The 113,150-nt window shown below is 64.6% G+C and carries 106 protein-coding genes (1 of these 106 only partly in view); 81 read left to right on the top strand and 25 right to left on the bottom strand.

Going from position 1 to position 113,150, the window contains the following annotated elements:
- Positions 1 to 395, top strand: the 3' portion of a protein-coding gene (locus tag STHERM_RS09390) for an ABC transporter permease (RefSeq protein ID WP_013314655.1). Its footprint begins 391 nt before the window's first position; 395 of the gene's 786 nt are visible here — the last part of the coding sequence; its start codon lies off the left edge, out of view; its stop codon occupies positions 393 to 395.
- A gap of 40 nt (positions 396 to 435) precedes the next feature.
- Here STHERM_RS09390 and STHERM_RS09385 read toward each other — a convergent pair whose 3' ends face one another.
- A complete protein-coding gene (locus tag STHERM_RS09385; protein ID WP_013314654.1) occupies positions 436 to 666 on the bottom strand; it encodes a CDGSH iron-sulfur domain-containing protein in 231 nt (76 codons plus the stop codon).
- Positions 667 to 836: 170 nt separating this feature from the next.
- Here STHERM_RS09385 and STHERM_RS09380 point away from each other — a divergent pair, with 170 nt between their 5' ends.
- The 4 genes from STHERM_RS09380 to STHERM_RS09365 all read left to right on the top strand — a co-directional run bounded on the left by STHERM_RS09380 (position 837) and on the right by STHERM_RS09365 (position 4,174).
- Positions 837 to 1,532 (top strand): rhomboid family intramembrane serine protease, encoded by a 696-nt coding sequence (locus STHERM_RS09380; protein ID WP_013314653.1) that lies wholly within the window; start codon positions 837 to 839, stop codon positions 1,530 to 1,532.
- Between the two features lie 46 nt (positions 1,533 to 1,578).
- Positions 1,579 to 2,433 (top strand): SDH family Clp fold serine proteinase, encoded by an 855-nt coding sequence (locus tag STHERM_RS09375; protein ID WP_013314652.1) that lies wholly within the window; start codon positions 1,579 to 1,581, stop codon positions 2,431 to 2,433.
- 99 nt (positions 2,434 to 2,532) lie between these two features.
- Entirely contained in the window at positions 2,533 to 2,847 is a 315-nt protein-coding gene (locus tag STHERM_RS09370; RefSeq protein WP_013314651.1) for a Trp family transcriptional regulator, read from the top strand.
- A complete protein-coding gene (locus STHERM_RS09365; RefSeq protein ID WP_013314650.1) occupies positions 2,822 to 4,174 on the top strand; it encodes a TrpB-like pyridoxal phosphate-dependent enzyme in 1,353 nt (450 codons plus the stop codon). Before STHERM_RS09370 ends, STHERM_RS09365 begins: the two co-directional genes overlap by 26 nt.
- Positions 4,175 to 4,236: 62 nt before the next feature.
- Here STHERM_RS09365 and STHERM_RS09360 read toward each other — a convergent pair whose 3' ends face one another.
- The gene (locus tag STHERM_RS09360) at positions 4,237 to 6,309 is read right to left on the bottom strand and encodes a 7TM diverse intracellular signaling domain-containing protein (RefSeq protein WP_041623549.1); all 2,073 of its coding nucleotides are present in this window, start codon (positions 6,307 to 6,309) and stop codon (positions 4,237 to 4,239) included.
- A gap of 57 nt (positions 6,310 to 6,366) precedes the next feature.
- On the opposite strand from STHERM_RS09360, the gene larC reads away from it, so the two are divergent.
- The 10 genes from larC (at position 6,367) to rlmB (ending at position 20,370) form a co-directional block, all read left to right on the top strand.
- A complete protein-coding gene (gene larC / locus STHERM_RS09355; RefSeq protein WP_041623546.1) occupies positions 6,367 to 7,728 on the top strand; it encodes a nickel pincer cofactor biosynthesis protein LarC in 1,362 nt (453 codons plus the stop codon).
- A gap of 37 nt (positions 7,729 to 7,765) precedes the next feature.
- The gene (gene larE, locus STHERM_RS09350) at positions 7,766 to 8,593 is read left to right on the top strand and encodes an ATP-dependent sacrificial sulfur transferase LarE (protein ID WP_237223265.1); all 828 of its coding nucleotides are present in this window, start codon (positions 7,766 to 7,768) and stop codon (positions 8,591 to 8,593) included.
- Positions 8,580 to 9,329: a nickel pincer cofactor biosynthesis protein LarB gene (larB, locus tag STHERM_RS09345; RefSeq protein WP_041623543.1), complete on the top strand. Its 750-nt coding sequence runs from the start codon at positions 8,580 to 8,582 to the stop codon at positions 9,327 to 9,329. Before larE ends, larB begins: the two co-directional genes overlap by 14 nt.
- A gap of 115 nt (positions 9,330 to 9,444) precedes the next feature.
- Positions 9,445 to 10,107 carry an HAD family hydrolase gene (locus STHERM_RS09340; RefSeq protein ID WP_013314646.1) on the top strand — a complete coding sequence of 221 codons (663 nt, stop codon included), beginning with the start codon at positions 9,445 to 9,447 and terminating at the stop codon, positions 10,105 to 10,107.
- A gap of 19 nt (positions 10,108 to 10,126) precedes the next feature.
- Positions 10,127 to 15,196, top strand: coding sequence for a SpiroCoCo family coiled-coil protein (locus tag STHERM_RS09335; RefSeq protein WP_013314645.1), 5,070 nt, complete (start codon positions 10,127 to 10,129; stop codon positions 15,194 to 15,196).
- A gap of 92 nt (positions 15,197 to 15,288) precedes the next feature.
- Positions 15,289 to 16,026 (top strand): nucleotide exchange factor GrpE, encoded by a 738-nt coding sequence (gene grpE / locus STHERM_RS09330; RefSeq protein WP_013314644.1) that lies wholly within the window; start codon positions 15,289 to 15,291, stop codon positions 16,024 to 16,026.
- Between the two features lies 1 nt (position 16,027).
- Complete coding sequence (gene dnaK, locus STHERM_RS09325; protein ID WP_013314643.1) at positions 16,028 to 17,935, top strand: molecular chaperone DnaK; 1,908 nt, start codon at positions 16,028 to 16,030, stop codon at positions 17,933 to 17,935.
- Positions 17,936 to 17,956: 21 nt separating this feature from the next.
- Positions 17,957 to 19,111: a molecular chaperone DnaJ gene (gene dnaJ / locus STHERM_RS09320; RefSeq protein ID WP_013314642.1), complete on the top strand. Its 1,155-nt coding sequence runs from the start codon at positions 17,957 to 17,959 to the stop codon at positions 19,109 to 19,111.
- A gap of 86 nt (positions 19,112 to 19,197) precedes the next feature.
- The gene (locus tag STHERM_RS09315) at positions 19,198 to 19,641 is read left to right on the top strand and encodes a hypothetical protein (RefSeq protein WP_013314641.1); all 444 of its coding nucleotides are present in this window, start codon (positions 19,198 to 19,200) and stop codon (positions 19,639 to 19,641) included.
- 3 nt (positions 19,642 to 19,644) lie between these two features.
- Positions 19,645 to 20,370: a 23S rRNA (guanosine(2251)-2'-O)-methyltransferase RlmB gene (gene rlmB / locus STHERM_RS09310; RefSeq protein WP_013314640.1), complete on the top strand. Its 726-nt coding sequence runs from the start codon at positions 19,645 to 19,647 to the stop codon at positions 20,368 to 20,370.
- On the opposite strand, the gene dusB is transcribed toward rlmB, so the two are convergent.
- Both dusB and STHERM_RS09300 read right to left on the bottom strand, forming a co-directional pair.
- On the bottom strand, positions 20,367 to 21,368 hold the full coding sequence (dusB, locus tag STHERM_RS09305; protein ID WP_013314639.1) for a tRNA dihydrouridine synthase DusB: 1,002 nt from the start codon (positions 21,366 to 21,368) through the stop codon (positions 20,367 to 20,369). The two genes, rlmB and dusB, sit on opposite strands and share 4 nt — an antisense overlap.
- A 7-nt stretch (positions 21,369 to 21,375) precedes the next feature.
- Positions 21,376 to 22,149, bottom strand: coding sequence for a TatD family hydrolase (locus STHERM_RS09300; protein ID WP_013314638.1), 774 nt, complete (start codon positions 22,147 to 22,149; stop codon positions 21,376 to 21,378).
- 146 nt (positions 22,150 to 22,295) lie between these two features.
- Between STHERM_RS09300 and STHERM_RS09295 the strand changes: the two genes are divergently transcribed.
- From STHERM_RS09295 to lnt, 8 genes are all read left to right on the top strand, one after another.
- Complete coding sequence (locus STHERM_RS09295) at positions 22,296 to 23,330, top strand: M23 family metallopeptidase (protein WP_013314637.1); 1,035 nt, start codon at positions 22,296 to 22,298, stop codon at positions 23,328 to 23,330.
- On the top strand, positions 23,330 to 23,710 hold the full coding sequence (locus tag STHERM_RS09290) for a bactofilin family protein (RefSeq protein WP_013314636.1): 381 nt from the start codon (positions 23,330 to 23,332) through the stop codon (positions 23,708 to 23,710). The genes STHERM_RS09295 and STHERM_RS09290 overlap by 1 nt, the downstream gene beginning before the upstream one ends.
- A complete protein-coding gene (locus STHERM_RS09285) occupies positions 23,710 to 24,210 on the top strand; it encodes a YaaR family protein (protein WP_013314635.1) in 501 nt (166 codons plus the stop codon). The genes STHERM_RS09290 and STHERM_RS09285 overlap by 1 nt, the downstream gene beginning before the upstream one ends.
- Positions 24,211 to 24,230: 20 nt before the next feature.
- Entirely contained in the window at positions 24,231 to 25,154 is a 924-nt protein-coding gene (locus STHERM_RS09280; RefSeq protein WP_013314634.1) for a PSP1 domain-containing protein, read from the top strand.
- 59 nt (positions 25,155 to 25,213) lie between these two features.
- The gene (locus tag STHERM_RS12005) at positions 25,214 to 25,384 is read left to right on the top strand and encodes a hypothetical protein (protein WP_013314633.1); all 171 of its coding nucleotides are present in this window, start codon (positions 25,214 to 25,216) and stop codon (positions 25,382 to 25,384) included.
- 70 nt (positions 25,385 to 25,454) lie between these two features.
- Complete coding sequence (rpsT, locus tag STHERM_RS09275) at positions 25,455 to 25,721, top strand: 30S ribosomal protein S20 (protein WP_013314632.1); 267 nt, start codon at positions 25,455 to 25,457, stop codon at positions 25,719 to 25,721.
- Between the two features lie 39 nt (positions 25,722 to 25,760).
- Positions 25,761 to 26,069 carry an HU family DNA-binding protein gene (locus STHERM_RS09270; protein ID WP_013314631.1) on the top strand — a complete coding sequence of 103 codons (309 nt, stop codon included), beginning with the start codon at positions 25,761 to 25,763 and terminating at the stop codon, positions 26,067 to 26,069.
- A gap of 38 nt (positions 26,070 to 26,107) precedes the next feature.
- Entirely contained in the window at positions 26,108 to 27,706 is a 1,599-nt protein-coding gene (gene lnt, locus STHERM_RS09265; RefSeq protein ID WP_013314630.1) for an apolipoprotein N-acyltransferase, read from the top strand.
- Positions 27,707 to 27,710: 4 nt separating this feature from the next.
- Here the strand turns inward: lnt and pepF are convergent, their stop codons facing one another.
- The 3 genes from pepF to STHERM_RS09250 are packed head-to-tail and all read right to left on the bottom strand — an operon-like array spanning position 27,711 to position 30,585.
- A complete protein-coding gene (pepF, locus tag STHERM_RS09260; RefSeq protein WP_013314629.1) occupies positions 27,711 to 29,513 on the bottom strand; it encodes an oligoendopeptidase F in 1,803 nt (600 codons plus the stop codon).
- Complete coding sequence (gene rdgB / locus STHERM_RS09255) at positions 29,510 to 30,094, bottom strand: RdgB/HAM1 family non-canonical purine NTP pyrophosphatase (protein ID WP_041623537.1); 585 nt, start codon at positions 30,092 to 30,094, stop codon at positions 29,510 to 29,512. Before rdgB ends, pepF begins: the two co-directional genes overlap by 4 nt.
- Positions 30,091 to 30,585: a methylglyoxal synthase gene (locus STHERM_RS09250; protein ID WP_041623535.1), complete on the bottom strand. Its 495-nt coding sequence runs from the start codon at positions 30,583 to 30,585 to the stop codon at positions 30,091 to 30,093. The genes rdgB and STHERM_RS09250 overlap by 4 nt, the downstream gene beginning before the upstream one ends.
- Before the next feature lie 182 nt (positions 30,586 to 30,767).
- Here STHERM_RS09250 and STHERM_RS09245 point away from each other — a divergent pair, with 182 nt between their 5' ends.
- The 7 genes from STHERM_RS09245 to STHERM_RS09215 all read left to right on the top strand — a co-directional run bounded on the left by STHERM_RS09245 (position 30,768) and on the right by STHERM_RS09215 (position 38,594).
- Positions 30,768 to 32,030 (top strand): ABC transporter substrate-binding protein, encoded by a 1,263-nt coding sequence (locus STHERM_RS09245; protein ID WP_013314627.1) that lies wholly within the window; start codon positions 30,768 to 30,770, stop codon positions 32,028 to 32,030.
- Positions 32,031 to 32,093: 63 nt separating this feature from the next.
- A complete protein-coding gene (locus STHERM_RS09240) occupies positions 32,094 to 32,987 on the top strand; it encodes a carbohydrate ABC transporter permease (protein ID WP_041623533.1) in 894 nt (297 codons plus the stop codon).
- Positions 32,984 to 33,847 (top strand): carbohydrate ABC transporter permease, encoded by an 864-nt coding sequence (locus STHERM_RS09235; RefSeq protein ID WP_013314625.1) that lies wholly within the window; start codon positions 32,984 to 32,986, stop codon positions 33,845 to 33,847. The genes STHERM_RS09240 and STHERM_RS09235 overlap by 4 nt, the downstream gene beginning before the upstream one ends.
- Before the next feature lie 2 nt (positions 33,848 to 33,849).
- Entirely contained in the window at positions 33,850 to 35,496 is a 1,647-nt protein-coding gene (locus tag STHERM_RS09230) for a glycoside hydrolase family 43 protein (RefSeq protein WP_013314624.1), read from the top strand.
- Positions 35,497 to 35,552: 56 nt separating this feature from the next.
- Complete coding sequence (locus STHERM_RS09225; RefSeq protein ID WP_013314623.1) at positions 35,553 to 36,668, top strand: GntR family transcriptional regulator; 1,116 nt, start codon at positions 35,553 to 35,555, stop codon at positions 36,666 to 36,668.
- Between the two features lie 38 nt (positions 36,669 to 36,706).
- Positions 36,707 to 37,324, top strand: coding sequence for an IMPACT family protein (locus STHERM_RS09220; protein WP_013314622.1), 618 nt, complete (start codon positions 36,707 to 36,709; stop codon positions 37,322 to 37,324).
- A 1-nt stretch (position 37,325) separates the two neighbouring features.
- Entirely contained in the window at positions 37,326 to 38,594 is a 1,269-nt protein-coding gene (locus tag STHERM_RS09215) for a M20 family metallo-hydrolase (RefSeq protein ID WP_013314621.1), read from the top strand.
- On the opposite strand, the gene STHERM_RS09210 is transcribed toward STHERM_RS09215, so the two are convergent.
- The 3 genes from STHERM_RS09210 to STHERM_RS11770 all read right to left on the bottom strand — a co-directional run bounded on the left by STHERM_RS09210 (position 38,560) and on the right by STHERM_RS11770 (position 41,717).
- Positions 38,560 to 39,414, bottom strand: coding sequence for a hypothetical protein (locus STHERM_RS09210; RefSeq protein ID WP_013314620.1), 855 nt, complete (start codon positions 39,412 to 39,414; stop codon positions 38,560 to 38,562). The genes STHERM_RS09215 and STHERM_RS09210 overlap by 35 nt on opposite strands.
- 3 nt (positions 39,415 to 39,417) lie before the next feature.
- Positions 39,418 to 40,533 (bottom strand): LysM peptidoglycan-binding domain-containing protein, encoded by a 1,116-nt coding sequence (locus tag STHERM_RS09205; RefSeq protein WP_237223260.1) that lies wholly within the window; start codon positions 40,531 to 40,533, stop codon positions 39,418 to 39,420.
- A gap of 125 nt (positions 40,534 to 40,658) precedes the next feature.
- A complete protein-coding gene (locus tag STHERM_RS11770) occupies positions 40,659 to 41,717 on the bottom strand; it encodes a tetratricopeptide repeat protein (RefSeq protein ID WP_013314618.1) in 1,059 nt (352 codons plus the stop codon).
- Positions 41,718 to 41,817: 100 nt separating this feature from the next.
- On the opposite strand from STHERM_RS11770, the gene icd reads away from it, so the two are divergent.
- The 14 genes from icd (at position 41,818) to STHERM_RS09130 (ending at position 55,924) form a co-directional block, all read left to right on the top strand.
- Positions 41,818 to 43,026 carry an NADP-dependent isocitrate dehydrogenase gene (icd, locus tag STHERM_RS09195; RefSeq protein WP_013314617.1) on the top strand — a complete coding sequence of 403 codons (1,209 nt, stop codon included), beginning with the start codon at positions 41,818 to 41,820 and terminating at the stop codon, positions 43,024 to 43,026.
- A 60-nt stretch (positions 43,027 to 43,086) separates the two neighbouring features.
- Positions 43,087 to 43,872, top strand: coding sequence for a DUF432 domain-containing protein (locus STHERM_RS09190; protein WP_013314616.1), 786 nt, complete (start codon positions 43,087 to 43,089; stop codon positions 43,870 to 43,872).
- A 2-nt stretch (positions 43,873 to 43,874) separates the two neighbouring features.
- Positions 43,875 to 44,777, top strand: a complete 903-nt coding sequence (locus STHERM_RS09185) for a mechanosensitive ion channel family protein (RefSeq protein WP_013314615.1) — start codon at positions 43,875 to 43,877, stop codon at positions 44,775 to 44,777.
- A gap of 57 nt (positions 44,778 to 44,834) precedes the next feature.
- A complete protein-coding gene (locus tag STHERM_RS09180) occupies positions 44,835 to 45,845 on the top strand; it encodes a P-loop NTPase (protein WP_013314614.1) in 1,011 nt (336 codons plus the stop codon).
- A 192-nt stretch (positions 45,846 to 46,037) separates the two neighbouring features.
- Positions 46,038 to 47,933, top strand: coding sequence for a 1-deoxy-D-xylulose-5-phosphate synthase (gene dxs, locus STHERM_RS09175; protein WP_013314613.1), 1,896 nt, complete (start codon positions 46,038 to 46,040; stop codon positions 47,931 to 47,933).
- A 48-nt stretch (positions 47,934 to 47,981) separates the two neighbouring features.
- Complete coding sequence (gene folP / locus STHERM_RS09170; protein ID WP_041623529.1) at positions 47,982 to 48,848, top strand: dihydropteroate synthase; 867 nt, start codon at positions 47,982 to 47,984, stop codon at positions 48,846 to 48,848.
- A complete protein-coding gene (gene cdaA, locus STHERM_RS09165; RefSeq protein WP_013314611.1) occupies positions 48,845 to 49,642 on the top strand; it encodes a diadenylate cyclase CdaA in 798 nt (265 codons plus the stop codon). Before folP ends, cdaA begins: the two co-directional genes overlap by 4 nt.
- Positions 49,639 to 50,607, top strand: a complete 969-nt coding sequence (locus tag STHERM_RS09160) for a YbbR-like domain-containing protein (protein ID WP_013314610.1) — start codon at positions 49,639 to 49,641, stop codon at positions 50,605 to 50,607. The genes cdaA and STHERM_RS09160 overlap by 4 nt, the downstream gene beginning before the upstream one ends.
- Complete coding sequence (locus tag STHERM_RS09155) at positions 50,604 to 50,981, top strand: holo-ACP synthase (protein WP_013314609.1); 378 nt, start codon at positions 50,604 to 50,606, stop codon at positions 50,979 to 50,981. Before STHERM_RS09160 ends, STHERM_RS09155 begins: the two co-directional genes overlap by 4 nt.
- Positions 50,978 to 51,877 carry a DUF2225 domain-containing protein gene (locus tag STHERM_RS09150; protein WP_013314608.1) on the top strand — a complete coding sequence of 300 codons (900 nt, stop codon included), beginning with the start codon at positions 50,978 to 50,980 and terminating at the stop codon, positions 51,875 to 51,877. Before STHERM_RS09155 ends, STHERM_RS09150 begins: the two co-directional genes overlap by 4 nt.
- Positions 51,864 to 52,610, top strand: a complete 747-nt coding sequence (gene truA / locus STHERM_RS09145) for a tRNA pseudouridine(38-40) synthase TruA (protein ID WP_013314607.1) — start codon at positions 51,864 to 51,866, stop codon at positions 52,608 to 52,610. Before STHERM_RS09150 ends, truA begins: the two co-directional genes overlap by 14 nt.
- Positions 52,603 to 53,364: a uracil-DNA glycosylase gene (locus STHERM_RS09140; RefSeq protein ID WP_013314606.1), complete on the top strand. Its 762-nt coding sequence runs from the start codon at positions 52,603 to 52,605 to the stop codon at positions 53,362 to 53,364. Before truA ends, STHERM_RS09140 begins: the two co-directional genes overlap by 8 nt.
- 4 nt (positions 53,365 to 53,368) lie before the next feature.
- Positions 53,369 to 55,312 (top strand): replication restart helicase PriA, encoded by a 1,944-nt coding sequence (gene priA, locus STHERM_RS09135; protein ID WP_013314605.1) that lies wholly within the window; start codon positions 53,369 to 53,371, stop codon positions 55,310 to 55,312.
- Between the two features lie 63 nt (positions 55,313 to 55,375).
- Positions 55,376 to 55,924, top strand: a complete 549-nt coding sequence (locus STHERM_RS09130) for a DJ-1 family glyoxalase III (RefSeq protein ID WP_013314604.1) — start codon at positions 55,376 to 55,378, stop codon at positions 55,922 to 55,924.
- Positions 55,925 to 55,990: 66 nt separating this feature from the next.
- On the opposite strand, the gene STHERM_RS09125 is transcribed toward STHERM_RS09130, so the two are convergent.
- Positions 55,991 to 57,325, bottom strand: a complete 1,335-nt coding sequence (locus STHERM_RS09125) for an acetate kinase (protein ID WP_013314603.1) — start codon at positions 57,323 to 57,325, stop codon at positions 55,991 to 55,993.
- A gap of 195 nt (positions 57,326 to 57,520) precedes the next feature.
- Positions 57,521 to 59,494, bottom strand: a complete 1,974-nt coding sequence (locus tag STHERM_RS09120) for a PEGA domain-containing protein (RefSeq protein ID WP_013314602.1) — start codon at positions 59,492 to 59,494, stop codon at positions 57,521 to 57,523.
- A gap of 145 nt (positions 59,495 to 59,639) precedes the next feature.
- Here STHERM_RS09120 and STHERM_RS12580 point away from each other — a divergent pair, with 145 nt between their 5' ends.
- Both STHERM_RS12580 and STHERM_RS12575 read left to right on the top strand, forming a co-directional pair.
- Positions 59,640 to 60,212 (top strand): hypothetical protein, encoded by a 573-nt coding sequence (locus tag STHERM_RS12580; RefSeq protein WP_162467032.1) that lies wholly within the window; start codon positions 59,640 to 59,642, stop codon positions 60,210 to 60,212.
- Positions 60,213 to 60,261: 49 nt separating this feature from the next.
- Positions 60,262 to 60,780, top strand: a complete 519-nt coding sequence (locus STHERM_RS12575) for a hypothetical protein (protein WP_041623525.1) — start codon at positions 60,262 to 60,264, stop codon at positions 60,778 to 60,780.
- On the opposite strand, the gene murB is transcribed toward STHERM_RS12575, so the two are convergent.
- A complete protein-coding gene (gene murB, locus STHERM_RS09105) occupies positions 60,777 to 61,724 on the bottom strand; it encodes a UDP-N-acetylmuramate dehydrogenase (RefSeq protein WP_041623523.1) in 948 nt (315 codons plus the stop codon). The genes STHERM_RS12575 and murB overlap by 4 nt on opposite strands.
- A gap of 48 nt (positions 61,725 to 61,772) precedes the next feature.
- On the opposite strand from murB, the gene cysS reads away from it, so the two are divergent.
- From cysS to STHERM_RS09070, 7 genes are all read left to right on the top strand, one after another.
- On the top strand, positions 61,773 to 63,185 hold the full coding sequence (gene cysS, locus STHERM_RS09100) for a cysteine--tRNA ligase (RefSeq protein WP_041623521.1): 1,413 nt from the start codon (positions 61,773 to 61,775) through the stop codon (positions 63,183 to 63,185).
- 36 nt (positions 63,186 to 63,221) lie between these two features.
- Complete coding sequence (locus STHERM_RS09095; RefSeq protein ID WP_013314599.1) at positions 63,222 to 63,734, top strand: RNA polymerase sigma factor; 513 nt, start codon at positions 63,222 to 63,224, stop codon at positions 63,732 to 63,734.
- Complete coding sequence (locus STHERM_RS09090; protein ID WP_013314598.1) at positions 63,731 to 64,225, top strand: hypothetical protein; 495 nt, start codon at positions 63,731 to 63,733, stop codon at positions 64,223 to 64,225. The genes STHERM_RS09095 and STHERM_RS09090 overlap by 4 nt, the downstream gene beginning before the upstream one ends.
- Before the next feature lie 2 nt (positions 64,226 to 64,227).
- Positions 64,228 to 64,773, top strand: coding sequence for a hypothetical protein (locus STHERM_RS09085; RefSeq protein ID WP_237223258.1), 546 nt, complete (start codon positions 64,228 to 64,230; stop codon positions 64,771 to 64,773).
- A complete protein-coding gene (locus STHERM_RS09080) occupies positions 64,773 to 66,344 on the top strand; it encodes a transglutaminase domain-containing protein (protein ID WP_013314596.1) in 1,572 nt (523 codons plus the stop codon). The genes STHERM_RS09085 and STHERM_RS09080 overlap by 1 nt, the downstream gene beginning before the upstream one ends.
- Before the next feature lie 272 nt (positions 66,345 to 66,616).
- Positions 66,617 to 67,855, top strand: a complete 1,239-nt coding sequence (locus STHERM_RS09075; RefSeq protein ID WP_013314595.1) for a Crp/Fnr family transcriptional regulator — start codon at positions 66,617 to 66,619, stop codon at positions 67,853 to 67,855.
- Positions 67,856 to 67,997: 142 nt separating this feature from the next.
- Positions 67,998 to 70,646, top strand: a complete 2,649-nt coding sequence (locus STHERM_RS09070; RefSeq protein WP_013314594.1) for a valine--tRNA ligase — start codon at positions 67,998 to 68,000, stop codon at positions 70,644 to 70,646.
- An 83-nt stretch (positions 70,647 to 70,729) separates the two neighbouring features.
- Here the strand turns inward: STHERM_RS09070 and STHERM_RS09065 are convergent, their stop codons facing one another.
- The gene (locus tag STHERM_RS09065) at positions 70,730 to 71,749 is read right to left on the bottom strand and encodes a Gfo/Idh/MocA family protein (RefSeq protein ID WP_013314593.1); all 1,020 of its coding nucleotides are present in this window, start codon (positions 71,747 to 71,749) and stop codon (positions 70,730 to 70,732) included.
- A 178-nt stretch (positions 71,750 to 71,927) separates the two neighbouring features.
- On the opposite strand from STHERM_RS09065, the gene STHERM_RS09060 reads away from it, so the two are divergent.
- From STHERM_RS09060 to STHERM_RS09030, 7 genes are all read left to right on the top strand, one after another.
- Positions 71,928 to 73,871, top strand: coding sequence for an FTR1 family iron permease (locus tag STHERM_RS09060; protein WP_013314592.1), 1,944 nt, complete (start codon positions 71,928 to 71,930; stop codon positions 73,869 to 73,871).
- The gene (locus STHERM_RS09055) at positions 73,872 to 74,390 is read left to right on the top strand and encodes an iron transporter (protein WP_013314591.1); all 519 of its coding nucleotides are present in this window, start codon (positions 73,872 to 73,874) and stop codon (positions 74,388 to 74,390) included. It abuts the gene before it with no gap.
- Positions 74,391 to 74,482: 92 nt separating this feature from the next.
- Positions 74,483 to 75,691 carry a Fe-S-containing protein gene (locus STHERM_RS12690; protein ID WP_013314590.1) on the top strand — a complete coding sequence of 403 codons (1,209 nt, stop codon included), beginning with the start codon at positions 74,483 to 74,485 and terminating at the stop codon, positions 75,689 to 75,691.
- Between the two features lie 32 nt (positions 75,692 to 75,723).
- Positions 75,724 to 77,001: an ABC transporter permease gene (locus STHERM_RS09045; RefSeq protein ID WP_013314589.1), complete on the top strand. Its 1,278-nt coding sequence runs from the start codon at positions 75,724 to 75,726 to the stop codon at positions 76,999 to 77,001.
- Entirely contained in the window at positions 76,988 to 78,151 is a 1,164-nt protein-coding gene (locus STHERM_RS09040) for an ABC transporter permease (RefSeq protein WP_013314588.1), read from the top strand. Before STHERM_RS09045 ends, STHERM_RS09040 begins: the two co-directional genes overlap by 14 nt.
- Positions 78,152 to 78,168: 17 nt before the next feature.
- A complete protein-coding gene (locus STHERM_RS09035) occupies positions 78,169 to 78,858 on the top strand; it encodes an ABC transporter ATP-binding protein (RefSeq protein ID WP_013314587.1) in 690 nt (229 codons plus the stop codon).
- The gene (locus tag STHERM_RS09030) at positions 78,845 to 79,282 is read left to right on the top strand and encodes an FMN-binding protein (protein WP_013314586.1); all 438 of its coding nucleotides are present in this window, start codon (positions 78,845 to 78,847) and stop codon (positions 79,280 to 79,282) included. Before STHERM_RS09035 ends, STHERM_RS09030 begins: the two co-directional genes overlap by 14 nt.
- A gap of 36 nt (positions 79,283 to 79,318) precedes the next feature.
- Here the strand turns inward: STHERM_RS09030 and STHERM_RS09025 are convergent, their stop codons facing one another.
- Positions 79,319 to 80,188: an SDR family NAD(P)-dependent oxidoreductase gene (locus STHERM_RS09025; RefSeq protein WP_013314585.1), complete on the bottom strand. Its 870-nt coding sequence runs from the start codon at positions 80,186 to 80,188 to the stop codon at positions 79,319 to 79,321.
- Positions 80,189 to 80,322: 134 nt separating this feature from the next.
- On the opposite strand from STHERM_RS09025, the gene STHERM_RS09020 reads away from it, so the two are divergent.
- Complete coding sequence (locus STHERM_RS09020) at positions 80,323 to 81,162, top strand: SDR family NAD(P)-dependent oxidoreductase (protein ID WP_013314584.1); 840 nt, start codon at positions 80,323 to 80,325, stop codon at positions 81,160 to 81,162.
- Here STHERM_RS09020 and STHERM_RS09015 read toward each other — a convergent pair.
- A complete protein-coding gene (locus tag STHERM_RS09015) occupies positions 81,144 to 81,782 on the bottom strand; it encodes a TetR/AcrR family transcriptional regulator (RefSeq protein ID WP_237223256.1) in 639 nt (212 codons plus the stop codon). The two genes, STHERM_RS09020 and STHERM_RS09015, sit on opposite strands and share 19 nt — an antisense overlap.
- Before the next feature lie 57 nt (positions 81,783 to 81,839).
- On the opposite strand from STHERM_RS09015, the gene STHERM_RS09010 reads away from it, so the two are divergent.
- Positions 81,840 to 83,123 carry a M28 family metallopeptidase gene (locus tag STHERM_RS09010; protein ID WP_013314582.1) on the top strand — a complete coding sequence of 428 codons (1,284 nt, stop codon included), beginning with the start codon at positions 81,840 to 81,842 and terminating at the stop codon, positions 83,121 to 83,123.
- Complete coding sequence (locus STHERM_RS09005) at positions 83,080 to 83,445, top strand: cyclophilin-like fold protein (RefSeq protein ID WP_013314581.1); 366 nt, start codon at positions 83,080 to 83,082, stop codon at positions 83,443 to 83,445. The genes STHERM_RS09010 and STHERM_RS09005 overlap by 44 nt, the downstream gene beginning before the upstream one ends.
- Before the next feature lie 84 nt (positions 83,446 to 83,529).
- Here STHERM_RS09005 and STHERM_RS09000 read toward each other — a convergent pair whose 3' ends face one another.
- Positions 83,530 to 85,998: a GH36-type glycosyl hydrolase domain-containing protein gene (locus STHERM_RS09000; RefSeq protein WP_013314580.1), complete on the bottom strand. Its 2,469-nt coding sequence runs from the start codon at positions 85,996 to 85,998 to the stop codon at positions 83,530 to 83,532.
- Positions 85,999 to 86,168: 170 nt separating this feature from the next.
- Here STHERM_RS09000 and STHERM_RS08995 point away from each other — a divergent pair, with 170 nt between their 5' ends.
- The 9 genes from STHERM_RS08995 to hydF all read left to right on the top strand — a co-directional run bounded on the left by STHERM_RS08995 (position 86,169) and on the right by hydF (position 95,941).
- Positions 86,169 to 87,935, top strand: coding sequence for a M24 family metallopeptidase (locus STHERM_RS08995; RefSeq protein WP_013314579.1), 1,767 nt, complete (start codon positions 86,169 to 86,171; stop codon positions 87,933 to 87,935).
- A 75-nt stretch (positions 87,936 to 88,010) separates the two neighbouring features.
- A complete protein-coding gene (locus STHERM_RS08990) occupies positions 88,011 to 88,895 on the top strand; it encodes an ROK family protein (protein WP_013314578.1) in 885 nt (294 codons plus the stop codon).
- Between the two features lie 79 nt (positions 88,896 to 88,974).
- Complete coding sequence (locus STHERM_RS08985; protein WP_013314577.1) at positions 88,975 to 89,409, top strand: secondary thiamine-phosphate synthase enzyme YjbQ; 435 nt, start codon at positions 88,975 to 88,977, stop codon at positions 89,407 to 89,409.
- Entirely contained in the window at positions 89,396 to 90,421 is a 1,026-nt protein-coding gene (locus STHERM_RS08980) for a histone deacetylase (RefSeq protein WP_013314576.1), read from the top strand. The genes STHERM_RS08985 and STHERM_RS08980 overlap by 14 nt, the downstream gene beginning before the upstream one ends.
- 132 nt (positions 90,422 to 90,553) lie before the next feature.
- Entirely contained in the window at positions 90,554 to 90,805 is a 252-nt protein-coding gene (locus STHERM_RS08975; protein ID WP_013314575.1) for a TM1266 family iron-only hydrogenase system putative regulator, read from the top strand.
- A 19-nt stretch (positions 90,806 to 90,824) separates the two neighbouring features.
- Positions 90,825 to 92,237, top strand: coding sequence for a [FeFe] hydrogenase H-cluster radical SAM maturase HydG (hydG, locus tag STHERM_RS08970; protein WP_013314574.1), 1,413 nt, complete (start codon positions 90,825 to 90,827; stop codon positions 92,235 to 92,237).
- Positions 92,238 to 92,246: 9 nt separating this feature from the next.
- Positions 92,247 to 93,338 carry a [FeFe] hydrogenase H-cluster radical SAM maturase HydE gene (hydE, locus tag STHERM_RS08965; RefSeq protein ID WP_013314573.1) on the top strand — a complete coding sequence of 364 codons (1,092 nt, stop codon included), beginning with the start codon at positions 92,247 to 92,249 and terminating at the stop codon, positions 93,336 to 93,338.
- A complete protein-coding gene (locus STHERM_RS08960; protein ID WP_041623517.1) occupies positions 93,307 to 94,659 on the top strand; it encodes a lyase family protein in 1,353 nt (450 codons plus the stop codon). The genes hydE and STHERM_RS08960 overlap by 32 nt, the downstream gene beginning before the upstream one ends.
- Positions 94,660 to 94,705: 46 nt before the next feature.
- On the top strand, positions 94,706 to 95,941 hold the full coding sequence (gene hydF, locus STHERM_RS08955; RefSeq protein ID WP_041623515.1) for a [FeFe] hydrogenase H-cluster maturation GTPase HydF: 1,236 nt from the start codon (positions 94,706 to 94,708) through the stop codon (positions 95,939 to 95,941).
- 116 nt (positions 95,942 to 96,057) lie between these two features.
- Here the strand turns inward: hydF and STHERM_RS08950 are convergent, their stop codons facing one another.
- From STHERM_RS08950 to osmF, 4 genes are read right to left on the bottom strand one after another with little or no spacing between them, the layout of a single operon-like run.
- Complete coding sequence (locus STHERM_RS08950; protein WP_013314570.1) at positions 96,058 to 96,777, bottom strand: ABC transporter permease; 720 nt, start codon at positions 96,775 to 96,777, stop codon at positions 96,058 to 96,060.
- Complete coding sequence (locus STHERM_RS08945; RefSeq protein ID WP_237223254.1) at positions 96,774 to 97,694, bottom strand: ABC transporter ATP-binding protein; 921 nt, start codon at positions 97,692 to 97,694, stop codon at positions 96,774 to 96,776. Before STHERM_RS08945 ends, STHERM_RS08950 begins: the two co-directional genes overlap by 4 nt.
- 13 nt (positions 97,695 to 97,707) lie before the next feature.
- A complete protein-coding gene (locus tag STHERM_RS08940) occupies positions 97,708 to 98,835 on the bottom strand; it encodes an ABC transporter permease (RefSeq protein WP_013314568.1) in 1,128 nt (375 codons plus the stop codon).
- A gap of 2 nt (positions 98,836 to 98,837) precedes the next feature.
- Entirely contained in the window at positions 98,838 to 99,770 is a 933-nt protein-coding gene (osmF, locus tag STHERM_RS08935) for an ABC transporter substrate-binding protein (protein WP_041623512.1), read from the bottom strand.
- A gap of 91 nt (positions 99,771 to 99,861) precedes the next feature.
- On the opposite strand from osmF, the gene STHERM_RS08930 reads away from it, so the two are divergent.
- Entirely contained in the window at positions 99,862 to 100,287 is a 426-nt protein-coding gene (locus STHERM_RS08930; RefSeq protein ID WP_013314566.1) for a hypothetical protein, read from the top strand.
- Here the strand turns inward: STHERM_RS08930 and STHERM_RS08925 are convergent.
- The 3 genes from STHERM_RS08925 to STHERM_RS12380 form a co-directional block, all read right to left on the bottom strand.
- Positions 100,266 to 101,084 carry a nitrilase-related carbon-nitrogen hydrolase gene (locus tag STHERM_RS08925; protein WP_013314565.1) on the bottom strand — a complete coding sequence of 273 codons (819 nt, stop codon included), beginning with the start codon at positions 101,082 to 101,084 and terminating at the stop codon, positions 100,266 to 100,268. The genes STHERM_RS08930 and STHERM_RS08925 overlap by 22 nt on opposite strands.
- Before the next feature lie 374 nt (positions 101,085 to 101,458).
- Complete coding sequence (locus STHERM_RS12385; RefSeq protein ID WP_013314841.1) at positions 101,459 to 102,277, bottom strand: transposase; 819 nt, start codon at positions 102,275 to 102,277, stop codon at positions 101,459 to 101,461.
- Positions 102,255 to 102,665 (bottom strand): transposase, encoded by a 411-nt coding sequence (locus tag STHERM_RS12380; protein WP_237223252.1) that lies wholly within the window; start codon positions 102,663 to 102,665, stop codon positions 102,255 to 102,257. Before STHERM_RS12380 ends, STHERM_RS12385 begins: the two co-directional genes overlap by 23 nt.
- A gap of 392 nt (positions 102,666 to 103,057) precedes the next feature.
- Between STHERM_RS12380 and STHERM_RS08915 the strand changes: the two genes are divergently transcribed.
- From STHERM_RS08915 to STHERM_RS12685, 8 genes are all read left to right on the top strand, one after another.
- On the top strand, positions 103,058 to 103,666 hold the full coding sequence (locus STHERM_RS08915; protein ID WP_013314563.1) for a hypothetical protein: 609 nt from the start codon (positions 103,058 to 103,060) through the stop codon (positions 103,664 to 103,666).
- An 11-nt stretch (positions 103,667 to 103,677) separates the two neighbouring features.
- Positions 103,678 to 105,759, top strand: coding sequence for a flagellar assembly lytic transglycosylase (locus tag STHERM_RS08910; protein WP_013314562.1), 2,082 nt, complete (start codon positions 103,678 to 103,680; stop codon positions 105,757 to 105,759).
- An 11-nt stretch (positions 105,760 to 105,770) separates the two neighbouring features.
- Positions 105,771 to 106,571, top strand: a complete 801-nt coding sequence (locus STHERM_RS08905; protein ID WP_013314561.1) for an undecaprenyl-diphosphate phosphatase — start codon at positions 105,771 to 105,773, stop codon at positions 106,569 to 106,571.
- Between the two features lie 64 nt (positions 106,572 to 106,635).
- Positions 106,636 to 109,185 carry a DNA translocase FtsK gene (locus STHERM_RS12730; protein ID WP_013314560.1) on the top strand — a complete coding sequence of 850 codons (2,550 nt, stop codon included), beginning with the start codon at positions 106,636 to 106,638 and terminating at the stop codon, positions 109,183 to 109,185.
- A 40-nt stretch (positions 109,186 to 109,225) separates the two neighbouring features.
- A complete protein-coding gene (locus STHERM_RS08895; RefSeq protein ID WP_013314559.1) occupies positions 109,226 to 109,423 on the top strand; it encodes a hypothetical protein in 198 nt (65 codons plus the stop codon).
- On the top strand, positions 109,413 to 109,781 hold the full coding sequence (locus STHERM_RS08890) for a DUF2335 domain-containing protein (protein ID WP_013314558.1): 369 nt from the start codon (positions 109,413 to 109,415) through the stop codon (positions 109,779 to 109,781). The genes STHERM_RS08895 and STHERM_RS08890 overlap by 11 nt, the downstream gene beginning before the upstream one ends.
- 41 nt (positions 109,782 to 109,822) lie before the next feature.
- On the top strand, positions 109,823 to 111,121 hold the full coding sequence (locus tag STHERM_RS08885; RefSeq protein WP_041623791.1) for an NAD(P)/FAD-dependent oxidoreductase: 1,299 nt from the start codon (positions 109,823 to 109,825) through the stop codon (positions 111,119 to 111,121).
- 10 nt (positions 111,122 to 111,131) lie between these two features.
- Positions 111,132 to 112,295 (top strand): D-alanyl-D-alanine carboxypeptidase family protein, encoded by a 1,164-nt coding sequence (locus STHERM_RS12685; protein ID WP_013314556.1) that lies wholly within the window; start codon positions 111,132 to 111,134, stop codon positions 112,293 to 112,295.
- 2 nt (positions 112,296 to 112,297) lie between these two features.
- Here STHERM_RS12685 and STHERM_RS08875 read toward each other — a convergent pair whose 3' ends face one another.
- The gene (locus tag STHERM_RS08875; protein WP_013314555.1) at positions 112,298 to 113,149 is read right to left on the bottom strand and encodes an SDR family oxidoreductase; all 852 of its coding nucleotides are present in this window, start codon (positions 113,147 to 113,149) and stop codon (positions 112,298 to 112,300) included.
- Position 113,150 lies beyond the last annotated feature (1 nt).

Here is a 113,150-nt window from a genome sequence, read left to right as displayed (position 1 = left end):
TCCTCGAGGTGATCGTACTGGGACTGCCCGCCGGGTGGGGGCTTTCCCTTCCCGGGTGGGGTCTCGATGTCCTCGAGGCCGGACTTGCGAGGCTCCTTGTCACGGGTGCGCTCGGGGTGGCCCTGGGCACGGTGATAGGGTGTGCGGCCCTCTTCTCACGCGGGGTCTTCGGCCCCCTGGGTGTACTCGTACTGTGCGTGGTGCTGGGTCAGCTCTTCCCCCTCGTGGGGGGAGGCGAGTACTTCCCCTGGTCGGTGGTGGCCATCCATTCAGGCGCCGCGGGCGAGGAGGCCCTCCGCCTCCTCTCGCCGCTGAGCTATGTGCTGGTGGTCCTCACCTCGGCCGCGGGGTACGCAGGCTCGCTCCTCCACTGGACGAGGGCCGACCACCCCTAGGGTATGGGGGGTGCAGGATCTCCTGCACCCCGGCCTCCCCTCAGGGACAGAGCATGTGGGTGCCGTCGCAGAACGGCTTGTTGCTCGACTGGCCGCACGTGCACAGCCTCACCACCTCTTCCTTTTCCACCTCGTACTCGTAGGGCGTGAAACCCGTGCCCTCGTGGCTCTTGCCGTCGCAGTAGGGAAGGGTGGTGCTCTTCCCGCACATGCAGTAGTGGACCACCCCCGGATGCTCTTTCACTTCGATAGGACCTTTCTTCTCGCTCATGGAGTTCTCCCCTTGTTACAATGAACTCAGTACAACCATGGTAATGGATTTTGGCACGATTGTAAACAAAAAAGACGATCGATTTTCTCCCGGAGAGACACCCTTGCGAGGATGACGGCCGTGTGATTCCTTAGTATTTTTTCCCACGGCGAAGAAATCGAGGAGGCCGCATGCTGCCGATCAAGGATACCGTGCGCTCGTGGTCGTTCCCCTGGGTGAACTGGGGACTCATCGTCACGAACGTCCTCGTCTTCCTCTGGATGGCGGGGCTGGGACCCGAAGCGGAGTTCGTGGTGGGGAGGTGGGGGCTCGTTCCCGCCCGGGTGGTGGGAAGCGGGCACCCGGGCGTGTTCGTGCAGTTCATCACCGCCATGTTCCTCCACGGCGGATGGGCGCACCTGTTCAGCAACATGCTCGCCCTCTACATCTTCGGCGACAACGTGGAGGACAGGCTCGGGAGCGTCCGCTACCTCGCCTTCTACCTGCTCTCCGGGATCGCGGCCTCGGTCACGCACATCGCCCTCTTCCCCGACTCACCCGTCCCCATGGTGGGGGCGAGCGGCGCCATAAGCGGGGTGCTCGCAGCCTACGTGCTCATGTTCCCCCGGGCGAGGGTGATCACCCTCATCCCGCTCTTCTTCCTCCCCATGTTCGTGGAGATCCCCGCCCTCTTCTACATAGGAGGGTGGTTCCTCTCCCAGCTCCTCAACGGGTTCGCCACCATCGTCACCGGGGTGGGGGCCTTCGGAGGCGTGGCGTGGTGGGCCCACGTGGGAGGATTCGTCGCAGGAGCGCTCATGCTCCCCGCCTTCAGGGCCCGCACCTACAGGCGCCGGGTCTTCCGCGACGAGTACTTCCCCTGGTAGGGGAGCGTAGTGCACGTCCGCACATCATGATCGCAAGGAGGCGCACATGGACTTGTGGTGGCTGTTCTGGCTGTTTCTCATCATCTCCTCCCTTCAGCCGGTCGTCAGGCAGAACATGCTGGAGACCGCCCGCCTGAGGGCCCTGAGAACCCTCGAGCGGAAGCGCAAGAGCAGGGTCATCACCCTCATCCATCGCCAGGAGACCATGGGGTTTCTCGGGTTTCCTCTCGTGAGGTACATCGACATCGACGACTCCGAGGCCGTGCTCAGGGCCATCAAGATGACCGACGACGATGTCCCGATCGACCTCATCCTCCACACCCCGGGAGGCCTCGTGGTCGCCGCCGAGCAGATCGCCTACGCCCTGAAGAAGCATCCGGCGAAGGTCACGGTCTTTGTCCCCCACTATGCGATGTCGGGCGGCACGCTCATCGCCCTGGCCGCCGACGAGGTGGTGATGGACGAGAACGCGGTGCTCGGCCCGGTGGATCCACAGATCGGCCAGCAGCCTGCGGCGAGCATCCTCAAGGTCCTCGAGCGGAAGCCCATCGCCGAGGTGGACGACGAGACCATCATCCTCGCCGACGTGGCGGAGAAGGCCATCTGCCAGGTGAAGCGGGTGGTGAAGACCCTGCTCGAAGGGCGTCTCCCCGGGGACAAGGCAGAGGAGATCGCCACCAGGCTCGCCACCGGCGAGTTCACGCACGACTATCCCATCACCGTGGACGAGGCCCGCGAGCTGGGGCTCACCGTGAGCACCGAGATGCCGGCCGAGGTGTACGAGATCATGGCCCTCTACCCCCAGACCGCACAGAGGAGGCCCTCGGTGGAGTACATCCCCTCGCCCAGGACGAAAGAGGGGGGAACTCCCCGGTTCAGGAACGGATCGTCGCGCACATGATGGTGGCCCCTACGGGGGATCCCGCTCCGGTGCCGGATCACCGGAGTTTTTTTGTAGATTTCCCTTTACAAATCTCATATATCAGGTTATCATGTTTCTATGGGAAAAAACGATGTACGCAACTACTACAACGAGCTCGTGGAGGCCATCGCCTCGGTCGATGACCCGGAGAAGCTCGCCCGTTTCTTCGATGAGCTCTTCACCCCTGCCGAACGCGCCCGCTTCGCCCTCAGGTGGGAGCTCATGGTGCTCCTCGCGCACGGGTACACCCAGCGCGAGGTGGCCGACCGTCTGGGGGTGAGCCTGTGCAAGGTGACGAGGGGAGCGAAGATCCTCAAGAATCCTTCCTCGGTCACGTGGGAACTGCTCGAACGTATGGAGGAAGCGCATGCAAAGAAAAATCCTGCTCAGTGAAAAGGATCTTCCCTCGCACTGGTACAACATCCTCGCGGATCTGCCGGGCGGGCCGCTCGACCCGCCCCTCCATCCGGTCACGAAGCAGCCGCTCGCGCCGGATGAACTCTCCGCCCTCTTCCCCCGGGCCCTCATCGAACAGGAGATGAGCGGCGAGCGGTGGATCGAAATTCCCGAGGAAGTGCGGAAGATCCTCGCCCTCTGGCGGCCCACGCCGCTCTACCGGGCCTACCAGCTGGAACAGGCCCTCGGGACCCCGGCTCGTATCTACTTCAAGTGGGAGGGTGCCTCTCCTCCGGGTTCCCACAAGTCCAATACCTCGGTGGCCCAGGCCTACTACAACAGGAAGGAAGGGATCACCAGGCTCACCACGGAGACGGGGGCGGGCCAGTGGGGGAGCAGCCTCGCCTTCGCGGGCAGGCTCTTCGGGATGGAGGTGCGGGTCTACATGGTGAAGGTGAGCTACGAGGGCAAGCCCTACAGGCGCATCATGATGGAGACGTGGGGCGCCGAGTGCATACCCAGTCCCTCACCCCGCACCAAGGTGGGCAAGGCCATCCTCGAGAAGGATCCCGACTCGCCCGGTTCCCTCGGTATCGCCATAAGCGAGGCCGTGGAGGAGGCGGTGGAACGGGAGGACACCCACTACGCCCTCGGTTCGGTCCTCAACCATGTGCTGCTCCATCAGACGGTGATCGGCCTCGAGTGCAAGAAACAGCTCGAGCTCGCGGGTGACTATCCCGATGTGGTCATAGGCTGTGTGGGTGGGGGATCGAACTTCGGGGGTATCGCCCTTCCCTTCGCCTACGACAAGATCCATGGGAAGGACGTGCGCCTCGTGGCGGTGGAGCCTTCGGCGTGTCCCACCCTCACCAAGGGCGTCTATACGTACGACTACGGCGACACGGGGAAGATGACCCCCATCGTCAGGATGCACACCCTGGGGCACGACTTCGTCCCGCCGGGCATCCATGCAGGAGGCCTGCGGTATCACGGCATGGCGCCCATCGTCTCGCGTCTGGTGAAGGAGGGGGTGGTCGAGGCCCGTGCCTACCATCAGAGGGCGGTCTTCGAGGCCGCGGTCCTCTTCGCCCGCACCGAGGGGTTCATCGTGGCGCCCGAGACGGCCCATGCGATCAAGGCCTGCGTGGACGAGGCCCTCGCGGCGAAGGAAGAAGGGAAGGAGCGGGTCATCCTGGTGAACGCATCGGGTCACGGGCACTTCGACATGGCGGCCTACCAGCAGTACTTCGAGGGCAGGCTCGAGGATTACGAGTATCCCGAGGAGAAGATCAGGGAGGCACTCTCGGCGCTCCCCCGGATCTGAATCCGTTCTCCGCACGGACGAGAGGGCGCCCAGCCGGACGCCCTCTTCATGTGTGTGGCGTCTCAGAGGATTTCGGGATGGCCGCTCTCGAGTCGCTGGGTCCCCTCCCTGGTGTGGAGCTGCACGCGTTTGAGGTAGAAGGCCGCCGCCTTGTCCTCGGGTGCGTGGGAGAGCACCTCCAGGAAGCCCTTCTCGGCCTCGTCCAGTGCTCCCAGGCAGTAGGCGTAGAGCGCTCGTTCGAACATGGACGCGGTCGATCGCTTCACCGCGTCCTCAGGGTCTATGACCTCGAAGAGGGGGATCACCCTCTGGGGGGTGCGGAGCCGGCCCAGGAACCGGTAGGAGGACTCTTCCACCCTCGCGAGGGCGGGGAAGAGCTGGTCGGTGATGAGGGCCGCGGCTCCGAACACCCTGGTGAGCCCCTCCACCTCGGCGGCCAGGGAGAAGACCTCCCCGATGCCGGTATAGGCGAGTCTCTCGCCCGCGGAGACCATGGCGAGGAGTGCCCGGCCATGGGAGGCGCCGATGGAGAGACCTGCAGGTTCGTAACCTGCGGCGGCACGGCCCGCGTTGTACTCACGCAGGAAGCGGAACAGGGCGAAGATGCTCTGCACCGCTTCCTCGGGCTCGCCGGGGAAGAGGAAGGTCATCTTCTCTCCCAGGAAGGACTCGAAGATCCCGCCGTGGTCCTTCACCACGGGGATGATCTGGCGGGCGTAGGAGGAGAGGAAGGCGCTCGTCTGGTGCGGGGCTATCTTCTCCGAGAGCGAGACGAGGGGCATGAGCGAACAGACCATCACCGAGAGCTCGCAGGTGGTGTGTTCGCCCCCTCTCAGACCTTCCATCCCCTCCTTGCCCAGGAGGCGCAGTATGGTGAACGGCACGAAACGGGAGTAGAGGGTGGCCATGGTCTCGGCCTTCCAGGAGGCCTCCCTCATGGCATTGTACACGTGAGCGTACGTGCGGGCGAGGATGAGGGCCTGGACGAGGAGGAAGACGATGAGGCCGTACTGGGAGAGGTACCCGCTCCCCCTCTGGTAGATGCTGAAGAGCACGTCGTTCATCACCGTGAAGGTGAGGACGAGCATGCCTATGGTGAAGAGGAGGGCCTGTTCCCTCCGATGGACGAGGGCCCGTACGAGCCAGGCGAGCAACACCAGACACGAGGCGACGAGGTAGTACTCGTAGTAGATGTGGAGTTCGGTGAAGAGACGGAACGGAAGGAACACCCCCATGAGGATGAAGGCGCCGGTGACGGTGTAGTGGAGGACGGAGAGGGGGCGTAGCTCCTCGTGGGGGAAAAGCCGATGGAAGTAGAGGAACAGCGACGCGGCCGCGACATAGACGGAGATGATCTCCGCCCGGATGAGGAGGGGGCAGGGGAGGAAGGAGAGGAGGTCGTGGAGGAACCGTGTCTCGGTGAGTCCGGCACGGAGGGCGAGGGAAGAGGCGAAGAGCCCGAAGAAGAGGTATTCCTTTTCCTTCGAGCGGGTGAAGAAGAGGATGAGGTGGTAGACGGCGATGATGAGGATACTCCCGAAGACGAACAGGTCGAGCATGAGTTTGCGCTCGTGGAAGGATCGTACGGCCGAGGCGTAGCCCAGGTAAGGGGGATTCTGGAGGCCTCCGAGGCGGTCCTCCACGTTCTGGACCTGGAGCCAGAGGTCGAATTCCCCCGAGGGAGGCCAGAAGGTGATCATCCGGGTGCGGATGCCCGCGACATGGCGGGCGGCATCGGGCGAGACCCGGCCTTCCTCGAGGATGGTCTTTCCCCCGAGGACGAGGCGATGGGCGCTCGTGATGTTCTGGAGCCTGATGGCGAGAGGTTCCTCCGGAGGGTGCTGAGGGAGGATGATATGGAACCGGTAGGTGGCGTACCCAGCGGCCGGGAACGGTACACCGGTTCTCGGGTTGACGGCCCGCGTCCACGGTCTGTCGACCGGGAGGAGGAGCGTGGGGCCCTCACGCGGCGGTTCCTGGATGAGCCTTTCCCAGTAGAAGGGCACGTTCCCTTCGAGGAAGGTGCCGTGCGTGAGGTCCTCTCGTTCGAGACGATAGATTCCCCCCTCACCCTCCAATGCGCCGAGCAACCCTCCCCCCAGCACCAGAAGGTACAGCAGGCGGTGAATCTTCATTATATTTCCAGTATGTGACAGAATGGGGAAATCCTCAAGTTTTTTCGGGAGGACTCGGTGAGAAAGATTCTCTACTACGATTGCAGTGTGGGTATCGCAGGGGATATGAACCTGGGGGCGCTCGTCGACCTGGGGGTTCCGGTGGAATACGTGAGGGAAGGACTCTCCCTGCTGGGACTCGGCGAGCCGCTCGAGTTCGACGTGTGGGAGGAGGAACGCGCCGGGATAAAGGGGAAACGGATCAAGGTGAGGGGCGTGGAGGAGTGGGTGGAGGAGGATGCCGAAGGGTCGCATCCTCATGAGGAGGATCATGGTCATGCGGGACATAGCCATGCCGAAGGGGCAGCCCATGGGCATGGGCACGCCCCCCATGTCCACCACGACGAAGGTCGCTCCCACCATGGGGAGGGATCTGCCCATCACCACCATCACGAGCACCGCACGTTCGGGGAGATCGCTGCGCTCATCGAACGGAGCGGCTTGTCCGAAGGGGTGAAGAGACGGTCGCTGGCCATATTCCGCACGATCGCCGAGGCCGAGGCGAAGGTCCACGGCAGCACCCCCGAGGAGGTGCACTTCCACGAGGTGGGGGCCAAGGATGCCCTGGTCGATGTGGTAGGGGCGGCCCTCGCGCTCGAGTACCTCGGTGTGGACGAGGTGTGGGCCTCGCCCGTGCAGCTCGGCGGGGGGTGGGTGAGGTGCGCCCATGGCGTCCTCCCCGTGCCCGCACCCGCCACGGCGGAGATCGTGAAGGGTATGCCGGTGCGTATGGGACTCGTGGAGAGGGAGCTCACCACCCCCACGGGGGCGGCCGTCCTGGCGGCGGTGGTGGACCGGTTCGTGGAGCGGCCCGCATTCGTGCCCCTGCGGGTGGGCTACGGGGTGGGAACCCGCAGGCTCTCCGTACCGAACGTGCTCAGGGTCTACCTGGGGGAGGCTTCCGAGGGGCTTGCCCGCACGGAGCAGGTGGTGGTCTCCTGTACGGTCGACGACATGCTCCCCGAGGATGTGAGCCGGGCGGTGGATGTCCTCCTCGAGGCCGGGGCCCGCGATGTGGTGGTGCGACCCGTGATCATGAAGCGGGGGCGTCCGGGCCATGAGGTTTCGGTCCTCGCCGATCAGGCCCTCGCCGAGAGGATGGTGCATCTCCTCCTCCGGCATACCACCACGTTCGGGTGCAGGCTCCACACCGTGGGCAAGGTGGAGCTCGAGCGTTCTTTCGAGGAGGTCCAGACCCCTTACGGCACGTTCAGATTGAAGCGGGCCTCGCTCGGGGGGGAACCTTCCTCGGTCAAGTGGGAGTACCGCGACCTGGAAGCGTCCTCCCGGCGGACCGGGATACCCATCCCCCGGCTCAGGGCCCTCCTGGGAAGGTACCTCGCAGACGCGTATGGACAGGAAGGGGATGGGCGTCTATGATTTTCGGGGTGAAATGCTCATGAATCAGGGGGCGGATATGGATCTTTCTCTTATCGAAAAAGAGGCAGATAGGCTCGTGGAGGTCCTCAAGGGATATGGCAGGATCGCGGTCGGTTTCTCTGGAGGGGTGGACAGCACCTTCCTCGCCGTGGTGGCGAGGGAGGTGCTCGGGAAAGATGCGGTGAGGGCCTATACCCTCCTTCCGCCCCATGTGGCACGCTGGGAGGCCGCGGAGGCGGCCGAGCTCGCGCAGCGGTTCGACCTGACACACCGCCTCATCGAGGTGCCGTTCGTCGAGGAGGTCCGGGAGAACCCTCCCGATCGGTGCTACCGGTGCAAGCGGATCCTTTTCGGGGCCATCAAGCGGATGGCGGAGGAGGACGGGTATCCGGTGGTGTGCGACGGCACCAATGCGAGCGACCCCGAGGAGGACAGGCCGGGGATGCGCGCCCTGAGGGAGCTGGGGGTGAGGAGCCCGCTGCGGGAGGCCGGTCTCACCAAGGAACGGATACGGGATCTCTCCCGCGCGTTCGGACTTCCCACCTGGGACAAGCCGCCGTACTCGTGCCTCATCACCCGGATTCCGCACGGTGTTCGTGTCGACGAGGCCCTCTTCAGGCGTATCGAGGAGGCCGAGCTCCTGTTCCTCAGGGCGGGTTTCCGGCAGGTGCGGGTGCGTCATCACGGGGAGCTGGCCCGGATCGAGCTCGGGGGTGACGACCTCGAGCGTTTCCTCTCCTCCGGGGACCGGGAGGGGATCGTGGCCCGGTGCAAGGAACTCGGGTACCGCTATGTGACCCTCGATCTGGAGGGCTACAGGACGGGGAGTATGTCCGTCAAGGAGGGTACCTGTGGATCGGCGTGAGCGGATGCGTCGTCTGCTGGCCGCCTACCGGGAGGGGCGGGTGCCCGAGGAGGAGGCGATCTCCCGGCTCGAGGAGCTCTCCTTCGTACGGCTCGGACACTCCACGCTCGACATGGCGAGGCCCGTGCGTACGGGTCGGGGCGAGGTCGTCTTCGCGGAGGGGAAGAAGACGGAGCACCTCCTGGAGATCGTGGAGGTCTTTCTCTCGCGGGGGGAGAACCTCCTCGTCTCGCGGGTGAGGGAGGACCAGCTGGGGCCTCTCCTCGAACGGTTCCCACGGCTCGTGTACCATGCCGAGGCGCGGTGCTGTACCCATGTGGCGAGTCCGCCTCCTTCCTGCCCCCACCGTGTGGGGGTGGTCACCGGCGGCACCTCGGATGTGCCGGTGGCCGAGGAGGCTGCGATCACCTGCGAGTTCTACGGGGTGGGGGTGGAGCGGGTCTACGATGTGGGGGTGGCGGGGATCAACCGACTCCTCGCCCGCCTCGAGGAGATGCGCTCCTTGCGTGCGCTGGTGGTGGTGGCCGGGATGGAGGGCGCCCTTCCCGGCGTGGTGGCCGGCCTCGTGGACAGGCCGGTGATCGGCGTGCCCACGAGCGTGGGCTACGGCGCCGCCCTCGAGGGGATGACGCCTCTCCTCGCCATGCTCACGAGCTGCGCCCCGGGGCTCGCGGTGGTGAACATCGACAACGGGTTCGGGGCGGGCTATCTCGCGAGCCTCATCGCGAGGCTCTGATCGTTCCGCATTCCTCCCCGAAAGTCCTATGTCTCGAAGATTCCGTCACTTGCACTATGCCTTGCATTTTCGACCGACTGCCCGTATTATACTACCAAAACCAGAGAGAGGCTGCATGGACCTTAAGGCGATCGCATTCGATCTGGACGGTACGCTCTATCCGCACTACATGATGTACCTCGCCTCCCTCGGGCTGGGGCTGAGGCATCCTCGCCTGGTGTGGCACTTCGGACGGGTACGGAGCGAGATCAGGAGGGTGCGGCCTATCGACGACTTCAGGGCCGTACAGGCGAGGATGCTCGCAGGCAGGATGGGCATCTCCGAGGAGGAGGCGCGTTCCCTCATCGAGGAGAAGATCTACACCCGATGGGAGCAATCGCTCAGACGTCTCAGGCCCTACCCTCATCTGAGAGAGGTGCTCTCGGCCCTGGCGGAGGATGGGTATCGTCTCGCGGTGCTCTCGGATTTTCCCGTATTGGCCAAGCTGGAGTTCCTCGGGCTCGACGGGTTCTGGGACGTGGCGATGTGCACCGAGGAGTCGGGATACCTCAAGCCGAATCCCGAGCCCTTCCTCCTCCTCGCCGAACGGTTGGGTTTCGTGCCGGAACAGATCCTCTACGTGGGCAACAGCTATGCCTATGATATAGTGGGCGGACATGCGGCGGGCCTCAGGACCGCCCACCTCGTACGCAGGCCTCCGAAGGGTTCGATCGCCGACGTGAGTTTCAGCACCTATCCCGAGCTCCTCGCGTGGGTGCGGGGTATGCGATCGTCCTGAAGGGGGTATGGGAGGGGATATGATTACCGTGATGGACATTGTCATCCTCGGCCTGGTGGCCGCGGCGCTCGTCGTCTTCCGTCAGCTCGACAGGAACAACCGGAGCCTCGAGAAGGTGAGGAGGTATGCGGACAGGGTGAAGGAGGATCTCGACGCCCTCGTCCAGGAGCGTACGGCGAGGCTCCGCGACATCACCATAGAAATCGACACCTATCAGAATACCCTCCGCGAGATGCTCTCCTACATGGAGGAGCGGCTCGGTCAGATCCGTGAGCGTGACAGGGAGGTGGGTGAGCTCGAGAAGCGGATCCAGGAATACGACAGGGTCCTCGCCGAGCTGGTGGATATGACGGCTCGGGCCGAGGAGAACCTCTCCCGGATCAGGAACGAATCGGAGTTCATCGATCGGGTGGGCAAGCGGGTCCGGGTGGTGGCCGCCCAGCTGGAGAAGGTGGAGAAGGCCCTGCCCGGGATGCTCAAGCGGTTCGCCCAGCTCAACGGTGAGCAGTTGTCCCAGGTGAAGGCCGAGGTGCAGTTGCAGGCGAGGAAGGAGGTGGAGGACCTCCACCGCGAGGTGGAGGCGGCTCGGGAGCGGCAGGAGGATCTCGCTGCGGCCGTGGAGCGCCAGGGCGAGAAACTGCGGACGCTGGGGGTCGAGGCCGAGGCCCTCCTCAAGGAGCGGTTCGGCGAGCTCAAGGCGGCCCTCGAGCAGGAGGGGGAGGGTGTGCTGGAGCGGATCCGAGGGCGTGTGGAGGAGCTCACCGGCCAGGTGGAGACGCTCCTCGAGGACCTCGAACGGCGTCTCGCCCGGGAGAGGGAAGGGGTGGATGGGCTCGTGGAGGGGCTGCGGGAGCGATGCAGGGCCGTGGCGGCCGAGCATGGGAAGGCCCTGGAGGATGCCGCGAAGCGTGCGGCCGCACTGGAGGATCAGGCCTTCGCCAGGGTGGTGGCGCTCGTGAAGAAGCGGGAGGAGGGGCTCCTCTCCTCCCTGGAGCGTTTCTCCGGCGAGGTGGCGGGTCGTGTGGAGGAGGTGCGGAGCGGGGTGGAGGAGCAGCTCTCCCGTGTGCGGGCCGATGTGGGGCTCTGGGAGGGGGAGGCGAGGAGCCTCCTGGAGGCGAAGGATGCCCAGATCAGGGAGTGGCTCGCGGGTCGTGAGGCGGCGCTCGGCGAGGCCCTCGCCGAGGTGCGTACGTCGTTGGAGCGCAAGACCTCCGAGCTGCTGACCGAGGTGGAGACGTGGGCGAACCGGGTGGACGAGGAGCTCCAGGAGGTGGAGCGGATGGTGCAGGGCAAGGCGGAGGAGGTGGAGGCCGGGGTGTTCCGGCTGGAGCAGGAGCTCGGGGAGCGGGTCGAGGAAGCGAGGGAGCGGGTGCGGGAGGAGGTGGAGGGGATCCTCCTCAGGGTGCACCAGGACGTGGAGGCCCAGACGGGGAGCCTGCGGGCCGATGCGGTGCAGCAGCTCGAGGACCTCAAGGAGGAACTGGATCAGGCGAGGGGAAGGGTGGAGGAGGTCTTCTCCGAACTCAAGGAGCAGGTGGACGGGTGGACCGCGAGGATGGAGGACTACACCTCCTCCCTCGAGGAGCGGATCTCGCGGCTCACTGCGCAGGCCGGCGAGTTCGAGGCCCGGCAGCGGGAGACGTTCGGGGCATTGGAGCGGGCCTTCCAGGATGAGGCGGCACGCCTCAGGGAGGAGCTGGGACGGGCGCAGGAGGTGCTCAGGGAGGAACAGGAGCGGGTCGTAGGGGTGTTGGAGGAGCGGTTCAGGGAGCTCAAGGGATTCGCGGCGGAGGAGGGGGAGTCGCTCAGGGACGAGGTGCGTGCGCTGTTGGAGAAGCGGAGGGTCGAGGCGAGGGATATGGTGGAACACGGTTTCGCGAAGATCCGTGCCGTGCTCCAGCAGCGTGAGCAGCAGGTGGAGAAGGAGCTGGAGCGGGTGCTGGATGAGGCGGCGTCCTGGGAGGAGCGGCTCTCCCTCCGCATGGAGGCCTTGGAGCAGGGGGTGGGGGAGCGTGTGGCTGCGATGGAGGGGCGTGTGGCGCGGCTCGAGGAGCTGCAGGACTCGAGGTTGGGTGGGCTCAGGACCGAGCTCGAGGCGAGGCTCGAGGAGGTCCGGGAGGGCCTTCTCGCCGATGTGGACGGGTTCGTCCAGGAGAGCAGGGACTGGCTCGAGCGGGTGAGGGGGGAGCTCGATGCGACGATGGGGGGGGTGAGGGAGCGGATGAAGGAGTACGAGGCAGGGCTTCGGGATGAAGTGGCGGCGTTGGAGGGGCGGGTCACGGAGTGGCAGGAGGGGGTGGTACGGCGTGTGGAAGGGGTGGATGAGCGGCTGAGGAACTTCGAGGAGGAGGGCCGTGGAAGGATGGCGCAGGTGCGCGAGGATCTCGAGCAGGCCCTCGTTCGGCTCGAGCAGGAGCTTTCGGGAGCGGCTTCGGCCGTGGAGGAGCGCGGACGGGAGATGGTGGGGACGGTGAGGAGCGAGGTGGAGCGTATGGTCCGGGAGTTCGGCCGGGAGGTGGAAGCCTTCCAGGAGCGTCTCCAGGGCCAGCTCGGACAGCTCGACGAACGGATCGCCCGCTGGGAGGCCGAGGTGCAGGAGCGGCTCCTCGGGGCGGAGGAGCGTGTGGAGGGCCAGCTGGGGGACTTCGAGGGTAGGGTGGTGGCCTTCGTGCGGACGCACGAGGAGCGCCTGGGTGAGGTGGAAGCGCGGCTCGAGGGGCGGGTGCGGCAGGTGGAGGAACAGGAGGCGGCCCTGGGGATGCGGGTGGGCGAGGTGGCGGACGAGGTGCGCAGGCTCCTCGCCTCGGCGGAGGAGCGGCTCGAGGCCGAGCTCGGCGCCTTGAGGGAGCGGATGCAGGGGCGGCAGGATGAGATGTGGAAGGCGGTGGAGCAGCGGGGGGTGCAGAGGGAGCAGGAGGTCCTCGCCGCCTTGGAGGCCCAGCTCGCCGAGTATGCGGGTGACCTGGAGTACCGGATGCGCAGGGTCGAGGGCGTGAGCGCCCAGATCCAGGATCTTGAGGATGCCCTTTCCAGGATGCTGGAGGCCACCAGGGAACGTATCCGCCAGGAACAGGAGCGCTTCTACCAGGGGCTCAAGGAGGCCGGCGAGAGGGACAGGGAGGCGGTGTTCGCACGGATGGAGGAGGTTCGCGCCGAACTCGGAACCCTCCAGCAGGAAGTGGAGGCCCTCAAACAGGAGGCGTACGACCGCATCTCTTCGAGGCTCACGGCCTTCGAGGAGGGGTTCTTCAAGGACCTCGAGGCCCGCGGCGAGGAGTTGGGAGCGAGGGTCGCTGCATGGGAGGAGGAGTTCGAGCGGAAGCTCGTGGAGGTGGGAGCTCGGCAGGAGGAGGAACGGGCCAGGCTAGAGGAGACCCATACCGGGCAGATGCGTGCCAGGCTCTCGGAACTCCAGACCAGGCTCTACTCCCAGCTGGAGCGCTTTCAAGACCAGGTGGGCCAGTTCGAACAGAGCCTGAGGGAGAGGCTCGACGCCCAGGAGGAGACCCTCAAGGGCTTTCAGGAGACGATCGCAGCGAGGATCGAGGAGCTGCGACGGCAGGCCGAGGCTTCGGTGGCCCAGGAGCTCGCCGCCCATGCGCAGAAGGTGGAGGAGCAGATCCTCTCCCACCGGGCCGACGTGGATCAGCGTCTCGACGAGGTGCGGGAACGTCTCAGGCAGCACGAGACCTCGGTGGAGGCCGTGCTCCAGGCCGCGAGGGAGGACTTGACCCGTTGGCAGTCGGATCTTGCGGCAAAGCTCTCCTCTGCGCGGGGCGACCTCTCCGGCCAGATCGATCTGCTCAGATCCCAGATGGGGGAGAGCCTACAGATCATCAGGGAGACCTTCGATGCGGAGCGCCAGCAGGTCCTCGATGCGGCCGAGGAGCGGAGGGAGGCCCTCGTCGCCCGCCTGGAGGAGGTGGAGGAGGGGATGGCCACCCTCTCCGGGCGCCTCGATCGGGTCACGGAGGAGGCATTCCAGGCCTTCGCGGAGCGCTACGGTGCCCTCCAGGATCGCTTCGAGCAGTATCGTGAGGGGGTGCTCCAGGAGGTGGAGGACAGGACACGGGAGTTCAAGCACTTCCTGGTGGATACCAGGAACCAGTTCACCACCCTCCAGCAGCGCCTGTTCGCCAAGCTCGAGGACGACGGTGCACGGTTGTCTGCCACGCTCACCGAGATAGAGCGTCGTCAGAAGGCCTTCATCGAACAGACGAGGATATTCGACCGGGCCGATCACCTCAAGGAGGTGCTCGAGCGCAACCTGGCCCTCCTCAAGGAGGAGATCTCCAGGGTGGAGGCGCACCTCAAGGAGACGAGGAGCATGGAGGGGCAGTTCCAGCAGGTGAAGAAGCTCGGGGAAGAGGTGTCGGGCAGGCTCGCGCGGTTCCTCTCCGAGCGGAGACGCATAGACAGCCTCGAGGACGACTTCAAACGGCTTCTCGGCCTCTCCCAGGCGGTGGATCTGAAGCTCCAGCAGATCACCGACAGCCACGACGAGATCCAGGCCATCCAGGCCCGACTCAGGGCCATCGAAGAGGCCCAGGGCCAGGTGGAGCGGGCCTTCGAGCGCCTCGAGAAGCGGAGACAGGTGCTCGAGGTGACCACCGAGGCCGTGGACCGCAACTTCCAGATGATCCAGAAGATAGAGGAAGAGCTGGAAGGCTACCGCGAGGTCTTGAACGCCCTCCCGGAGCGGGTGGAGGAGATCAGGATCCAGGTGGAACGGGTGGAGTCGGAGGAGGGGCAGATAAGGGAGGCCGTGGAGAAGCTCGGCACCCTGGATGCGCTGCTTGACGAGATGGAGGAACGGGCCGGGCGTCTCCAGAAGGCGAGGGAGTGGCTCGCCCGGACCGAGACCCGCCTCGAGGAGGTGGCGAAGAAGGCGGAGGAGCAGGTGAAGCTCCTGGGCACCCTGCTCGAGGGGGAGGAGAAACGGAGGAAGGATCGCGGCGCTCCCACGCTCTCGGAGCGGGAGACGGTCATCAAGCTCGCACGGCAGGGATGGAGCGTGGAGGAGATCGCGCGTGCCACCAGGCTCAGCAGAGGGGAGGTCGAACTCATCCTCGAGATCCCGAAGCAGTAGCGCCGTGCGAGGCGGGTTGACGGTGCTTTCCCTCTGTTAGTATTTTTCGGACTGACAACAAGTTTCATACTCTAAAAGTGCGGAGTCGGGGAATGACACGGGAGAAGAACGAGGAACTCCAGGACAAAGAGGAGCGCATGGATAACGAAGAGACACGACCGCAGGATGAGGCCTCGGGAGACGCCGGATCCTCCGCGCCTGGGACCGATGTCCAGGAAGGGGATGCGGCCCACCCCTCCTCGGAGGGAGGGGCAGGGCGCGAGCTCACCCCTGAGGAGGAACTTGCGAGGCTCAAGGAGCGCAGTGCCGCGCTCGAGGAGGAGAACGCCTTTCTCCGGGACGCGTACCTCAGGGCACGGGCCGACTTCGAGAACTACAAGAAACGCATGCAGCGGGAGACCGAGGAACGGGCGAAGTTCCTCACCCAGAAACTCCTCGAGGACCTCCTCCCCGTGCTCGACGACTTCGAGCGGGCGATAGAGGCGGCCGAGCAGACCGATGACGTGAAGACCCTTCACGAGGGTGTGGCCATGATCTCGGAGCGGCTCCATGCAGTTCTCGAGTCCCGATGGGGACTGGTGAAGTTCTCGGCAGCGGGACAGCCCTTCGATCCGAATCGTCACGAGGCCCTTCAGATGGAGGAGGGGGACTTCGAGGAACCCACTGTGATAGAGGAGTACGAAAAGGGCTACGCCCTTCATGGACGCATACTCCGGCCTGCGCGCGTGAAGGTGGGTATGCCTGCGCGCAATCGGTCCGAGGAGACCCAGGCCGTCTGTACTCAGGAACACACGCCGGATACAACTTCCGAAGGAAAAGGAGAGGAGTGACATGGGAAAGATCATAGGAATCGACCTTGGAACCACCAACTCGTGTGTCGCCGTGATGGAAGGGAACGAACCGGTGGTGATCGCCAATTCCGAGGGACAGCGGACCACGCCTTCCGTGGTGGCCTTCCTTCCCAATGGTGAGCGGCTGGTGGGGCAGCCAGCGAAGAACCAGATGATCACCAACCCGGAGAACACCATCTATTCCATCAAGCGGTTCATGGGCCGCCAGTACAGCGAGGTGGGCGAGGAGATCAGGATGGTGCCCTACAAGGTGACCCAGGATTCCCGCGGGGCCGTCCGGGTGGAAGTCCTCGGGAAGCAGTATTCCCCCGAGGAGATCTCCGCGGCCATCCTCCAGAAGATGAAGAAGACGGCCGAGGACTATCTCGGAGAACCCGTGACCGAGGCCGTGATCACCGTGCCGGCCTACTTCAACGATGCCCAGCGTCAGGCGACCAAGGACGCGGGGCGCATCGCGGGACTCGAGGTGAAGCGTATCCTCAACGAGCCCACGGCGGCGGCCCTCGCCTACGGGCTCGGCAAGGATCAGTCCAAGGAGCAGAAGATCGCGGTCTTCGACCTTGGGGGTGGGACGTTCGACATCTCCATCCTCGAGCTGGGGGACGGTGTGTTCGAGGTGAAGTCCACCAACGGTGACACCCACCTCGGGGGCGACGACTTCGACCAGCGGATCATCGAGTGGCTGGTGGAGAACTTCAAGAAGGACTACGGCATCGACCTCTCCCAGGACAGGATGGCCCTCCAGCGCCTCAAGGAGGCGGCGGAGAAGGCGAAGAAGGAGCTCTCCACCCTCCAGGAGACCGAGATCAACCTGCCGTTCATCACGGCCGATGCATCGGGGCCGAAGCACCTCAGGTATACCCTCACGAGGGCGAAGTTCGAGCAGCTCATCGAGGACCTCCTCGAGCGTACCAAGGGCCCGTGTCACAATGCCCTCAAGGATGCAGGCCTCAAGCCCGAGGATGTCGACGTGGTGATCCTCGTGGGTGGCTCCACGCGTGTCCCCGCGGTCCAGCGGATCGTGAAGGAGATCTTCGGCAAGGAACCGCACAAGGGGGTGAACCCCGATGAGGTGGTGGCCATGGGTGCTGCGATCCAGGCGGGTATCATCGCGGGAGACGTGAAGGATGTGCTCCTCCTCGATGTGATCCCCCTCTCGCTCGGTATCGAGACCCTGGGTGGGGTCTTCACCAAGATCATCGAGAGGAACACGACCATCCCCACCAGGAAGACGCAGATCTTCTCCACTGCCACGGACAATCAGACCGCGGTGACGATCCACGTGCTCCAGGGTGAACGCGAGATGGCATCCCAGAACAGGAGCCTCGCGCGGTTCGACCTCGTTGGTATTCCCCCTGCCCCGCGTGGGGTGCCTCAGATCGAGGTGACCTTCGACGTGGACGCCAACGGTATCCTCCATGTCTCGGCGAAGGATCTCGCCACCGGCAAGGAGCAGAAGATCCGCGTGGAGCCGACTTCCGGACTCAACGAGGCGGAGATCCAGCGCATGATCAGGGAGGCCGAGGCGAACGCAGAGGCCGACAGGAAGGCCCGTGAACGCGCGGAGGCCAGGAACGAGGCGGACAACCTCATCTACTACACTGAAAAGACCCTTCGGGAGCTGGGTGACAAAGTGGGCGCCGGCGACAGGGAACAGATAGAGAAGGCGATCGCGGATCTCAAGGCGGTGATGGATTCGGGTTCCACCGAGGAGATCAAGGCGAAGATCGAGGTGTTGCGCCAGGCGTCGTACAAGATCGCCGAGGAGGTCTACAAGCGGGCCCAGGCCGGCGGCGATGTCTCCGGTGGGGCCGGTGGGGCTCAGGGCGCTTCCGGGAAGGGCGATGTGGAAGATGCGGACTACGAGGTCGTGGACGACAACAAATAAGACGAAGACTGGGGTGATGCCTTGGCAAAACGCGACTACTACGAGGTCCTGGGGGTGCCCAGGAACGCGACGAAGGATGAGATAAAACGGGCCTACCGGAAGCTCGCCCTCAAGTATCACCCGGACAGGAATCCGGGGGACAAGGAGGCCGAGGAGAAGTTCAAGGAGATAAGCGAGGCCTACGAGGTCCTCTCGGACGACAGGAAGCGGGAGGCCTACGACAAGTTCGGTTTTGCCGGGCTGGAAGGGATGGCCGGAGGCCCGGGAGGCGGCGCCTCCGGCGATTTTTCCTCCGTGTTCCGTGATTTCGAAGACCTCTTCGGCGGATTCGGGGATTTCGGTGACATCTTCGACACCTTCTTCGGAGGGGGGCGACGCTCCTCCCGTGCCCGCGCCCGGAACGAAGGGGGGGCGGACCTGCGTTACGACCTGGAGGTGGACTTCCTCGATGCGGCCTTTGGGCGCAAGGTGGAGATCGCCTACACCCGGCACGCCGAGTGTTCGAGTTGCGGTGGCACGGGATCGGCGGACGGGAGGGGAAGGACGGTCTGCCCGGTCTGCGGTGGTGCGGGGCGTGTGCGGAGGAGTTCCGGCTTCTTCTCCATCACCACGGACTGTCCTCAGTGTGGTGGAGCCGGTTACGTGATAGAGCGTCCCTGCAGGGTGTGCGGGGGGACCGGCGTGGCGCAGAAGACCCAACGCCTCAAGGTCACCATCCCTCCGGGGGTGGAGGACGGTGAGCGTCTCCACATCCCACAGATGGGGGATGCCGGTCCGCACGGTGGGGGGCCGGGCGACTTGTACGTGGTGATCCACGTCCGGCCCCATCCCCACTTCAAGCGGCGCGGAGCCGATGTCTACTGTGCCGTCCCTGTGAGCATCACCAAGGCCATCCTGGGGGGAGATGTCCTCATCACCGGGCTGGAGGGGAAACAGATAAAGCTACGGATCCCGCCCGGGAGCCAGCACGGTCGTGTGCTCCGCATCAGGGGCGAGGGGCTTCCCCACCGTCACAATCCTTCCACCCGGGGGGATCTCTACGTGGAGCTCCACGTGAAGGTGCCTGAGCATCTCTCGGCTCAGGAGAGGGAGCTCCTCCGGCAACTCGACGCCCTGATGGGGGACACCGATTCGATGAATCCTCTCCCCGCCGACGAGATCATGGCGCTCAAGTGAGGATGCGGCACGTTTTCCTCAAGCGTGTTCCTCTCCCCTGACGATAACTACGCTAGGGAGCCAAAACGCGGACCAAGGAGTCTACAGTGAACCGTACGGGACTTGTGATCGCCCTGGTGGTCTTGTTGGGGGGGGCCTTCCCCCTCGTCGGGCAGGAGAGGATGAATCCGGTGGACGAGAACGATGACGGGGTGGAGGATCAGTGGCTCGAGCTGGGAGAGGAGGACACCTTTTGGTTCGTCTACGACACGAACTACGACGGTACCGTCGACTACCGGGCACAGATGGACGAGGAGGGGAGGAAGCTCTACGAGGAAATGGACTACAATCTCGATGGAAGGATGGACGACTTCTACTATTACGAGAAGGGTATCCTCATTCGGGAGGAGGTGGATACCAATTTCGACGATGTGATCGATCTGTGGGTCTTCCTCGAGGACGGAGTCTTCGTCCGGAGGTACGAGCAGGATACGGACTTCGACGGAGAGATCGATCTCGTGAAGGACTATGCCGCCGAGGAAGGGGAATGAGACATGCGCTCGGTGTACATCACGGGGAAGAGGGCCGTTGAGACCTATCTCGTGGACCCAGGGGTGAGGGAGCGGGTGGTCTGCCTCTATGTGACCGATCCGCACCATCACCGCCACTTCCTCTCGCTCGCACGGGAGGCCGGCATACGGAGCGAGGTCTGTTCCGCACAGGAGCTCTCCAGATACGTGGGATCCCACAGGGGGTTCGCGCTCGAAGTGCTCCGCACCTTCAAGGAGGCCACCCTCGATGATCTGTGCGAACGAGCGGAGGAGAACGCCCTCCTCGTGGCGCTCGATCACCTCCAGGACCCGCACAACGTGGGCGCCATCCTCCGTTCCGCGGATCAGTTCGGAGCTCTTGGCGTGATCCTCCCGGAACGGCGTGCGGTGAAGGACGCCGCGACCATCTCCAAGAGCTCGAGCGGGGCCGATGCCTTCGTGCCCGTGGTGGTGGAGACGAACCTCCGGCGGGCCCTCCTCCACGTGAAGGAGGCGGGGTTCTGGGTCTACGGTGCCGACATGGAAGGGCAGCCTGTACACGAGGTGGATCTCTCGGGCCGGGTCTGTCTGGTGCTCGGGGCCGAGGGCAAGGGGCTTTCCCGCCTCCTCCGGGAGGAAGTCGACCTGCTCGTCGCCATCCCTGCCCGCGGGCACGTGGACTCGTTCAACGTGTCGGTGGCGGCCGGCATCCTCATGTACGAGGTGCGCAGGCAGCAGGGGTGGTTCTAGCGGACCGATTCCCCGTCCGGGAGGAGTTCCGCCAGGATGGCGAGGTAGGCCTCCCGGGTCGAGGCCCTCACCAGACGTTCCCTCACCCGTGCGGCGCCGGGGAGGCCTTTCACGTACCAGCCCATGTGCTTCCTCATCTCCCTGCAGGCGATCCCTTCCCCCTTGTATGCGATGGCCCGCTCGAGATGCGCGCGCATCGTCTCCACCCGCTCCCGAAGGGAGATGGGCGCATACCCGCCCTTCTCCTGCAGATCGCGGATCTGGCGGAAGATCCACGGAGCGCCGAGGGCGCCGCGGGCGACGAGGACGGCGTCACAGCCCGTCTCCTCCACGACCGCCCTCGCGGCCTCGGGGGAGAGGATGTCGCCCGAAGCGATGATCGGGTGTGAGGGATGTCGCGCCTTGAGGTCTGCGATGTGTTCCCATCGGGCGGCTCCGGCATAGCCTTGGGCCCGGGTGCGGGGATGGAGGCAGACCGCTCCCGCCCCCGCCTCGAAGGCCGCCTGGGCCACCTCCCGGTAGGTGAGCGAGTGCTCGTCCCATCCCGAGCGGATCTTCACGGTCACCGGTACGGGCGAGGCCTGTCTCATGGCCTTCACCATGGCGTACACGCGTTCCGGGTCTCTCATGAGCGCCGCCCCTGCACCGGTCTTCACCACCTTGGGGACGGGACATCCACAGTTGAGGTCGAAGAGGGTGGGGGCGAGGGGACTGAGCACCTCCACGGCACGGGCGAGCATATCGGGACGTGAACTGAACAGCTGTATGCCCCAGAACCTCTCCTCCGGGCCTCTTTGGACGAGCGAAAAGGTCTTCCCCGTGTGGTAGACGATCCCTTCCGCCGAGACCATCTCCGTATAGGTCATGGATGCGCCGAAGGAGATGCAGACCTCCCGGAAGGGGAGGTCCGAGACACCTGCGAGCGGGGCGAGGAACAGGTTGCCTGGGATGAGACGGTCCCCTATCCGCAGAGGCTCCGTACGGGTATGTCCGTTCATGAGCGATCTATTGTGCTATCCGGAAGAAGGTGAGGGCGTTTTGACACGTGACCTCGGCGATCTCCTCGGCGCTCTCCTCCCTGATCTCGGCGAGAAACTTCACGGTCTCCGCCAGGTATGAGGGACGGTTGCGCTTCCCCCGATAGACCGACGGGACCATGAAGGGACTCTCGGTCTCCACCAGCATGCGATCGAGGGGGATCTTGCGCGCGACTTCCTGGAGATCGCGGGCGTTCCTGTAGGTCACGTTTCCCGCGAAGGAGATGTAGAGATTGAGCTCGAGGGCCTTCCGGGCGAAGTCCCAGTTCTCGGAGAAGCAGTGCAGAATGCCGCCGCGGGGGGGGAGCTTTTCCCGCAGTATCTCGAGCACGTCCTTGCCGGCCTCACGGTTGTGAATGATCACGGGGAGGTCGAACTTCTCGGCCAGTTCAAGCTGCCTGATGAAGAGTTCGATCTGGGAGTCCCGATCGCCGAATTTTCGGTAATAATCCAGGCCTGTTTCGCCGATAGCTACAACACGGGGGAGGCGTACGCTCTCCTCGATCTTGAGTTCCCAGTCTCTCCCCGGACTGGTGACCTCTGAAGGCGCGACCCCCACGGCGTGGTACACATGAGAGACCGACTTGAGGTTTTCATAGACGGTGGAGAAATCACGCAGGCTGTTGCAGATGCTCACGATGCCCACCACCCCCGCCTGCTTCGCCTCCTGGACGACGATGAGCTGCTCGATGGGGTCTTCGTGGATCAATCCTATATGTGCATGCGAGTCGAACAATCGCATATGTCTCCTGCTTTGTATGGTGATGTCGGGAACTTGTCACTACCATACCATGATCTCCCCCTCCCGTCAATCGATTATTTCCGTTTGACAAACTCTTTCCCTTCATGCTACTCTTTGATCAAGAGATGTGAAAAAGGGGTGCCTCCGTGTCAGTGACACGTAATTATAAACGTCTGGAAGAGGCGGCGAGCAGGAAGGCCTTCTGGCGCATCAAACGGTTGGGGCAGGCGATAGGTGGGATCCTCGGCAGGCTCGGGGGCATTGCAAAAAAGAAGTACACCATCATGCTCATCCCCCACTTCGAAGACAAGGTGATCAATATCCAGGTGTCCCTCTTCCTCCTCCTCTTTCTGGGGGTCCTCCTCGTGGGGGTGGTAGCGGGCTTCGTGTGGACCGGCTCAAGGGTCACGGGCATCACGGCCCTCCTCGAACAGAAGGAGGCCTCGCTCTCCTCCGTGGAGGCGAACCTGGACAAGGTGAAGGGTGAGCTCTCGGAACTGCGGGAGGTGGCGGCCCTTTTCAAGCAGTCCCTCGCCCAGACCGCCTCGCTTCTGGGGGAGACGGGGGACGATCCCGGCGAGGATCTCCAGGAAGAGGGTGATCTCGCGGGGATCTCTCACGAGCTCTCCCTCAGTGCAGGGGACATCAAGGAACTCGCGGAGATCAGGGAGCTGAAGGTTTCCCTCCAGCAGGCGGTCGATTCGCTTTCACAGGTGCAGAACGTGTTGAATGCCCAGAAGGAACTGTTGGTGAACATCCCGAGCATATGGCCCGTCCAGGGCGGCAGGGGTATCATCACCCAGTACTTCGGTCCCTCGATCCATCCCTTCTACAAGTACTGGTACCTTCACAAGGGGGTGGATATCGCCTATCCCTATGCGGTGCCCATCTTGGCCACCGCGAACGGCAAGGTGGTGGAGGCGAAGTCGGATCCCCTGGGCTGGGGGAACTACGTGGTCATCCGCCATCGCTATGGATTCTATACCCGGTACGCCCATCTCCAGTACTATCTGGTGAAGAAGGGTCAGGAGGTCCATCAGGGCCAGGTGATCGGGATGATGGGGTCCACCGGCCTCTCCACGGGTCGGCACCTCCACTACGAGGTGATGATCGGTTCCGAGGTGATCGATCCTCTCAAGTTCTTGAATATCTCTCACCAGCATGTGGTGGTAGAGGATTGATGAGCGAGACACACGTCAATTCCATCATCGGTGCAGGTACACTCCTGGAGGGCACCATAAAGGGTGCCCACTTCCTCCGTGTCGACGGGGATGTGATAGGGACCATCGAGGTGAGTGGAGAGGTGGTCATCGGAAAGAACGCCCGGTGTGAGGGAGTGCTCAGGGCGGGGAAGGTGACGGTCGGTGGGGTCTTCAGGGGCGAGATGGAGGTGAGGAAAGGTGTGCATCTCCTCTCCTCCGGAGTGGTGATGGGAACCGTGCGGGCGCCAGCCCTCAGGATCGACGAGGGTGCGGTCTTCCATGCCCGGTGTGCGGTCCGTCCGGAGGCAGCCCAGGACGGGGACACGCCGGTCATCCATCCTTCCAGGGCGGCGGGCTGATGGAACCGGTGGAGCCCGGAGCCGGCTACTTCTTCGCCTCGCTCCATCCCGAAGCAGGTGCGCCTCCCCGTGGGAGGAAACCCCGGAGAGGGAAGCGTGTTTCCTTCCGCTCCCTGTTCTCAAGGGAGACGGCGCAGGAGGTGGAGAGGCCCCTCGGAGCGGATGAGGGTGGGGGGGCGATAGAGAGCCTCGAAGCCCTCGTCGATGGGGTGCACGAAGCCGGCGAGCGCCTCAAGGAACATCCTACGCTCTCCCAGGCGCGGGCCTACAGGGAGGCGGTGAAACGCCTCCTCTCCTACGCCGTGAAGCGCATGCTCACGCTCGAAGAGCACACTTCAGGATCCCACCTCGTCCGGAGGAAGAAGTACGCCCTGGTGAGGGTGATCGACGAGAAGCTGGAACGTCTGGTCTCGGGGATCCTCTTGCAACAGGTGGATCAGCTCTCCCTTCTCGCACGGGTGGAGGAGATCCAGGGCCTCCTCGTTGATTTATTTTCCTGAAACGAGTAGAGTCGTTGGATATGAACGAACGGCAGAGCCCCTGTGCCTCCTGCGGGGGGTGTGAACCTCGCACTGAGGGGAGCCCCGCTGCGTGGGTGGTGAAGGTTGTCCATACGAGCGAGACCGAGATCTGCAGAGAGCCACACGGGTGGACCCCGCTCCCCGGAGATCATGTGATCGTAGAGAGCAAGTACGGGAAGGATCTGGGGAAGGTGCTCGGACCGGTGCGGGACATCTCCCGATTCCTCCAGGGGAGGAAGCCCGAAGAGGTGCTCCGGCGCATCCACCGCAAGGCCACGGCCGAGGATATCGAGCGGTATGAACACCTCAAGGTGGAAGAGGACCGGGCCTTCCGGATCTGCATCCAGAAGATCGAGGAGCACCGTCTCGACATGAAGCTGGTCTCGGTGCACTATCTCACGGACGAGCCGAAGATCCTCTTCTTCTTCACCGCTGAGGGGAGGGTCGATTTCCGGGCCCTTGTCCGGGATCTCGTGGCGGTCTTCAAGAAACGGATAGAGCTCCGTCAGATCGGCGTCCGGGATGAGACCCGTCTCCTGGGCGGGGTGGGGATCTGCGGCCGTGGACTCTGTTGCCATGCCGTCACCGATCACCTCGTCCCGGTTTCCATCAGGATGGCCAAGGCGCAGAACCTCTCCCTCAACTCGATGAAGATTTCGGGACCCTGTGGAAGGCTCCTCTGCTGTCTCGCCTACGAGGCCGAGACCTACGAGGTCGAGAGGGCCCACTTCCCGCCGGAGAATACGCGTCTCCGCTACGCAGACGCCCAGTACAAGGTGCTGGAGGTGAACGTCCTCACCCGGAAGGTGATCCTCGCAGGGCCCGAAGGGCAGCGGCTCGTGCTCCCAGGGGATGCCTTCGTCTGGGACGAGGACGGGAAGACGTGGACCTTCAGGGAGGGAGCCCTCTCGTCGCTCGATTGACACATCGAGCGTGCGTGTGCTAGTATTCCTTCCACCGTAAAGGATTTCGGAGGAGAAAGATGGGGAAGATAAGCAAGAACGCGAAAGTGGGCCGTGGTGCGCAGAAGTTCTTCTGTCCGTGCGGCGGCGAGGTGAAGATGAAGGCCGTGTTCCAGAACGGCAAGATGAAACTCCAGGCCGTCTGCGAGAAATGCAAGCGGACCGAGCGGAGGCCGAAGGATTTCGTGTGAATCTGTTTTAAAATATTGACCTGTCGATACTTGTGTGTTATCTTAAGTACTAAGAGTCGGGAGGAGTGTTTTGGCTACCAAGAGTGCATTGAAGCGGCACAGGCAGAGTGTGAAGCGCTATCTGCGGAACAAGGCTGCGAAGAGCCGCATACGGACCGAGGTGAAGAAGTTCCTGGCTGCGGTGAGCGAGGGCGACAAGGAGAAGGCCGAGGCCCAGCTGCGTGTGGCGGTGAAGTATCTCGACACCTATGCGAGGAAAGGCATCATCCACCCGAACACGGCGGCCCGGAAGAAGTCCCGCCTCTACAAGAAGTTGAATGCCATGAGTGCGGGATAACATCCCTCAGGGGGGAGCCCCCTGGCAAAAGGAGTGCCTGTGGCAAGGAAGACGGAAAAACTGACCAAGGCCCAGATCGTTGAGAATATTTCGCAGCACTGTGACCTGAGCAAGAAGGATATCCAGTTCGTCATCGATTCCTTTTTTTCCGAGGTGAAGCGGGCACTTGTGGAAGGAAAGACCGTGGAACTGCGGGGGTTCGGGACCTTCGAGATCCGCGTGAGGAAGGGCAGGGATCGTGCCCGCAATCCCAAGACGGGTGAGATCGTGAAGGTCGAGGATCATGGGGTGGCGGTCTTCCGTCCGGGCAAAGAACTGAAAGATTCCGTGTGGAACGTGAGGATGTGAGAGACCTTTCCCGGGAGAGGGCACTGGTGAGCAACCGGATGCGGGTCTGGTGTGAGGGACGGACGGGAGGCGGGAGGTTCTGTCTCCTGGTGGTGAGCAGCGTTCTTTTCGCCCTCTCTTTTCCCAATCATGTCGTGCTCGCAGGGATTCCCCTTCTCGCCTACGTCGCACTGGTTCCGGTGTTCCCGGTGGTGCGGTACGGCCGTTGGATCGAGATGCCGTTCTACGGCATCTTCTACGGCTTCCTTTCGTACGCCCTCTTCAACTATTGGCTCGCTCCGTTCCATCCGTTGGCGATCATCATCGTGCCGGTGATCTATGCCACCTATTTCCTGATGGTCTTCCCCCTGCTCAAACTCGCCGACGTCCTGTTTCCCAGGCGGGGGTATCTGGTGCAGACCCTCGTCTGGATCGCGTACGAGTACCTCAAGACCACCGGCTTCCTGGGCTACGCCTACGGGATCATGGGGTATTCCCAGTACGCCTTCCTCCCTCTCATCCAGATCGCGGACGTGACCGGGGTCTGGGGTGTCTCTCTCCTCGTGGTCTTCCCTTCGGCCTTCCTTGGATGGGGCCTGATGCATGGGGTGCACCGTCTGAGGGAGTGGTGCGCCAAGGAGCGATGGGTCATAGCCGGATACGGCCTCCTTCTCCTCGTTGTCCTCGCCTACGGCCTCTTCGCGCCGGTGGACTACTCGACGGCTCCGAGGTGGAAGGTTGCACTCGTCCAGCACGACAAGGATCCGTGGAAGGGCGGGCTCGCGGCCTACCGTGACGGGCTCGAGCGCCTCATGCGGTTGAGCGACGAGGCTCTCGAGGAGGATCCCGGGATCGAGGCCGTGGTGTGGTCCGAGACCGCCTTCGTGCCCAGCATCTACTGGCACCTCCACGTGGGAAGGGATCCCGAGTCCACTGCGCTGGTCGACCGCCTCCTCACCTACCTCGACTCACGGGATACGGTGTTCGTGTTCGGGAACGACGACGGCCGGCCGGTGAAGGATGCGCAGGGCAGGATCTCTCGCGTGGACTACAATGCGGTCTACGTGTGGAAGGACGGCGAGCTCCTCGGGCCGTACCGCAAGATCCATCTCGTGCCCTTCACCGAACACTTCCCCTATGAGAGACAGTTCCCTGCGATCTACCAGTGGCTCAAGAACGCCGACACCCACTTCTGGGAGAAGGGCTCCGATTACACGGTGTTCGACCTGGGCAAGGTGAGGATTTCCACCCTCGTGTGCTTCGAGGACACCTTCGGGTATCTTTCCCGGGAGTTCGTCCGGCGGGGGGCGGAGGTGCTCGTGAACCTCACCAACGACAGCTGGTCCGGGCTCCCGAGCAATGCGATGCAACACATGACGATCTCGGTCTTCAGGGCGGTGGAGAACAGGCGGTCCCTCGTGCGTAGTACGAACGGAGGGATCACCACCGCCGTCTCCCCCAACGGCGAGATCCTCGCCACCCTCCCCCCGTTCGTGCAGGACTACCTCGTCTGTGAGGTGCCTGTCTTCACCGGACGCACGACCCTCTATACCCGTTGGGGCGACTGGTTCGCCTGGTTCGTCCTCGCTCTCGCCTCCCTCCTCCTCGCAGGGGGGCTCGTCCTGCACCTCAGGACACGCCTCCTCCGTTCGCGTTGAGGTCTCACGTCCTCTCGAGCCCTGTTTTGAGCGCCTCGAGGTGCTCCGCGAAGACGTGGTGGAGCACCTGGTAGGGACCCTCGGAGAGGAGGTCCACCCCTGCTTCCCCGAGTGTCTCGAGTGGAAAGCTGCTCCCGCCGCGTGAGAGGAACCTGAGGTAGGCCTCCACGGCGCCTTCCTTCCCCTCTATCACGGCCTTTGAGAGGGTGACGGCTGCGGTGATACCGGTGGCGTACTGATAGACGTAGAAGGAGCGGTAGAAGTGAGGGATCCGGAGACACTCGTAGGAGTCGAGTTCCTCTATCGAGACGGCGGGACCGAAGTACTTCTCAAGCAGCCCGCGGTACGTCTCGAGGAAGAAGTCCGTGGTGAGGGGGTGCCCCTCCTCGGCCGCCCGATGACAGACGAGCTCGAACTCGGCGAACATCGTCTGTCTGAAGTAGGTCCCTATGATCTCGTCCACGTGGCGGTTATGGAGGTGGAGGGTGAGTCTCGGGTCCTCCGTGGTGGAGAGGAGACGATGGAGGAGGAGTTCCTCGTTGAAGGTGGATGCGACCTCGGCTTCGAAGATGGAGTACTGGTAGTGGGGGAAGGGATTGGAGCGGGCGCTGTAGTAGGAGTGCATGGAGTGGCCCGCCTCGTGGGCGAGGGTGAAGACGTGGCGGATGACCCGGGGGTCGTAGTTGAGGAGGATGTAGGGGGCCCCCCTGTAGCTGCCGTAGGAGAAGGCGCCGGATCGCTTTCCCCTGTTTTCGTAGCGGTCCACCCATCCGCCGAGGAGGCCCTCCCGCATGGTGCGGGTATAGTCCTCTCCCAGGGGGGAGAGTGCCTCTGCGACGAGGTCCACGGCCTGTTCGTACGGATAGTGGACCTCCACCTCCTTCACGAGGGGGACCTTGGTGTCGAAGAGTCGCAAGGGGTGTAGCTCGAGGAGGTCGGCGCGCAACTTCCAGTACTCGTGGAGGAGAGGGATGGCCGTCTCCACCTGGGTGATCAGGTGGGTGTAGAGATCCACCGGCACGTTGTCGGCGAAGAGGGCGGCGTGGAGGGAGGAGGGGTGGTTCCTGAGCCGGGCTTCGGCGGCGTCCTGCTGGACCTGGGTGGCGTAGAGGGTGGCGAGGGTATGCTGATGGGACTTGTAGACCTCGAGGTAGCGGGTGTACGCCTGTTCCCGGAGGCTCCGATCGGGGTGCTCCATGAACCAGAGGTAGGTCCCGTGGGTGAGGGGGCGTTCCCCCTCCGGGGTGGAGATGGTCCCGAAGGCGAGGTCGACGTCGTTGAGTGAGGAGAAGGTGCGTCTCGCGAGGGAGCGGGGGAGGGAGAGGGTGGCGAGGATGCGTTCCTGCTCCTCGGGGAGGATGTGGGGACGGTAGCGGAGGAGCTTCTCGAGCCATATGCGGAAGTCGACAAGGTCTTCGCGATGGAGGAGTTCCTCCACCACTGTCCCGCTCAGGCGGACGAGCTCGGGCTCCACGAAGCTGAGTGCGCTCTGGAACTCCGTGCTCCAGGAGAGGTAGGTATTCCAGAGCCTCTGGCGGTCGGGGTCTCCGCCGTCCTCTGAGAGACGGAGGTAGGCGTAGACGCCCAGGGCCTCCATCTCCTCGAGGACCTCGAAGTACCGGCGGAGGAAGCCCCCCACGGTGGATGCATCTCCCCCGGCGAGTCTTCCCCTGTACGAGGTGAGGTCGGGGAGCATGCCTTTGACCTTGGTGAGTGCCTCCTCCCATGCTCTGTCCGAGGGAAAGAGGGAGGAGAGATCCCAGCAGTCTTCCTGGCTCTGTTGGTCTCGGGTAGGAAGGTCGGTCATGTGAGGTCCTCCATGAGTAGGCGTAGTTTCCGGGCGGCCTTGCCCCTGTGGGAGATACGGTTCTTCTCCTCGAGTGAGAGCTCGGCAAGGTGCCGTCCGTCGGGGAGGAGAAAGATGGGATCGTAGCCGAAGCCGTGGGTGCCCCGTGCTTCGTGCGCGATGGCGCCCTCGAGGGTTTCCTGGACGATGTAGAACCGTTGCGGGGAGAGGAGGAGCACCATGCAAGATACGAAGGCCGCCCTCCTGTCGCTCTCGCCATGGAGCATCCTGAGAAGGAGGGCGTTCTTCTCCTCTGTGGAGAGGCTCCTTCCCGCCTCCTCCCCGAAACGAGCCGATCGCACACCCGGAGCACCACCCAATGCCTCCACCGAGAGGCCCGAGTCGTCGGCGAGGACTGGTGCTTTCACCAGGTCGTAGAGTGTCTGGGCCTTGGTGAGGGCATTTTCCAGGAAGGTGGCCCCCCTTTCCTCACAGTGAAATTCGATCCCTGCGTCTTCCGGAAGGAGAAGGGGATGAGGCGAGAGGAGGGGGGCGATCTCCTCTTTCTTGTGGCGGTTGTTGCTCGCGAGGTAGATGGTCACGAGGCTCCTCCTCGGGCGTCGACGCCGGGGATGCTCCGTCTGAGGTACACGGAATAGTCCTTCCGGACGGGCTCGTACCGTTGATAGAAGAGGGGGGAGGAGATGATGAAGTCGGCCGTCGACCTGTTGTTGGCAACGGGGATGTTGTAAAGCACGGCGATCCTGAGGAGTGCCTTCACATCCACGTCGTGAGGTTGTGGTTCCATGGGATCCCAGAGGAAGATGAGGATGTCTATCTTCCCTTCGGCGATCATGGCGCCCATCTGCTGGTCTCCTCCGAGGGGTCCCGATTTGAGCTGGACGATGGGGTGGGCCTGTCGGTCGCCGGGCTCCATGAGCTCCTCTATGGTGCGCTGGACGAGCTTCCCGGTGGTGCCCGTGCAGACCAGCCTGTGTTGTATGAGGGTCTTGTAGTTCCACCTCACCCATTCGATGAGGTCCTGTTTCCGGTTGTCGTGGGCCACGAGGCCTATGGTCTTCACGAAGTCCATGTGCGTCTCCTCTCGCGGGGATGTACAGCTGTAGTATAGAGAGAAGACCGTCGGGGGGCAATCTTCGTCCGCCGTGGAATAGTTGATTGCGTGAAATTTCTTCTTGTCACATCCCGGAACACATGCTATACTTTCTCTGGTTGTTCCTACAACCTAATATCCTATCTACCAGGAGGTACCGTATGAAGAAGCTCTCCTTTCTTCTGGTAGGACTCGTTGTGGCAGTGCTCCTCGCAGGATGTGCGAAGAAGGAGGAGGCTGCGGCAGCTGCTCCTGCCAAGATCGTGGTATGGTCCTTCACCGACGAGCTCCAGAGGCCCCTCGATCGGTTCAAGGAGAAGACCGGCATCGACTACGAGTTCACCATCGTGCCCCACGAGGACTACATGACGAAGCTCAGACAGGTGCTCGTCTCCGGTGTGAACGTGCCCGACGTGTTCACCGGTGAACAGCAGTTCGTGCGGGAGCTGGTGGAGAGCGGCTACTGGGACGACCTCTCCGGTCCTCCGTACAACGCCGATGTGTCCGACATGTATCCCTATGCCGTCGAGATGGCGACGGACGCGGACGGCAAGCTGAGGGGACTCACCTGGCAGACGACCCCCGGCGGTGTGTTCTACAGGAGGGGGATCGCGAAGGAGTACCTCGGAACCGACGATCCTCAGGAAGTGGGTAAGTACTTCGCCAGCCTGGACAAGATGCTCGAGACCGCCCGTATGATGAAGGCGAAGAGCGGTGATAGCGTGAAGTTCCTCCCCACCTTGGTGGAGACCCAGTGGATCCCCTACGCCCAGCGGAAGCACGCCTTCGTGGAGGACGGGAAGTTCATCCTGGACGATGTGTATCTGCCCTACTTCGACTTCGTGAAGACCCTTCGTGACGAAGGCCTCACCGCCGAGGCAGGACAGTGGGGGCCCGCCTGGTACGACGGGATGAAGAAGGACTCCAATATCTTCGCCTACTTCGGTTGTACGTGGTTCCTTCACTACGTACTCAAGGCCAATGCCCCCGATTCAGAGGGTGACTGGGGACTCACTTCTCCTCCGGCCTTCTACTTCTGGGGCGGTACCTGGCTCGGTATCTACTCCGACAGCAAGAACAAGGAGAACGCCTGGAAGTTCGTCCACATGTTCACCCTCGAAGAGGAGACCCTCGAGTGGTGGGCGAAGGAGACGGGCGACTTCATCAGCAACCGGAAGGTGGTGGAGAAGATCAAGGACACCTTCTCCGAACCCTATCTCGGTGGCCAGAACCACTATGCCTTCTTCGCGGAGCTCGCGCCGAAGGTGAACGGTTCGCTCGTGACCGGAAAGGACCAGAACATCCTCGGCTTCATCAACCGGGCGGTGGCCGATTACGCCAACGGTGTGAAGAGCAAGGAAGATGCGATCCAGTGGATCAAGGAACAGGTGAAGAACGCCTATCCTGAGCTCACCGTGGAGTAAGCATGTGAAGCATTACGGGGGCTGCAGAGCACCTCTGCAGCCCCCATTTTCATGGAGGGAACCGTGAAACGATACTTACAGATCGTGGGGCTCGGGTTCGTCGCCCCGTTCTTCCTCTTCTTGATTGTGTTCCAGTTCTATCCCATCATCAACACCCTCATGTTGAGTTTCACCAACTACGACGGCCTCAAGAAGATGGACTGGGTGGGCCTGAAGAACTACGCCGACCTCATCGTGGACAAGTACTTCTGGCTCGCCTTCTTGAACACCTGGCGGATCTGGCTCCCCAACATCCTCATGCAGCTGGCCCTCGCCTTTCTCGTGGCCTTCTTCTTCACCGACATCAGGTACAGGATCAAGGGGATAAGCGTGTTCCGGGCGGTCTACTACTTCCCCAACCTGGTGACCGCGGCGACCATCGCCCTGCTCATCAACGTGCTCCTCGACTGGAAGCACGGAGCGCTCAACCAGATCCTCTTCGGGGCCAACGAAGAGGCCTTCATCGATTGGTTCAGGGATCCCGTGAGGACCCAGTTCATCGTCTCAATCGTTCAGACCTGGCTCTGGTTCGGCTATACGGCCATCATCCTCACCACGGGGATCCAGGGTATCCCGAAGACGTACTATGAGGCGGCCTATGTGGACGGCGCGAGCGCCTGGCAGGCCTTCTGGTCCATCACCATGCCGCTCCTCGCCCCGGTGATCACCTTCGTGCTCATCACCAGTCTCATAGGAGGTATGCAGATCTTCGATATCCCCTACATCCTCCGTATGGGACTCGCAGGGGAGAGCGGTCAGGCGGTCACCACCACGGTGATATACCTCTACGACCGTGGCTTCCGCTACCACCGCATGGGCTATGCGGCATCGGTGGCCTGGGTACTCTTCTTCCTGATCGTGCTCTTCTCACTCCTCTACTTCGTACTCGCGGGTCGAGAGAACAGGAGGAAACGATGATCGGAATGGAATCCTATTCAACACGGATACTCATCCAGCGGGTGGTGGTCTACTTGTTCCTCATCATCCTCGCGGTGATCTGTCTCCTTCCCTTCTACATCACGTTCGTGAACGCCACGCGTTCGAGCATGGAGATCAATCAGGGCCTGAGTCTCCTCCCCGGGAGTTCCCTGGGAAAGAACTTCATCACCCTGTGGGGCAAAGGGAAGGGTGAGAATCTCAACATTTTTCGGGGACTGAGGAACAGCTTCTTCGTGGCGACGTCCGCCACCCTCCTCGGCCTCTACGTGGCCGCCCTCGCGGGGTTCGGGTTCGCCTTCTACAACTTCCCGGCAAAACGGTTCCTGTTCGCCGTGGTCCTGGGGGTGATCATGGTGCCCGCGCAGCTGGGTATCATAGGCTACTTCCAGCTCCTGAGTGCGTACCACATGCTCGACACCTTCTGGGCCCTCATCCTGCCGGGAGGGGCGAACGCCTTCGCGGTCTTCTTCCTGCGCCAGTACGCCTCCTCGATCATCGATCAGGAGATGCTCCAGGCGGCCCGCATCGAGGGTGCAGGGGAGTTGCGGATCTTCCACTGGTTGGGGCTTCCGCTCCTGACCCCGGGGCTCGCCACCATGGGGATCTTCGCCTTCGTGGGGAACTGGAACAACTACCTGCTCCCCCTCGTCGTGCTCTTTTCGAATGAGAAGTTCACGGTGCCCATCATCATCGGACAGCTCAATACCAGTACCTACAAGACCGACTTCGGTATGCTCTACCTGGCGATCGCCCTTTCCCTGCTGCCCATCCTCATCGTGTACTCGATCGCCTCGAGGTTCATCATCGAGGGCATCAGCCTCGGCGCACTCAAGGAGTAGGCATGCGGACCATACGGAATCCGATTCTCCCCGGCTTCAATCCCGATCCTTCCATCGTGCGTGTGGGAGACGACTACTACATCGCCACGTCCACCTTCGAGTGGTTTCCTGGTGTCCAGATCCACCACAGCAGGGATCTGGTGAACTGGGAGCTCGTGAGCCGCCCCCTGGACGACCCGGGGGCGCTCCCCCTCCAGGGGGTGCGGGCCTCGGCGGGGGTGTGGGCCCCGTGCCTGAGCCACGACGGCGAGCGGTTCTACCTCATCTTCTCGATCGTGCGCACCTGGACCGATCGGGGGAACTCCGAGGGGCCCAAGGATGTGCACAACTTCCTCACCATGGCCGAAGACGTGAGAGGTCCGTGGAGCGAGCCGGTCTACCTCAATTCGAGCGGGTTCGATCCTTCGCTCTTCCACGACGACGATGGGAAAAAGTGGCTCCTCAACATGGAGTGGGACTACCGTGCGGGACACAACCACTTCTCGGGGATCCTCCTCCAGGAGTACGATCCCGGGGCCAAGCGCCTCGTGGGGCCGGTGTACAAGATCTTCACCGGCACTTCCATCGGCCTCACGGAAGGGCCGCACCTCTACAAGCGGAACGGCTGGTACTACCTCATCGTCGCGGAGGGCGGGACCACCTATGCCCATGCGGTCACGTGTGCGCGATCGAGGAGCATCACCGGCCCGTACGAGGTGCACCCGGAGAATCCCATCCTCACGAGCGTGAGGGACAGGGAGGGGTTCGATCGGGCGGTGGAGTATGGAGGGGACGTCCGCCCGTACCTTGCCGAGGGTCTCCAGAAGGCGGGACACGCGAGCATGTGTCCCTACACCGACGACCTGTGGGTACTCGTCCACCTGTGCGGCAGGCCCCTTCCGGGAACCCTCTACTGCCCGCTCGGGAGGGAGACGGCCCTCCAGGCGGTGCGATGGGGCGAGGATGACTGGCCCCACGTGGAGGGAGGCCCCCATCCGCAGACCGAGGTGCGCCTGCCCGGTGATCCTGTGGAGAAGCGGGGTGGGGCCGTGTTCAAGGACGATTTCGACGGCCCGGGCTTGAGGCCCGAGTACCAGTTCCTCAGGATGCCGCTTGAGGGGAAGTACTCGCTCACCGAGCGGCCGGGTTTCGTGCGCCTCTACGGACGCGAGTCGATCCTCTCGGAGTTCGACCAGAGCCTCCTGGCCCGGAGGGTGGAACACTTCAGATGGCGGGCCCAGACGGCCGTGGAGTTCTCGCCGACGAGCTTTCAGCACATGGCGGGCCTCCTCGTACGCTACGACGAGTCGAACCAGTACTATCTCCACATCTCTGCGGACGACGGGGGACGGAGAGTCTTGGGGATCCTGGTCTACGATAGGGGCATCCTCTCCATGCCCTTGGGAGACGACGAGGTGGTGCTCCCCGATGAGGGGCCGGTCTTCCTCAGGGTCGAGATGGATCTCTACGACGTCCGCTTCTCCTACTCGATCGACGGAGTGGAGTGGAAGGAGATTGGACCTGTGCTCCCCTCGTGGAAGCTCTCTGACGACTACGTGGTACCGCTGGGCTTCACGGGCATGTTCGTGGGGATCGCATGCCAGGACCTCAGGGGGACGGGGGTGTGGGCGGACTTCGATTACTTTCTTTATGAAGCGCTGGACGGATAGTCTTTTTTGCGGCATACTGGAGGTCATAAGATAAGACTTCCGTATGCGAGGCAGACATGCACATTCGAGACGATCTCCACATACCCAAGTACCGTCAGCTCTACGACATCCTGATGCACAACATAGAAAAGGAAGGGCTCAAGGAGGGGGACAGGATCCCCTCCGAGCCCACTCTCATCCAGACCTATGGGGTGAGCAGGAACACGGTGCGCCAGGCCATCGACCTCCTGGTCCAGGAGGGAGTCGTCTATCGTATCCAGGGTAAGGGCACGTTCTACAAGGGGAAACGGCGGGGGAGCGAGAAGAAGCCCTATCTCGTGGGGGTGATCACCCCCCTCACCAAGAAGTACATCTACCCTTCCATCCTGCAGGGTATAGAGGACTGCGCCTACGAGAGGCGCTACAGCCTCATCCTGGGGAACTCCGGAGGCGATACGGAGAAGGAGTGGCATCTCCTCCAGAACATGCTCCAGCGGGGGATCGAGGGACTCATCATAGAACCTGCGATGAGCGCGCACCTCAAGTCGAACACCCGGCTCCTCTCGGCCCTGGAGAGGCTCTCGATTCCCGTGGTGTTCATGGATTGCTACTACGAGGATCTCCCCTTCTCCTTCGTAACACCCGACGATGTGGAAGGGGGAAGGCTCGCCGCCTCTTACCTCATGAACTGGGGGCACAGGAGGGTGGGAATCGTCTACAAGAAGGACGTGGTGCCGGGTGTCCTCCGCCTCCAGGGGTTCCGCGAGGTGGTCCGTTCCCGAGGGGGTGAACTCCGGGAGGAGTGGGTGTGGGGGTTCACCGAAGCGGAGGACCAACCGGGGATGGATCCCGCCCGTAAGCTGGTGGCGGCGTTCCTCTCCCTCCCTCCTGAACGACGGCCCACCGCCCTCTTCTTCTACAACGATCTCTGTGCGATTCAGGGGTTGCAGGAGATCAGGAAGGCGGGGTTGTCGGTGCCCGGAGATGTCTCCATCCTGGGGTTCGACGATTCGGAGTACGCCCACTACGCCGAGATACCTCTCACCTCGCTCGTCCATCCCAAGGAAGAGCTGGGAAGGAAGGCCGCCGACCTCCTCTTCGAGGCCATCGATTCCGGGGATCGTTCCCCGAGGGTGGTGAAGCTGGTGCCCGGGATCGTGGAGCGCGAGTCCATGGGATCTCCCTCCCGATAGGCGTTGCCACATCGGAGCGTATCCGGTACTCTTGTGCCATGTCCGAGTTCCTCGTTCCTGCAGGAGAGGCGAGGGCTGAGTTGGAGATGCGGCGTTCCCGCTTCATCGCCCATGCGGTGCCGGCTTTTTCGGTCGCAGAGGCACGGGATGTCATCGAGGGGAGACGGAGGGAGTGGAGTGATGCCACACACGTGGTCTACGCCTATGTGGTGGGAAGTCCGCGTTCGGAGGTCCAGGGGATGAGCGACGACGGCGAGCCTCACGGTACGGCTGCGAGACCCGTCATGGCCCTCATCAGGGGGAGGAGGCTCTGGAACGTGGTGGTCACGGTGGTCCGCTACTTCGGCGGCGTGAAGCTCGGTACGGGCGGGCTCGTCCATGCCTATGCTGAAGCGGCCCGCAGGGCCCTCGACCGTCTCCCCGTGCGGCCCTTCGTCCCCATGGCGCGGATCCGGCTCGTGGTTCCCTATCCTCTGTTCTCACGATTGGGGCCCTTGCTCGAGGAGTACGAGGTGACGGTGCTCGAGCAGGAGTTCACTTCCGAGGTCTCGCTCACGTGTCGTCTCCCCCTGCGGTGCCTCGAGGGCTTCTCGAAGGGGCTTCGGGATCTCGGATCGGGGAGCGACGTCGACATTCTGGAAGAGGAAGGAGCGTGACATGCACGAGGATACGAGCAAGAGAGTGCTTTCCTACATGGAGGCCCACACCGAGGAGATGGTCGAGCTTCAGCGGCTGCTCACCTCTCACCCCGCCCTCTCGCCCGAGGTGGGTGGTCGAGGAGAGTGGGAGAAGGCCCAGGCCCTCGTCGAGTGGCTGGAGGCCCATCTCCTGCGCGAGGCGCGCGAGAAGGGGGTGGCGGCATCCCTCTCGGTGGTGGAGGTGCCTGACGAGCGGGCCGAGCGCGGTTCCAGGCCTTCGATCCTGGTGGAACTCTGGCACGACAGGAACGGACCTGCCTTCTGGATCATGACGCACCTTGACGTGGTGCCGCCGGGCGAAGTCGCACTGTGGAACGGGGATCCGTTCACCGCGGTGGTAAAGGACGGGCGTATCTACGGACGGGGAACCGAGGACAACCAGCAGTCGATGACGAGTTCGATCTTCGCGGCGCGTGCCCTGGTGGCCCTCGGCCTTGCGCCCGAGAGGCCCCTGAAGCTCCTCTTCGTGGCGGACGAGGAGTTCGGCAACCGCTACGGTATCCAGGCGCTCGTGACCTCCCACAGGAGTCTCTTCAAGGAGGGGGACGTGTTCCTGGTGCCGGACGGGGGGCTCCCCGACGGCTCCATGATCGAGGTGGCGGAGAAGCAGCTCCTGTGGCTCAAGTTCACCACACGGGGGCGCCAGTGCCATGCCTCGAGGCCCGATCTGGGGAAGAACGCCTTTGTGGCGGCTTCGGATCTGGTGGTGAGGCTCTCCCGCCTCGATGAGCGGTTCCCCCGGCGGAACGATCTGTTCGTGCCTCCCTGTTCCACCTTCGTGCCTTCCCGTAAGGACCCCAACGTGCCCAACATCAACACCGTGCCGGGCGAGGATGTGTTCTACATGGACTGCCGGGTGCTCCCGGAGGTGGACCTTGCCGAGGTCATGGGGGCGATCGAGGCCCTCTGCCGCGAGGTGGAGGCGGTCTACGGTGTGGAGATCTCGGTGGAGGTGATACAGCGGATCGTCTCGAGGCCCACGCCTGCGGATGCCCCGCTCGTGGATGTCCTGAAGGCCGCGGTGAAGGAGGTCTACGGTGTCGAGGCGCGTCCCATGGGGATAGGAGGGGGCACGGTGGCCGCTCCCCTTCGGAACGAGGGGTTCGACTGTGTGGTGTGGTCGACCGTGGACGAGACCGCTCACCAGCCCAATGAGTACTGCGTCATCGAGCACATGGTGAAGGACGCGGGGGTCATGGCCCTTCTTGCACTACGCTTTCGCAGATGACGAGGATCCTTCCCTCGGTGAGGATGCGTCGGTTCTCGGGATGGGCGAGGAGCATCCTCACCGCTTCCTCGGGAATCACGAGATCGGTCCTCCCCTGGCCGAAGACGGCTTCCGCCCGGATGCGTAGGGGATGTGCCCCTATGCGCTCGAGATGGGGTTCCTCCCGGTAGGAGGTGGTGAAGGCCACGACTCCCCAACGGGTGAGTACCTGGGGATGGATCATGCGTTCGCTCAGGACGAGCTCCCCGGTGGTGCTGTAGAGGCGGGGGAAGAGGGAGGGGGTGAGTGCGGCGGTTTCCCCTTCCTTTCCATATACGGGGAAGGTGCCCTTCGCATCGATGACGAGTCCGGAGAAGGTGTCGGCGGGTACCCATCCGATGCGCTCGGGGAGGGGGTCGGGGTCGTGGTGGAGGAGGAGGTGTGGGAGGATTTCGCGGGGTATGGAGAAGGTGTAGCGGGCGGTGATACGCGAAAGGTCCTGGCTGTAGGTGATGAGGTCGGGGTGCTTGGTCTCGGGGAGGGCGAGGAGGGAGAGGAGGCGATCGGGGTTGGAGCGGAAGAAGTCCTCCCCGGTGATGCGGGAGGAGATGCGGAGGGTGGAGAGGGTCTGTCTGAGAGAGAGGGGCAGGAGCGTCTGGATGTGTTGGAGGGTGCGGTGGGGTGCGTCGGGGGTGAGCCGGCCCTGAGGGGGGGAGAGGGCGAGGGAGAGTTGGAGGGTCTGGGCCTCCCAGTCCAGCCGCCAGTGGATGGCAGGAGGGGCCTCCTGGGTGAGGGCGGGGAGCGAGAGGAGGATGCCTGCGAAGAGGAAGACGCGCCTCATCTCTTATTCCTCGACCAGGGGCACGGGTATCTTGAGCCGCATTCCCGGATGGATGACCGCGGAAGGTGAGAGGCCGTTCGCGAGGGCGATCCACTCCACGGTGGAGCCGTAGGTGCGCGCGATCCGCCAGAGGGATTCGCCCTCCTGGACCGTGTGGTGTTCCCACCTGAGGGAGGCGGGGAGGGTGGCAGGGGGTGGAGGGGTTCGGGGGGAGACGAGGGGGATGATGATGGTCATGCCCGGCGTGAGGGCGCGTGGACGGACGTCCGGGTTGTAGAGGTAGAGGAGGGAGAGGGGGACTCCGTAGTACCGTGAGAGGGCGGAGAGTGTGTCGCCTGTACGTACGGTGTGGAGGGTGATGTCCAGCAGGGGGACCGATTCCAGGGCTTCCCTCACTGCTGTGGCATGGTGTCGGGGGATCCTGATCACGCTGGAGGGAGGGGCGATCCCCAGGAGGAAGGAGGCGTTCGCCTCCTCGAGGATGTCGAGCGGCACCCCGGTCCGCTCGGAGAGGAGACGGAGCGAGACCGGTCGGTCCACGGAGAGCCCTTCCCATTCCCACGGTTCCTCCCACGAGATGGGGAGCCCGTGCCGGGCCGCCTGGGACGCCGTTTCCACCACGGCGATGAAGCGGGCCACGTAGTGTGTGGTCTGGCGAGGGAGGTGGCCTCCTTCGGCGAGGGCGAAGTAATCCTTGAGCCCCGTGAGGTGTATGATGGAGAGCATGCGGTTGAGGCCGCAGTTGTAGGCGGCGAGGGCGAGGAGCCAGTCTCCCAGGACGGAGTAGTTGTAGGAGAGTTTTTCGAGGGCCGCCCGGGTGGAGAGGACGAAGTCACGCCGCTCATCGATCCACTCGTTCTTCGTGAGCCAGGGGTGCATGGAGTTCTCCATGAACTGCCAGAGCCCCACGGCGCCCGAGCGGGAGACCGCGTGTACGTTGTAGGCCGACTCCACCACCGGAAGGTAGACGAGTTCCCAGGGGAGTCCCGCTTCCATGATGCTGAGGGAGATGAAGTGCCAGAAGGGCCTCGCACGCTCGAGGCTGCGGGCGAGCCATGTGATTCCTTCTTTCGAAAGGAGCCGCTTCCGTTCGGCCTCGATGAGCGGGTGGGGGGGCACCCGGAGGGTGTATCCCCGAGGACCTGCGTGGTGTGACCAGGAAGGAACCTCAGCCGGTCCGGTGCGGAGGGGGCGTGACGGCGCCTCATCCCCCGGGAGGAGGGCCGCCGAAATGAGGATGCAGACTAGAACTTCTCGCCGAAATAGATACCGGCCCATTCCCACTTTCCGTCGATGTCGGGATCGAAAGGATAGTTCACCCGCCTGAAGTAGAGATACCAGACGTTTATCCTGTACGACCACCCCCAGGTCCTCAGGTAGGCCTCGCTCGGGGTGGAGGAAGGATCGAGTTCGCTCGCATAGCGGACCCTGGTTCCGGAGAAGAAGGGGGTGAAGTCGAAGATCACCTGGGCGTTCTTGGCGGTCCGCTCCTGCTCCCACGAGATGGAGAAGAAGTTGACCTTCGCCCGATACCGCGAGAGGAGGGCGGCGTTCCTGGTGCGGATGGCGTACGTGACGGCGTCGAACAGGCTCTCGAGATCGTCGAAGAGCCAGTTCTTGGGCGAATCGTGGAAGGCAAGGAGTTCCTGAACCTTGAGGTAGGCCTCGGGTTCCCCTGGGATGCTGGTGGCGGGATAGTTGAGGAAGAGCCGATAGGTACGGATGGCGTCGTCCCACATCCCGGCCTGTTCGTAGGCCTTGGCAAGGAAGTAGTAGGCCACGCCTGCATCGATCCGGGATGCGTATCGTTGGATGAGGAGGTTGTAGTAGCGGATCCTGGTGTACGGATCTTCCTCCTTGTCGGCCAGCTCCCTGAGACAGAGGAAGTGGAGGGGCACCCCTTCGATGAGCAGGTCGGGATATCCCTCGAGGATCCTCCGGTAGTAGAGGAGGGCGAGAGGCTCGGCACCCTCCCGTTGGTACTGACGGGCGAGGAGGTAGAGGTAGTAGGCGGTGAGAGGCGAATCGGGGGTCCGGGAAGCGAGGCCGGAGAGGAAGGCGGCCCGTTTCGTCCAGAGTCCTTCCTGTGCGAGAAAACCCGCTATCTCCTTGACCGCGATGAGTCTCGTCTCGGGTGAACTCTCGGGGATCAACGAGAGAAGTCGGGCGATGTGTGTCCGTTCGGGAGGTCGTTCCGGAAGGAGATACCCGTCCACCCATGGGGGTGAGGGCACGAAGAAAAAGGACAGGGAGAGGACGACGACGGTGAGGAGGATGAGCGTGGTACGGACGGTGCTGCTCACGGGTCGATCTTATAGTGTAAGTCGAGGGGTTGGCAAGGGCGTGCAGGCCCGCTATAGTGAGATGCCATGCATATCCCCCTGCAGGAAGGAGTAAGAAGCCGTGGGAGAGAAGATACGAAAGGAAGCTGGAGGACTCGTCGTACCTAACGAGCCCGTCATCCCCTTCATCCAGGGAGACGGGACCGGTCCCGACATATGGCGTGCGGCGGTTCGCGTCTTCGATGCAGCGGTGCAGAAGGCCTACGGCGGCAGACGGAAGGTCGCATGGATGGAGGTGCTTGCCGGCGAACGGGCCTACCGGGAGAAGGGGACGTGGCTCCCGGACGAGACCCTCGAGGCCTTCAAAGAGTACCTGGTGGGGATCAAAGGTCCCCTCACCACGCCCGTCGGCGGGGGCTTCCGGAGCCTCAACGTGACGCTCAGGCAGATGCTCGATCTCTACGTGTGTCTGAGACCGGTGAAGTACTATCCCGGCATCCCCTCACCGGTACGACACCCAGAGCTGGTGGACATGGTGGTCTTCCGGGAGAACACCGAGGACGTGTATGCCGGATTCGAGCTCCCCTCGGGGGATGAGCGTACGAAGCGTCTCATCGACTTCTGCAGGAGGGAGTTCGGGTGGCAGATCCGCGAGGATTCGGGGATCGGGGTCAAGCCCATAAGCCCCACGGGGACGAAGCGTCTCGTACGGGCCGCGATCAGGTACGCCCTCGACCACGGAAGGCGCTCCGTGACCCTCGTGCACAAGGGGAACATCATGAAGTACACCGAGGGGGCCTTCAGGGCGTGGGGGTACGAGGTGGCGAAGGAGCAGTTCGGCGATCGGGTGGTCATCTGGGGGGATGTCCCCGACGGCGTCGTGCCCGAAGGGAAAGTGCTCGTGAAGGACGCCATCGCCGACGCCTTCCTCCAGCAGATCCTCACCAGACCCGCGGAGTTCGACGTGATCGCCACCATGAACCTCAACGGGGACTACATCTCCGACGCCCTCGCAGCCCAGGTGGGGGGGATCGGGATCGCCCCGGGGGCGAACATCAACTATGAGACAGGACATGCGATCTTCGAGGCCACGCACGGGACCGCTCCCAAGTATGCGGGGAAGGACATGGTGAACCCGAGCTCCGTGATCCTCTCGGGGAAGATGATGTTCGAGTACCTCGGCTGGCACGAGGCGGCCGCGCTCATCGAAAAGGGGCTCACCGGTGCGATCGCCTCCCGCAAGGTCACCTACGACTTCGCACGTCTCATGGAAGGGGCCGAGCAGGTCTCCACGAGCGAGTTCGGGAACCAGATCATCGCCCACATGTGAGCCACCTTCCTTAGGGAGGATATCCTTGGCATCCTCGCTCCTTCAGGGTAGACTGGTTCCATGCAACCGGAAGAGGCCTATACCCTGGAGGAGGGAGGGGGATACGGCGTACGGGTGGGGCGGCTCAGGCTCTCCCTCGGCTACGAGAGGGGGGTGTGCAGGCTCGCGTACCGGTACGGGTCGCGACAGGTGGATCTCGACGTTCGTCCGGGGGCCGCGATCACCGGGCCTCCGGAGGAGGTGGTGGTCCAGGACATCCTCCTCAGAGCGCCGGCCCGTTCCTTCTCCCTCCTTCCTGCGCTGCCCGACAAACCCCTCATCCTGTTTCCGGAGGCCCCTCTGCGGATCTTCCCGGGCGACGAACACCGCATCTTCTTCCACATCCCCCTGTGGGTGCGGCTCGTCCTTTACGGGGAGTCCTACGAGCACACGGTCCTCGACCTCCCACCGATGGTGTTCTCCAACACGTGGTCCGGGTCTCCTGAGTCGGGAGTGCTCGGCTATTCCTTCAGGACCAGGGTCATGACCGAGCCTGAGGCACGGCCGGCGGGCATGTGGGCCCTCTGTGGGGTGGCCCTCCGCAACCGCACGCAGGGGGAGCTCCTCCTGGAACGTCTCGTCGTGCCCGTTGCCTTCCTCTCCCTCTACCGCGGAGGGGACAGGCTCACCACCTCCCGCGCATCGCTCTCGTTCCGCGGAGAGACCGGAGAACTCCAGTGGCAGTTCGAGAGGGGTGCTCCGGGGTATACCGAGGGCGAGGTGCTCGTCTCTGGTCCCAGGGAAAAGGCCGCCCGGAACATCTTCGTGATGGGGGTTTCCCTCATCCGAAGCCTCACGGGGTTTTGAGTATGAAGTGGCCGTTCGTGAACCTCTCCGGGCTCCTCTCCATGGACTGGTGGAAGGAGGCCCTCGGGATCCTCGGCCTGCTGGTGGGAGGGTTTCTCGCACTCAAGCTGCTGAGCCTCTTCCTCCGGAAGGTGGTGCTGCGCAAGCTCTCGCCTCATGCGAGCATGGTCATCACCAGGATCGTCTACTATTCGGGCCTTCTCCTGCTCATCCTGGTAGTCCTACAAAGGCTCGGGGTGAGCCCTGCCACCCTCCTGGGGGCGGCGGGGATCGCCGGTATAGCGGTGGGGTTCGCGGCCCAGACGAGCATGTCGAACCTCATAAGCGGAATCTTCCTCCTCTCCGAGCGGCCCTTCAGCGTAGGGGATCTCATCAAGGTGGGCGAGTTCACCGGATTCGTGGTCTCGGTGGACCTCCTTTCGGTGAAGGTGCGCACCTTCGACAACAGGTTCGTACGTATCCCCTCGGAGAGACTCATCAACCAGGAGCTCGTGAACATCACCTACTATCCCATACGGCGCCTTGACATCGATCTCTCGGTGGCCTATAAGGAGGACTTCACCCGTGTGGCCCGTATACTGCGCGAGGTGGCCGAGAAGAATCCCTATTGTCTTGATGAGCCGGAGCCCCTCATCGTCTTCAAGGCCTTCGGGGCCTCGGGGATCGAGATCTTCTTCGGGGTATGGTTCATAAAGACCGACTACCTCAAGCTCAAGAATTCCATCATGCACGAGATCAAGCAGCGGTTCGATGCCGAGGGGATAGAGATACCCTTCCCCCACGTCTCGGTCTACACGGGATCGGTCACCTCGCCCTTTCCGATCCGGGTGATGGATGAGGCGCATGACCTCTCCGACGTGGCCGCGGCTCGGGACGTCCCTCCCCCTGAGGACGGGCGGCCGTAACCCCATGGGGGGAGGCCGGCGCTTGCCTTCCCCGGATCGGGTGAGTACCTTAGATCCATGAGTCCTGAAGCAGTCTACGAGGTGTTGTCGAAGGTCACGGATCCCGAACTCGGCAGGAACATCGTGGAGCTGGGGTTCGTGAAGGACCTTTCGATAGAGGATGGGAGGATCGCCTTCACCCTCGAGCTCACCACCCCGGGGTGTCCGCTCAAAGAGACGCTCACAGCGCAGTGCAGGGAGGCCCTCCTCTCGGCCTTCCCCGAGGTGCGGGAGGTGGACATCCGTGTGAGCGCGCGTGTCCGTCAGGACACCCGCATCCAGGAGAGGCTGTCGGTGCCCGTGAAGACCGTGCTCGCGGTGGGGAGCGGGAAAGGCGGGGTGGGTAAGTCCACGGTCACCGCCCTCCTCGCCCATCTCTTCCACAGGTTGGGAGCCAAGGTGGGGGTCCTGGATGCCGACATCTACGGGCCCAACATCCCCCGCCTCCTCCCGCCCGTGCAGGGGCCTGAGGCGGAGGGTGAGCGTATCGTCCCTGCCCGGACGAGGGAGGGGATCGTGGTGATGAGTGTGGGGTTCCTCGTGGAGGAGGGACAGGCCCTGGTCTGGCGCGGTCCCATGCTCCACAGCATGCTCCAGTCGCTCATCACCCAGGTGGAGTGGCCCGCACTCGATTACCTCCTCCTCGATCTCCCCCCGGGCACGGGGGACGTGCAGCTCAGCGCGAGCCAGCTCCTGCCGCTCACCGGTGCCCTCCTGGTGGCCACGCCCCATCCCCTCGCCCAGGAGGACCTGCGGCGCGGGGTGGACGCCTTCAAGCGGCTCTCGGTACCCTTGTTGGGTGTCATAGAGAACATGGCGGGCGAGGTGTGGGGCGAGGGGCTCACGGCCCGTACCGCGGAGAGCCTCGGCGTTCCTTTCCTGGGGAGCATCCCCCTCTCCCAGGAGATCGCCCATGCGGGTGTCTCGGGCGATTTCTCGTTCCTCGACAGAGGTGAGCTGCCTTTCAGGAAGCTCGTGGAGGCCGTAGGTTCCAGGGTGAGCGTGGAGACCTACCGACTCCAGGGGTGAGGCCCTTGACGAAAGGGGGCGGGGTTCGCATAATGCATCCACCACTTCTTTGTGAGGAGAGAGATCGGTGCCGTGCGGAAGAAAGCGTAAGCGGAAGAAGATTGCCAAGCACAAGAGGAAGAAGAAACTCCGGAAGAACCGCCATAAAAAGAAGAAACGCTGAGGTTTCATGACTCGAAAGAGGGCAGGCCGGTGAACTTCACGTACCTCTCTCAGGTAGAGGGGCCAGAGGATGTCAAGAGACTTTCCTTCTCCCAGCTTTCCGAGCTGGCAGAGGAGATACGTGAGTACATCCTTGCGACGGTGAGCCGGACGGGAGGACATCTTGCATCCAATTTGGGCGTGATAGAGCTCACCCTTGCCCTCCACTATGTCTTCGAGAGCCCGAAGGACAGGATCATCTGGGACGTGGGGCACCAGTGTTATCCCCACAAGATCCTCACGGGCAGGCGTGATGCCTTCCCCACCCTTCGCCAGAGGGGAGGGATAAGCGGGTTCCCCAAGCCGTCAGAGAGCGAACACGACGTGGTGGAGACGGGACACGCCTCCACCTCGCTCTCCATAGGGCTGGGCCTCCGGATGGGCATGGAACTCCTCCGGCAGGAGGGGAAGGTGGTGGCGGTCATCGGGGACGGTGCCCTCACCGGTGGCATGGCCCTGGAGGCCCTCAATCACGCGGGACACCTCAAGAAAGACCTGATCATCGTTCTCAACGACAACGACATGTCCATCAGCCCCAACGTGGGGGCCCTCTCCTACTACTTCAGCAGGCTCTCATCCACCAGTTCGTACCAGCACTTCAGGGAGTGGGTGGACGGGATCATCGCGGGTATCCCCCACTACGGGGGAAGGCTCATGGACATGGTCGAACGACTGAAGGCCGGTGTGAAGTCTCTGGTCTATGAGCAGAACCTCTTCTCGGTCCTGGGGTTCGAATACGTGGGGCCGGTCGACGGGCACCGGATCGATCGACTCGTCCAGGTGTTCCAGGACGTGAGGGAGATGCAGCGGCCGGTGGTGGTCCATGTGAAGACGAGGAAGGGAAAGGGGTACCCCTACGCCGAGGAGGACCCCACGACCTACCACGGGGTTTCCTCGTTCTGCGTGGACAGCGGGGAGGTGAGCTCCTCGGAAAAGGTGACCTTCACCCAGGCCTTCTCCCAGGCCCTGCTCTGCGAGGCTTCGAAGGATGAGCGCATCACGGCCATCACGGCGGCCATGGAGACGGGGACAGGGCTCGCCCCCTTCAGGCAGGCCTTTCCGGACCGGTTCTACGACGTGGGGATCGCAGAGCAGCACGCGGTGGGGCTCGCCGCAGGTCTCGCACGTGCCGGACTCAGGCCCGTGGTTGCTCTCTATTCCACCTTCCTTCAGCGGGCGATCGACCAGGTGATCCACGACGTGGCCATCCCGAAGCTCCCAGTGGTGTTTGCGATCGATCGGGCGGGCCTCGTCCCCGGGGATGGAGAGACCCACCAGGGTATCTTCGATGTGCCCATGCTCAAGGCGGTGCCGGGCATGACCATCCTCATGCCTGCGACTGCCGACGAGATGCACCTCATGCTTCGCTGGGCCCTCGAGAGGGGCGGCCCCGTGGCCCTTCGGTACCCGAAGGATGTCTGCCTTCCCCCTCTCTCGGCATGTGAGGGGGAGCTCATCCCCGGACGGGGGGTGTTCCTGCGGGAGACCGGCGAGGCGCACGTCCTCCTGGTGGGAGCCGGAGGGCACCTCAGGGAGCTCCTCTCGGCTGCAGAACTGCTCTCAGGCGAGGGGATACCGGCGGATGTCTACCACCTGCGCTTTCTCAAGCCGCTCGATCTCGTCCATCTTGGAAAGATCTTCTCGCGGTATCGGGGCGTGTACCTCCTGGAGGATGGGGTGGCCTCGGGAGGTGTCGGAGAGACCATCCTCGCCGCTGTGGATGTGGAAGGGGTGCGGCTCGTCCACAAAGGCGTGCCCGACGAGTTCCCCACCCATGCGACGAGGCAGGAGCTCCTCGCCGACTACGGCCTCGATGCGGCCCACATAGCGGAGCTGGTCCGCGAGGGGGTGGGCGGTTCCCGGAGGCTCCACTCCCACTCTGCGTGACGGCCGGGAGTGCGTGCACCTTCCGCGTGTTTGTGGTATACTGCCCCCATGAAAGCCCTCAGACTCGCATCTGGAGCCCTCCTTCCATACGAACGACGGCCGCTCATCATGGGCATAGTGAACACGACGCCGGATTCCTTCTATCCCGGAAGCAGGGCCTCCGGTGAGGAGGCGGTGAGGAGGGCCGTGGCCCTCGTGGAGGAGGGGGCGGATCTCCTGGACATAGGGGCCGAGTCCTCGCGTCCCGGGAGCGACTATGTCTCCGAAGAGGAGGAACTCGCCCGGCTCGTTCCCGTGGTCCGGGAGGTGAGGAGGCTCGTGGACGTGCCGATCTCGGTGGATACCCGGAAGGCCCGTGTGGCCCGGGAGGCCCTCGATGCAGGGGCCGACATCGTGAACGACATCTCGGCCCTCAGGGACGATCCCGACCTCGCACGGCTCGTCGCGGAGAGGGGGGTGCCGGTGGTGCTCATGCACATGCGCGGAACACCCCGCACGATGCAGATCGATCCTCACTACGACGATCCGGTGGAGGAGGTGCGGAGGGAGCTCCTCTCGTTTGTGGAACACGCCCTCGAGGCAGGGGTGCACCGCGACCAGATCATCATCGACCCGGGATTCGGGTTCGGGAAACGAAGGGAAGACAACCTCCTGCTCTTGAAGCACCTGGATGTATTCGTCTCCACCGGGTATCCTGTGCTCGTGGGAGTCTCCCGCAAGTCCTTCATCGGACTCACCCTGGGGAGAGAGGTGGAGGAAAGACTCTCCGGTACCCTCGCGTGCCACTACCACGCCGCCCTCAAAGGAGCGGCCATCCTCAGGGTGCACGATGTCAAGGCCACGAGGGATCTCATCCTCATGAAGGAGGCCGTGGAAGGAGCGACGCTCCCCTCCGGGCCTGCGGCGGAGTCATGATAGAGACGCTCAAGACCCTCTGGGACACGGTGTTCCTCCCCCTCCTCGATATAGGGATACTCGCATTCCTCATCTACAAGACGTACGAGCTGCTCCTCGTGACCAACGCCCTCCCGGTCCTGAGGGGGCTTCTCTTCCTCGGAGGGCTCTACCTCCTCGCCTTCGTCCTGGGGCTCTCGACCCTCCGGTGGATCCTCTCGTTCCTCGCACCGGGCCTGGTGCTCGGCGTGTTCGTGATCTTTCAGCCGGAGCTCAGGCGCATCTTCACCCGGCTCGGCCAGGGACAGGTCTTCGGCCTCGGGGCGAGGAGGTATTCCCTCGACATCGACGCGGTGCTCAATGCCATGGAGGTCCTTTCTGCGGCGCGGCGGGGGGCGCTCATCGTGCTCTCCCGGAGCATGAGTCTGCGGAACGCGATAGAGACGGGAATCCGGCTGGACGCCGAGCTCTCATCCTCGCTCCTCATCACCATATTCGGTCATGACACCCCGCTCCACGATGGTGCGGTGGTGATAGAGAAGGGGCGGGTGGTCGCGGCTGCCTGTTTCCTCCCGCTCTCCGAGCAACCCCAGGCACGGCGGGCCTTCGGCGCCCGTCACCGGGCTGCTCTTGGACTCGCCGAACAGTCGGACGCGGTGGTCCTGGTGGTCTCGGAGGAGACAGGTGCCCTCTCGCTCGCCTACGAATCCAAGCTCCTCTACGACCTCTCGCCCGAGGAGCTCAGGGCCGTCCTCGCCGGGTTGCTCGGACTCCCGAGGGAGAGGACCCGCATCGAACAGGGGGAAGGGGTATGAGGACGAAGAGGAACGTGTTCCACCACCTCCCCGCGAAAATCGTCTCTCTCGTCTTCGCCGTCCTCCTCTTCTATGCCCAGAGGTACTCGGCCTTCGAGGAACGCTATGTGATGATCTCCTTGAGCGCCCGCCTCCCGGAGACGCTCATCCCTGCGAGTCCCCTTCCGGAGAAGGTACGGGTGGGGATACGGGGCAGGGAGGAGGATATCTACGCCCTCCTCCCCGAGGACCTGTCCGTGTACGTGGACCTCTCTTCCCACACGGTGCCGGGTCGTTACACCGTCCCGATCCATCTCGATCGGGGGGAATCCGCCCTGGGTGTGGAAGCCGAGTTTTCCATAGAACCCTCGCAGATCACGGTGGAACTGGTGGAGAAGCTCTCCAAGTCGCTCCAGGTGATACCCGATGTGGCGGGTTCCCCGCCGCCCGGGTACGAGGTGGTCCAGATGCTCGTGATCCCCTCGTCGGTCGAGGTGGAAGGTCCCAGGGACGTGATCGAGGGGGTGACGCAGATACGCACGGAGCGTATCGACCTCTCCAGCAGGACCGAGGATGCGAGCCTCACCGTGCGGCTGGTGAGGCCCGCTCCTTCCGTGAGGATCCCGGGAGGGGATGTGGTGGAGGTGCGTGTCCTCGTGAGGGAACGGATCATCCATCAGACCTTTGAGAAGGTCCCCCTGGTGGCGGTGGACCTGTCGCCTTCTCTCGAGATGGAAGGCCTTCCCGAGGAGGGGTCGGTCACCATCCAGGGGCCGTATTCGACCATGGAGGGGCTCGCCCCGCAGGATGTGCACCTGGTGGTGGACTGTGCAGAGGTGGAGGAACCGGGTGAGTATGTGCTGGAGGTGCGGCCGATCGTTCCCCAGGAGGTGGTGGTGCTCGACTTCTCACCTCGCCAGGTGGGTGTACGGGTGAGGTTTCGGGAGTCCCCGGCTACCGGAGTCGTCTCGGAGGAGGGGGAATGATCCTGGGAGTGGGCATCGATGTGGTGAGGATCGACCGGATCGCACACTGGTGGGAGAACCCCGGACTGGTGGCCCGCTACTTCCACCCTCTCGAGATAGAGAGCATACGACGGAAGGGGGGAGGGGTCGCCGGATCGCTCGCCGCACGGTTCGCGGCCAAGGAGGCCTTTGCAAAGGCCCTGGGGACGGGGCTGCGCGGGTTCTCGCTGAACGAGGTGCAGGTGGAGAACGATCCCCACGGCCGACCCTATCTCGTGCTCCACGGAAGGGCCCGCGACCTCTTCGCACGGCGTGGGGGGGCCCGTGCGCACCTCTCGCTCACCCATGAGAAAGACGCGGCGATCGCCGTGGTGGTCATAGAGGGGGATGTATGACGCAGGAATCCAGCCCTGATAAGGGTCTCAAGCTCACCTACTTTTCCAAGCGGCCGTTGGAGTGTCCCGTGTGCAGGACCGAGTTCTTCAGGGAAGACCTGCTCTCGGGGCGGGGGCGTCTCATCGCGGGCCGCCTCACGCTGGAGCTTCGAAGGCTCTACGAGCCCTCGAAGAAGTATGGGGCGGTCTACCCGCTCGTGTATCCTGTGACGGTGTGTCCCTCATGCTTCTACGCTGCCTATCCCGAGGACTTCCTCGAGATCCCCGCCGAGGCCCTCCTTCCCCTCGAGGCCTCCACCGACGCGCGCCGTGAGCTCCTCCTCTCGATCTTTCCCGACCTCTCCTTCTCGGCCCCGCGGCGCCTCTACGAAGGGGTGGCGAGTTACGTGCTGGCCATGCTCTGCTACGAACACTTTCCGGCCGACACGGCTCCCACCTTCAAGATGGGACTCTCGGCCCTCCGCGGGGCCTGGCTCGCCTCCGACCTCCAGGCCCAGTTCCCGGATGAGGGCTGGGGCCTCCTCGTGCGTCACCTCTACCGGAAGGCACGCTTTCTCTACATCCTGGCGGTGGAGAGGGAGCAGAAAGGTGAGGAGGTGCTCTCCCGCCTCAAGTACCAGGGACCCGACCTCGACAAGAACTACGGCTACGACGGCGTCCTCTATCTTGCAGGACTCCTCGATTATCGGTATGGTCCACGATCGAACAGGGAAAAGCGGATCGCCTCGCTCATGCGGGCCAAGCAGATCATCGCGCGCATCTTCGGCATGGGCAGGGCATCCAGGCACAAGCCCCAGGTGCTCCTCGACAATGCAAGAGACGTCTACGACCTCATCCGGAAGGAGCTCGAGTCCCTGGGGGCCGATGGAGGGGAGCCGGTAGATGGGTCAGCGTAACATCAAGGTGGTGCTCGCCTACGATGGGACGGACTTCGTGGGGTGGCAGCGGCAGCCGAATGGCCGGAGTGTCCAAGGGGTGGTGGAGGATGCCTTGGCGAGGATGCACAAGCACCCGGTGCACGTCCATGCGGCGGGCCGCACTGATTCGGGGGTACATGCCGTGGGGCAGTGTATCAACTTCATCACCGACATCGATTCCCTCCCGGTGGAAAAGTTCGCCCTTGCGCTCAACTCCTTCCTGCCCCGCGATGTGAAGGCCCTCCAGGCCGAGGAGGTGCCTCCCGACTTCCACGCCCGTTACAGCGCGGTGCGTCGGGAGTACCGCTACTACGTCTTTCCTTCGCCCTCGCCGTATCCCCACCTCAGGCGCTACAGCCTGTGGGTGAACCGCCTGCCGGACGTCCGTCTCCTCAATGCGTATGCCTCCTGCATTGTGGGCGAGCACGATTTCTCCAGCTTCTGCAGCCCGTCGGATCCGAGCCCGTCCAAGGTGCGCCTCATCCACACCGCTTCGTGGTTCCCCGAGGGGTCTCAGCTGGTGTTCCGTATCGTGGGGAACGCCTTCCTCTGGCGGATGGTACGGGCCCTGGTGGGTACCATGCTCGACCTCGAAAAACAGAAGGCCGACCCCGAGATGATGCGGAAGATCCTGGAGGCGAGGGACAGATCGGCGGCCTCGGACAGCGCCCCGGCGTGGGGGCTCTTCCTCCATGAGGTGCAGTATGAGTGAGCAGGATCTCTACAAGGAGTTGTGGGAGCTTTCGTTCCTGGTGGAAGACCTCGTCCATGGGGGATGGGAGCGCCCACACCCCGCCCCCCCCACCGTCCCGGCGGGAGCCCCTCCCCTCGTGGCAGGATCAGGAGAGAGGAGTGAGAGGAAACCCACCGGCGGAGACGATCCGGCACGCACGCTCGGGGCCCTCCACGAGCAGGTGCGCGCCTGTAACCGGTGTGACCTCGCCCGGACCCGGCGGCATGCGGTGCCGGGGATAGGGAGGGTGGGCCTCCCGGTGATGGTGGTGGGAGAGGCCCCCGGCGCGGACGAAGACGTGAAGGGCGAGCCGTTCGTGGGGAGGGCCGGGCAGTACCTGGACAAGTGGCTCGCGGCCATAGGGCTGCAGCGAGGCCGGGATGTCTTCATCACGAATGTGGTGAAATGCAGGCCGCCGGGGAACCGCGATCCCCGTCCCGACGAGATCTCGGCCTGTCTCCCCTTCCTCGAAGCACAGATCGCGCTCGTGAGACCGCGGGCCATCCTCACGGTGGGGAGGTTCGCCGCCTCCACTCTGCTCGGTACACAGGAGGGCATCTCCCGCCTCCGGGGGAGGGTCTACCGGTACCGGGACATTCCCCTGGTGCCCACCTACCATCCGAGCGCGGTCCTCAGGGATCCGTCGCTGAGGAGGCCTGTCTGGGAGGACCTCAAGCTCCTCTCTTCCGTCCTGCGCGGGGAGGGGGCGGGCGTGCACGATGCCTCGAGGTGAGGGTATGTGGGTGGACGTGGCCTTCAATCTTCCCCTCCGTGAACCCCTCACGTACCGGGTGGAGGGAGAGGTCCCCGTGGGCGTGCGGGTACGGGCGCCCGTGAGGGGGCGGGTGCTCACCGGGTACGTGGTAGGGGTGAGGGGGAATCCTCCTTCCGGTGTGGCACCCGAGGACCTCAAGCCCGTGGAGAAGGTGCTCGATGAAGAACCCCTGTTCGACGGGCGTGTCCTCTCTCTTGCGCAATGGGTGAGTTCCTACTACCTATGCGGACTGGGGGAGGCCCTCTCGGCCATGATCCCCGGCGGGAGGGTGCAACGCGAGGCGCCCGTGCCGTATGATGAACCTGCGGCGTACCGGCGGCACCGGCTCTCTCCGGCCCAACGGGAGGCAGTGGAGGCCGTGCTCTCCTGCACCCACCCCATGTTCTACCTCTGGGGCGTCACCGGATCGGGCAAGACCGAGGTATACCTCACGGTCGCCGAGCATATGCTCGAGCGAGGGAAGGGGGTGCTCTACCTGGTGCCCGAGATCGCCCTCACCCGCCAGGTGGTGGAGACCATCCGCGCCCGGTTCGGCCAGGACGTGGCGGTGCTCCATTCTCGCCTCACCGCCTCACAACGGCTCGCCGAGTGGCGGAGGATCGTCCGTGGCGAGGTGCGCTTCGTCATAGGTGCCAGGAGCGCGGTCTTCGCACCCATCGGCGACCTCGGGCTCATCGTGCTCGACGAGGAGCACGAGTCGAGCTACAAGTCGGGTGCCACCCCCCGGTACCACGCCCGCCAGGTGGCCATGCACCGCGCCCGCACCGAGGGCGCCCTCCTCCTCATGGGGAGCGCCACCCCCTCGCTCGAAGCCTACCATCTCATGCATACAGGGCGGCTTCCCTTCTTCCACCTTCCCGAGCGTGTGGCGGGGGGAGAGCCCCCCCGTATAGAGATCGTCTCCCTCAAGGACCATCCCGGCCCGCTCTCCAAACCCCTCCTCAGGGAGATCGAGCGTACCAAGAAAGAGGGAAAGCAGACCATCCTCTTCCTCAACAGGCGGGGATTCGCCCACTACGTGGGATGCAGGGCCTGCGGGTTCGAGATGACCTGCCGCCATTGCTCGCTCCCCCTCACGTACCACAGGGCCGAAGAGGTGATGGTCTGCCACTACTGCGGCTACCGGACCAGACCCATCGACGTGTGTCCCTCGTGCGGGAGCGTGGACGTACGCTACAGCGGGCCGGGCACCGAGCAGGTGGAGAAGCAACTCAGGGAAACCTTTCCCTTCTACCGCATCGCCCGACTCGACACGGACACGGCCCGGAAGAAAGGCGTACTCGAGCGCGTACTCGAGGAGATGGAATCCGGCCAGGTGGACGTACTCCTCGGGACGCAGATGATCGCCAAGGGCTTCAACTTTCCCCGCCTCGGGCTCGTGGGGGTGGTGTTGGCCGATACCGGGTTGCACATGCCCGACTTCCGGGCCGCCGAACGGGTCTTCTCCCTCCTCGTTCAGGTCGCGGGCCGTGCGGGCAGGTTCATGCCGGGTGGTCGGGTCGTCATCCAGACGTATCTGCCCGATCATCCTGGCATCGTGTGTGCCCGGGAGCACGATCTCCGTCGCTTCTACGAGGAGGAACTCGAGGTGCGAAAGGAGACACTCTTCCCTCCCTTCTCGAGACTCGTCCGCCTTGTCTTCCGGGGAAGGGACGAGCGCAAGGTGGAGAGGGACGCCGGGGGATTCGCCTCCCTCCTTTCGGCCGACCTGCCCGAGGGTGTCGAGCTCCTGGGCCCCGCCCCCTGCCCCATGGAGAGGATCGCCGGCAACTATCGGTACCACCTCTTCCTCCGCTCGTCCTCACTCGCCCCCATGCACGGCCTCCTCGCCCGCACCCTCCCCCTCTTCAGGCCTTCCTCGGGCGTGCACCTCGAGGTGGACGTGGATCCGGTGCAGGTGGTATGAGGTAGCCGATCACCCCGTTTCGGAGTACCCTTGGATAGAGAACACGCTCTCAAGGAGGCTTGTATGGCACGAGTCGCAGTATGTCTCGCCGATGGATTCGAGGATGTGGAGGCCGTGACCCCCATCGACCTGCTGAGGCGCGCCGGCGTGGAAGTGGTGGTGGCCGGCGTCACCGGCAAGGAGGTGACCGGTTCGCGCGGCGTGCGCATCGTCACCGACGCTCTCCTCTCGGATCTTTCGCCCGAGGACTTCGACGGCATGGTGCTGCCGGGGGGTATGCCGGGCTCGAGCAACCTCGCCGCCTCGGACGCGGTGCGGGCCTGGCTCTCCCACTGCATGAAGGCGGGAAAGACCATCGGGGCGATCTGTGCCGCTCCCGCGGTGGTGCTGGGCAAGGCGGGGCTCCTCGAAGGAAGGCGCTTCACCTGCTATCCCGGAATGGAGAAGGAGGTGGAGGGCGGTACGTGGGAGCCCTCTCCTGTGGTGAAAGACGGCAACCTCATCACGAGCAGGGGCGTGGGGACCGCAGGCCTGTTCGGGCTCGAGCTGGTGCGCGCCTTCGCCGGGGAAGAGGCTTACCAGAAGGTGGGCAAGGCCACCCTCATCCTCTAGTCGGTCGATGAAAGAGGAACGGGGAGCTGTAGGGCTCCCCGTTCCTCGCGTGTCCGATCTCCCGCTTCACGGGTTGAGGATGATCTTCTCGAGACCCGGCCACTTCTCCATGTCGCGGGGAAGCTTTTCGAGCCGTTCCACGTTCCTGTAGGAGGGGCTCTCGAAGGTGTAGGTGAACCGGGTGTGGATATCGTATGTGCCGTTCATGAGGGCGTAGGTGTCCTCGGTCATCACCATCTCCTCGTCGGTGGGGATGACAAAGACCTTCACCGGCGAATCATCGGTCGAGATGATGGTCTCGGCGTTACGGGTCATGGAGACGCGGTTGCGCTCCGGGTCGAGCTTCACCCCCAGGGCCTCGAGGCCTTCGAGGGCGATCTGTCGTATGATGGGCCCCTTCTCACCCACGCCTGCGGTGAAGACGATGGCGTCCACCCGGCCGAGGGCTGCCATGTAGGCCCCGATGTACTTCTTGATCCGGTACCCCTCGATGGTCTGGCAGAGGATCGCGCGCTTGTCCCCCTGTTCCGCCGCGATCTCCACGTCCCTGCGGTCGACCCACTTCCCGGTGATCCCGAGGACGCCGCTCTTCTTGTTGAGGATGGACTCCACTTCCTTGGGGGAGAGCCCGGTCTGCTGCATGATGTAGAAGGGAATGGCGGGGTCTATGTCGCCGCAGCGGGTGCCCATCACGAGTCCTTCGAGCGGGGTGAGGCCCATCGAGGTGTCGTAGGAGCACCCGTTCTTCACCGCATTGATGCTCGCCCCGTTCCCGATGTGGGCGATGATGAGGTTGGTCTCGGAGGGCTTCTTGCCGAGGAGCACCGCCGCCCTCCGTGAGGTGTAGAGGAACGAGGTGCCGTGGAACCCGTAGCGCCGTACCCCGTACTTCTCGTACCACTCGTAGGGGAGGGCGTAGAGGTAGGAGTGGTCGGGCATGGTCTGGTGCCAGGCGGTGTCCATGATGGCGCAGTGCGGCACGTCGGGCAGGAGCTGGCGGGCGGCCTCGATCCCCTGGATGTTGGCCGGGTTGTGGAGTGGAGCGAGGTGGGCGATGCTCTTGAAGACCTCGATCACTTCGTCGGTGATGACCACCGACTGGGCGAACTTCTCTCCTCCGTGCACCACCCTGTGGCCTACGGCCTTGATCTCCGAGAGGTCGGAGATGGCCCCGTACTCGGGGTGGAGGACGGCCTCGATGATGAGCTGGATGGCCTCTCTGTGGGTGGGACAATCCTGTTCCTTCTTGTACTCGGGTTTTCCAGCGGCCTCGTGGACGATCACGGATCCCTTCTGGGTGACGCGTTCCACGATACCGGATGCGAGCCTCCGCTTCTTGTCCCAGTCGTAGATCTGGTACTTCACAGAGGAGCTTCCGCAGTTGAGGGTCATGATAACCATGGGGGAAACCTCCGCGTATGAAATGAAGATGGATACATGTGATTACCCTTACAGGGTGGCACAATGCGGTATTTTTTTCAAGTAAAAGGGGAAAATTTCGAGTTTTCCTGATATATCAGCATGGGCGAGGTGCGCATCCATCCCGCGGTGCCGGTGTTTCGCGCAAAGATTATCGAGAGACTTCGCTACGGGGCCTCACATGAAGCGGTACACGAGCCCCGCTCCTCCTCGTATGAATCGCAGCCCGTCCACATACGAGGGGTTCTCTGAGCCTTCCACAGGGGTCTCCTCTCCCCGTGTGAAGGAGTAGGCCTCGGCCCAGAGGTGGATGCCGGCGCGGAGTGAGGGGAAGAGACTGAGGCCCACCGAACCGCCGTACCCGTAGGGGAGGAAGCGCGTCTCGTTGTAGGTCCACGTGCTCCAGGAGGGGTTGTGGAACACACCGTAGCACGTGCCCACCGCGTAGGGCGAGAGGAAGAGGTCGAGTTCCACGTGAGGGGAGGAGAGGGCGAGGAGTGCGCCGATGGCCGTGATCCCGCCCGGGGGTGAGGGGGCGAGCTCGGAGGGGTCGGTCTGGGAAAGGTCCACGTCGGAGGGGTCGGTGAAGTTGCCCTTGAAGGTCACCTGCGCCCCGAGCGAGAGGTCTTCCGAGAGGGGGAGGAGGTAGGCGGAGGAGAACCCCATCATCACCTCCTCCTGTGAGGCGTCGATCTCGAGGCCGAACTGGTACTTGGACGCCCTGAACCTGAGGGCGATCACGAAGAACCAGGAGGTGTTCGAAATCCCGTCGGCCATGGCTTGGTTGAAGGTCTGCGAGCTGTTGGGGTCTGCCGTCTGGGTCTGAAAGACGTGGTGGGCGTCTCCCGAGACCACGAGCTCGGCGTAGGTGGGGTAGAGGTAGTCGTCGTCGGCGGTGAGGGCGCCGTCCATGAGGGAGTAGAGGTAGAGGGTGAGGGCCGAGGCTCCCAGGGTGATGCCGGAGATGAGGTTGTAGGGTTCGTGGTCGGGTGGCGACTCATCGTCGAGGAGGTTGGAGAGGAAGATCCCGCTTATCGCTGCCTGGATGAGGGTGGCTCCTCCTGCCATGAGGCCCAGGTTGGTGTAGCCGTCGTAGACCAGGCCGCCTCCCGGGATGATGCCTCTGGTGAGTGCGGTGGAGGGATCGGTCTTCTCCCTGGGGAGCTTGCCTATGCGGAGGAGGTCTTCCACCTGTACCTCGGCGACGAGTTCGCGCTCGATCACCGCCTGCTGGCCCTCTGCAAGCCGGACTTTTCCCGCATAGGGTTTGTAACCCGGGGCGCGTATCTCCACCTGATGGGTGCCGGGGGACAGGCCCTTGAGGGTGAGGGGGGTCTTGCCCGAAAAAGTGCCGTCGATGTAGACCATGGCCCCCTCGGGGATGCTCTTCACCACGAGCCGGGGTGCGCCCTCCGCGAGGGGTCTGTCCTCGAGCACCACGGTATCACCGACCTGGGGCTCCTCCTCTGCCTCCACCAGTAGGGCGCGGGCGCCGGTCGGCTGGACCTCCTCCACCTGGAGCCGGGCATAGGGGCGTTCTTCCCTCATGATGATGGCGCCTGTCTCGTCGGTGATGGGCCTGGTCTTCACCACCGTGACCACCCGGCCCGGGACGAGCCCGGCCTGTTCGCCTGCGGAGAGGTAGACCGTGCGTCCTTCCACCGCGGCCACGGTGACGGAGAGGGGGATCGCCTCGACGAGGCGTCGGACGAGGGTCTCTGCGGCCTCTTCCACCGAGGTGGTGGGGGAAAGTTCCACGCTCGCGGCGGCCTCCACCGTGCCCTTCTCCACGTCGACCACCCTCGCGGAGAGGATGCTCTCGACATAGGAGGTCTTGTAGGCTGCGAGCGAGGCGATGAGGACCTTGCGGGCGTTGGTGAGGTTGCCGATGCGGACGGCCTGTTGGGCGCCCGTGAGCCCCGAGACCTGGATCTCCTGTTCGGTGAGTACCTCCTCGAGTCTGGCCCGTTCGACCACCTGGAAGAGGGGGACGGCCGTGAGGGTGGTGTAGAGGAGGTCGGTGACCGCGGCTGCCTGTTCCTCGGGTACGCCGATGCCCTCTACGGGGAGGACGGCGATGGTGACGGGGGCCGAGGAGAGGGCGGTTGCGACGAGAAGTACCAGGGGGATGAGGGAGTTCCGAACTCGCATGGATACCTCCTTCTGGTGAGGTGTGGGCCAGCAGGGGAGGTGCATGTCCTATCCCTTACACTATACCCCGATATGGAGGCTCTTTCAAGGAAAAAAGAGCGGGTGGTGAAGTGGGGTGGCGGGTTTGTGTGTCCTACTGGGCAGGATGGCTTCCCGGTGGTTCGTGCCCATGTGGATGGGGGTCGTGCTCGTGGTGTATGCGGGGGAGGGGTCGCTCACCGTGTGGCAGGATGTGGGGGGTGAGTTCGGGGTGCGGGTGGGGGTGGATGAGGGGGGGTGGAGGGGGAGGGTGTGGGAGTGGGGGGACGGGTGGAGGGTGGGGGTTGCGGGTCCCGTGGGGTGTGCGGGGCCGCTCCTGAGGGAGGGGCTCCTCGCCTCGTTGTGGAATCCGTTCGGTTGGGGGTGGGATGAGGGGAGGATACGGCGTGTGGTGCCGGTGCGGCTTGATGGGGCGAGGGTGCCGGTGGGTAGGGAGGGGGTGGCGGTGTGGGTGCCGGGGGGGAGTGTGGGGTGCGTTGGGTGGTGGGACGGGGAGGGTGAGGCGTGGGGGGTGTGGCTGGGGTTGGGGGGGGAGGGGGGTGGGGTGGAGGTGGTGGGGGTTCGGGTGAGGTGGGAGGGGGAGGAGTGGGGGAAGGGGTGGTGGGTGGAGGAGCCGGTGGTGGGGGTGGGAGGTGGTGTGTACGGCGGGGTGCGGGGTGGGTGCAGGGCGGGGGGGTGATGGGGTATGGGGAGGTGGGGTGGGGGGTGCCGGGTGAGGGGCCGGTGGGGTGGTACGGGAGGGGCGGGGGAGGTGGGTGTGGGGGTGGGGGAGGGTGTGGCTGGTGGGGGTGTGGGGGAGGGACTGGGTGGGGTGTGGTGGGGAGTGGGAGGGGGAGGGGAGGCGGGTGTGGTGGGGGGTGAGGTTGGGGGAGGGGGTGTGGGCGGGGGCGGGTGGGGTGGTGGGGGAGGAGTGGAAGGTGGGGGTGGGAGGGGGGCGGTGGGAGGTGTGGGTGGGGGAAGAGGGGGAGCAGGAGTGGGGGGAGGGTGAGGTGGGAGGGGGTGTGGTGCGGCTGTGGAGGGAGGGGGAGGTGTGGGGAGGGAGGTGGGGGGTGGTGTGGGGGCCGGTGGAGGCGGGGTTTGGGTGGGTGTGGGGTGAGGGGGTGGAGGAGGGGGAGGTGGTGAGGGTGACGGTGGAGGTGGGCGGAGGGGAGGTGTGGGGCGGGGTGGGGTTGAGGGAGGGGTGGGAGCCGGGGGAGGTGCCGGCGGTGGGGGTGGTGCTGGGATGTTCGTATTCCGAACGGTTCTAGGCAGGCGGGAAGGGAGGCGTGAGGTCCTCTTCGTCCCACTCGCCCACGAGCAGGACTTCACGTTCGAGTCTGTAGCCGCAGGTATCGTAGACCTTTGCCTCGATGAATCGGATGAGGGTGAGGATGTCCGTGGCGGTGGCCCCACCCGCGTTGATGATGATGTTGCCGTGGAGGGGTGAGACCTGGGCCCCCCCTATCCTGTAGCCCCGCAGCCCGAGCCTGTCCACGAGCACGCCGGTGGGTGCGCCGAAGGCCCGGTTGTTCTTGAAGACCGACCCGGCCGACGGTGCGGCGAAGTGACCCTTCGCCTCCCTGTCCGCCCGCACCTCCCGCACCCGCCGTGCCAGCGCCTCCCGCTCCCCCTTCCCCAGCCGCACCCGCGCGCGCACGAGCACCCACCCCTTCCCCTGCAGGGGCGATCGTTTGTAGCCGAACTCCTCCTCCCGCACCTCCTTCTCCACCAGCCGCCCCTCCTCGTCTATCACCTCGAACGCGCTCATCACGTCCGAGAACGACCTGCCGTAGCACCGCGCGTTCATGTAGGCGCTCCCGCCCACGCTCCCCGGCATCCACGCGAAGTCCTCGAGCCCTGCCATCCCCCGCTCCACCGCCTCCAGCACCGCGTCCTCGATCCGCACCCCTGCATCGAGCCAGGCCCCCTCCTCGTCCCACACCGCCTCCCTCACCCGTCCCGTGTGCACCACCACGCCCCGCACCCCCCTATCGGAGACCAGGATGTTTGCGCCCCCGCCCAGGACGAAGAGCGGCAGCCCCTCCTCCCTCACCATCCGCACCACCCGTACGAACTCCTCCCCGCCCTCCGGCACCACGAAGAGGTCGGCGGGCCCTCCCACCTGGAACGAGGTGTGCCGGGCCATCGGCTCGTCCAGCAGAACCGAGCCCGTTATGTTGATTTTTTCCGCCAGTTTCCGTACCTTATCCACGACTTCATCCTAGCAGAAACCGGGCGCTACCGCCAGAATGGAGCGGGTATGGAACTCAGGCTCTTCAACACCATGGGCAGGATCCAGGAGCCGTTCGTCCCTCGGGAGGCGGGCAAGGTGGGGATGTACACCTGCGGCCCCACCGTATACAACTATGCGCACATCGGGAACCTCCGCACCTACATCTTCGAGGATGTCCTGAGGCGCACCCTCCTCCATGCGGGCTACCGGCTCGTGCACGTGATGAACGTGACCGACGTGGGCCACCTCACTAGCGACGGCGACGAAGGAGAGGACAAGGTGATCAAGGCCGCGCGCGAGCGGGGGATGAGCGTGTGGGAGATCGCCGAGTTCTTCACCAGGGCCTTTTTCGAGGACACGGACAAACTCAACATCCAGCGGCCCGAAATCGTCTGCAAGGCCACGGAGCACATCCCCGAGATGATCGACCTGGTGAAGCGGCTCGAGGAGCGGGGACACACCTACCTCGCAGGCGGCAATGTGTACTACGACATCTCCACCTTTCCCCGGTACGGAGAGCTGGCTCGGCTCGACGAGCAGGACCTTCGCGCCGGTGCCCGTGTCGGGGTGGATGCCCACAAGCGCAGTCCTCGGGACTTCGTCCTGTGGTTCACCCGTTCCAAGTTCGAGCACCAGGCCATGGTGTGGGACTCCCCATGGGGGAGAGGCTATCCCGGCTGGCACCTCGAGTGCTCGGCCATGAGCATGAAGTACCTCGGTGAACAGTTCGACATCCACTGCGGCGGAGTGGATCATATCCCTGTGCACCACACCAACGAGATCGCCCAGAGCGAGGGCGCGACGGGGAAGCACCCGTGGGTGCGCTACTGGCTGCACGCCGAGTTCCTCGTCATGGATTCCGGCAAGATGTCCAAATCGAAGGGCAACTTCCTCACGCTCTCCGGCCTCGAGGAAGAGGGGTTCCACCCCCTCGATTACCGGTACTTCTGCCTCGGGGCGCACTATAGGAGCCAGCTCTTCTTCTCGTGGGAGGCCCTGGAGGCGGCCAGGAACGCACGACGGAACCTCATTGAACACCTGAGCGGGCTTCATCCCAGGGACGGGTGGGAGCAGACCCGGCTCTCAGAGCGGGGAGAGGCCTACATGCGTGAGTTCGAGGAGGCGATAGGAGACGATCTTGCCACGCCGCGTGCCCTCGCCGTGCTCTGGCGTGCGCTGAAGGACGAAGCCCTCCCGCCCGAGGAACGGGCCGTGCTCGCGGTGACCATGGACCGCATTCTCGGCCTCTCGCTTGCGGAGGCCATCGCCTCCGACGATGCGCTCGAGCCCGAGCTCCTCGAGCTCGTCCGGCGGCGCGAGGCGCTGCGGAAGCAGCGGAACTTCGCCGAGGCCGACAGGATTCGTGACGAACTCGCGCGTCGGGGTATCATCGTGGAGGATACCCCCCAGGGGCCGCGCTGGAAACGAAAGACCACCTAGAGGTGTAACTTTCAGAGACATGGGTTGTTGTAGTATATGTATCATGACGACGGGCTTTTCGACAGGGTGTACCGGCATGCGTTTCCCGTACTCTACAGGGTGGTCTACCGGATAACGGGCGACGGCCATGTGGCAGAGGAGATCTGTCAGGAGGCGTTTATCCGCTATTACCCTCGGATGCACAAGATTCAGGATACCGACGAGGCCACCTATTGGCTCATCCGCGTGGCCCGCAACCTCGCCTACAACCACGAGCGGCGACGTACGAGGGAGCGGCGTGCGCTCACCAGCCTCTTCAAGGAGCAGCCCAAGGTCGAGGAGAGCGAGGAGTCCCGTCTCCTCAAGGAGGAGGACTCCCGCATGGTGAGGGATGCGATCATGGCGCTCCCCTACAACCTGAGGGTGCCGCTCGTCTTGAGGGAGTACGAGGGCTTCGCGTATCAAGAGATCGCGAAGGCGCTCGGCATATCGGAAGCCAACGTGAAGATCCGTATCTTCAGGGCCCGGCGCAGGCTCGCCGAGCTGCTTGAGGACCGGGGGATGGTATGAACGAGAAGGAATGGCTCTCCATGAGCGAGAGGTACGATCGGATGCGGGAGGGGAACGAGACTCCGCTCGAGCATCCTGCACTGCAGACCTACGGACGCCTCTCCGCCTTCCTCTCCTCCTGGGTGATCGGGAGGGAAGAGGTGGAAGAGGCTGCAGCACGCGTGTACCGGAGGGTGGAGGCGGCCCTCTCTGCGCCCCGCCGGGTGGCGGGGATCGCCCTCCCCGTGCCGGTCTTCGCCTTGCTCGTGGTCTTCGCCCTTGCCGGTGCAGGGTTCTCCCTGGGGGTCATCCTCGGGATGTGGGGCGGTCAGGCGGGCATGGATGTGGTGCAGCAGGCGGTGGTCCCCCTGCCCTCGGCCCAGCCGGGTGGGGAGATGGTCCGCGCGTTGGGTGATTCCTCACAGGACGAACTCGTGATTGAGCTTCCCCCTGTTCCCTCTCCCAGGGTATACGGGACCCCCGTCTTCGTACGACTCTCGTCCGGAAGATGACGATGCATACGCGCATATTCGTCGCATGGCTCCTCACCGTCTCCCTCATGCCGGTCTTCGGTCAGGACGACCGGGTGGAGGACCTCCTCTCCACCATAGAGAGGGTCGTCACGGTGAACATCGCTACCCGACTGGAGGGGGTGGAGGATTTCGAGTGGGAGGTCCACCGGTCCCGGGCCACCCTTCCCGGCAAGGCGGTCACCATAAAACTCGTGGGCAAGGACCTGGTGGTCCTCGCACGTATCACCCCCTTCGAGCGGAGTGACGGGTCGTATCTCATCCTCGCCGAGGGACAGGTGTGGACTGCGGACGAGGGCGATGCACTCAGGTACGTGGCCACGGTGAAGGAGATCCCGCTCAAGATCGGAGAGAAGGTGGTCTTCTTCCCCCTGGGGCGCGCCGACGTGCACGTCCAGGGAAACGACGTGTACCACATCGTGATGGAGATATGGCTGGACGGAGCCCTCGATGAAGAGCCGCAGGGCGGGGCCGCCGATGATGCGCTGGAAGGGGCTGAAACCGAGGGACAGGGGGAGGACGGGGGGTGATGCTGCGCTCGTTCGCGGTCTTTTCCATAGCGGTGACGTTGGGTGCGGTGTTCATGTGGGTGGTCGACGCCTTGCCCCCGCGGATCGTTCGGGTCGTGCCCGAGGTGGCTTCGCCGGGGGAGGTGGTGCGCATCGTGGGTCGGGGGTTCGGAGGTGAGCCGGGCAAGGTGTGGGTGGGGGGGAGACAGATCCTCCGGCGGAACGTGCGGTCGTGGAGCCCGAGGGCGGTGGAGGTGGTCCTTCCCAGGGACGTGGAGTCCGGGTTCGTGGTGGTGGAGGCCCGTGATGGGAGCAGGAGCAACGGGGCCCTCTTCGCGGTGAAGGAAGAGATCCCGGTGGTGTACGAGGAGAGCGCCTCGCCGGTCCTCTCGGAGGCCGAACCCGCCCGGGTGAGGATAGGTGAGCTCGTACGGGTTTCGGGAGGCGGGCTCTCTCGGCTGAGGGAAGGAGGGCGTGTCTTCGTGACGTGGGCGGGAAGGGCGGCGGTACAAGGCGAGGCCTCGCGGTTCCTGCCGGTGCCGACCGATCAGGTGATCTCCTGGACCGACGAGGAGGTGGTCTTCCGCATGCCGGAGGGTGCGGCGGGGGGAGAGGTCTTCCTCGCGAGGGGTGAGGAGCGCTCGAGCGGGGTCTTTGTGGAAGTCGACACCGCACCGGGGAGGCGGGAGTACGGCGATGCGGTCACCTATGCCCTCACCTTCCGGACCACGGTGGAAGGAGTGCGGTTTCAACCTGCGGGTGTGGTGGTGGCATGGCTTCCCCGGGTCCTGCGCACGCATTGGCAGCGGAACATAAGGGACGTGGAGGAGACGCCGCCCGCCTTTTTCCAGAACGATCGGCGCCTCGCCTTCAGGTTCTCCTCCGGACCGGGGGTCCTCATCGCCGAGCGGGCCGTGGTGTGCGACGTGTATCCTGTGTGGATAGAGGATGTGGATCCTCATCTCTCCTTTTCGGAAGCGGAGGTTTCCTCGTACGAGGCGTATACCAGGCCTTCCGGCGCCATCGATGCGGGTGACGAGCGGCTGGGAGGGCTCTTCGAAGAACTCACAGGGACGGCCTACGAGCGGCTCTGGCGTCTCTTCACCTGGGTCCGGGACGTCGTGGGCTACGATCCTGGAGGTCCGGGCGAGCCGGCCCAGGTCCTCGCCGCCGGGAGGGGGTCCTCCCTCGGAAAGGCCCGCCTCCTCGCGGAGCTCGGCCGCATGGCAGGGCTCCCCGTGCGCCTCGTGGGCGGGGTGCTCCTGGAGGGGCGCGGAGACCTCGGGTGGTACTACTGGGTGGAGGCGGCGCTCCCCGGCATGGGATGGGTGCCCGTGGACCCCACGGCGATCCAGAGGGTGGTGCGTATCCCCGAAGGATACCGGGGACAGGATGAGATGTTCTTCCTCGGCGGGATTTCGGCCCAGCATCTGCTCCTCTTCAGGGAGGGCGCTTCCACGGAACGCCTCGTACCAGGAGGTGAGGCCGCGCTCTCGGAGGAGGCTCCGGCCCTCTGGGGAGCGAGCCACGAGTGGCGGGGCGTCTCCTTCGATCGGATCTCCTACTCGGTGGAAGTGGTGGGGGTCTACTAGTCCGTACGGGGCGGGATTCGGGGCGGCGGGGAGCCATCCCTCTGGCCTTCGGCGGGGTCCCCTTGGCATGTCCGCGTGTCCCCCAAGGGGAGCAGCGACGGTCCCCGCGGCTGACGGGTACGATCCTCCTGCGGCAGGCCGCATTGCGGCATGTGCCCGCACCATGGTGAAATCCGCTCCGGCGTGTGCTATTATAGATAGTGGTATGTTCATTGACAAAGGAAATTGCACGCTTCTATACTGTGGTAAGAACATTCTCCTCAGGATGAACGATGGCTGAACCACTCCAGCTCTCCCTGGTCAACTTCCGGAAAGGCGCGTACATCATCGTGGAAGGCAAGCAGGATGCCGACTACTTCTACATCATCCGCTCGGGCCAGGTGCGCCTCGCCAGGGAGACCTCGGTAGTGGACGACGAGGGGGGGGACATCCTCGGGCCGGGGGACTTCTTCGGTGTGGTGGCCACGATGTCACGCCACAGCCACATCGAGACGGCCCAGGCCCTCACCGATGTCTCGCTCATCGCCGTGCACCGTGACAACTACCACCTCCTCATCGAGCGGAACACCCCGGTGGCGCTCAAGATCATCGAGAAGTTCTCACGCCAGATGCGACATCTCGACAGGAAGCTCTCCCAGCTCACCCTCAAGCACACCATAGAGGAGTACGATCTCGAGCACCTCTTCAGGGTGGGTGAGTACTACGTACGGCAGAACCAGTACTCCATCGCCTACTACGCCTACTACCAGTACCTCAAGTATGCCCCTCAGGGACGGAACGTGGAACAGGCGAAGGCGCGGATGGAGAAGATCAAACCCTATGCCCGGCCGGTCTTCCTCGAGCCCGCCGAGGGGCTCACCCGCACCTACCCCAAGGACACCATGATCTTTTGCGAGAACATGCCGGGCGAAGAGCTCTTCGTGATACAGAAGGGCTCGGTGAGGATCACCAAGATCGTCAACGACAGGGAGGTCCTCCTCGCGGTGCTCAAGCCCGGCGATATATTCGGGGAGATGGCCCTCCTCGAGAACAAGCCCCGCTCGGCCTCGGCCATCGCTCACGAGGATTGCACCCTCCTGGTGGTGAACAAGGCGAACTTCGAGCGGATGGTGAGCACCCAGCCCCAGCTCATCGCCAAGCTCACCACCCTGCTCGCCGAGCGGATCTGGTTCCTCTACAAGCAGCTCGCCAACACCCTCCTCACCAACCCTGTCGCCAGACTCTACGACGGGATGCTCATCCACCTCGAAAAGCTGAGGGTCTCCATCCGGGACGGAACTGCCTACACCTTCGATTTCGGTCCCAGGGAGCTCGTCAACATGGTGGGACTCCCCCAGGAGAAGGGACTGCGGGCCTTCCAGGAGATCCTCTCTTCCAAGATCATCCGAGTCCTCGACGACAGGATCGTGGTGAGCGACGTGGCCGAGCTCGAGAAGCAGGCCAAGTCCTACAGGAAGATCGAACGGATCGAGCGGGCGCGCAAGGGGATCAAGACTCAAGACGCCTTCTGAGGGACCGTCTCGAGGTCGACCCGTGCCCTGGCCAATCCCTCTCCATCTCCTTTTACACCTTCCTTGGTGAAGACTTACGCCTTGCGAGGGAAGCTCGATTCTGGTACCATACCTCCCACTACGCAGGTCGAAGGAGCAGATGATGAAGCAGAAGGAAGTGCTGCTGGAGAAGGTGTACAACCCCAAAGAGTTCGAAGAACGCATCTATGCCACCTGGCTGGAACAGGGTGCCTTCATGCCGCGGGAAGGTGTAGGGAAGCCCTTCGTCATCGTCATCCCGCCGCCGAATGTGACCGGTGTACTCCATATGGGCCATGGGCTCAACAATTCCCTGCAGGACATCCTCATCCGTTACCACAGGATGAAGGGAGAGCCCACGCTTTGGCTCCCCGGCACCGATCATGCGGGTATCGCCACCCAGAGTGTGGTGGAACGGAAGCTGTGGGCCCAGGGAGTGGATCCGCGCTCGCTCGGGCGGGAAAAGTTCGTGGAGATCACCTGGCAGCACGCCCTCGAGCACAAGGAGATCATCATCAATCAACTCAAGAAGATAGGAGCCTCCTGCGACTGGTCACGGGAGCGGTTCACCCTCGATGAGGGGCTCTCGCGGGCAGTGAGGGAGGTCTTCGTCTCACTCTACGAGAAGGGGCTCATCTACCGGGGGACCTATCTCGTGAACTGGTCTCCGGGGCTCAAGACCGCCCTCGCGGACGACGAGGTGGAGTACAAGGAGGTCCAGGGGAAGCTCTACTACATCCTCTACCCGGTGGCGGACAGCGAGGAGAAGGTGATGATCGCCACCACCCGGCCTGAGACCATGCTGGGCGATACCGCGGTGGCGGTCCACCCAGGGGATGAGCGATACCGGCACCTCGTGGGGAAGGAGGTGATCGTCCCCCTGGTGAATCGCAGGGTGAAGGTGATCGCCGACGAGTACGTGGATCCTGAGTTCGGAACCGGTGTGGTGAAGATCACCCCTGCGCACGACTTCAACGACTTCGAGATAGGCAAGCGGCACAATCTCGAGTTCATCAACATCTTCAACCCCGATGCCACGCTCAACGAGCACGTGCCTGAGAAGTACCGGGGACTCTCGCGGGAAGAGGCCCGCGCCCGGGTGGTGGAGGATCTCAAGGCGCTCGGCCTCCTCGTGAAGGAGGAGCCCCACGTGCATCAGGTGGGCCACTGCTACCGCACCCACGTGCCTGTGGAGCCCTACCTCTCGGAGCAGTGGTTCGTGCGGATGGACACCATGGCCCAGAAGGCACTCAAGGCGTGGGAGGAGGGGAAGATCCAGTTCTTCCCCAGGAAGTGGGAGAACACCTATACCCACTGGCTGAGGAACATCCGCGACTGGTGCATAAGCCGCCAGCTCTGGTGGGGACACCGGATCCCGGTCTGGTACTGCGACGACTGCGGAGCCCAGATGGTCCTCAGGGAGGACCCCACCTCCTGTACCTCCTGCGGCAGTACGAAGATTCGGCAGGACGAGGATGTGCTCGACACCTGGTTCTCCTCGTGGCTCTGGCCCTTCTCCACGTTGGGCTGGCCTGAGGAGACCGAGGATCTCAAGCGGTTCTTCCCCACCACCACCCTGGTCACCGCCTACGACATCATCTTCTTCTGGGTGGCCCGCATGATCATGGCGAGCCTCGAGTTCATGCACGAGGTGCCGTTCCGGGACATCTACATCACCGGGCTTGTGCGCGACAAGCAGGGACGCAAGATGTCCAAGTCCCTCGGGAACGGGATCGACCCGCTCGAGATCGTGGAGGAGTACGGGGCCGACGCCCTCAGGTTCACCCTCGCCTTCCTCGCCGCCCAGGGGCAGGACGTGCTCCTCGACAAGGAGACTTTCCAGGTGGGGGCCCACTTTGCCAACAAGATATGGAATGCCTCCAGGTTCATCCTCATGAACCTGGAGGGGCGCACCCTCATCCCGTTCGAAGAGATAGAGACCACCGACGTGGACAGGTGGATCCTCCACCGCCTCAACCAGACCATCCGCACGGTGAGGGATGCGCTCGAGACCTACCGCTTCAACGAGGCGGCCCAGACCGCGTACGAGTTCTTCTGGAGCGACTTCTGTGACTGGTACATCGAGAGCGCCAAGCGTTCCCTCAACGGGGATGACGAGCGGGAGAAGGACCGGGTGGTCTCCCTCCTCCTGTTCGTCCTCGAGCAGGCGCTCAAGCTCTTGCATCCCTTCCTCCCCTTTGTCACGGAAGAGCTCTACCAGAAGCTCCCCACCACCGAGGGCCTGCTCATCCTCGCCCCCTTCCCCGAGCCGCGGGAGGAGTGGGACGATCCTGCAGCCGAGGCCTCCTATGCCGTGCTCCAGGAGGTGGTGCGGGGGGTACGCTCGCTCCGAAGCCAGTTCACTATCCCGCCGTCGGTGAAGTTCCGGGTGGTGGTGCGCTCCGATGACGAGAGGCTCCGTGCCTACCTGGAGGCGCACGATGACCTCATGAAGCTCCTCATGAACATCGAGGATCTCGCGATACAGGAGGAGCCGCCTGCCCGGGACGGGGCGGTGGTCGTGGTGGGCAAGGGCTTCGAGGTCTACTCCTACATACGAGACCTCATCGACGTGCCCAGGGAGATAGAGCGCCTTGAGAAGAAGATCGCGAAGCTGCAGGGGGTGCTCGAAAAGGTGGAGAAGAAGCTCGCCAATCCCCACTTCGTGGAGAAGGCTCACCCCCAGGTGGTGGAGGGGGAGCGGGCAAAACAGAAGGATCTCGCCGAGCAGATCGCCAAGCTTCGGGAGTACGAGGCCCTGCTCAAGGGCTGACTCCTTGGAAGGAGGGGACAGGAAGAGGGAGGCCTACGCCTCCCTCTCTTCGTGCTTTGGGACGACGACGCCCTTCCGATCCCTCAGGTGACCTTCTCCCACGTCCCGCTCTCCTCGGAGCGGAAGAGGGCATCGAGCACCTTCTGGTTGGCGATGGCGTCCTCGGGCGGAATGGGGAGGGGCATCTCACCCCTCACGGCGAGGGAGAAGGCTGTGAACTCGAGGCCGTACTGGTCGATGGCCTCGGTCTCCACCACCCTCGTACCCACGCTCGTCTGGACCGTGAGCTTTGCCGGCACGTCCGGGTACATGTTGAACGGGATCTCGATGGACAGATACCCCCGCGAGCCGTAGACCTGGACCTCTTGCCGGGGGAAGGTGCGGGTCCCCACCGTGAAGAGGGCCCGCGGCCCGCCGAAGTCGAGGATCCCGGAGGAGAGGGTGTCCACCTCCAGCTCAGGGTCACGCCGGACGAGGGCCACGACCCGCTCCGGCTCCCTCCCCATGAGGAACCTGCTGGAGGAGACCGCATAGCACCCTATGTCGGGGATGGCGCCCCCGCCCAGTTCCTTGCGGTTGCGGATGTTGGAGGGATCGGGGTTGTGGTAGGAGAAGAACACGTGGATGTTCTGGACCTCCCCGATCTCACCTGCCGAGACCAGTCTCTTTGCGTGCTGCCACTGGGGGTGGAGCCGGTACATGAAGGCCTCCATGACGAGCACCTCCTTCTCCAGTGCGTACTGGATGGCCTCCTCGGTCTCCTTCGCGGACATGGTGAAGGGCTTTTCGCAGAGGATGTGCTTGCCCGCATCGGCAGCCTTCTTCACGTACTCTGCGTGCATGGTGTTGGGAAGGGGGATGTAGACCGCCTCCACCTCCGGATCGGCGAGCAGGTCCTCGTAGGATCCGTAGGCCTTCCTGAATCCCAGCTGCCGGGCCGCTTCCTTTGCCCGTTCGAGCTCCCTCGAGGCGATGGCGATGCGTTCCACCACCCCCTCGTTTTCAAGATCGTCCATGGGATTGTGGACGCGGAGCCTGTAGTGGCCCGACACGCCCAGCACGCCCCACCGGACGGGTTGAAACTCGTCGTGTTCCATGTGCATATACGCCTCCTCCCCTCAGGGTGGAACGGAAGAGGGGTGAAGGTCAAGGGTCGGGTGAGGGGGAGGGAAAACTGAAGGAAAATTCCTGACTTATATTGACAGGAATATCGATGTGCGCTACTGTTTTGAGGTAAAAACAATGATTTTTATATAAATATCATGCCGTAAAGGAGATTCGATGCGTCACACGGTTTCTGTCGCGGTTGCAGCGTTCTTCCTTGCCGTGCTTTTTCTCGGGGCTCAGGACTCCCTCGCCTATCGGGACATGGTAGCGGATATCGAAGGTCTCCTCGAGGGAGCGTATGCCTCTTACCTGGGGGGGGAGGCGGAGGACGCGCGGAATGCAGTGCAGGATGCGTACTTCGAGGTCTTCGAGAATCTCGAAGGCCCCATCCGCATCAACCTGGGCATGCAGGTGAACGTGGAGTTGGAGGGGCTGTTCGCCGATATCCGGACGCTCATCTCGGAGGGAGCCGATCGGGACGAGGTGCGCCGGAAGATCGATCTCCTTCTGGCCCGCCTCCAGGAGATACTCCCGGTGGTGGAGGCCGGACACGTGCTGGTCGCCGAGGCCGGTGAAGAGGAGACTGCGAAGGGGGAGGCGCCGCCCGAGTGGGTGGCCACCGTGGACTTCATAGAGGGGGAGTTGCGTGGGGCGCTGGATATGTTCGCCTCAGGGGACGTGGACGGTGCCGTGGAGCGGGTACGGCAGACGCTCTTCGCCGGCTACAAGAACACCGGTCTCGAGATCGCCATCCGGACCCAGCGGTCCCAGAGTGTGAACTATGCCTACGAGGCCGCCTTCAGCGATGTGGCGAAGCACATGAGGGAGAGCGGCTCCCTCTTCCTCGCCGAGGATGCGGCGGCCCGTCTGGTCTCGGCGCTCCGGGATGAGATCGTGGGGCTCGAGGTGCCCGAGGGGGCGGGGATGTCCCCGAAGACCGTGCAGGGAGAGGAGATCCCCGAGGCGGACTGGGGTGTCGTGGTGGGCCAGGTGAGCGCGGCGGTGGAAGAGGCCCTCTCTCTCGCCAGGACGGGCAGGGGCGTGGACGCCGCGCGCGTGATCCAGAACTCCTATTTCGATCACTTCGAGGCCTCGGGTATGGAGACTGCGCTCGGGGTGCGTGATCCTGATCGTAAGCTGGAGATAGAGGGGGCTTTCACGGCCCTTGCGTCCGCGCTCAAGGAGGGTGACCCCGAAGCGGAAGCGTACGGGAGGAAGCTCGTCTCGCTCCTTGATGAGGCCGCGGGTGCCCTCCGGGGGGATGGGGGAGGATCGTGGAGCTTCTTCGTGTACTCGCTCCTGATCATCCTCCGGGAGGGGGTGGAGGCCATCCTCATCATCATGGCACTCGTGGCGTTCCTCACACGGAGTGGCAATACGGACAGGATCCGGACGATCTATCATGCCTCCCTCTCGGCCCTGGTCCTCAGTGTGGTGACCGCGGTCGTCTTCTCCTGGGTCTTCCGGGTTTCCGGGGCGGCCCGCGAGGTCCTGGAGGGCGTGACCATGCTCCTCGCCGCCGTGGTGTTGGTGGGGGTGAGCTACTGGCTCCTCTCCAAGGTGGAGAGTGAGGCGTGGATGAGGTACCTCAGGAGCAAGCTGCAGGTCGCGCTCTCCGAGAATTCGGTGCGCGCCCTCTGGTTCACCGCGTTCCTCGCCGTGTACCGCGAGGGGGCCGAGACGGTACTCTTCTACCAGGCCCTTGCCGTGGACGCCGGCACCACCTCCCATTTCTTCATGATACTGGCCGGGTTCCTCGTGGGTATCCTCGCCTTGGGGGTGGTGTTCTACCTGCTCAAGGAAGGGGCCATGAGGCTCCCCTTGGGGCCCTTCTTCGCGGTGACGGGCTCGTTCCTCTACTACATGGCGTTCGTCTTTGCGGGAAAAGGGGTGATGGAGCTCATCGAGGCCGGCGTGGTGGAACCTCGGGTCCTCGTCCCGGGGCTCTCCGTACCCTTCCTCGGGATCTATCCCTACTGGCAGACGCTGCTGCCTCAGGCGTTGCTTCTGGTGGCGGCGGGAGTGGCGGCGGTGGTCTTCATCGTGCACCGGCGCACACGGGTCGTGGTGCGACCCGAAGAAACCCACCCGGACACATCCGGGAGAAAGGAGTCATAGATGAAGAGGTTCATCCTCGCACTGTTTCTCATGACGGCTTCCGTTGGGGTAATGTTCGCACAATTCGTCGAATATCCCATCGGCGAACCGCAGAGGATCAACGGAATGGAGGTCGCTGCGGTGTACCTCAAACCCGTGGACATGGAGCCGAGGGGGAGCGGCCTGCCTGCGTCGCTCTCGGACATCCACCTCGAGGCCGACGTTCGTGCCGTCGAGGGGAACCCGAACGGGTTCGCCATAGGGGAGTGGATCCCCTATCTGAAGATCTCGTTCGAGCTCATCAACCTCGATACGGGTGAGCGGCAGACCGGTGTGTTCATGCCCATGGTGGCAGCCGACGGTCCCCACTACGGGAACAACATCCGCATGATGGGGCCCGGTACCTATAGGCTCGTCTATCGTATCGAGAATCCCTCCTCGCAGGGGTTCCTCCGGCACACCGATGCCGATACCGGCGTGGGGCGTTGGTTCGAACCATTCACCCTGAGCTGGGAGTTCACGTACGTCCCCATCGAGTAAGGCGTGAGGCCATGATCGCCTTTTCAGCATAACAAAGGAGGGTTCGCCCGGGCCGTCCCGGGCGAACCCTCCCTCTCTCCGGAGGCTCGGGTATGGATGTGGTGAGTGCGATCCTCAGGACGTCGCTTCCCCTCGTCGTGATCGTTTCCCTGCAGGAAGAGGGGTGGGGCCGGCGCTCAGGGGGGTCCCCGGTTCGTGTTCCCATGTTTCTGTTGCTCCTCGTCTGGTTGTCCGCGCCGCTCGCCGTGGATCTGGGGCTCTATCGGTGGTTCAGGTTGGGTGTGCTCGTGTTCACCATGGCCTCGCTCCCTGTATTCTTCTCCCGGGTGAAGGCGGTGTCCGTATGGGGCCTGGGGTTGTGGACAGGGCTCGTGCTCTGGGAGTATTTCACCGATCATCCGGTGACCGTGGTGAGTCTTCTCAACAGCGAGTTCGTGGCGAGGATGCTCCTCATCGCAGGGAGCGTACTCCTCCTGCTCCTCTTCCATCACTATCTGCGCCTCCTCAAGGGATCGGTGCCGGGGCTTCTCTCTTCCCTGCTCGTGGGAGGAGGGCTCCTGGTGCTGGAAATCGTCCTGGCCGGTGAGGTGGTGCTCGAACTCGTGAGGTCGGACGTGCTCCCCCCCTCCCGCGGCCTGGTCGGTTTCTCCGCCCGGACCACACGATACGCACCCCTTTCGGGGTACCTCTTCCTCGCGGTCTGTGCGGTGATGGTGGGGTATGTCGCACTCGTGCACCGGCCGCGGCACGCGGCGGCGGAGCCGGAGGAGACGGGCCCGGAGCGGAGGAAGAGGTGTGCAGCCGCGAGGAGGCACCGGAGGCGGACGGCCGCCGGGGTGGTGGTCGTCCTCATGGTGGCCTTTCCCCTGCTCTTCCAGGACATATGGGGAGGAAGGGCCCCGCGTCTCTCTGCCGCGGAGGAGGTCGCCCTCTCCCCGGCTTCGGGTTCGGTGGAGATCCCTCTCGAGGAGGTCTCGGATGGAAATCTCCACCGCTACGCGTTCCTCTCGACGGAAGGCACGGCTGTGCGTTTCTTCGTGATAAACCGAGACCCTTCTGGGATGGATCCCGTCGCCGTGCTCGATGCCTGCATGCTCTGCGGTGATGCCGGATACGTCCAGGAGGGTGAGGACGTGATCTGCGTGGCCTGCGGGGTGAAGATGTTCATCCCCACCATAGGTGAGCCGGGGGGATGTAATCCGATTCCCATCGACTACACCGTCACCAGGGATATGGTGATGATAGGAGGCGATGTCCTGGAGAACGCAGCGGTGTACTTCCTCCAGGAGGAGTCGTTCTGAGAGTGAAGCGACACACGTCGCATGGAGGCCGTATGCAAGGACGGATCATCGCGGGATCCTTCTTGAGGGATCCCGGCAAGAAGGTGCTCGCAGGCGTGACGATGCTCTTCGCCTCGGCGCTCGTCTCGTTGCTCCTCAATCTCACGATGGACATCGGGGACAAGATGGCGAGGGAGCTCTCCTCCTATGGGGCGAATCTGCTCGTCACCCCCCGTACGCGCTCCACGGGTCTCAGGATAGGGAGCGTGGCATACAATCCGTTTGAGGATGTGGCATTCCTCGAAGAGTCCGACCTCCCGAAGATCAAGAGTATCTTCTGGCGGCACAACATCACCGCCTTCGCCCCCTTCCTCGAGAGTACGGCCGCCCTGTCGAACGGGGCTTCGGTGCCCCTGGTCGGCACCTACTTCTACAGGTCGATACCGGTCCCGGGTGGCCGTACCTTCTCCACAGGGGTGAAGACCCTCTACCGCTTCTGGGAGGTGGAAGGGAGGTTTCCGGAGGACGAGGCGGAGATGGTGGAGGTGCTGGTCGGGACGTCCCTCGCGCGTCGGCTCGGGGTCCGGCCTGGGGAGGTCCTCACACTGGAGGATGGTGGATCCCTCCTGGTCACGGGCATCCTGGCATCGGGAGGGGAGGAGGACGAGGTGATACTCGCTCCGCTCTCCTTTGTGCAGCGACATGCAGGCCTCGAGGGAAAGGTCTCCTACGTGCGGGTGGCGGCCCTCACCACGCCGGAGGATGCCCTTGCGAGGCGGGCGCGGCGGGATCCCGGCTCGCTCACCGACAGGGAGTGGGATCTCTGGTACTGCACGGCCTACGTGGGGGCCATCGCATACCAACTGGAGGAGGCGATTCCGAATGCCCGGGTCTCGCCCGTCTGGCAGGTGGCGGCCGGCCAGGGCGAGATCATGACCAAGGTACAGTTCTTCCTCGGGGTGATCACCATCGTGGCCACCATCGCGGCGGCCCTCGGAATCTCCTCCATCATGACCACCGTGGTGCTCGAGCGGTCGCGGGAGATCGGATTGATGAAGGCCCTGGGCGCACCACGCTTCCTCATCCTCTCCCAGTTCTACGTGGAGGCGGGGGTCATCGGCCTCCTGGGAGGGGCCATGGGCTGGGCACTCGGGTACGGGATGAGCGGAGTACTCTCCCTGCAGCTCTTCGGAAGAGGGGTGGGGTTCAGACCTGTTGCCATCCCCCTCGTGCTCCTCACCTCCCTCTTCTGCTCGCTCTTCGGGACCTGGTTCCCCTCGCGGATGATAGAGCGGATACGTCCTGCGGAGGTCCTCCATGGTTCGAAGTAGGGCGAACAGATGGGGGCGGAACCTCGCGGTCTTCGCCGGGTTCGTCGTCAAGGCCCTCGTCAACCAGCGCAACAGGACCGGCGTGATCCTCCTCTCCCTGGTGGTGGGAGCCGCGGTCTTCTCCGCCGTCTCTCTCGTGACGCTCGACGTTCCCGAGAAGATGAGCCGCGAACTGAGGAACTTCGGGGCGAACGTCCTCATCGTCCCTGCAGAGGGGATGACCGAGGTCCCGGAGGATCGCGTGGGAGAGGTCGTCTCCTCGTTTCCCGGGGAGGCCCTGGTGGGGTGGAGCCCGCTCCTGTACGGCAAGGTGCGTCTCGATCTGGGCGAGGCGATGCTCGCGGGTGGAAGATTCCCCGACATGAGGAAGGTCTTCCCCTACTGGCAGGTCGAGGGCTCCTGGATCGGTGTGCCCTTCGACGACCGGAACGTCATGGTGGGCTCTCGTCTCGCCGAGGCGATGGAGCTCGAGGTGGGGGATGAGGTCGTCCTCTACGGCGGGGACCGGGCAACACGATGGCGCATGCGTGTGAAGGGGATCGTCGAGACGGGCGGGGAAGAGGAGCTTCAGCTCTTCGTGAACATCGAGGTGGCGAGGGCCGTGCTCGACCGGGCCGAGGGCGTGGATCTCGCTGCCCTGAGCGTGGATACCCACGCGGTGGACCTCGAGTCCCATCTCGGACGGATCCAGGAGCGATTCTCCGACGTGCAGGTGAAACCCGTCCTGCAGATCGCCCGGTCCGAGGGTGCGGTGCTCGAGAAGGTCCGCGGCCTCTTCGTGGTGGTGGCGGCGGTGATGATGCTCATCGTGGTCATCTGTGTGATGACCACCCTCATCGCGGTGATCTCGGAGCGCCGGTACGAGATCGCCCTCATGCGGGCCATAGGGGCCGAGCTCTCCCATGTGGTGAGGAGGTTCGTCGCGGAACTCCTGGTGCTCTCGTCTTCTGGTGCCCTCGTGGGGGTGGTGCTGGGGTGGGGGATCGCCCAGTGGATAGGACGTTCGGTGTTCGGCACGTGGATCGATCTCGAGGCGGTGATACTCCCCTCGACCCTGGTGCTCACCGGTCTGGTGGCCCTCGTGGCCGCCTTTCCCGCCCTCTGGATCGCGGGCCGAATCGACCCGGCCCGCATCCTCAAGAACGAGTAGACATGAGGAGGTGAGACATGCGTTGCGTTCTGGAGCTCAAGGATATCACCCGATCGTACGGGTCGATCGATGCCCTCGACCGGCTCTCCCTCCGGGTGGAGGAAGGGGAGTGGCTCGCGATCATGGGGCCCTCCGGTGCAGGAAAGACCACGCTTCTCAACATACTCGCCCTCCTCGACACCCCCACCTCGGGGGAGTACATCCTCGATGGGAGCAAGACCGCCAGCCTCTCGGAACACGAACGGGCCGTGCTTCGGAGGGAGAAGATAGGGTTGGTGTTCCAGCAGTTCCATCTGGTGCCCTACCTCACCGCCCTGGAGAACGTGATGGTCGCCCAGTACTATCACAGTATGGCCGATCGGAGGGAAGCGGAGGCGGTGTTGAGGAAGGTGGGGCTCGGTGAGCGCCTCTCCCACAGGCCGTCCCAGCTCTCCGGAGGCGAGAAGCAGCGGGTCTGCATCGCCCGTGCACTGGTCAACGAGCCTGCGCTCCTCCTCGCGGACGAGCCCACCGGGAACCTCGACGAGAGGAACGAGGGGATCGTGCTCGACCTCTTCCGCGCGCTCAAACGGGAGGGGCGGACCATCATCATGGTGACCCACAACCCCAATCTGGCGAAGGAGGCGGACCGCATCGTGTACCTCAACCACGGCAGGATATCGCCCGTGAATCCCTTTGTGGAGGAGGTGGTGGATGCGCGTCCGTAGGGCCTTGTCCGCAGTGGTGGGGGTGCTGCTTCTCACGGCCGCGGGGTGTGGCCCGGAGCGCATCGTGCTCTCGGGCCTCGCGGACGGCCGGTACGAGGTGGTGCTCTCCGATCGCAGGGTGTACGGCTATGTGCCCTATATGGTGCTGGAGGTGAGAGGTGGACGGATCGCGGCGGTGGAGTACGACGAGCGGGACCCCCGCACCGGTCGTTCGAAGACGGGCGATGAAGCGCAGAACCGGGAGATGATGCGTCTGAGCGGAAGGGAATGGGGCGAGGTGGTGGAGGAGCTGGAGGGGCTCGTGCTCAAGGCAGGGAGCGAGCTCAGTCTGGATGCGGTGAGCGGGGCTACGAGGACCTCGGATGCCTTCCGGGAGGCGCTGGTGAGGGCGCTGGAGGAGGCGCGGGGAGGCGCCTCCGAGTAATCAGACCGCATTGACCCCCGTATGGGCGTCGGGGGCTCACGAGGCGGTGGGCTCGAAGAATGAGCCGATTCCGGTGAGGCGTTCCGAGATCTCCCAGAGACGGCGGGCATCCTCCTCCCGGTACGACCTGCGGGAGGAGGGGAGAGGCCTCCCGAACTTCCAGTACTTCCCCCCGATCTCTTCGAAAGGGATCTCGCATCCTACCTTTACGATGGACCGGGCAGAGAACTCCGGGCTCACCCCTTTCTTGCGCCTGAAGTACCACACGAGCCGTGAGATCGGAGATGTGTGTTTGAAGCCCATATCGGTGTCGACCAGGCCCGGATCCATCGCACATGCGGTGATGGGGAGGTCTTGCGCCCTGAGACGCCGTTCGAGCTCGTAGACGAAGAGGACGTTCGCGAGCTTTGATTGCCCGTAGGCGACCAGCCCGTGATAAAAGGTGAGGTTGAGGTTCCGCCAGTGGATGCGGCCCTGGGCATGGGAGCCGGAGCTCACCACCAGGATCCGGCCGTCCTGGTGGGATCTCGCGAGGAGCGGGAGGAGGAGGTGGGTGATGAGGAATGGCGCGAGGTGGTTCACCGCGAACTGGAGCTCTATCCCCTCGGGTGAGAGCATCTTTTTCGAGGTGTAGATCCCGGCGTTGTGGATGAGAAGGTCGAGGGAGGGTGGGGAGAATTCCCCGGCCCACCGGCGGATCGCCTCCTGGGAGGCGAGATCCACCTCGTACATGGTGAGGCGTGAGGTCTCGACCCCCTGGCTCTCGAGCCACGCGATGAGTTCCGTGCTTCGTGTCCGGTTTCTCGCCGTGCCCGCCACGGTCCACCCCCTTTCGAGGAGTTCCCAGACGAGGTGGCGGCCTATTCCGCCTGTGGCTCCTGTGACGAGTGCGTAGCGAGCGTCCATACCGCCTCCTGTCGCGTGTGTTCCCGATCAGGATAAAACAGTTGAATAAAAAAGTCAATTGAAACACTTGACCAAAACGAATGTTCGGACTACACTCTTAAACAGATGTTTTAAATCATTGATCGGAGGGTGCTATGGCCTATGCCTTGGTGACGGGTGCGAGCAGGGGATTGGGGCGGGCCTTTGCCGAGGAACTCGCAAAGCGAGGGTTCGATCTCCTCCTCGTATCGCTTCCGGGTGAAAGGCTCCCGCAGGTTGCCGACTCGCTCAGGAGACGGTACGGCATCGATGTGGACGCACTGGAGGGGGACATCACCTGCTCGGAGACGCGCGCACGTATACGGCGCATCCTCTCCCGGTATGGACATCTCAGCGTGGCGGTGAACAACGCAGGGTATGGGCATCCGGGTCCCTTCGATGTGTGGGATGTGGAGGAGTGGGAGGTCATGCTCCGGCTCAACGTGGAGGCCACGAGCGCCCTCTCTCACCTGGTGGTACCCTTTCTGGAGAGGGGGCGTCCTTCGTTCCTCCTCAATGTGGCGTCCCTCGCGGGATTCTTCCCCATGCCGTTCTTCGGCGTGTATGCCTCCTCCAAGAGCTATGTGCTCCACTTCACCTTGGCCTTGAGGGAGGAACTCAAGACAAAGGGGATCACCGTGGGGGTGTTGTGTCCCGGGGGGGTGCTCACGAACGCGCGCTCGATCGAGGAGGTACGCGCCCAGGGGCTTGCCGGTCGGCTCTCGAGCTTTCCTCCTCACAGGGTGGCATCCTATGCCCTCGAGGCACTCTTCAAGGGAAAGGCGCTCATCATACCGGGCTGGTTCAACCGCTTCCTGGTGAAGATCTCCTCGGTGGTTCCGAAGGAACTCGTCGCCGCGGTCACGGGGATACGATGGCGGTACGTGGCACACCGCATGTTCCACCCCGCCCGCTGCTCATGGAGGAGACGGATCCCTCATCCCTCCCGGGAGTGATCGTCCCGAATGAGGTCTGCCCGGGTGAGGAGCTCGAAGACCGTCTCCAAGTACTCCTTGCGGACCTCTTCGTCTATGGGTTTCCCGAGTATGAGCTCGAAGACCGGAGGGAGCACGAAGGGCATGAAGACCGCGCTCGCGAGGACGGCCGCGAGGTGACGCCTCTTCTCCTCGCGTACGTGAGGGGCCGTCTGGGCGAGGGTATCGATGAGGGCCTGGAAGAAGGCGCGCATGCCCTCCTCCTGGAAGGGGTAGGCGAACCTGCCTTCCGTGAAGAGGGTGTAGAGATGGGCCTGCGTGATCCTGGGGAAGCGGAACCCCCCCTCGAAGAGCTCTTCCATCACCCGTCTCAGTCGCTCCCCGGCCGGACGTTCATCCTCCTGAAGGACAGTGCGCGCATCCTCGAACGAGTTCCGTATGGTGACCCGCATGGCCTCTTCCAGAAGCCTCTCCTTTGAACGAAAATAGTAGTTGATGGCAGCGACGTTCACCCCCGCTTTCTCCGCGATCTTCCTCGTGGTGACGTGGGGAAGTCCGTACTCTTCGACGCATTCGATCGTGGCGAGGAGGATTCGTTCCTGGGTCGAGGGGGTTTCCACCTTTACGCTCCTGTGTTTCAAACTTATGTTTATATTGACACGGGGCGGATACGCCTGTCAACGGGAAAAGGAGGCGGTATGGCTCCACGTGTGGTACCCGATCACATCGAGGTGAAGCGGATCAAGGCCCTGCTCGAGGAGTGGATACGCAGGTTTCCCGCGCGGCTTCCCGGCACGCCGGGGTGCGAGGAGGCAGGAGAGGCGATCGAGGAGGCCTTCCGCCGGGCGGGGGTGAAGGCCTGGAGGGAGTCGTTCGTCTGCAGTCCGGACGCCTTCATGGGCTACCATGTGTACGTCTTCCTCCTCTATGCGGTGGGGGTGGTGTTCCTGGCCTATGGCTGGTCGCTTGCCGCGGGGCCCTGCTTTCTCGCGGCTCTCGCCATGGACCTCGGCGAGTTCGTCCTCTTCCTCCCTGTGGTGGACAGGCTCTTCCCCCGTAAGGTGTGCAGGAACGTGATCGCCGAGATCCCTGCGGCGAAGGAGGAGCACCTGGTGGTCTACGTGTGCGCGCACCACGATGCAGCCCGCGAGCTCCCTTACCTCAAGCGGAGGCAGGTCCTCTACCCCCTCAAGGTCCTCGGAGGCGAGGCCTTCACCCTTGGGGCGGCGCTCTGTGCCCTGGGCGTGGGGCTCGGGTGGTGGACCCTCGGCCCCGGATGGGTCGTCTTCTTCGTCCTGGGTATACCCTTCCTCTTCCAGCGTGCGACCTTCGTCTTCCGGCACGGGGTGCCGGGGGCGGGCGACAACCTCGTCGCCTGTGCCATGCTGGTGGAGCTCGCCCGGCTCTATGCCCGAAGGCCACCACAGTACCTCACGCTCCGCCTCGTGAGCTTCGACGCCGAGGAGTCGGGCCTTCGGGGTTCGGCGGCCTTTGTACGACGGCACCGGGATGAGCTCCGGGGGAAGGCCGCGGTGGTCCTCAACATCGACAGCATCTACCGGAGGGAGGACCTGCAGATCCTCGTCTCCGATATCAACGGGCTCCTCCCCCTCTCCGGGGAGCTCGCCTCCGCGGTGGCCAGGTGGGCCGAGGAGGAAGGGGTGGGGCTCCCTGTGCGGCGGATGACCTTTGGGGGAGGGGGCACGGATGCGGCCTCCTTTGCCCGAGCGGGGATCCCTGCGGTCTCGTTCATAGGGATCGCGAACCGGATGATACGGCGGAGGCTCGTCTACCACACCATGGCCGACCTGCCCCCTGCGGTGGAGGATGAGGCGGTGAGGGACCTCATGAGGGTGCTCCTCGTGGGCCTCCGAAGGCTTGATGAGGAGGGGTATGCCGTCTATAAGGAAGGGGAAACCGTGCCGAAAGGAGGACGCGATGAAGGTGCGACTCGTGATAGACGAGGAGGTGTTCGAGGCTGAGCTCTTCGATACCCCTCTGGGAAAGGCGATCGCTGCGCTCCTCCCCGTCGAGGGGAGGGGGGCCTTCTGGGGGAGCGAGATCTACTTCCCCATCGCCCTGAGGAGGTCGCTGGAACGGCCGCAGGAGCTCGTGCAGCCCGGGGATCTCGCCTACTGGCCCGGCGGTCCCTCGTTCTGCATCTTCTGGGGGCCCACCCCCATAAGCGGACCCGGCGAGATACGTCCTGCGAGCGAGGTGGAGGTCTTCGGGAGGATCACCTCTGACCTGGCTGGCTTCGACCGCGTGAAGTGGCCGGTGGTGCGCGTGGAGCGAGTGGAGTGATGCCGGCCTGTGAGTGGAGCCTCCCCGGAGGCTCACCATAGAGAAGGGGGCGGGTCGTTCCCGCCCCCTTGCTTGAGGAGGTTGCTATGAGCCGAGTACGGCTCTCACCTTCACTGTGGTACCCTCCGGCGCGAGGGGAAGGATGACCCCTGTCTCGGTGGGACCTCGGTGCTCGTTCACGGGGACTTCCCTCCCGTCGATAAAGAGGCGGGCCACGCCCTTCTCTACGTGTGAGGGGTTCTCCACGGTGATCTCGTAGGTCGCCCCGCGGTAGATCCGCTTCACGGTGTAGCCGTCCCACTCTGCGGGGATGCAGGGGTCGATCACCAGGCCGTCGAACTCAGGCCGTATTCCGAGGATCCACTGGCTTATGGCCACGAAGTTCCAGGCCGCGGTGCCCGTGAGCCAGGAGTTCTTCGCCTCGCCGTGTCTACGGGCGTCCTTGCCTGCGATCATCTGGGCGTAGACATAGGGCTCGGTGCGGTGGATCTCGCTTATGTCCTCCAGGTAGGCGGGTGCGATCTTCCGGTAGTACTCCCATGCCCGTGAGCCGCGGCCCGCGCGCGCCTCGGCGATCATCACCCATGGGTTGTTGTGGCAGAAGATGCCCGCGTTCTCCTTGTAGCCGGGGGGATAGCTGGAGATCTCACCGAGTTCGATGTAGTACCCGCTGTAGGCCGGCTGTTGGAGGACGATGCCGTACGGAGTGTCGAGGTGCTTCTTCACCGCATCGAGGGCCTTGAGGGGATAGCCCTTGTCCTTGCCGATCTCCGCCATACCGCACATGCCCTGGGGCTCGATGAAGATCTTGCCCTCCTCGCACTCCTTGCTCCCTACCTTTCGGCCGTAGTAGTCGTAGGCCCTGAGGTACCACTCGCCGTCCCACCCGTGCTCCTCCACGGCCTCGATCATCTCATCGATATGGCGTTCGGCCTCCCGTGCCTCCTCCTCGAGCCCCTTCCTCCGACAGATCTCCACGTAGTCCCTCCCTGCAAACACGAACAGGCCTGCGATGAAGACCGATTCGGCGGTCCGGCCCTTCTTGTTGTCGGCGGTCTGGAAGGACTCGTCCGGGTTGGTGGAGAAGCAGTTGAGGTTGAGGCAGTCGTTCCAGTCGGCGCGGCCGATGAGGGGAAGGCCGTGGGGGCCCAGGTTGTTCACCACGTGGTAGAAGGAGCGACGGAGGTGTTCGAGGAGCGGGGCGGCCTTGGCGGGGTCGTGGTCGAAGGGGACCTGCTCGTCGAGGATGCTCCAGTCTCCCGTCTCCTTGATGTAGGCTGCGGTGGAGAGGATGAGCCACAGGGGGTCGTCGTTGAAGTCGCCGCCTATGTCGTTGTTCCCGCGCTTGGTGAGGGGCTGGTACTGGTGGTAGCACCCGCCGTCCTCCATCTGGGTGGCGGCCACGTCGAGAATGCGCTGCTTGGCGAGCTCAGGTATCTGGTGCATGGAGCCGAGGATGTCCTGGTTGGTATCCCTGAAGCCGATGCCGCGGCCGATGCCGGATTCGAAGTACGAGGCGCTCCGGGCCATGTGGTAGGTGACGATGCACTGGTACTGGTTCCAGATGTTCACTTGGCGCATGAGCTTCTCTTCTTTGTGGGTGAGGACGAACCGACCGAGGAGGTCGTCCCAGTAGGCCTCGAGGTCGGTGAAGGCCCGTTCCACCTCATCGGGGCTGGAGAAGCGGTCGATGACGGCGCGGGCGGGTTTCTTGTTGATGATGCCGGGCGCCTCCCACTTCTCTTCGTCGGGGTTCTCGACGTAGCCGAGGATGAGGGTGAGGGACCGCGATTCGCCCGGCTCGAGATGGAGGTCGAAGCGGTGTACTGCGATGGGTGCCCACCCGTCGGCGACGGACTGGTAGGTGGTTCCTTCGAGCACGGCCCCGGGGTCCTGAAACCCGTTGTAGAGGCCGAAGAAGGTCTCCCTGTCGGAGTCGAAGCCGCTGTGGGGTGTGGTGCTCGCGTAGAAGGCGTAGTGGTTGCGCCGCTCGCGGTACTCGGTCTTGTGGTAGATGACCGAGTCGGCGATCTCGACCTCGCCGGTGGAGAAGTTGCGCTGGAAGTTGGTGAAGTCGTCGAGGGCGTTCCAGAGGCACCACTCGAGGCCCGCGTAGAAGGTGAGGTCTTTGGGCCGGTGTCCTTTGTTGGTGATGACCACATCCTGGAGCTCTGCGTGCACGCCTCGGGGCACGAAGAACCTGATGCGGACCTCTACCCCGTCCTTCTCGCCGGTGATGATGGTGTAGCCCATGCCGTGACGGCACTCGTACCGATCGAGGGGGGTGCGGGCCGGTTTCCATGCGGGCGACCAGATGGTCGCTCCGTCCTTCACGTAGAAGAAGCGGGATCCCTCGTCGGTGGGGATGTTGTTGTACCGGTAGCGGGTGATCCTCCGGAAACGGGCGTCTCGGTAGAACGAGTAGCCGCCTGCAAAGTTGGAGACAAGGGAAAAGAAGGCCTCCTGGCCGAGGTAGTTGATCCAGGGATAGGGGGTCTGGGGAGAGGTGATGACGTACTCCTTCCGTACGTCGTCGAAGTGTCCGAATTTCATGTGCGCCTCGCTCCATTGAGTTTATTTCACACGTCAACCAACACGATAGAGGAAAATTTCCGTGCTGTCAAGTGTGAAAAGAGGTTTATAAATGCGCGTGCAAAAAAACGAGGGACAGAGAGAGCTGGAGCGTGTGGGGAGGTGTGCCGATAGGGGAATAGGAGGTGTGTATGGAGGTGAGAGAGCGGCTTGCCCGGCTGCGTGAGGTGATGCGCGAGGAGGGGGTCTCGGCGTACGTGGTGCACGATGCGGATCCCCACCTGAGCGAGTACCCGCCCGACCACTGGAGGGCGCGCTCGTATCTCTCGGGGTTCGAGGGGTCGGCGGGGGTGCTGGTGGTGACGCAGGATCGGGCGGGGCTGTGGACCGACAGCCGGTACTTCCTCGAGGCGGAGGCGGTGCTCGAGGGTACGGGGATCGAGTTGTTCCGTGAGGGGTCTGCGGGGGTGCCGTGGTGGGGTGAGTGGGTGGCGCGGGAGGTGCGGGAGGGAGGGGTGGTGGGGTTCGATGGCAGGGTGTGGCCGAAGAGGGTGGTGGACAGGCTGCGGTGGGTGTGCGGGGATGCGGGGGTGAGGGTGAGGAGCGTGGATCTGGTGGGGCGGGTGTGGGGGGGGCGGCCCGGGCTGCCCGCCGGACCGGTATGGGTGGTGCCTGAGGCGAGGGCGGGGATGGGGAGGGGGGAGAAGCTCGCACGGGTCCGTGAGGAGATGGAGCGGGAGGGGGTGGACTGGGTGGTGCTCGTAGGGCTCGACGAGGTGGGCTGGGTGTGCAATATCCGCGGGGGGGATGTGGCGTACAATCCGGTGGCGTTGGGGTATGCGGTGGTGGGGAGGGAGGAGGCGTGGGTGTTTTTGCGGGAGGGTGCGGTGGGGGAGGGGGTGAGGGAGGTGCTGAAGCGGGATGGGTGGGGGGTGAGGGGGTACGAGGAGGTGGAGGAGGCGGTGCGGGGGCTGTGGCGGAGGGTGTGGCTGGATCCGGAGCGGGTGCCGGCGGCAGTGTGGGATTGGGTGCAGGGGGAGGTGGTGGAGGGGGTCTCGCCGGTGGTGCGGATGAAGGTGCGGAAGGGGCGGGCGGAGCGGGAGGGGTTTGAGGGGGCGATGGTGCGGGATGGGAGGGCGCTCGTGCGGTTCGTGCGGTGGCTTGAGGGGGAGTGGGAGCGGGGGAGGGTGTACACGGAGCGGGAGTTGGCGGCGCGGCTCGGGGAGGAGCGGCGGAGGGAGGAGGGGTTCATCTGTGAGAGCTTCGCCCCCATCGTCGGGTTCGGGCCCAACGGGGCGGTGGTGCACTACAACCCTGCGCGGATGGCGCCGGCGCGGGTGGAGGGGGAGGGGCTCCTCCTGGTGGACAGCGGGGCGCACTACCGGTGGGGGTCCACCGACATCACGCGGGTCTTCTGCAAGGGGACCCCTACCGAGGCGCAGTGCCGGGACTACACCCTGGTCCTCAAGGCCCACATCGCCCTCGCCTCCCTCGCCTTTCCTGCAGGGCTGTCCGGCCTTCACCTGGATGCGGTGGCCCGTGGGGTCCTCGCCCGTCACGGGCTCGGGTACGGGCATGGGACGGGACACGGGGTGGGGCATGTGCTCTGCGTCCACGAGGGGCCCGTCTCGTTCAGGCCCGATGGTGCTCCCTTTCCCCTCGAGGAGGGGATGATCCTCTCGGTGGAGCCGGGGGTGTATCGGACGGGGAAGTGGGGGATCAGGTTGGAAAACCTGGTGTGGGTGGAGGAGCGGGAGCAGAACGAGTTCGGGAGGTTCCTGGGGTTCAGGCCGCTCACGCTCTTCCCCTTCGAGCGGGCCCTCATCGTGAAGGACCTGCTCACCCATGAGGAGCTCGCCTGGCTCGAGGGCTACCACCGGATGGTGCGGGAGGTGCTCGGGGATGCGCTGGATGGGGAGGATGCGCGTTGGCTCGAGGATCGGTGTCGGCCCCTGTGAGGGATGGAATGGGGATCGTGTGCGTGGTATGCTGGGGGACGTAGTAGTGCACACAATCATGTGAAGGAGTGAGACATGCTCGGAGGCATAGAGGCAGGGGGAACCAAATGGGTCTGTGCCGTGGCCTCCTCGCCCGATTGTATCCTCGAGGAGGTCCGGTTCCCCACCACCACCCCGGAGGAGACGATCGGCCGGGCCCTCTCGTTCTTCAGGGAGATGGAGGCCCGGCACGGCCGGCTTGCGGCCCTGGGGATAGGGTGCTTCGGGCCGGTGGACGTGGGAGAGGGGTCTCCCTCCTGGGGGTTCATCACCACCACGCCCAAACCGGGATGGCGGGACACGGGGGTGGCGGGGGTCTTCCAGGAGGAGCTGGGGGTGCCGGTGGGGTTTGACACCGATGTGAACGCGGCCGCCTTGGGCGAGTGCTCCTATGGGGCGGCGCAGGGGCTCGCGAACGTGGTCTACCTCACGGTGGGGACCGGGATCGGGGCAGGGGTGGTGGTGGATGGCAGGCCGGTCCACGGCCTGGTGCATCCCGAGGCGGGGCACGTGCTCGTGCGCCGTCACCCCGATGATACGTACGGAGGCCGGTGCCCGTTCCACGGCGACTGCCTCGAGGGGATGGCCTCCGGCCCTGCCCTCGCCGAGCGGTGGGGGATGAGGGGGGAGGAGATCCCGCCCGAGCATGAGGCCTGGAGGATGGAGGCCTTCTACCTCGCACAGGGGGTGATGAACCTGGTCCTTGCGGTCTCTCCCGAGCGGGTCATCCTCGGGGGAGGGGTGATGCAGCAGGGGCATCTCTTCCCCCTGGTGCGCTCCGAGCTCCTCCGGCTCCTGGCCGGGTACGTGGGGCATCCTGCGATCACCGAGCAGGTGGAGGACTACCTGGTGCCGCCCGGCCTGGGGCAGCGGGCGGGGATCGTGGGGGCGCTGGTCCTCGCGGCGCGGACGGCGCCGTAGAGGGCTCCCCTGCGGCACCGTCCCGGGTGTGCTCCTTCTTTTTAAAGAAGCACGGAGGGGAAGTATGGAGGTGCACACGATGAGAGGACTGCAGTCGGTGATCCGGCTTTCCACCCACAGGCGGGAGGAGCTGGTGGATATTACGAGGGAGGTGGAGGAGGTGGTGGCCCGGAGTGGGGTGCGCAGCGGATTGTGCAACGTCTACGTGCAGGGCGCCACGGCGGGGATCATGATCCAGGAAAACTGGGATGATTCGGTACAGGAGGATGCCCTCGACCTGCTTCGAAGGCTCATCCCCCGAGGGGTGTGGCGCCACGACAGGCAGGATGGGAACGGCGATGCCCACCTCAAGTCGGGGCTCGTGGGACCGTCTGAGACCATTCCGGTCATCGACGGCCGGCTCGGGCTTTCCACCTGGCAGAACATCTTCCTCTGCGAGTTCGACGGGCCTCGGGCCGAGCGTCGGGTGGTCGTGACCGTGCTTCCGTTGGAGACTCCCCATGCCGAGGACTGAGGCCCTCATCTTCCGCCCCGCGCTCGAGGTCTCGTTCGAGGAGTTCGGTATCCTCATCCCCATTGCGGACGACAGGACGAGCCGTGTCCTCGCCTCCCTCCGGGAGGCAGGGGTGGATACCTCGCGGCTCGTGCAGGTGGTGGAGGAACCCCTCATCACCAGAGAGGATCTGCTCAGGGTCCACGAGCCCTCCTATGTGGAGGACCTCTTCTCTTCCGGACTCGAGCGGCGGCTCCTCGAGGCCTATGAGCTCGTGGACGAGAGGGGCGGGTACGTGCGCTACGCCCCCGAACGCGCGAGCCGTCCCCTCTCGGAGCTCCTCACCCGGGTGCTCCTGGGCGCCACCTGCACCTACCTCGCCTGTCTCCGGGCCCTCCGGGCAGGCCATGCCTTCTCCTGTGCGGGCGGCTACCACCATGCCCACGCGGGCTTTGGCCACGGCTTCTGCGTGATCAACGACGTGGTGATCGCCCTCCGACGACTGATGGCCGAGGGGCGTATCCGGCGCGCCTGGGTGGTGGACGTGGATGTGCACAAGGGGGACGGAACCGCAGCCCTCACCAAGGATGATCCCTCGATCGCCACCTTGAGCATCCACATGGCGGCCGGCTGGCCCCTCTCGCTTCCCTCGACCCTTCCCGATGGACGACCTCACCCCTCCCACATCCCCAGCACGGTCGAGATCCCGGTAGCGCGGGGCGAGGAAGCCCGCTACCACGAGCTGCTCGGAGAGGGGCTTACCCGCCTCGAGGAGCACCTTCCCCACCCCGACCTCGCGGTGGTGGTCTGGGGCGCCGATCCCTATGAAAAGGACGAGCTCCCCTCCGCGGCCGAGCTCTCGCTCTCGCTCGAGGCCCTCTTCGAGCGGGACCTGCTCCTGTGGGAGTTCATGCGCGCGCGGGAGGTGCCTGCCGCCTTTCTCATGGCCGGCGGCTACGGCCCTCACGCCTGGGAGCCCTTCGCCCGGTTTCTGAGGTGGGTCTTTCAAGGCGAGGGTAACGTCAATTGCTAAGAAAATATTGACTCTTTTTTCTCTATTGCCTATGATAGGAGTATACCTCTTCTCTAAGAGAAGGCCCCGGCCGGTACGGTGCGGCGTCTTCTCGAGGAGTCTGTGAGGATCTGATCCAGAGGGGGTTCCCTGATGGAGAGGCGTCTCGGTGTGGTCTCCCTGCTCATCCACGATCGTTCCCACATCCAGCGGGTGAACACCCTGCTCTCGGAGTACGCGCCCCTCATCCTGGGGAGAATGGGACTTCCCCTCCGCGAGAAGGGGGTGCACGTCATCGCCCTCATCGTGGAGGGGACGACGGATGACCTGGGGGCGCTCACCGGAAAGCTCGGGAGGATACCCGGCCTCAAGGTGAAGTCCCACCTCACAGACTTCCGGGAGTGAGAAAGACCCGGAGGTGTGTATGAACCCAGTACGATCGGCATCCCTGGTGGAAAAGGTGTTCATCGACAGGGACAAGCTCTACTCCATGCTCCAGGAGCGGCCTCCTTCGCGGAGCCGGCTCCAGGAGATCCTCAACAAGGCCTTGCTCCTCGAAGGGCTCTCACTCGAGGAGGCGGCCGAGCTCCTCCTGGTGGAGGACCACGAGGGCATACGGATGATGATGGAGGCCTCCCGGATCGTGAAGCAGGAGATCTACGGCAGGCGGCTCGTGCTCTTTGCCCCGCTCTACATCGCCAATGCCTGCGACAACAACTGCGTCTACTGCGGATTCAGGAAGGCCAACACGCGTCTCAAGCGGGTGGTGCTCTCGATTCCCGAGGTGGAACACGAGGTGGCCGCCCTTCTCAGACAGGGGCACAAGCGCCTCCTCATGCTCACCGGCGAGTCCGAGGAGAGCCCGCTCGACTACTTCATCGAGGGCCTCAGGGCGGCCTACCGGGTGAGGGTGGGCCCGCACAACATCCGTCGGATCAACGTGGAGATCGCCCCCCTCGATGTGGAGGGGTTCAGGCGGCTCAAGGCCGAGCACATCGGGACCTACACCTGTTTCCAGGAGACCTACGATCCCGTGCTCTACAAGAAGTACCACCCCTCGGGTCCCAAGTCCGATTACGAGTGGCGGCTCCTGGTGATGGACAGGGCCATGGAGGCCGGGATCGACGATGTGGGGATTGGGGCACTCTTCGGCCTTGCCGACTACCGCTTCGAGGTGCTCGCCCTCCTCGAGCACGCCCGGCACCTCGAGGAGGCCTTCGGGTGTGGGCCGCACACCGTGAGTGTGCCCAGGATCGAGCCTGCGGAGGGGGCGCCGCTCTCGTATCGTGTGCCGCACCCCGTGAACGACGAGGACTTCAAGAAGCTGGTGGCCGTCATCAGGCTCTCCCTGCCCTACACCGGCATCATTCTCACCACGAGGGAACGGGAGGAACTGCGGAACGAGCTCTTCCACTACGGGGTGAGCCAGATCTCGGCAGGCTCTCGCACCAACCCCGGCGCCTACGACGACCACGACCACCCCGACTCGGGCGCCCAGTTCTCCCTGGGCGATCACCGCTCCCTCGAGGAGGTGATCTCCTGCCTCATCGATCAGGGCTACATCCCTTCCTTCTGCACGGGGTGCTACCGGAAGGGCAGGGTAGGGGTGGACTTCATGGACCTTGCCAAGCCCGGGCTCATCAAGGCCTTCTGTCTCCCGAACGCCCTCTTCACCTTCAAGGAGTACCTGGAGGATTTCGCCTCGGAGGACGTGCGTCGGAGGGGGAATGCGCTCATCGAACGCCTCGTGCGGGAGGAGGTGCCCGCGCACAGGAAGGACCGCACATGGGAAGGGCTCGAGAAGGTGGCGCAGGGTGAGCGCGACGTCTATCTATAAGGAGGGAAGATGAGGATGGTGGAGGAAGGGAGCGGGCTGGCCGTCGCAATCCCCCCCCATGCGACCGAGGCCGAGGCGCGAAAGGCGGTGGAGGAGTGGTGGCGGATGCCCCTTCCCCTGCTGGTGAAGGAGGCCGACCGCGTGTGCCGTCGCGTCCACGGCGACGGGGTGTACCTGCGGGGCCTCCTCGAGTTCTCGAACTACTGCAGGAAGGATTGCCTCTACTGTGGCATCCGCAGGAGCAACCGGAAGGTCCGCCGCTACCGCCTCGACGAGGAGGTGATCCTCGCCGTAGTGCGGGAGGCCTTTGCCCGGGGGTTTCGCACGTTTGTCCTCCAAAGCGGCGAGGATCCTGCCTGGCCCGCCGAACGCCTCGCCCGCCTGGTGGAGAGGGTGAAGCAGGAGACCCGGGGCGAGGCGGCGGTGACCCTGAGCTGCGGGCTCATGAGCCGTGAGGACTACCGCCTGCTCCGCGAGGCCGGGGCCGACCGCTACCTCATGCGGTTTGAGACCGCAGACCCGGTCCTCCACCGCAGGCTGCGCGGGATGGACCTGGATCGGAGGCTCGAGGGGCTGCACCACCTGCGCGACCTGGACTACGAGGTGGGCTCAGGGTTCATGGTGGGGCTTCCTGGCGAGACCGAGGAGACCATGTGGGAGAATCTCCTCCTCTGCCGGCGCCTCGATCTCGACATGGTGGGGATAGGCCCCTTCATCCCCCACCCGGAGACCCCCCTTGCCCATGCCCCCCAGGTCCCGCTCGAGCGGACCATCCGGGCGGTCGCCATCCTTAGGCTCCTCCTCCCCGGCGCCAACCTCCCCGGCACCACCGCGGCCGGCACCCTCGAGCCGGACGGGAGGGAAAAGATGCTCGCCGCGGGCGGGAACGTCCTCATGCCCAACATCACCCCGGTCGCACACAAGAAGGACTACCTACTCTATCCCGGAAAGATCTGTCTCGATGAGGACGGATTCCACTGCGTGGGCTGCCTCACCATGCGCGTGGCCACGGTGGGCAAGCGGATCGAGTGGGAGCGAGGGGCCTCACGCCAGTACCTCTGGAGGCACCATGGAAGACGTGCGGAAGTACATAGGGCCTGAGACCAGGAAGGCCCTCTCCAACTTCGGCGAGGGAGGCCTCCCGCGTGAGCTGATCGGAGCCTATGCCGAGGTGAAGCAGGCGGTCCTCTCTGCGATCCAGGAGGTGGAGCAGCGCTGGTCCCCTCCCGTGTGGAAGTCCCTCTCCCGCGCGGTGGAGGAGGTGAAGTCCGGAGGCCTCGACGACCAGTTCCCCCTTCCCCTGTTTCAGGGAGGTGCGGGTACGAGCATCAACATGAACGTCAACGAGGTGATCGCGGCCCGTGCCAACGAGCTCCTCGAGGAGGAGGGGTGTCCCGAACGGGTGGACGCCCTGGATGACGTGAACCGCTACCAGTCCACCAACGACACCTTCCCCACCGCGGTCACCATCGTGCTCTACTGGCGGCTCCTCCACCTGGAGCAGCAGGTGATACGGCTTCAGGCGGCCCTCGCCGAGCGGGAAGGCCGGTACGCCCACATCCTCATGGTGGGGCGGACCGAGCTCCAGGACGCCCTCCCCATCACCCTGGGCCAGGTCTTTGGTTCGTGGGCCGGGATGTTCGAGCGTGACAGGTGGCGGCTCCACAAGATAAAGGAGCGCATCCGGACCGTCCCCCTCGGCGGCACGGCCGTGGGCACCGGTTTCCCGGCCCCGGCCATGGTGGTGTTCGCGGCAGAGGAGGCCCTCAGGCGGATCACCGGGCTTCCCCTGGCCCGGAGCCAGAACCTGCCGGACGAGGTGGCCCACCAGGACAAGTGGTCGGAGCTCGCCCACGGGATACGCCAGGTGGCCGAGAACCTCGTAAAGCTCACCGGCGACCTCCTCCTCTACACCTCCTCGTTCCTGGGAGAGCTCGGACATCCCGAGGTCCAGGCAGGGAGTACCATCATGGCGGCCAAGACCAATCCCGTGTTCCTCGAGTACGCCCGCGGCCTCGCCTTCAGCGCCCAGCACGCCTGCGATGCGGTGAGCACCCTCTCGCAGCAGGGGCAGCTCCAGCTCAACCCCTACCTTCCCTTCATCCTCCACCACCTCCTCCAGGCCTTCACCATGGTGGGGACGGCCCTTGAGACCCTCACCGAGAGGCTCCTCCCCGCCCTCGAGGTGCGGGAGGATCGCATCCATGCCCACCTCCTCGCCTCGCACACCCTGCTCAACGCCCTTCTCCCCCTCCTCGGCTACCATGGGGTGAAGGAGCTCTACCGACTCCACCCCGAGCCGTTCTCGAGTATGGATGAGCTCGTGAGGTTTGTGGTAGATCACACCGACCTCGAGGAGGTCGAGGTGCGGGCGGCCCTCGATCCCGGTCGGGCCACCTCGTTCGTGAGGAGGGTGCGGTGAGAGGAAGGGGATGCATCCCGCACGACCTTCTCCTAAGGAGGGACTTGTGACCACCACCCCCCTTGCCGAACGGACGCGCATCGTGCTCTTTGGCCTGAGAAACGCAGGCAAGTCGAGCCTCATGAACGCCATCTTCGAGAAGGAGGTGGCCATCGTCTCGGATCAGCCCGGGACCACCACCGACCCCGTCACCCGGGCCTATGAGCTCATCGGCGCAGGTCCCGTGGCCTTCACCGATACCGCGGGCCTCGACGACGAGGGGCCGCTCGGCTCGATCCGGATCGAGCGGGCGAAGAAGGCCCTCGCCCAGGCGGACATCGCCCTCCTGGTGACCCCCCTCACCCGCCCCCCGCACCCGCTCGAGGACCGGCTCCTGGAGGAGGTGCGGCGGCGGGGGATCCCTTACCTGGTGGCGGCGAGCTTTGCAGACCAGGCCCCCGATCCCGCCAAGGAGGCCTGGCTCGCCTCCCTTCCCCACGTCCGGGTGGCAAGCCCCTCCCGTGAGGGCGTCCGCACCCTCACCTCCAGGCTCGTGCACCTGGTGGCCTCCCTAGCCCCCGAGCCCACCCCGCTCGAGGGCCTCGTCCGGGAGGGCGACCTCCTCGTCCTGGTGGTGCCCATCGACCTCGCAGCCCCCAAGGGCCGTCTCATCCTCCCCCAGGTGGAGACCCTGCGCGACGCCCTCGACCGGGACTGCGCCGCCCTGGTGGTGAAGGAGCGGGAGCTCTCGCTCTTCTTCCCCCGGCTCCCCCACCGCCCTCGCCTCGTCATCACCGACAGCCAGGCCTTCCACAAGGTGGCCGCCGACATCCCGCCCGACCAGCCCCTCACCTCGTTCTCCATCCTCTTTGCGCGAAAGAAGGGCGACCTCGCCCGGTACGTGAGAGGCCTTGCCGCCCTCACCGCCTTCCCCGAGGGGAAGCGCGTCCTGGTGGTGGAGGCCTGCTCCCACCACCGGCAACCTGACGACATCGCCACCGTGAAGATACCCCGCCTCTTCCACCAGCTCGTGGACCCCGCCGTACCCTTCGACCACGCCCGCGAGCTCCCCGAGGACCTCTCGCCCTACGGCCTCGTGATCCACTGTGGGGGATGCATGGTCACCCGCCGCGCCGTGCTCGCCCGCCTCGACCGCCTCGCCGAGGCCGGGGTGCCGGTGACCAACTACGGGCTCTTCCTCGCCTGGGCCCACGGCCTCCTCCCCCGGGCACTCGAGCCCTTCCCCTACGAGTACGAGCTCTACTGCACCGAGGTGGGAGGCGGGGTGGAGACGAGGATCTAGGAGGGATCCTCACGCCGCCGTCCGAGTCCTCCTTCCGGATCGGGCCCGGAAAAGAAGACGGAGTGTGGCGCCCTCCCGTGGTGACCGGTGCCCGAGGGTGCGATCCGGTTCCGGGCCTATGCCTCTTCCCACAGGCTGAAGATCCCATCCGCTGCAAAGGCGAGGAGGGCCGAGAGGAGAGCCCCCGAGAGGATGAGGGCCGGGTTGTCCCTGACCAGCCCTGCGATGATCACCACGCCCAGCCCGCCTGCCCCCACCACGGCTCCCAGCGTGGCCGTTCCCACGTTGATCACCACACTCGTGCGGAGCCCTGCGAGGATCACCGGCCAGGCGAGCGGCAGCTCCACCTCCCTGAGGATACCTCCGGGCTCCATGCCCATGCCCCGCGCCGCTTCCTTTACCGAGGGGTCCACCGCACGCATGCCTGCGATGGTGTTGTTGAGCGGAGGGAGCATCCCGTAGAGGAAGAGGGCCGCCACTGCGGGGGCGAATCCAAACCCAAGGGCAGGTACCGCAAAGGTGATGACCGCCACCGGAGGGATGGTCTGTATCCCCGCCACCACCGACTGCACCCCCTCGAGCAGGTAGGAGAACCGGGGTCTCGTCACGAGGATCCCCACCCCCAGGCCGAAGGCCGCCGCGACCGCGCTCGAGACGAGCACCATCACCACGTGCTGGAGGAGGAGTACCCCCATGGACTCGCGTTCATAGACGAGGATTTCCCCTTGGAATCCCAGCAGACGCAAGACCCCTTCGAGGATGTCCTCCCGGGTGAGCAGGACGAGGAGCGTGAGGATCACTCCTGTCCTTATCGTCCTCGCGAGACGTCGCCTCATCTGCCCCTCCGGACGAGCGCCTGGATCTCCTTGAGTCCTGCGATACCCAGGATCCCGCCATGCTCCTCCACCGCGAGCATCGGAGCCCCGCTCTCCAGGAGAAGGGAAAGCCCCTCCTTCACCGTGGCAGCACCGGGAACACGGGGCAGTTCTTCTGGGATCGTGGAGGGTGCAGGGCGTGCGATTTCCTCCATCGTATGACACTCGAGGAGGAGGAGCACGCTCTCCGAGCCCAGGAAGGTCTTCACGAACCCGTCGCCCGAGCGCACGAGATCCTCGGTGGCCGCTTCCCTCACCACGCGGCCTTCCCGCATGAGGATGATCCTGTCTCCCAGGCGGATGGCCTCTCCCATGTCGTGGGTCACGAAGACCACGGTCTTCCTGAGACGTCGTTGGATCGCGAGGAACTCCTCCTGGAGGCGGGAGCGGGTGAGGGGATCGGCCGCACCGAAGGGTTCGTCCATGAGGATCACCGGTGGATCGGCCGCAAGGGCCCGGGCCACCCCCACCCGCTGGGCCTCTCCCCCTGAGAGCTGGTGAGGCATCTTCCGGGCGTACTCCTCGGGAGGGAGTCCCACCATCTCGAGGAGCTCGAGGGCCCGGGCCCTCTGCTGCTCGGGGGGCCACCCCAGGAGCCGGGGTACCGTGCAGATGTTCCGTTCCACGGTCCAGTGGGGGAAGAGGCCGATGTGCTGGATCACGTATCCCATGGAACGTCTGAGCTCCACCGGATCGTATGAGGAGAGGGGGCGCCCCCGGTAGAGGACTTCTCCCCCGTCCGGCTCTATGAGGCGGTTGAGGATGCGGAGCGTGGTGGACTTGCCGCACCCCGAGGGGCCGATGAGCACGGTGAGCCGGCCTTCCGGTATGCTGAAGGAAGTGCCATCGAGGGCCACCGTTTCTCCGAATCGTTTCACGAGATTCCGACACTCAAACACGGCTCGTCCTTTCCTTGAAGCATGTGATGACCAGGGCCCACGCACGGTCGACCCCCAGGGAGAGGAGGACGGTGGGGAGCACCCCCAGGGCGATGAGGTCGTAGGCCGACTGGCCCAGCCCCTGGAAGATGAAGCGCCCGAACCCCCCGGCCCCTATGAGGGCGGCCACCGTGGTGGTCCCCACCACCTGTACCGAGGCGGTACGGAGGCCGGCGAGGATCACGGGGAGGGAGACGGGGATCTCCACCCAGAAGAGACGCTGGAGGGGGGAGAGCCCCATGCCCCGGGCCGCCTCGAGCAACCCCTTTTCGAGGAGCGAGAGCCCGGCCGCGGTGGTGCGCACGATGGGGAGGAGGGCGTAGAGGGAGAGGGCGATGAGTGCAGGGGTGTTCCCCAGACCGCTGATTCCCACGTCCCTCAGGACCGGGACGGCCTCGGAGAGGGCCGCGAGTGGGGCGATGAGGAGGCCGAAGAGGGCGAGGCTCGGGATGGTCTGGATCCCCCCGGTGAAGGAGAACACGACTCCACCCGCCTTCTTGTTCTTATGCGCGAGGATCCCGAGGGGGATGCCTGCAAGGGTGGCGATGAGGATGCCCGCGCCCGAGAGGCTGAGGTGTGCAGCGGTCTCCTGGAGGAACACACGCCTCCTGGTGGCGAACTCACGCATCACTCCCAGGCCGTCGAGGGCCCCTGAGAGGAGGAGTGCCACCATGCCGAGGAGGGCGAGGGCCGTTCCCCACTTCCGTGTCTGGAGGGCACCGCTGTACCGGGCCCTCGCGAGGAGGACGATGCCGGCTGCCTCATAGGCGAAGAAGCCCGTACCGGGGTTGATGCGGGCGGGTGGGGAAGGGGCGTGGAGGCGGGCAAGGACGGCGAGGAGGATCCAGGGGACGAGGATGGAGAGACCGGCGAGCAAAGGGCGGAGGCGGGGAGCTCGTTCCTTCCATTCCAGAAGGAGCACCACACCGAGCGATCCGAGGAGGACGAGGGTGGAAAGGGGGTCGAGCCGTACCGGCACACCGGGGGCCACCCTGTTCGGGACGGCCCATGCAAAGGGGAGGAGGAGACCGAGACATGTCGCAGCCCCTCCTCCCATGAGGAGTATGCGTTCCCTTTCCATACTCAGTCGGAGATGAATCCCTTCCGAACGAGGTACTCCCGTGCCACCACGGCCGGATCCTCTCCCTCCACGGCGATCCGTGCGTTGAGCGACTGGAGCGTGGTGAGGGTGAGGCTCTTGAACACAGGTTCGAGGATCTCCTCGATCTCGGGATACGTCTTGAGCACCTCTTCTCTCACCACCGGGGCCGGTTCGTAGACCGGTTGTACCCCGAGGTTGTCCTCGAGGACCACGAGCCCGAGCGCGGCGAGCTGCCCGTCGGTTCCGTAGGCCATGGCTGCGTTCACCCCGTCGGTCCCCTCTGCGGCTGCACGTTCGGTGGTGGCGGTATTGCCTCCCGAGAGCACGAGCATCTGCGATTTTGCGAGGGTGAATCCGTAGGCCTCTTCGAAGGCGGGGAGGGCGTCCGGGCGGGAGACGAACTCCTCCGAGACCGCGATCTTGAACTCGCCACCCTGTTCGATGTAGCGGGCGAGATCCTCCAGGGTGGAGAGAGAACCCCCTGCGAGGTCCTTCCGCACCGCGATCGCCCAGGTGTTGTTGGCAGGTGCGGGCTCGAGCCAGACGAGGCGGTGGGTCTCGTAGTCCAGATCTCTCACGGTCCGGTAGGCCTCGATCCTGTCCTTCCACACGTCCCGCGGGGCTTCGGGATAGAAGAACCCGCCGTTGCCTGTGTACTCGGGATAGATGTCGATCTGGCCGTTTATGATGGCCTTGCGTACGATGTCCGTGGGACCGAGCTGGACCTTGTTTTCCACCGCGAAGCCGTGCTCTTCGAGGAGGATGACGATCATGGTGCCCAGGAGGGCTCCTTCGGTGTCTATCTTCGATGCCACGGTGATCGGGCCCCTGGTCTCTTCCTGCTTCTTTGCGCAGGAGATGACGAGCGAAAAGATAAGAAATACGGAGAGAAACAGGAGAACGAATTTCCTCAAAACAACCCCCTGAATAGTGTGTCGTGCGTACATACATAGTGTAGTCACGATGGGGGGAAAAGGCAAGGAAACCGTTGCGGGGGAGGATGATGTGCGGTATGCTGGTAGAGGTATGCTCCGGGAGATACGACACGTGCGTCAGGAGCCGGGGGTCTTCAGGCGCTGGTTCCAGGACGAGTACTTCGATCTCATCGTGTGGTACCGCGACGATGGTCCTCCCACGGTGGAGAGGATCGTGGGCTTCCAGCTCTGTTACGACAGGCAGGGCGACGAGCGGGCCTTCACGTGGCAGGCCGCGGGGGGGTGGAGCCACATGCGGGTCGACGGGGGGGACGTGCCGTTCAGCATAAAGCAGAGTCCTGTGCTCATGCCCGACGGTGAGTTCCGGACCGACGAGGTGCTCGCCCGCTTCCTCGAGGCGAGCACCCGGCTCGAGCCCCAGCTCGTGCGGTTCATCGTGGAGCGGATGGAGTCATCGAGAGGGGGACGGAGGACTCAGGCCGAGAAGAGGATGTAGTAGTCGAGCCGTCTCTCGTGGAAGAGGTGGTTCTGGGGGGTCACGTGCTTGTCCTCGGCCTCCTTGGGGTCTATCTCCACCACGTGGAGGGCCGGTTCCTCCTCGGGCGCCTGGGCGAGGATGGTCCCTGTGGGGGAGATGATGTGGCTCCTCCCGGTGTACCTGAGGCGCTTCCCGCCTCGCTCCTCCACGCCGATGCGGTTGGCGAGGATCCAGAAGATGCGGTTCTCGATGGCCCGGACCCGGGTGGTGAGCTGGCCGTACTCGGGGAGCACGAGGTTGGAGGGGTGGCACACCACGTGTGCCCCCTGAAGGGCCACCGTGCGGGCCGCTTCGGGGAACATGTGGTCGAAGCACACGAGGAGGGCCACGCGTACTCCCTGTATGGTGAAGACCGGGAACCCGAGGTTGCCCGGAGAGAAGAAGTGCTTTTCCTCGGCGAAGAGGTGCATCTTCCGATAGAGGAAGCGTCTTCCCTCAGGGGTGAGGAGGACCGCGCTGTTGTAGTACCTGCCCATCTCCTCTTCGGCGAAGCCGAGGGCGAGGTGGATCCCTGTCTCCTGTGCGAGCCGGGAGAGGGCCTCGATGCAGGGGCCGGTATCCACGGGTTCGGCCGTTCGTACCACTTCGTCCTGTGAGAGGAAGAGATAGCCGGAGAGGGCGAGCTCGGGAAGGACGAGGAGATCGGGTTTCGTGCCGCCGCCCTGGAGGTGGCCGAGTATGTGTTCACGGATGGCTTCCAGGTTCTTCTCCGGCTCGCCGAAGAGAGGGGCGAACTGGAGGTAGCCTACGTTCATGTTTTCCTCCTTAAAAGAGCTGTGTGCTGTATGGTCATCCCGGTGGCCCCGTCGAGGCCCCGTGCCGACAATCGTTCATTATACGACGATCAGGCCGGAAAGAAAAGTGCTATATAGTAGGAGCCTTTTGGGCTGTACTGCTTTTTTTAGTAAGCCAACGGGAATCCTGGGCGACAAGGCTCTGTAATGCCTGCTTAGGGTGTCACCGTTACCGTATTCTTATCCGGAATAGTGCTCAGAACGGTACAATATGCACGATGGTTCACTCGCGTTCTCTCCAGCACGGCGGTTCTGTATTCAAACCGGACACACCTGCCCTCAGGATTCCTCAAGGGAAAGTGGATGCTGGGGATCGGTTTCGGTAAGACCGCTCGTTAGGCCGCAGGCCTGACCAGGGAGCGCATCTGGTTCGGCTGGTTCTCTCGCACTCGTCCCAGGGCAAGGGCACTCATGACAGAGAACACCAGCGTAAGGTGAACCGAGAGTTTCTCCTGCCCCCGGATCGTGTGGAGTTCCAGGCTAAAGCTTCGATCCAGCCGGCTGTGGATCCGCTCCAAGGCCGTTCGCTTGGCATACTCCCGCTTCCACCGATACGAAGATCGGGCGATAGGCGTGAAGACTCTGCGGTCCGTGGAGAGGGGGATCCGGATACAGGAGGCCAGGGGACAGGAGGCTTTGCCTGCACACTCATACCCATAGTGCACCGCAGGACAGCCGTACTTCAACGTTCCCCGCTTTTCTTCAAACCCCCGGTAGGCCATCTCCCGCTGCGTCCCCGTGGCCATACAGACACAACTCACCGTCCCCTGGTAGTCATACACCACGTTCGGTGTCCCTGCCACCAGCTTCGTCTCCTCTCCATCTTTCCATGCATTACGAATATCGATGACCGGTTTGATCCGGTGCTCGTGCCACAACAGATCTATCAACGTGCCATCATCATAGCCCCGGTCGGCCGTGAACACTTCTGCCGCCTTGAGTATATGCGGCCGATGGCGATCCAGGGACCGAATCAGCTTTCGCATCACCGGCACCTCGTGCTTTGAGGCCCGACTCACCGTAAAGGCCACCGGCAGTTCATACTCTGTATCCGCAAGGAGGTGCACCGTAAACCCAAACCATTTCTTTACCGACTTCTGCACCTCCCCCCGTTCATTCTGATACACATACTCATGACACCCCCCAGTCCGCATCGTGCTCCCCTCGCCGGTCTCCGGCACCCTTCCCCCTTCGACGGGCAACACTTGCTATCCCCTTCCCATCGGCTCCCAGCCGCCGCCCGAATCCAGGCAGCTCCCGGTAGCACTGATCCACCAGGGCTGTACACACCTTCACCAGTGCCGTTCGGATCGTCCGCTTCCTCAAGGTGGAAAGAAACCGGCTGTACGCGCTGGCACTGGGTACCGCATCGCTTCCCCGGGTAGGATCAAATCCACACAGGTCCCTCAACTGCCCGTTCCGCAAGAGCTCCCGGCGTAGCTGCTCGATGCTCGGGTGCTGAAACACGATCCCCGCAACGAGCGAGTTCCACATCGCCCGTACCGGATACTCATTCCGGCCCTCTCCCTCGCCTCTGTTCAAGCTGCTGCATCAGTTCCTCATCCGGCAGGTTCTCCAACACCAGCCGAAGCCGATGTAAATCCCCCAATTCTTCTACATCGTGCCAGCAAAAAAGTGATTTCTGTGCTATACGTGCCATGGGCCCCTCCGTCGGTCTTTTGCTACCATGATTCTATCATGGAAAAACCGGGGGGCCCTCTTTTTTGGGGTCACTTTTTCAACTCCGACCTCTTTTTCCCCTTCTATCGCACCTGTGGACCGTGTTTTTGGGGTAACATAAATCCCCACCCGCTTGTAATTCCTTTACCTATCGTTGCGTGAAAACAGCGCAAAAGGCTCAGTATTTCTTTGTCCGCAGCGCAAGGATCTTTGTCATTGACAAATCGCGTGTGTGGGTTTTACTCTAGAGGTACATGGTGGGCATAGCGCTTGCGGACAGACGGTTCTTCCCCCTGGTGGATGAGAGGAGCGGTGGGGCGAAGCGGGTGGTGCTCGAGCCGGCGCACGAGGGCCAGCGCCAGGTCGAGGTGCGGCTCCTCATGCGGGATGATCAGAAGGAGCTCCACGTGGGTTCGCTCTTCATCGAGGCGGAGGGGGAGGTGGTGGTGGATGTGCTCGTCCGGGATGGGCGGCTGGTGGCGCGTGCGCGGTCGGGCGACCGCCAGCAGCACCTGAACGTGAACCTCTCGCTCATCGAGGAGGAGTACGCGCTCCCCGATCTCGATCTCCTCTCTCTCGAGGAGCGGGAGGCGCTCGAGGAAGAGATGAGGCGGCAGGGGGATCTGGACGAGGATGTCTTCAGCGAGTGGGAGGAGGAGCGGCCGCGGCGGTCGGCGGGGTGGTGGCTGCTCCTGGTGGCAGGGGTGCTCCTGGGACTGGGGGTGGCGCTTGGCGGTGCGTATCTGGTGTATCGGTTCCTCCTCCAGCCCGAGCCGCTTCCCCGGCTCGAGGGATCGCTGGGTGAGGGGCTGCGGATGGCGGCGGGGTGGGCGGGACTTCTCGGTGTGTCCCTGAGACGATAGGAGTGGTCTCGATGTCGATGGTGCGGGTCTCCCTGTGCGTCGCAGCGCTGGGGGTGGTGTTGGTGTGGGCCTGTGCCTCGGAGGGTGGGGTGGAGGACGGGGTGGTGGGGGTGCTCGACGGGCTCGAGGAGGGGAGGGTGGAGGTGCTCGAGGGGCGGGAGGCGGGGGTGCTCGCCCGGGGGGCGGAGCGTGAGGAGGAGGGGGCGGCGTTCTTCCTGGGGCTGGTGTACGAGGGGATGGGGTTGCGGGAGGAGGCGAGGGTGTGTATGGAGGTGGCGGCGGAGAGCGGGTCGGTGCCTGCGCGGGTGGGGGCCGTCGGGTGGCTGATGGAGGATGCGTACGGGCGAGGGGATCTTGCGGGGGTGGAGGAGTGGGCGAGGAGGGGGGTGGGGTACGCAGAGCTGCGGGGGGAGGCTGTGGCGAGGCTGGTGGAGGTGTGGGCACGGCGGGGAGGGGGTGAGAGGGAGGTGCTGGAGCGGGTGGCCGAGGAGGGGGAGGGGAGGGCGCGGGCGTGGGCGCTGTGGGCGGTTGGGGAGCGGGAGAGGGTGCTGGAGGAGGTGAGGGCGGGGGAGGTGCCGGAGGGGGTGTGGGTGGTGGGGGAGTGGGGGGTGCTGGGTGAGGCGGTGGGGGCGGTGAGGGAGGGGCGGTATGGGGAGGCGGTGGAGGGGTACCGGGCGTACCTGAAGGGAGGGGGGAGGGCCACGCCCGCGGTGCTCGCAGACCTCTACACCGCCTTCAGGCTCTCGGGCCGCCTCTCGGAGGGCGCCTCCTTCTTCCTTTCGCTGGCCGAGACGCGACCGGAGGTGCGGCTCTCTGCCCTCGACTACGCCGGCAGGCTCTTTCGCTTTGCAGGCGACTACGACCGGTCCGACCAGGTGTGGGAGACCGTGGGGGAGGAGGCCTCCTCCCCCACGCTCCGCGCCCGGACCGCCTGGTACCTCTTTGCGAACGCCGTCCGCCGTGGGGGGGACGCCCCCCTCGCCCTCGCCCCCCGCCTCCCCGCCCTCCTCCACAGCACGCAGGAGCTCTCCCCCGTGCTCGACGAGTACGTCTCCGAGCTCATACGCACCGGCCGGTTCCGCACCCTCCCCCGCCTCTACACCGCCCTCGCCCCCATCCTCTCCCCGCCCCACCGCGCCCTCCTCTCCACCGCCATCCTCGCCTCCGCCTCTGCCGGCCTCCTTCCCCTTTCCCCCGACGAGGCGCGCACCCTCAAGGAGGCCCTCGCACAGGCCTCCTCCTCGCCCCTGACCCACCCCTACTACTACCTCCTCGCCCACCCCGACGCCTCGCCCCTCGCCTACTACACCCGCACCCCGCACACCCCCCGCGCCTCCGACCCTGCCGCCACCCGCTTCATCCGCCTCGCCCTCCGGTTCCGTCCCCTCTACCCCCGCCTTCCCTCCCTCCTCCGCCCCTTTCTTCCCCTTGCCGCACCCTCCGCCCTCTTCGACCTCGCCCGCGCCCTCTCCCACGCCGGCCTCCACTACCAGGCCATCCACCTCCTCGCCGACCTCCACGAGGAAGGAATCCCCCTCCCCGAGGACCTCGTCCGCACTGTGCTCTATCCCCGCCCCTTCCTCGACGAGGTGGAGGCCGCCCTTCGCACCCTTTCTCCCCACCCCTCCCTCGACCAGTCCCTGCTCTACGGACTCATGCGCGAGGAGAGCCTCTTCTCCCCCTCCATCGTCTCGCACGCCCACGCCGTGGGCCTCATGCAGCTTGTTCCCGCCACCGCCGAGGAGGAACGCCGCCGCCTCAGGATGGAACCGGGCGACCTGGAGGACCCCTCCTACAACATCACCCTGGGCACCTCCTACCTCTCGCGCATGCTCGACCGCTTCTCCCTCCCCATCTACGCCCTCGCCGCCTACAACGCAGGCCCCACCAGGGCCAGGGCCTGGACTGCCTCCTACGCCCACCTCCCGCCCCTCCTCTGGATAGAGGCCCTCCCCCTCCCTGAGACGCGCCACTACCTTCGCAAGGTCCTCGCCTCCTCGGTATACTACGCCTACCTCTACCACGGCCGATCGGTGAGGGACGAACTCTTCCGCCTCACCGGAACCGACGTGGCGCAGGCACTCTCGCTGTAAGGAGTCGTGACGTGGACATCATCACCGCCGTGATCCTGGGGAGCCTCCAGGGCCTCACCGAGTTTCTCCCCATCTCCAGCTCCGGACACCTCGTGATCGCCCAGCACCTCTTCGGGCTCGGAGAGGTGCCCCTGCTCTTCGACGTGCTCCTCCACGTGGCCACCCTGCTGGTGGTGGTAGGGGCCTTCTGGCACCGCATCCTCGAGATCCTCGGCGCACTCCTGCGCCTCCTTGGGGGCAGCAGGGCGGAGGCCGACCGGGCCCTGGGGAGGCTCGCCCTCGCCCTCTTGGTGGGCACCGCAGCCACGGCGCTCCTCGGCCTGCTCGTGAAGGACCTCCCCTTCTTCGGCCGGCCCCGGTTCGCCGCAGCCATGCTCTTGGTGACCGCCCTCCTCCTGGTGAGCACCGCCCTCGCCCCCACCCGTGAGGGCCGGGGCCTCCACCACATCCGCCTCACCGACGGCCTGCTCGTGGGCCTGGTGCAGGGGCTCGCCGTGCTCCCCGGCATCTCCCGATCCGGGAGCAGCATCAGCGCCGCCCTCCACCTCGGGATCTCCCGGCGCGATGCAGGCGAGTTCTCCTTCCTCCTCTCGGTCCCTGCGATCCTGGGGGCCCTCGTGCTCGAGCTTGCGGATGCAGGCGAGCTCGCCGCCCGGGTGCCCCTTCCCTCGCTCCTCGTCGGCATGGCGGCCGCCCTCCTCTCGGGATACCTCGCCCTCAAGACCCTCCTCCGGGTGGTGAGGGCCGGCAGGCTCCCGCTCTTCGCCTTCTACCTGGTGCCCGCAGGACTGGCAGGCCTCATCCTCCTGTGAGGGCCTTCCCCATGCGGGACCGAACCGGCGGTCCGGCCGGTAAACCCGCCCCCGAAACCTGCCGATGAAGAGCAGAGGAGGTATCGTGTTCGCCCGGCTCGTGCGCACCGCCCTCGGAAGCCTTCTCATCGCAAGCGGCCTCGCAGGACTCCTCGCCGCGGCAGCCTCGCTCGCAGGACTGCCCGGCGATCCCTTCCCGCCCGTCTCCTTCGTCCTCTCCTCCTTCCACCTTCCCGGGCTCTGGGTCTTCCTCTACCTGTGTATCGTCGGCGTCCTCCTCGTGCGACGGTCCTTCCCGCTCTGGTTCTTCCTCTGGCTCAAGACCACCCTCCTCCCGCTCCTCTTCTTCGGCCTCGCAGCCAGGCTCCTGGTCGACCCCTTCGCCGTGCACGCCCTCCTTCCCGGGGCCCTCATACGGGCCTTCACCAGGCCGGGCGCCGGCCTCATCACCACGCTCCTGGGCATGGTGAGCCTGGTGGGGATCATCCGCCTCATCCCCTGGTTCAGGGGCCACCTCCCCGTGTGGGGCGAGGGGAGCGGGCAGGCCGGGCCGGGCGGGCAGGGGGGGCAGCCCCGCCGGGCACCCGAGGCCGGTCCTCCCCCCGCCCCTGCGGCCCCGGACGGCGGGGTGCGCGAAGGGGGGGAGGAGCGGGTGCGCATCCTCCCCGAGGACTCGGTGCTCGCAAGGATCGCAGACCGCGTGAAGACCTCGGCCCGTCCTGCGGCCGAACGGAGGGGGTCGGAGGTGCTCCTCCTCGAGGCCCCCGCACCCGAGGCCGGGGTGGAGGGGGAGGCGCGCGAGGGTGTGCGCCCCGATGGTGCAGCCTCCTCTGAGGAGGAGGGGGACGCCCCCCTCCCGCCGGACCCCCCTGCGATGCCCGAACCCCCTGTGCCCGGGGAGGAAGCGCACGTGGCGCACGCGCAGCCCGCCCCCCCGGTCGTCGGGGAGGAGGAGGCCCCTGCTCCCGAGGAGGAGCCCATCTACCTCCCCCTCCGAGGCACCCGGGAGGAGCCGGAAGCCCCCCCTCGCGAGGCTGAGGGAGGGGAGGATCCCCTCCGCACCTCCCCCCCGCCCGATCCCACCCCGCCTCGAGACCGGACCCCCTCTCCGCGTACGGAGCAGAGCCGGCCGGAACCCCCTGCGGAGGGGCCCCCTCGATCCACCCATCTCTTCGAAGGTCCCTACCGGGTGCCGATAGAGGGGATCCTCGCCCGGTATCCCGAGCTCTCCTCCGACAACAAGGAGGAGATCAAGAAGGCAGGGGAGCTCCTCCTCGAGACCCTCTCGGAGTTCGGCATCGAGGCCGAGCTCATCGGGATCCGGAGGGGGCCGGTCATCACCATGTACGAGATCCTCCCTGCCCCCGGGGTGAAGCTCTCCCGCATCGTCAACCTCGCCGACAACATCGCCCTGCGGCTCGCAGCCCAGAGCGTCCGCATCGTGGCCCCCATTCCCGGCAAGCGCGCCGTGGGCGTGGAGGTGCCCAACAAGCACAGGGAACTCGTCTCGCTGAGGGAGATACTGGAGCAGACCGACCTCTCCGACCCGCGCTACGGGATCCCGGTGGTCCTCGGCAAGGACATCACCGGCGAACCCCAGGTGGTCGACCTCACCCAGACCCCCCACCTCCTCATCGCAGGCGCCACCGGTTCGGGAAAGTCGGTCTGTGTGAACGCCATCATCTGCTCCATCCTCTACAGCAGGTCTCCCCGCGAGGTGCGCCTCATGCTCATCGACCCCAAGATCGTGGAGCTCAAGCTCTACAACGACATCCCCCACCTCCTCACGCCCGTGGTCACCGACCCGAAGAGGGCCTTCCAGGCCCTCCAGTACTGCGTCTACGAGATGGAACGACGCTACGCTCTCCTCGACGCCGTGGGCGCCCGTGACATCCGCGCCTACAACCAGAAGGTGGAGCGCGAGGGCCTCGCCATGGAGCGGCTCCCCTACGTCGTCATCATCATCGACGAGTTCGCAGACCTCATGGCCACCGCGGGCAAGGACCTCGAGGCCATCCTCGCCCGGCTCGCGGCCATGTCCCGCGCCGTGGGACTCCACCTGGTGCTCGCCACGCAGCGGCCCTCCATCGACGTGATCACCGGCCTCATCAAGGCGAACATCCCTTCCCGCATCGCCTTCATGGTGGCCAGCAAGTTCGACTCCCGGATCATCATCGACAGTGTGGGCGCCGAGAAGCTCCTCGGTAGGGGGGATATGCTCTTCACCTCGCCGTGGCAGCCCTTCCCCGTGCGTATCCAGGGCGCCTTCGTCTCGGAAGAAGAGGTGGAACGCCTGGTCGCCTATCTCAAGGAACTCGGCCCTCCCGACTACGTGGACGACGAGATCTTCATAGACGAAGAGGAGGACGACCCCTCGCTCCAGGGTGACCTCGAGGACCCCCTCCTCGAGCGCGCCATCCAGATCGTGGTCTCCACCGGCAAGGCCTCGGCCTCATACCTCCAGAGACGACTCAAGATAGGCTACAACAGGGCGGCCCGGCTGGTGGAGGCCATGGAAGAGCTCGGGATCGTGGGGCCTGCGAACGGGAGCAAGCCCCGCGAGATCCTCCAGGTGCCTCCGGAGTACCAGGGGTATCAGGACGAGGAGGCCTAGGGGGTGGAACCCTCCCCCGGTTGGTGGTATCATAGGGACCATGAAGCGATTCGGTCCTGTGGTGCGACACCTCCTTGCCGGTTACCTCTCCCTCTTCGACCTCTCGGGCCGCACCATGCTCTCGGTGGTACGGGCCTCGGGGGGGGCCCAGCGGGACCGCGCCTCCCTCTCCCGTGACTGGGCGAGGGTGGGGGGGGACCTCAAGACCGCGATGGAGCAGGTAGGAAATGAGCGATAGGGAACAGCAGGGGAGGGAGGAGAGGGGTGTGGTGGCCCGGGCCACCTACGAGGGGCCGCTCCCCCCGGCATCGGAGTTCGCCCGGTACGAGAAGACCCTGCCCGGGGCGGCTGAGCGCATCCTCACCCTCGCCGAAGAGGAAGCCCATCACAGGCGGGAGCTCGAGCGAAGGCTCGTGGAGGCGAGCATCCAGGCATCCCGGTGGGGCCAGATCCTCGCCTTCCTCATCGCCATGGTGAGCCTGGGCGCCGTGATCCTCTCGGTCCTCCTCCATCAGGTGGCGGGAGCCATCGCCCCCGCCGTCCTCGCCATCACCAGCCTCGTCGCCACCTTCCTCGGCTCCCGCAGGGAGGAGTGAGGGCATAGCCCCCTTTGCCGTCTCCTGCTATCATGCCTTCCATGAAGCGCTACGATGTGGTGATCACTGGCTCGGGGCCTGCGGGCCTGGGAGCTGCCTTCTTCCTTGTGAAACACGCCCCCGAGATGAAGATCCTCATCCTCGAGAAGGAGTCCATCTCCACCGGAGGGCTCAGGAACGACTGCAAGATGAACTTCACCTATCCCATAGGCTTCCCTGAGGACCTGTGGGACAGGGAGACGGCCGAGGCGCACCTCGCCGAGGTGGAGGCGGTGCTCAGGCCCCAGTGTCTCCCGGTGGCGAACATAGAGACCTACCGAAGGCGGGCGGAGAAACTCGGGGTGGTGCTCCTGGAGATCCGGCAGGCCCACCTCGGTACCGATGGAGGGATCAAGCTCATCAAGCGCCTCGTAGGTGAGCTCACCGAGAAGGGGGTCGACTTCTCCTTCGGCGAGGAGATGGTGGATGTGGACCTGGATCGGAAGGTGGTGATCACCGACCGTGGACAGTACGGCTACGACCACCTCATCGTGGCCCCGGGGAGAAAGGGCTTCAGGTTCCTCCAGGAGCTCATGGACCGCCTGGGCGTGGAGTACGTGGATCACGTGGTGGATATCGGCCTCAGGCTCGAGATGAAGGAGGAGCACTACCCCATCGTGAGGGACTACTACGACCCCAAGTTCCTCTTCCCCGACAAGGTCCGCACCTTCTGCACGAACTCCCGCAGGGCCTACGTGGTCCAGGAACGATACACCGCCCGCGACGGGAGCACGTACTACAGCGTGAACGGCCATGCCTACAGCAAGGCCGCCCGGGAGAACGGGCTCGTGAACTTCGCCCTCCTCAGGACCATCACCCTCACCGAACCACTCGCGAGCGGCCAACTCTACGCAGAGATGCTCGGTCAGCAGGCCGTGCTCCTGGGCGGGGGGAGACCGCTCATGCAGCGGGTGGGGGACTTCAGGCTGGGGAAGCGATCGAGGCCTGAGACCTTCAATGAAGACCTCTACGACTTTCCTCCCACCCTTCCCACCTGTACGCCGGGCGACATAAGCCTTGCCATGCCGGCCAAGATCCTGAGGAGCATCTGGAGGGCCATGAAGATGCTCGACACCATCTGCCCCGGGGTGCTCCATCCGAGCACCATCATGTACTACCCCGAGATCAAGCTCTATGCGAACCGACCTCGGTTCATGGATGCGTACTTCCAGGTGAAGCCGGGCATCTACCTCATCGGCGACGGAGCCGGCACGAGCAGGGGGATCACCGCGGCCTGGGCGAGCGGCATCCGCGCCGCCCGCGGCATCCTCGCCGCCACGGGCCGAACCCCCACCCTCTAGGAGGGACGCCGTGCGCATCCGTGCCTTCCTCCTCCTGCTCGCCGCCACCCTCCTCCCCGCCGCCCCGCCCCCGCTCTCCGCGCCCTCCGCCCTCCTCCTGGAACCTACCACCCGCACCGTGCTCTTCGAGAAGCAAGCCGACCTCCCGCATCCGGCAGCCTCGCTTACCAAGCTCGTCACCGCCTACCTCGTGCTACAGGCCATGGAACACGGCCTCCTCAGGGAGGACCTCCCGCTCCCCGTACCCTCCGCCCTCGCCCGCATCCCCTTCCCCCCCGACGCATCCCTCGCAGGCCTCACCCCCGGCACCACCCTCACCCCTGCCCAGCTCCTCTCACTCACCCTTGTGTACTCCGCCAACGACGCCGCCTGTGCCCTCGCCCTCCTCCTCGCACCCGATATCCCTACCTTTGCCCGCCGTATGAACACACTTGTGCAGAGCCTGGGCTATTCCCACCTCTCCTTTGAGGAACCCTCGGGCCTCTCGCCCCACAACACCATCACCGCCCGCGAGATCGCCCTCTTCGCCGCCGACTACCTCGACCGCTTCCCCTCTGCCCCGGCCCGCTACCACTCCCCCCGCGCCGTCACCATAGGAGGACGCACCTACCTCAACCGCAACACCCTCCTGGGCCGCTACCCCGGCCTCGAGGGCCTCAAGACCGGCTACCTCGAGGAATCGGGCTTCCACATCGTGGCCTATGCCCGACGCGGCCCCACCAGCCTCATCGCCGTCCTCCTCGGCATCCAGGCCCCCAGCTATTGGGAAGGCATGCAGGAACGCGACCACCAGGCCGCCGCCCTCCTCGACTACGGCTTCGACACCTACCTCACCACCGAGGCCCCCCTCACCGGGATCCGGCCCGTCCGCATCTGGGGCGGCACCCAACCCTTCCTCACCCCCCGCCCCGCCCGGCCCCTTCGCGTCACCCTCGCCAGGACCGACATTCCCCGCCTCTCCGTAGAGGTGGAGCAGGTCTCGGAGCGCTGGGCCCCCCTTCACCCCGGCGAGCGACTCGGCACCGTCCGCCTCCTGTTGGACGACACCGTGCTCGCGGAATCCAGCCTCATCGCCCCTCAGCACGTCCCACGCGCCCCCTTCTTCCCCTTCCTCGCCGACCTCCTCTCCTGGCTCTGGCACCACCTCCTCGCGATCCTGGGGTATGCCTCCTGAGCCTACACCCCCCTGAGCACCACCTCCCGTGCGGGGAGCGGCGGCCTCCCCACGAGCCGCGCCACGTCATCGGAGACCACGTCGAAGGTCCCCGAGGCGATCCCCCGGTAGAGGTCCTCCATCAGATCCACGAGCGGGCCTGGGGCCCCGGCGGCCGCCATGCGCTCCCGGAACACCGCCGGCTCCACCGACCGGTAGACCACCCTCCTGTCCAGCACCTCACCCAGGAGCCCCGCCACCTCCTCGAACCCGAGCGGGACAGGACCGGTGATATCGTAGACCTTCCCCTCGTGCCCCTCTCCGGTGAGCACCACAGCCGCGGCCCTCGCGCAATCCTCCCTCGCCACCCACGCCACCTTCCCCCCGTCGGCGGGCAGCTCGAGCACCCCATCCTCACCCACCTGAGCCACGAGCCCCGAGATGAACTCGGCGTACAGATTGTTCCGGAGGATGGCGTGGGGAATCCCGAGCTCCCTGAGGATCGCCTCGGTGGCCCTGTGTTCGCCCATGAAACGGGGAAACTCCCGATCGTTGTTCACCGACGAGGTGTACACGAGGAGCCCCACCCCCGCCCGCTTCGCCGCCTCGGCCGCATGCCGATGCTGCGTCACCCGACGGCCTATGGCATCGGTGCTTATCACGAGGAGACGCTCGACCCCCCTGAAGGCCTCTTCCAGGGTCTCCGGACGATCGAAATCGGCCTTCACCACCTCAACCCCCTTCTCCTGAAACCCCTCCAGGGCCTCAGGTCTCCTTGTGATGAGCCTCACCGCTCGGGAAGGCACCTGTTCCAGCACGAACCGGGCCACCAGTCGACCGAGGTGACCCGCAGCCCCGGTGATTCCTATACGCATA

Origin of the sequence: Spirochaeta thermophila DSM 6192, assembly GCF_000147075.1 — a bacterium.
Taxonomy (GTDB): domain Bacteria; phylum Spirochaetota; class Spirochaetia; order Winmispirales; family Winmispiraceae; genus Winmispira; species Winmispira thermophila_A.
The sequence above is the reverse complement of the archived record's forward strand: the minus strand, read 5'-3'. Positions and strand labels throughout refer to the sequence as shown.

Excerpts from the sequence above, each read along its gene's own strand:
- STHERM_RS09365 (WP_013314650.1), top strand. The coding sequence starts at position 2,822 with ATGCAAAGAAAAATCCTGCTCAGTGAAAAGGATCTTCCCTCGCACTGG.
- STHERM_RS09045 (WP_013314589.1), top strand. The coding sequence starts at position 75,724 with ATGCAAGGACGGATCATCGCGGGATCCTTCTTGAGGGATCCCGGCAAG.
- STHERM_RS08925 (WP_013314565.1), bottom strand. The coding sequence starts at position 101,084 with ATGAACGTAGGCTACCTCCAGTTCGCCCCTCTCTTCGGCGAGCCGGAG.
- STHERM_RS09380 (WP_013314653.1), top strand. The coding sequence starts at position 837 with ATGCTGCCGATCAAGGATACCGTGCGCTCGTGGTCGTTCCCCTGGGTG.
- STHERM_RS09140 (WP_013314606.1), top strand. The coding sequence starts at position 52,603 with ATGAGTGAGCAGGATCTCTACAAGGAGTTGTGGGAGCTTTCGTTCCTG.
- STHERM_RS09180 (WP_013314614.1), top strand. The coding sequence starts at position 44,835 with ATGAGTCCTGAAGCAGTCTACGAGGTGTTGTCGAAGGTCACGGATCCC.
- dnaK (WP_013314643.1), top strand. The coding sequence starts at position 16,028 with ATGGGAAAGATCATAGGAATCGACCTTGGAACCACCAACTCGTGTGTC.
- STHERM_RS09340 (WP_013314646.1), top strand. The coding sequence starts at position 9,445 with ATGGACCTTAAGGCGATCGCATTCGATCTGGACGGTACGCTCTATCCG.
- STHERM_RS12005 (WP_013314633.1), top strand. The coding sequence starts at position 25,214 with ATGGGGAAGATAAGCAAGAACGCGAAAGTGGGCCGTGGTGCGCAGAAG.
- STHERM_RS08895 (WP_013314559.1), top strand. The coding sequence starts at position 109,226 with ATGAAGCGATTCGGTCCTGTGGTGCGACACCTCCTTGCCGGTTACCTC.
- STHERM_RS09235 (WP_013314625.1), top strand. The coding sequence starts at position 32,984 with ATGATCGGAATGGAATCCTATTCAACACGGATACTCATCCAGCGGGTG.
- STHERM_RS08985 (WP_013314577.1), top strand. The coding sequence starts at position 88,975 with ATGAGAGGACTGCAGTCGGTGATCCGGCTTTCCACCCACAGGCGGGAG.
- STHERM_RS08885 (WP_041623791.1), top strand. The coding sequence starts at position 109,823 with ATGAAGCGCTACGATGTGGTGATCACTGGCTCGGGGCCTGCGGGCCTG.
- STHERM_RS09055 (WP_013314591.1), top strand. The coding sequence starts at position 73,872 with ATGAAGAGGTTCATCCTCGCACTGTTTCTCATGACGGCTTCCGTTGGG.
- STHERM_RS08890 (WP_013314558.1), top strand. The coding sequence starts at position 109,413 with ATGAGCGATAGGGAACAGCAGGGGAGGGAGGAGAGGGGTGTGGTGGCC.
- STHERM_RS12730 (WP_013314560.1), top strand. The coding sequence starts at position 106,636 with ATGAAGAGCAGAGGAGGTATCGTGTTCGCCCGGCTCGTGCGCACCGCC.
- STHERM_RS08990 (WP_013314578.1), top strand. The coding sequence starts at position 88,011 with ATGCTCGGAGGCATAGAGGCAGGGGGAACCAAATGGGTCTGTGCCGTG.
- STHERM_RS09245 (WP_013314627.1), top strand. The coding sequence starts at position 30,768 with ATGAAGAAGCTCTCCTTTCTTCTGGTAGGACTCGTTGTGGCAGTGCTC.
- STHERM_RS09300 (WP_013314638.1), bottom strand. The coding sequence starts at position 22,149 with ATGCGATTGTTCGACTCGCATGCACATATAGGATTGATCCACGAAGAC.
- STHERM_RS09225 (WP_013314623.1), top strand. The coding sequence starts at position 35,553 with ATGCACATTCGAGACGATCTCCACATACCCAAGTACCGTCAGCTCTAC.
- STHERM_RS09185 (WP_013314615.1), top strand. The coding sequence starts at position 43,875 with ATGAAGTGGCCGTTCGTGAACCTCTCCGGGCTCCTCTCCATGGACTGG.
- priA (WP_013314605.1), top strand. The coding sequence starts at position 53,369 with ATGTGGGTGGACGTGGCCTTCAATCTTCCCCTCCGTGAACCCCTCACG.
- STHERM_RS08960 (WP_041623517.1), top strand. The coding sequence starts at position 93,307 with ATGGAAGACGTGCGGAAGTACATAGGGCCTGAGACCAGGAAGGCCCTC.
- STHERM_RS09025 (WP_013314585.1), bottom strand. The coding sequence starts at position 80,188 with ATGGACGCTCGCTACGCACTCGTCACAGGAGCCACAGGCGGAATAGGC.
- STHERM_RS09150 (WP_013314608.1), top strand. The coding sequence starts at position 50,978 with ATGACGCAGGAATCCAGCCCTGATAAGGGTCTCAAGCTCACCTACTTT.
- STHERM_RS09250 (WP_041623535.1), bottom strand. The coding sequence starts at position 30,585 with ATGGACTTCGTGAAGACCATAGGCCTCGTGGCCCACGACAACCGGAAA.
- STHERM_RS09060 (WP_013314592.1), top strand. The coding sequence starts at position 71,928 with ATGCGTCACACGGTTTCTGTCGCGGTTGCAGCGTTCTTCCTTGCCGTG.
- STHERM_RS12580 (WP_162467032.1), top strand. The coding sequence starts at position 59,640 with ATGGCTTCCCGGTGGTTCGTGCCCATGTGGATGGGGGTCGTGCTCGTG.
- STHERM_RS09370 (WP_013314651.1), top strand. The coding sequence starts at position 2,533 with ATGGGAAAAAACGATGTACGCAACTACTACAACGAGCTCGTGGAGGCC.
- STHERM_RS12385 (WP_013314841.1), bottom strand. The coding sequence starts at position 102,277 with ATGCGGACTGGGGGGTGTCATGAGTATGTGTATCAGAATGAACGGGGG.
- folP (WP_041623529.1), top strand. The coding sequence starts at position 47,982 with ATGAAAGCCCTCAGACTCGCATCTGGAGCCCTCCTTCCATACGAACGA.
- STHERM_RS09280 (WP_013314634.1), top strand. The coding sequence starts at position 24,231 with ATGAACGAACGGCAGAGCCCCTGTGCCTCCTGCGGGGGGTGTGAACCT.
- STHERM_RS08980 (WP_013314576.1), top strand. The coding sequence starts at position 89,396 with ATGCCGAGGACTGAGGCCCTCATCTTCCGCCCCGCGCTCGAGGTCTCG.
- STHERM_RS09155 (WP_013314609.1), top strand. The coding sequence starts at position 50,604 with ATGATCCTGGGAGTGGGCATCGATGTGGTGAGGATCGACCGGATCGCA.
- STHERM_RS09215 (WP_013314621.1), top strand. The coding sequence starts at position 37,326 with ATGCACGAGGATACGAGCAAGAGAGTGCTTTCCTACATGGAGGCCCAC.
- STHERM_RS08875 (WP_013314555.1), bottom strand. The coding sequence starts at position 113,149 with ATGCGTATAGGAATCACCGGGGCTGCGGGTCACCTCGGTCGACTGGTG.
- STHERM_RS09285 (WP_013314635.1), top strand. The coding sequence starts at position 23,710 with ATGGAACCGGTGGAGCCCGGAGCCGGCTACTTCTTCGCCTCGCTCCAT.
- lnt (WP_013314630.1), top strand. The coding sequence starts at position 26,108 with ATGCGGGTCTGGTGTGAGGGACGGACGGGAGGCGGGAGGTTCTGTCTC.
- STHERM_RS09020 (WP_013314584.1), top strand. The coding sequence starts at position 80,323 with ATGGCCTATGCCTTGGTGACGGGTGCGAGCAGGGGATTGGGGCGGGCC.
- STHERM_RS08915 (WP_013314563.1), top strand. The coding sequence starts at position 103,058 with ATGGTGGGCATAGCGCTTGCGGACAGACGGTTCTTCCCCCTGGTGGAT.
- STHERM_RS09160 (WP_013314610.1), top strand. The coding sequence starts at position 49,639 with ATGAGGACGAAGAGGAACGTGTTCCACCACCTCCCCGCGAAAATCGTC.
- STHERM_RS09360 (WP_041623549.1), bottom strand. The coding sequence starts at position 6,309 with ATGAAGATTCACCGCCTGCTGTACCTTCTGGTGCTGGGGGGAGGGTTG.
- STHERM_RS09375 (WP_013314652.1), top strand. The coding sequence starts at position 1,579 with ATGGACTTGTGGTGGCTGTTCTGGCTGTTTCTCATCATCTCCTCCCTT.
- STHERM_RS09290 (WP_013314636.1), top strand. The coding sequence starts at position 23,330 with ATGAGCGAGACACACGTCAATTCCATCATCGGTGCAGGTACACTCCTG.
- hydG (WP_013314574.1), top strand. The coding sequence starts at position 90,825 with ATGAACCCAGTACGATCGGCATCCCTGGTGGAAAAGGTGTTCATCGAC.
- STHERM_RS09385 (WP_013314654.1), bottom strand. The coding sequence starts at position 666 with ATGAGCGAGAAGAAAGGTCCTATCGAAGTGAAAGAGCATCCGGGGGTG.
- STHERM_RS09130 (WP_013314604.1), top strand. The coding sequence starts at position 55,376 with ATGGCACGAGTCGCAGTATGTCTCGCCGATGGATTCGAGGATGTGGAG.
- STHERM_RS09040 (WP_013314588.1), top strand. The coding sequence starts at position 76,988 with ATGGTTCGAAGTAGGGCGAACAGATGGGGGCGGAACCTCGCGGTCTTC.
- STHERM_RS08995 (WP_013314579.1), top strand. The coding sequence starts at position 86,169 with ATGGAGGTGAGAGAGCGGCTTGCCCGGCTGCGTGAGGTGATGCGCGAG.
- pepF (WP_013314629.1), bottom strand. The coding sequence starts at position 29,513 with ATGACCGACCTTCCTACCCGAGACCAACAGAGCCAGGAAGACTGCTGG.
- STHERM_RS09120 (WP_013314602.1), bottom strand. The coding sequence starts at position 59,494 with ATGCGAGTTCGGAACTCCCTCATCCCCCTGGTACTTCTCGTCGCAACC.
- STHERM_RS09065 (WP_013314593.1), bottom strand. The coding sequence starts at position 71,749 with ATGCACATGGAACACGACGAGTTTCAACCCGTCCGGTGGGGCGTGCTG.
- STHERM_RS09335 (WP_013314645.1), top strand. The coding sequence starts at position 10,127 with ATGATTACCGTGATGGACATTGTCATCCTCGGCCTGGTGGCCGCGGCG.
- STHERM_RS09030 (WP_013314586.1), top strand. The coding sequence starts at position 78,845 with ATGCGCGTCCGTAGGGCCTTGTCCGCAGTGGTGGGGGTGCTGCTTCTC.
- STHERM_RS08950 (WP_013314570.1), bottom strand. The coding sequence starts at position 96,777 with ATGAGGCGACGTCTCGCGAGGACGATAAGGACAGGAGTGATCCTCACG.
- rlmB (WP_013314640.1), top strand. The coding sequence starts at position 19,645 with ATGCGCTCGGTGTACATCACGGGGAAGAGGGCCGTTGAGACCTATCTC.
- cysS (WP_041623521.1), top strand. The coding sequence starts at position 61,773 with ATGGAACTCAGGCTCTTCAACACCATGGGCAGGATCCAGGAGCCGTTC.
- cdaA (WP_013314611.1), top strand. The coding sequence starts at position 48,845 with ATGATAGAGACGCTCAAGACCCTCTGGGACACGGTGTTCCTCCCCCTC.
- STHERM_RS09090 (WP_013314598.1), top strand. The coding sequence starts at position 63,731 with ATGAACGAGAAGGAATGGCTCTCCATGAGCGAGAGGTACGATCGGATG.
- STHERM_RS09035 (WP_013314587.1), top strand. The coding sequence starts at position 78,169 with ATGCGTTGCGTTCTGGAGCTCAAGGATATCACCCGATCGTACGGGTCG.
- STHERM_RS09000 (WP_013314580.1), bottom strand. The coding sequence starts at position 85,998 with ATGAAATTCGGACACTTCGACGACGTACGGAAGGAGTACGTCATCACC.
- STHERM_RS09075 (WP_013314595.1), top strand. The coding sequence starts at position 66,617 with ATGGCTGAACCACTCCAGCTCTCCCTGGTCAACTTCCGGAAAGGCGCG.
- STHERM_RS09230 (WP_013314624.1), top strand. The coding sequence starts at position 33,850 with ATGCGGACCATACGGAATCCGATTCTCCCCGGCTTCAATCCCGATCCT.
- STHERM_RS09190 (WP_013314616.1), top strand. The coding sequence starts at position 43,087 with ATGCAACCGGAAGAGGCCTATACCCTGGAGGAGGGAGGGGGATACGGC.
- STHERM_RS09210 (WP_013314620.1), bottom strand. The coding sequence starts at position 39,414 with ATGAGGCGCGTCTTCCTCTTCGCAGGCATCCTCCTCTCGCTCCCCGCC.
- hydE (WP_013314573.1), top strand. The coding sequence starts at position 92,247 with ATGAGGATGGTGGAGGAAGGGAGCGGGCTGGCCGTCGCAATCCCCCCC.
- STHERM_RS08940 (WP_013314568.1), bottom strand. The coding sequence starts at position 98,835 with ATGGAAAGGGAACGCATACTCCTCATGGGAGGAGGGGCTGCGACATGT.
- larE (WP_237223265.1), top strand. The coding sequence starts at position 7,766 with ATGGATCTTTCTCTTATCGAAAAAGAGGCAGATAGGCTCGTGGAGGTC.
- STHERM_RS09005 (WP_013314581.1), top strand. The coding sequence starts at position 83,080 with ATGAAGGTGCGACTCGTGATAGACGAGGAGGTGTTCGAGGCTGAGCTC.
- STHERM_RS09070 (WP_013314594.1), top strand. The coding sequence starts at position 67,998 with ATGAAGCAGAAGGAAGTGCTGCTGGAGAAGGTGTACAACCCCAAAGAG.
- grpE (WP_013314644.1), top strand. The coding sequence starts at position 15,289 with ATGACACGGGAGAAGAACGAGGAACTCCAGGACAAAGAGGAGCGCATG.
- STHERM_RS08975 (WP_013314575.1), top strand. The coding sequence starts at position 90,554 with ATGGAGAGGCGTCTCGGTGTGGTCTCCCTGCTCATCCACGATCGTTCC.
- STHERM_RS09010 (WP_013314582.1), top strand. The coding sequence starts at position 81,840 with ATGGCTCCACGTGTGGTACCCGATCACATCGAGGTGAAGCGGATCAAG.
- STHERM_RS08910 (WP_013314562.1), top strand. The coding sequence starts at position 103,678 with ATGTCGATGGTGCGGGTCTCCCTGTGCGTCGCAGCGCTGGGGGTGGTG.
- STHERM_RS09085 (WP_237223258.1), top strand. The coding sequence starts at position 64,228 with ATGCATACGCGCATATTCGTCGCATGGCTCCTCACCGTCTCCCTCATG.
- truA (WP_013314607.1), top strand. The coding sequence starts at position 51,864 with ATGGGTCAGCGTAACATCAAGGTGGTGCTCGCCTACGATGGGACGGAC.
- STHERM_RS09080 (WP_013314596.1), top strand. The coding sequence starts at position 64,773 with ATGCTGCGCTCGTTCGCGGTCTTTTCCATAGCGGTGACGTTGGGTGCG.
- STHERM_RS09220 (WP_013314622.1), top strand. The coding sequence starts at position 36,707 with ATGTCCGAGTTCCTCGTTCCTGCAGGAGAGGCGAGGGCTGAGTTGGAG.
- STHERM_RS09095 (WP_013314599.1), top strand. The coding sequence starts at position 63,222 with ATGTATCATGACGACGGGCTTTTCGACAGGGTGTACCGGCATGCGTTT.
- STHERM_RS09125 (WP_013314603.1), bottom strand. The coding sequence starts at position 57,325 with ATGGTTATCATGACCCTCAACTGCGGAAGCTCCTCTGTGAAGTACCAG.
- STHERM_RS12690 (WP_013314590.1), top strand. The coding sequence starts at position 74,483 with ATGGATGTGGTGAGTGCGATCCTCAGGACGTCGCTTCCCCTCGTCGTG.
- dusB (WP_013314639.1), bottom strand. The coding sequence starts at position 21,368 with ATGAACGGACATACCCGTACGGAGCCTCTGCGGATAGGGGACCGTCTC.